The organism is Dorea sp. ICN-14282, from assembly GCF_037890115.1.
Taxonomy (GTDB): Bacteria; Bacillota; Clostridia; order Lachnospirales; family Lachnospiraceae; genus Dorea_B; species Dorea_B phocaeensis.
Window position 1 is genome coordinate 1 of record NZ_JBBKBH010000002.1, and the last position, 115,343, is coordinate 115,343.

Consider the following 115,343-nt stretch of genomic DNA (forward strand, 5'->3'; position numbering starts at 1 on the left):
GTTGTTTACTCTCTTGCGACAGCCATATTAGATTATCACATTTTATCGAGCTTGTCAACAACTTTTTTCAATTTTTTTGTCGCTCTTGCGTTTCTCAGAAGCGCTCTCTCGCGACAGCTATATTAGATTACCACGGGTGTTTTAAATTGTCAATGTTATTTTTATTTTTTCTTCATTTTAGACAATTGATACAATTCAACTCTTCTGAATACTTATTCATTGTATATTTTTTCCAACTAAAATTCCCTTATCTTTCATTTTAAAGCAATCCCTCAAGCTATTTCGACATATTCTTTTCCACTTTCCTTTTAAAGTTTTTTACGAATATCGCTTATATGCATCTTTAATGAACTATCTGTACAGTCTAGTATATCTTCACTAATACGGTCAAAAATTTATGATTTGGAACAACTTGCGACGGATTTTGTATTAAAAATTTCAGAATTGTATACACTGTTCACTTCACCTTGATACACAAGAAGCGATCAGCTACTCAACGTATAATATGAGTAAAAAAATAAGCGTATCACTATTTCTAATGATACGCTTATTGTATTTTTCAAACAAAGTCTCTATGAGAACTCTTACTTGCTTGCGATAGCTGCCTGTGCTGCTGCAAGACGAGCGATCGGTACACGGAATGGTGAGCAAGATACGTAGTCTAAGCCAATCTTATGGCAGAATTCTACGGAGCTTGGATCTCCACCGTGCTCTCCACAGATACCAATGTGAAGGTTTGGATTAACTGGTTTGCCTAATGCGATAGACATTTCCATTAACTTACCAACACCTGTCTGGTCAAGCTTAGCAAATGGATCATTCTCGAAGATCTTAGCATCATAGTAAGCATCTAAGAACTTACCAGCATCGTCACGAGAGAATCCGAATGCCATCTGTGTTAAGTCGTTTGTACCGAAGCAGAAGAAATCAGCTTCTTTAGCGATCTCGTCAGCTGTCAGAGCTGCTCTTGGGATCTCGATCATTGTACCAACTTCGTACTTCAGATCAGAACCTGCTGCAGCGATTTCAGCGTCAGCTGTCTCTACAACGATCTTCTTAACATATTTTAACTCTTTCACATCTCCAACAAGTGGAATCATGATCTCTGGGCATACATTCCAGTCAGCGTGTGCTTTCTGTACATTGATAGCTGCACGGATAACAGCTCTTGTCTGCATCTTAGCAATCTCTGGATAAGTAACTGCAAGACGGCATCCACGGTGTCCCATCATTGGGTTGAACTCATGTAAGCTGTCGATGATTGCTTTGATCTGCTCAACAGTCTTGCCCTGAGAATCAGCCAGTTTCTTAATGTCTTCTTCCTCTGTAGGAACGAACTCATGAAGCGGTGGATCAAGGAAACGGATTGTAACCGGGTTACCTTCCAGTGCCTCGTATAATGCTTCAAAGTCTCCCTGCTGCTCTGGAAGGATCTTCTCAAGTGCAGCTTCTCTTTCTTCTACAGTCTCAGAACAGATCATCTCACGGAATGCATCAATTCTGTTTCCTTCGAAGAACATGTGCTCTGTACGGCAAAGTCCGATACCTTCTGCACCAAGCTCACGAGCTTTTTTAGCGTCTGCAGGTGTATCTGCATTTGTACGAACTTTCATTGTTCTGTATTTGTCAGCCCATCCCATGATTCTTCCGAACTCACCAGCGATTGTAGCATCAACTGTTGGGATGATTCCGTCATAGATAGCTCCTGTAGATCCGTCAAGAGAAATAGAATCTCCTTCGTGGAACTCTTTACCAGCTAATGTAAATTTCTTGTTTTCTTCGTCCATAACGATGTCGCCACATCCAGATACACAGCATGTACCCATTCCACGTGCAACTACGGCAGCGTGAGATGTCATACCACCACGAACTGTCAGGATACCCTGAGCAGACTTCATACCTGTGATATCTTCTGGAGATGTCTCAAGACGAACAAGGATAACCTTCTCTCCTCTTGCAGCCCAAGCTACAGCGTCATCTGCTGTAAATACAACTTTACCACAAGCTGCTCCTGGAGATGCTCCAAGTGCTTTGCCCATTGGTGTTGCAGCCTTTAATGCAGCAGCATCGAACTGTGGGTGAAGCAGAGTATCAAGGTTTCTTGGATCGATCATAGCTACAGCTTCTTCTTCTGTTCTCATTCCCTCGTCAACAAGGTCACAAGCGATCTTCAGAGCAGCCTGTGCTGTTCTCTTACCATTACGTGTCTGAAGCATATACAGTTTACCATGCTCTACAGTAAACTCCATATCCTGCATATCTCTGTAGTGTTTTTCAAGTGTATTACATACTTCTTTGAACTGAGCAAATGCCTCTGGGAATTTCTGCTCCATCTCGGAAATGTGCATTGGTGTACGAACACCAGCAACTACGTCCTCACCCTGTGCATTTGTAAGGAACTCTCCGAACAGACCATTTTCTCCTGTAGCTGGGTCACGTGTAAACGCAACACCTGTACCACAGTCATCACCCATGTTACCAAATGCCATCATCTGTACGTTAACAGCTGTTCCCCAAGAATATGGGATATCATTATCACGACGATATACATTTGCACGAGGGTTGTCCCAAGAACGGAATACTGCTTTTACAGCTCCCATTAACTGCTCTTTAGCATCAGATGGGAAGTCTTCACCAATTTTAGCTTTGTACTCAGCTTTGAACTGTCCAGCAAGTGTCTTAAGGTCTTCTGCTGTAAGGTCAACGTCCTGAGTTACACCTTTTTCTTCTTTCATCTTGTCGATAAGCTCTTCAAAATATTTCTTACCAACTTCCATAACTACGTCAGAGTACATCTGGATAAATCTTCTGTAGCAATCCCATGCCCAACGTGGATTACCAGAAGCTTCTGCCAATGCCTCTACTACATCTTCATTCAAACCAAGGTTCAGGATTGTATCCATCATACCTGGCATAGAAGCTCTTGCTCCAGAACGAACGGATACAAGAAGCGGATTCTCTTTATCGCCAAATTTCTTTCCTGCAACTGCTTCAAGTTTTACGATAGCATCCATAATCTGATCCATGATCTCATCATTGATCTTTCTGCCATCTTCATAGTACTGTGTACAAGCCTCTGTTGTTACAGTGAATCCCTGTGGTACCGGGAGTCCAAGGCTTGTCATCTCAGCAAGGTTAGCGCCTTTTCCACCAAGAAGGTTTCTCATTGTAGCGTTACCTTCGGTAAACATATAAACCCATTTTGCCATGTTACATGACCTCCTACACTATTTTTTTCTAAGTCGCACATCTATTTTACTGGTTTTGCCAGTTTTCGTCAAGAGGTTTCAGCATAAGAATCACAGGGGATGCAGGCTTTTTCCAAAGTCCTGCATCCCCTGCCGTCATTTCTACATATTTTTCAGAAATGCCTTATATCCTCTGTAGGCTTCATATATATCCGCCTTACTTGTCACTTCCCACGGTGCATGCATATTCAAAACCGCCACACCACTGTCGATCACTTCCATTCCATAGTTCGCCATAATGTATGCAATGGTTCCGCCGCCGCCTTCATCTACTTTTCCAAGCTCTGCAAACTGGTAAGCAACATCCTCCTGATCCATTGCATTTCTAAGCTGCGCAAGATATTCTGCATTTGCATCGTTGGATCCGCTTTTTCCTCTGCTTCCTGTAAACTTATTAAATACCAATCCTTTCGCGAAAAACGCAGCGCTTCTCTTTTCAAATGCTTCTGCATACATCGGATCATATGCTGCACTGACATCGGAAGAAAGCATTTTAGAATTCTGAAGAGCTCTTCTAACCTTCAGTTCAGACTCCTCTCCCGATAAAGCAACCAATTCCGCCACTACGTTCTCAAAGAATCGAGAATGCATTCCGGTAGCACCTACGCTTCCGATTTCCTCTTTATCTACCAGAATACAGCACGCTGTCCGGTCTACCGCTTCTACATCCAACATTGCAAACAAGGATGTAAATGCACAAACACGGTCATCCTGTCCATAAGCGATCACCATGCTTCGATCAATTCCGCAGTCCCTTGCGCGCCCTGCCGGTACAATTTCCAATTCCGCAGACACAAAATCTTCTTCTTCCATATTATAATATTCTTTTAGAATATTCATAACATTCGCTTTTACTGCTTCTTTTTCTTCTTTTTCCAGGCTCTCACTTTGGTCAATCGGGCAGCTGCCAAACAAAAGATCCAGCTTCTCTCCTTCAATCACAGCATTAGCCTTCTTTTCCATCTGTTTTGCAGCCAGGTGTACCAACAAGTCTGTAATAACAAACACCGGATCATTTTCCTGTTCTCCAATGTTAATCTCCACTACCGTCCCATCTTTTTTGGCAACCACTCCATGGATTGCAAGAGGAAGTGTCACCCACTGATATTTTTTAATTCCTCCGTAATAATGAGTATCCAGATAAGCCAGTTCTTCATTTTCATACAATGGATTCTGCTTTACATCAATACGCGGAGAATCAATGTGTGCACCCAAAATATTCATACCATTTTCCAAGGGCTGTCTTCCAATATGAAACATGGCAATACTTTTCTTCATGCAAACTGCGTAAACCTTATCTCCTGGCTTTAATGCCTCTCCTGATTTCCAAAACGACTCCAGACTTCTGTATCCTTGCGCTTCAATTTCTTTTACCGTATATTGAATACATTCTCTCTCAGTCTTACCTATATCCAGACCTTTTTTATATTTTTCCGCGATCTTTTGCAGTTCCTGATGCTCTGCCTCACCATACACGCTCCATCTGTTTTTTCTTTCCATAAAATTGCAACTCCTTTCTGCCTTTCCATTTAGTATAACACAAAATCAGAGACATGGCAGTTCTTAGTTTTGCCACGTCCCTGACTTATTATTTCTTACATCCAGCATTTTGGATTTTTATTTCATCTCATCTCTGACCTCTTTGAAGCATTTTACAATGAAATCAATATCTTCCTTGGTATGACTTGCACACACCTGCGTACGGATTCTTGCTTTTCCTTTCGGCACAACCGGATAAGAAAATGCAACCACATACACACCCTTTTCCATCATCCTTCTTGCAAATTCTGCTGCCGTCTTCTCATCGTACAACATAACCGGAACACAAGGATGGGTTCCCGGAATAATATCAAATCCATTATCTACCAGTTCTTTTCGATAGTATGCTGTAACTTCTTCCAAATGATCCCGAAGTTCCGTACTCTCATCCAGCATATCAAACAATTCTATACTTGCTCCTGCAATTGCCGGTGCAAGAGAATTAGAGAACAGATACGGACGGCTTCTCTGACGCAGCAGATCAATAATCTCTTTTCGTCCGGATGTATAGCCGCCGGATGCTCCTCCAAGAGCTTTTCCAAGGGTTCCCGTAATAATATCTACACGCCCCTGAACTCCACAGTATTCCGGTGTTCCGCGTCCGGTTTTTCCAACGAATCCAACCGCATGACTATCATCTACCATCACCAGCGCGTGGTACTTATCCGCCAGATCACAGACCCCTTTCAGGTTACAGATAATTCCGTCCATAGAGAAGACTCCATCCGTCGCAATCAGTTTAATTCTTGCTCCCGCTTCATCTGCCTCTTTCAGTTTTGCTTCCAGATCTTCCATGTCGTTATTTTTGTAGCGGAACCGTTTTGCTTTGCAAAGACGCACTCCGTCAATAATAGACGCATGGTTTAACTCATCACTGATTACTGCATCCTCTGCGGTCAAAATCGTTTCAAATAATCCTCCATTTGCATCAAAACAGGAAGAGTAAAGAATCGTATCATCCATTCCCAGGAAATCAGAAATCTTCTTCTCCAGTTTTTTATGAATGTCCTGCGTTCCGCAGATAAAACGTACAGACGCTACTCCATATCCTTTTTCATCGTAGGTTCGTTTTGCCGCTTCAATCAAACGCGGATGATCCCCTAATCCCAGATAATTATTCGCACACATGCACAGAAGCTCTCTTCCGTCTTCCATTTTCACACGCGCTCCCTGCGGAGAAACAAATGGAGCTTCCCCTTTAAAAAGACCGGCTTCTTTGATGCTCTCTACCTCTTTGGTATAAATCTCTAAAATGTCGTTTTTTCTTTCCATCTTTCTTGATTCTTCCTTTCTTTTATATTCTGCTACACTGTTCTGCCGCCAATAATCTTCTAATCGTTCACATGTGCCCAATCCAGAATTACCTTTCCTGAATTGCCTGAAATCATTGCTTCAAATCCCTTTTCATAGTCTTTGATATCAAAATGATGGGTAATAATGCCAGAAATATCAAGTCCTGCCTGAATCATCGTAGACATCTTGTACCAGGTATCCCAAACCTTTCTTCCATAGATACCTCGCAGATTCAATCCATTAAAAATTACCGTTTCAAGATCTACCTTCGCATCGGTTCTCTGAAGCCCCAGAAGTGCAATCTTACCGCCATGCTTCATACTGTGGATCATATCATGAAGACCCGCCTGAGAACCAGACATTTCAAGTCCCACATCGAAACCTTCTGTCATACCGATTTCTTTCATTACATCGAAAATATTTTCCCTCGCCAGATTCACAGCTTTAGTCGCCCCAAGCTTCATCGCCAGATCCAGACGGTACTGATTAAAATCAGTTATAACGACATGGCGCGCGCCGGAAAACTTTGCAATTGCCGCCGCCATAATTCCAATCGGTCCTGCTCCCGCAATCAGCACATCCTCTCCCAGCATATCATAAGAGAGTGCTGTATGCGTTGCATTTCCAAACGGATCAAAAATTGCATACATCTCTTCCGGAATATTCGGATTACATGGCCACACATTGGAGGACGGAATGACTAAATACTCGGCAAATGCACCATTTCTGTTGACGCCCACTCCCTTTGCATCCTTGCAGTTCTCTTTGTGACCTTCCAAACAGTTCCGGCACTTTCCACAAGTAATGTGACCTTCTCCGGATACCAGATCACCGATCTTAAATCCCTTTACACCTGCGCCGACTTCACACACTTCCCCAACATACTCGTGTCCGGCAGTCAGACCGATTGGTATTGTATGCTGTGCCCAGTCATTCCACTGATAAATGTGCACATCCGTTCCACAGATTGCGGTCTTATGAATTTTGATCTTTACATCATTGGGTCCGACTTCCGGAATCGGCACACGCTTCATCCAAAGTCCTTCTTCTGGTTTTTCCTTTACAAGCGCCCACATCATTCCATCTCTTTTTTCACTCACCGTATTTTCCTCCTGTTTTTTCATGAATCATCCTATCGCCGATGTCCTTTTTTAGTATTATAACATCCCTTCTTCTGTCAGACAACGAATTTTTGCCCCACTTTTTTGTGCATTTTGATATTTATTTCACATATAACGCCTTATTTTTTTTGACACTATTTACAACTTTCTATTTACAAAATTTTATTTTTTCTTTATAATTTGGAGTGTTAACATTGATATATTCACATGAAGTTCTGATGGCTTACCCACCTCTTAATCTTGCAATATATCAATAATGTCTCGGGAATAAAGTAGAAAGTGAGGGAAGCAGCTGATGGAATATCTTTCCATAAGCTGCGAAAAGCAACATGAAAAAAGCATTTGAAAAATGGAATAGTATCAGCCTTGTACTGAGAATCCTATGCGGTCTTATCATAGGTATCATTCTCGGGCTGACCATCCCTAAGGCAACCGCAATCATTCTTTTTGGAGACCTTTTTGTCGGCGCATTAAAAGCAATTGCACCACTTCTTGTATTCTTCCTGGTTATGAGTGCTCTTGCCCACATGGGAGAAGGTCAGAAAACAAACATGGGATTTATCGTAATGCTCTACATGCTGGGCAACTTATTCTCAGCATTGGTATCCGTTATCGCATGTAGGTTGTTCCCAATCACGCTAACACTGGCAGAAGCAGCCGGCGGAGATATGGCACCTCCAAGCGGAGTCGGAGAGGTCTTAAAGAACCTGTTACTGAATGTAGTAGCAAACCCTGTCGGTTCTATCGTAAACGGAAACTATATCGGAATTCTGGCATGGGCCTGCATCTTTGGTATTGCATTAAAAGGATCATCCAGTGCAACCAAGAAGATACTGGACGACTTCTCAGAGGCAATTTCCACTGGTGTTAAGTGGGTTATCAGCTTCGCACCCTTTGGTATTATGGGACTGATCTTCAACGTAATCTCTACTTCCGGATTAAAGGCTCTTCTGTCCTACGGTCGTCTGATCCTGGTACTGGTTGGAAGCATGGCATTCGTTGCTCTTGTTATGAATCCAATTATCGTATTTTTGTGCACCAGAAAAAATCCATACCCACTGGTATTCAAGTGTCTGGCAAAAAGCTTTATTACCGCCTTCTTCACACGCAGTTCCGCTGCAAATATCCCTGTTAATATGGAACTCTGTGAAGAAATGGGACTGGACGAAGAACAATATTCTATCTCCATCCCACTTGGCGCAACGATTAACATGGCCGGTGCAGCCATTACCATCTCTGTAATGGCACTGTCTGCAGCACACACCATGGGCATCAGCGTAGACTTCGGAACTGCCCTTGTACTGTGCGTTCTTGCAGCTCTTAGTGCAGCCGGAGCTTCCGGTGTAGCCGGTGGTTCTCTGCTTCTGATCCCAATGGCCTGCGGACTGTTCGGAATTCCATCTGAAATTGCAATGCAGGTTGTCGGCGTCGGCTTCATTATCGGAGTAATTCAGGACTCCTGCGAGACAGGATTAAACTCCTCCACAGACGTTCTGTTTACTGCCGCTGCAGAACTCAGAGACAGAAGATTGCACCCGGAATATTACAAAGACAAACCAGAAGTAAAATGCTAAACAAATCATTTTATGAAAAGACCTGGGATCCGACAAACTGTCGGACCCCAGGTCTTTTCTCATATATGCTCTTCTGTCTTTTCAAACTTTCCGCATCAATTACCACTCAAATTTTTTCTCAAAATATGCTTCCAAATCTTCAATCTTGATTCTCTCCTGCTCCATGGTATCGCGGTCACGAACGGTTACCGCTCCATCTTCTTCAGAATCGAAATCATAGGTAATACAGAATGGAGTTCCGATCTCGTCCTGACGGCGGTAACGTTTTCCAATGTTACCCCTCTCGTCAAACTCGCAGTTATATTTCTTAGCAAGTCGTGCATAGATCTTCTCCGCTCCTTCACTCAGCTTCTTAGAAAGTGGAAGAATACCAATCTTCACTGGAGCCAATGCAGGATGGAAACGAAGCACCGTTCTTATATCTCCGCCTTCCAGTTCTTCCTCATCGTACGCACTGCACAGGAATGCCAGAACCATACGGTCTGCTCCCAAAGACGGTTCAATTACGTATGGAATATATTTGATCTTCTTCTCATCGTCAAAATAGGTCAAATCCTGCTTGGATACATTCTGATGCTGTGTCAGGTCGAAATCTGTTCTATCTGCAATTCCCCAAAGTTCACCCCATCCAAACGGGAACAGGAATTCAATGTCCGTGGTTGCTTTACTGTAATGGCTCAGCTCTTCCGGTGAATGATCACGGTAACGCATCTCATCTTCCTTGATTCCAAGTGTCTCCAGCCAATCCAAACAGAACTTCTTCCAATATGCATGCCATTCCAGATCTGTATCCGGCTCACAGAAGAATTCCATCTCCATCTGCTCAAATTCTCTGGTACGGAAGGTGAAGTTACCCGGTGTAATCTCGTTTCGGAAAGATTTTCCAATCTGGCAGATACCAAATGGAAGTTTCTTTCTGGATGTACGCTGTACGTTCTTAAAGTTTACAAAAATACCCTGCGCTGTCTCAGGACGAAGATATACTACGCTCTTAGCATCCTCTGTAACTCCCTGAAACGTCTTGAACATCAGATTGAATTCCCGGATCTCTGTAAAATTATGTTTTCCGCAGGTCGGACATGGAATATTATTCTCTTTGATATATGCTTCCATCTGCTCATGGCTCCAGCCATCAATACTGTCTCCAATATCCAGTCCATGTTCATGGGCATAATCTTCAATCATCTTATCCGCGCGGAAACGCTCGTGACATTCTTTACAATCCATCAGAGGATCACTGAATCCTCCCAAATGTCCGCTAGCAACCCATGTCTGTGGATTCATCAGAATTGCACAATCCACACCTACATTATATGGAGACTCCTGTACAAACTTCTGCCACCATGCTCTCTTTACATTGTTCTTCAACTCAACTCCAAGATTACCGTAATCCCATGTGTTCGCAAGTCCACCATAGATCTCAGACCCCGGATATACGAATCCTCTTGACTTTGCCAAAGCTACAATCTTATCCATCGTCTTTTCTACCATATTCCTCATCCTCACCTTCTAATTGTTTCATAGTGCTAATCATTATACCAGTTACCACAACCTGTTTTCAAGTCTTATTATACAATTACATTTCCGATGTAATCGTCTTTAAAATTTCCAATGATTTAAAGTGACGATCCACATAACCTGCCAGATACCTTTCCGCCACTACTTCCAACTCTTTCAACACTTCATCCTTTACAACGAAATTATATAATTTCTCAACTGAAGAACCGACAATATACTGCATCGTATACAATGTAGAAGGCAAAAGCGAAATTCCATCCGCAACCTGATTTCTGCACTTTTCACAGACCAAACCTCCGCGTTTTACACTAAACAGAAGATTACCTTCCGTCTTTCCACAAGCCACACATCCAAATACCTGAGGTCCTTCTCCGTTAATGCTTACCGCTTTCAGTTCGTATATACACCGAATCAAACGGTTCGGAATATGTGGATTCAAAAGCGCCCGAAGCGTCTGGTATAAGAGTTTCAAAAGTGTGGTCTCATCATTCGCCTCCCGCGCATAATACCCCGCAAGATCCATAAAATAGAAACCATAATAAGCCCCTTCCACATCTGTGCGCAGCTCGGAAAAGTAATTGGAAATAGAGGCCGACACCAGCGTGTATGATGTCCGCCCCTCATATACCGTAAATTTCCCGAAGGAAAATGGGCTTGTCACTCCCACAAGCCCGCTATGAGGGCGCCTTGCCCCACGGGCAAAGGCTGAAATCTTCCCTCTTTCCTTCGTCAGAATCACCACCCGTCTGTCATATTCCCCGACAGGCGCTGCCTGCAGCACCATTCCTGTCACTGTTATCTGATTCACCACTTGCTGCACCTTCAAAGCGATCTGTTATTAAACCGCTTTCCATACCTTTGTAATCTAAATAATCTGTAATTTTCCCTGTTTTCATAAATTGGTTCCAGTATTCCTCTTCCATGATCTCACCTCATCCTGCGTTATAGGATTAGGTTCCCCCATGGCTTACGGACTTATTCTTCTTCCCGATATCCAAAATTTTTCATCAGGAATTCACTGTCTCTCCAGTCCTTCTTCACTTTTACCCAAAGCTTTAAATTCACTTGAGTATCTAGCATTTTTTCAATCTCATACCGCGCTGTGCTTCCAATCTTTTTCAGCATAGATCCCTGTTTCCCGATAATGATTCCTTTGTGAGAATCTCGTTCACAGATGATGGTAGCGTCGATATGCATCACCTTATTTTTCTTCTTCATCTGATCAATCGCCACTGCAATCCCATGCGGAATCTCTTCCTGCAGGCAGTGAAGCGCCTTTTCCCGGATTAACTCTGCTACGATTTGACGCTCCGGCTGATCTGTAATCGTATCCTCACTGTAAAACTGCGGTCCATACGGAAGATATTTCATAATCACCTTTAACAGTTCTTCTGTATTCTCGCCGCTTCTTGCAGATACCGGTACGATTTCCGCAAAGTCATAAATATCCTTGTATGCAGAAATCGCTGTCAGAATCTCTTCTTTTTTCACGCTGTCGATTTTATTAATCACTAGAATTACCGGCGTATTGACCCGACCAAGCTGTTTTGCAATATGCTGTTCCCCCGCTCCGATAAATGTAGTCGGCTCCACCAGCCACAGCACCACATCTACATCATTTAATGTCTGCTGAGCCACATTTACCATGTATTCTCCCAACTTGTTCTTCGCCTTGTGAATTCCAGGCGTATCAACAAACACAATCTGCCCTTCCTCCATCGTAAGAACCGTCTGAATCCGGTTTCTTGTTGTCTGTGGTTTATTAGACGTAATCGCAATCTTCTGTCCAATCAGATGATTCATAAGCGTTGACTTTCCTACGTTTGGACGCCCAATCAGCGTCACAAATCCTGATTTAAAATCACTTCTCATATCTTCCCGCATAATCTCCTCTATCTTTTTCTCGTCTGTACTTTGCCTCTTACCGCATTTTTAAAACCGCTAAAAATTTGTAATATTCTGGAATAATTCCCGATCTTCTTCGATCTTCTCTTCCCCGCCGATCACGCAGATTTGGTCCGCTCTTAGCACAGCCTCCACTACGGGCGCAAGCTTTCTGATATCCTCCTGCTGCGCCTCCAGAATCTGGCAGCGTTCTGTTTGAATCATTTCCTCAGATACCCGGTTCATATACAAATTCATAGAACGCTCTCCTTTAATGGCCGGAGTCATCGGCTGATCAATATTACTCATCGTTCCGATAATATATTTTGTCATATCACGATCTGTCACTGTAAAGTTCTCAAGATAATCTACTACCCCTTCATAAACATCCATCGTACGCTTTAAATTCGGATCACGATAGGAAACAAAATATCCTTCTCCAATCCGGTTAAAATTAGTCATACAGCCATAAGCTCCACCGATCACTCGCACATTCTGCCATAGATAATCATAACTTAAAATCACTTTCAGAATCTGCAAAGCGCCATGATATGGTACCCCTTGATCAATAAAATTACCAGCCCTTGCCACATATTGTACCTTTGACGCTGTTTTAAAGCCTTCATTCTTCTTCTCGCAATGGAGGATACAAGGCGTCTCTTTTGTTTCTTCCTCAAAGAGCCTTTTCTTCAGCCCTTCGATCATCGTCTCCATTCCAGAAAGCCCCGCCTTCGATGCGGTAAAACTGATCATCATCCGGTCCGAACGGAAAAGCTTTTTAGTAAGATTTGTAAGAATTTCTGTCAAACGGGCTTTTTCTTCCTCGAAATGTTCTTCCAGATAAGCGACCTTTTCATAAAATTCAATTCCACTCGTCATATCTTTCAGTTTTGCTGAAGGAGATGCATAAGACATCGCTCGAAGAGCTGCTGTTGTATGCCCGGATGACTGGAACTTCATCAACAATCTTGACTTCAGCATTGCCAGAATTTCTTTCATCCGCTTCGTATCTTCAAGCTTCGACTCCGCTAATATTTCCCCGATCATTTCAAACGCCATCGGAAGTTTCTGATACAGCGCTTTTGCCTTGACTTCAAAAGTCGAACGGAATACTTTCTCTTTTACATTTGTCACATCGTTATAAAGTTCCAGAGAAGTTCCAATTCCACCTGTATGCACATTAATTTCATTGAATAATTCACCATACTCATAGTGAGTTGTATCAATAATCCCCAGTACAGACTGCAAAATTCCCAGATATGGAAGCTCTTCTTCTGCAACATCAGACGCATCGAACATAACATCCATATATCCGATTCCATTGGTCTCAATTTCATGGAATACCACCGGAACGCCTGCAATCGTCAGTTCTTCATTGATAATTGGTGCAATTTCCCCGGAAATATCTTCCCGTTTCAGAATCGGAATTCGTTCCAGATCCTCCTCTGCATCCGGTTCAGACTGATAAGCCTCCAAAGCTTTGGTTCGTTCCACCAGACACTCCTGTTCTTCCTTACTCAAACTCATCTTGTATGCCTGAAGCGCTTCTTCCAGCTCTTTCTCCATTCTGGCTGTGCGTCCACGCTCCGGCTTCACAACCACAATCGCCCCATGGGTGTTATCAAGCAAATACCTCTGAATCAGCTGCTCATAGTAATCTGTCTGTACTTGTTTTTTCAAAAATTCAAACGTATCCAGCGCTTCTATATGAATAAACGGTTTTTCATCATCATACAGCCAGCTGTCCATCATCTGAAGTCCGTACATCAAGCCCTTTGGATAATTTCCAAAATCCGCCTCCCGATAACGGAATTCATGGTAATTAATCCCAGCTTCCAATGCTTTCTTATCAATCCCGTCTGTTACTAGTGTCCGCAGAACATCTTCCACCGTCTCGACAAATATATCCTTCTGAGACTTCTCAGCATTCTTTGCAATCACAGAAAAAATCGGCTGGTAGATTCCATTATCATAAGATCCCATAATATCCTTACCGATTCCCGCATCTGTAAGCGCCTTCTTAAGCGGCGCTCCAGGAGCAGACAACAGCGCATAATCCAGAATTTGAAATGCAAGATACAATTCGCGGTCAAGGCTTGTACCGATCACTTTATTATAAGAAAGGTACGTATTTTCGCTTTCAGATTCATCGCTTGCTATGGAATATGCTATTTCTTTTTCTACGACTTCTGTAAAGGGATCCTGATATTTGATCTTTGAATCCACCTGTATTTCCTCATAGTCACTTAAGTATTCAAGATCCAGCCACTTCAGTTTTTCCTCCATATCCATATCGCCATACAGATAAATATAACTGTTGGATGGATGATAATATTTCTGATGGAAATCTAAGAACTGCTCATACGTAAGTTCCGGAATTACTTCCGGATCTCCGCCAGATTCGTTCGCATAGGAGGTATCCGGGAACAACGTATTCAATACCACACGATCCAGCACGCCTTCCGGAGATGAAAATGCTCCCTTCATCTCATTGTAGACAACACCATTGTATTCCAGCTTGTCATCCAGTGAATCCAGTTTATAACTCCACCCTTCCTGCCGGAAAATTTCTTCATGCTGATAAATATTCGGATGCAGCACCGCATCCATATACACGTGCATCAAATTCTGAAAGTCTTTGTCATTGCAGCTCGCCACCGGGTATACCGTCTTATCCGGATAGGTCATTGCATTTAAAAAGGTGTTCAACGAACCTTTAACCAGCTCCACAAACGGGTCTTTTGCAGGAAAATTTTTAGAACCGCACAGAACCGAATGTTCCATAATATGCGGTACACCGGTACTATCGGACGGCGGTGTCCGAAATCCGATACTGAACACCTTATTCTCGTCGTCATTTTCCACCAGCAGCACACGCGCCCCACTCTTTTTGTGCCGCAGCAAATAACTTTTCGCCTGAATCCCCGGCAAATTCTCTTCTTTCTGAAGTTCGTATGCCTGTAAATGATTTATATTCATATCGTTTATGCCTCTCCTTTCAAGAAAATAAATTCCATAACTACTATTCTATCCTTTTTTTCTGCTTTTCTCAAGTTCTTCCTTTTTTCCATTCTCGAAAAATCATTTTCTTAATTCTTTTTCCAGCAATATCAAATTCACATTTGGGATTCCGTTAAATACACAGGGAACTGCTCCAGCCTCTCGATACCCTAATTTTCGATACAACGACCGGGCGGCCGCGTTCTTTTCATTCGTGTCCATACGCAGCACGCGGCATCCCCTCGCTTCAGCATATGTTTCATAAAAATCCACGAACTTACTTCCAATCCCTTTTCTTCCCTCGTCCGGACTAACCACTAATGTATGCAGTACCATCACTTCTTCCGCCTTTGCAGGATACTGCCAAATTCCGTCTGCATAGACATCCACCTGACTTTGATTGATAATTGCCGATGCCGTAATCTTCCCTTCTTCCTCAAACACAAATAATTCTTGCCGTTCAAAAGCGGCCCTTGCCGTATTTTCCACCGGATACACGTCTGGAAGCCATCCTATTTTTAACTTTCCCTTCCGTTCTTCTTCGTGAATTTTTTGATAAATCGACACAACAGAAGCGATATCTTCCGAGGAAGCCTTTCGAAATCCTGTCATCTTCTTTTCCAACACACCCTTATCCTTTCTCCTGTACTTATTTCAACTCATAACCCTCTGCTACAATCTTCCTTTTATGATAAGTATAACCGATTCTTCTATTCATTCCTAGCCTTTCTAATATGAATCCTAGCTTCTTCCTACACAAAAACTGGTGCAGCCTTTCGACCACACCAGTTTCAATCCCACTTTATAAGATTTTCCAGTTTCTTCTATGCCTTCTGATCCGTCACTTTTTTGATTACCAAAATAGTACCTATCATCAGGACAATTCCTATCGGCAGACAGATAAATGCATTCTGAACAAAGCCCGTAATAATATAGTTAACAAATGTTACTGCTGCAACCGTAATTGCGTATGGAAGCTGTGTCGTAACATGGTTTACATGGTTACACTGCGCTCCTGCCGATGCCATAATCGTCGTATCTGAAATCGGCGAACAGTGATCTCCACAAACTGCACCTGCCATACATGCAGAAATAGAAATGATCATCATCGTCTCATTCGTTCCCTGGAATACTGCTACTACAATCGGAATCAGGATTCCGAAAGTTCCCCAGGACGTTCCTGTTGCAAATGCTAAGAAACATCCCACCAGGAAGATAATTGCCGGAAGCAGATTTAAAAGTCCTCCTGCTGCGGAGTTCATAATTCCTGCTACATATTCTGCTGCTCCAAGACTATCCGTCATCGCTTTCAGCGTCCAGGCAAAGGTCAAAATCAAAATCGCCGGCACCATCGCCTTGAACCCTTCCGGAACACAAGCCATAGATTCGCTAAATTTCAATACCTTTCGCACTGCATAGAAAATTACGGTAATCACAAACGCAAAGAAACTTCCAAACATCAGACCCACGGATGCATCACTATTAGAAAACGCTTCCACAAATCCAGTTCCGCTAAAGAATCCACCCGTATAAATCATTCCAATCACACAGGCAATAATCAGTACTGCAATCGGAAATACCAAATCGATAACCTTTCCCTTACTCTCATCAACTTCCTCTTCCGCATTTGCATATGGACGATCCGGTGTCGTATAAAGGTCTCCTTTAACAGCGTTGCTCTCATGCAGCTTCATCGGGCCATAGTCAACTTTCAGCCATACAATCGTCAGCATCATCACAATTGTCAGAAGCGCATAAAAGTTGTAAGGAATCGCTCTGATAAACATAGCAAATCCATCTTCCCCTTCTACAAAACCAGTAACGGCTGCAGCCCAGGAAGAAATCGGCGCGATAATACAAACAGGAGCCGCTGTTGCATCAATCAAATAAGCCAGTTTTGCACGGGATACATTATGTTTATCCGTTACCGGACGCATAACGCTTCCAACTGTTAAACAGTTAAAATAATCATCAATAAAAATCAGCACTCCCAAAGCGATTGTTGCCAGCTGTGCACCGACTCTACTCTTAATATGCTCGCTTGCCCAACGCCCAAACGCAGCTGATCCTCCAGCTTTATTCATCATACACACCATAATTCCAAGAATTACCAGGAACACCAGAATTCCCACATTATAGCTGTCAGACAGAACTCCTACAATTCCATCCTGAAAAACATGGGTAATCGTCTTCTCAAACTGAAATCCGGACCAAAATACTCCTCCGATCAGAATTCCAACAAACAAAGAACTATAAACTTCTTTTGTAATCAATGCCAACACAATTGCCACTACAGGTGGAACCAGCGCCCAAAATGACGCATACATGTCCGGCACATATTCCGCTGCTTCTTCCGCCGCAAACACAGTCATCGAGCTGCAAAGAAGAATACACAGAACTGTCAAGGTACCCCAAAGGGCTTTTTTCTTTCCTCTCATTTTCCCATTTCCTTTCTTTGGTATCTTAAACTTTACGAATAACTAACTCGGAGACCCCTATTTACAGGAAATCCTGCAAAATAAAAAAACGCCATGAAAACGCAGTTTTTCGCTTTCATGGCAGAACCATCTAACATCCGTACATCCGCAGATTGATTATTTTCGATAGATTGTTTATTCTGATAGCGCTCCACTGCTGTGACAGTCCGTGACATCTTCTGCCCACGTCCCAGAGATCAAACTTGGAATCATTTCATCTCTTCGGCAAATTCCCCTTTCTTCAGAAAACAGTCTTCCAAACTCTCGCTCCCTGAATACTGATGAAATTCGCACCTCTATCAAGTCCTAATTATTCATATAGTACTATATATACCACTTTCCAGTATAAAAGTCAATACTTTAAAGTGCTAAGCCCGCTATAGCAATACACTCGGCAATACAATATCGCTGTTTTCCTTTATATAAAAAGCAGAAAAATATGCCTCCTCCAACGGAATCCATCGCTTTATAAACATCGAAAGCTTCTCTTCCCCATTTCGCTTTCGGATCCTCCTAATCTGCTCTTTTGGATCAACGTCTAAAAATATTTTCAAATTCCAGTGCTTCTGGAATGCCGGATGACAACTGTATGCCCCCTCAACGATTACCACCGGAGCAGACTCCACCTTAACCCACTCTCCAAACTCCATTTTTTGACAATCAAATATACGATACGAAAAACTTTCTCCCGAAACTAAAGGGTTTATTACCTCATCCCGGAAGCGTTCTCGATCTACATTTCCGCCCGGTTCGGCAAGCCTCTCTTCTGTTCTTTGATGACGCTGCAAAAAAAAATGATCCATCTGAATCACCGGGCAATGCATATGAATACCCATTTCTCTTGCAAACGTCGTCTTTCCCGCTGCACATCTCCCATCAACTGCAATAATATAGGGGCTTTTCATCATACTTCTCCTTCCTGTTTTTCCTCTGGTTCCCATCCTGCCCGTCTCACCGCCGACATAATTGCCGGGATCAGAATTAACTGCAGAAGAATCCCCGGAATCGCATTCAGAAACGCACCTGATACGAACATCTTCCATCCAAATGCACTGCCGTTAACGCCAAGTAATACAACCTCTGCCATCCCCCACACAATTCTACCACAAATCATCGCCGCCACCAGCGCACGGTATACAGACACCGTTGTCTTCTTTTCTAAACGTGTATACAGGATCCCCACTATTGCACCATATGCAGCGAGCTCAAACACCATTGCTATCGCCATCGGATATAACATCGGCATTCCAAAAATGAACGAACGCAGAATCGGAAGGATCATTCCCGTCGCCAGTCCATAGAACCATCCACAAATAAGCCCACACAAAAGCACTGGAATGTGCATTGGAAGCAGCATATTTCCAATTTTAGGAATCTGTCCGGTAAAAAACGGGAGCACCATACCAATTGCGAGAAACATTGCTGACAACGTTAGTTTTTGTGTTCTTTTTTTCATACCAATTCCTCCAAATCCTTCTTCTAATATCGCTTCTTTTATCATACAGGACGCTTCCATTTTCATCAATAATAAAAAACAGAAAGAACACAAAAAATACGGTGAAGCTTTCGCTTCACCGTATTCAATCCCATCGGGAAAATTTCTGTAACCTTCTCAGATCTTATTCCTCTCCGTAAAGAGTAACAAGTTTCTTAAGATAAGCATATCTTTCCATAGCTTCTTTCTCATTCAATGCGAAGAGTCTTTCAGCCTTTTCTGGATCTGCTCTCTTAAGAGCGTTGTAACGAACTTCTCCATCAAGGAATGCCTGATATTCTTCCTGCTTAGGCTCTTTGCTGTCTAATGTAAACTTAGCGCCTTCTGCTGCAGGATTGAATCTGAAGTTGTTCCAGTATCCACACTCTACTGCTAACTGTTCCTCAGTCTGAGCTTTGCTCATACCCTTCTTAATACCATGGTTGATACATGGAGCGTAAGCAATGATAAGTGATGGTCCTGGATATGCCTCAGCCTCTGCAATTGCTTTTACAGTCTGGTTGAAGTCTGCACCCATAGCGATCTGTGCTACGTATACATAACCATAACTCATAGCGATTCCTGCAAGGTCTTTCTTCTTCGTCTCTTTTCCGCCTGCAGCGAACTGTGCTGTAGCACCAGTCTTTGTAGCCTTAGAAGACTGTCCACCTGTGTTAGAGTAAACTTCTGTATCGAATACCATGACATTGATGTCTTCTCCACTTGCTAATACGTGGTCAACACCACCAAATCCGATATCATAAGCCCATCCGTCACCACCGAAGATCCACTGAGATTTCTTAGCGAGGAAGTCTTTATTCTTAACGATATCCTTACATGTATCACAGTCACATCCATCTAAAGCTGCAACTAATTTATCTGTTGCATCTCCGTTAGATACACCGCAGTTAAATGTATCAAGATATTCCTGACAAGCTGCTTTTACATCAGCAGATGCTGCATCAGATGCTGCAACAGCCTCAACTTCTTCTTTTAATCTCTTTCTGATTGCCTTCTGAGCAAGTAACATACCATAACCAAACTCAGCATTGTCCTCAAACAGTGAGTTGCCCCATGCAGGACCCTGTCCCTTAGAGTTTACTGTGTATGGTGTAGACGGTGAAGAGTTACCCCAGATAGAAGAACATCCTGTTGCGTTTGCAATGTACATTCTGTCACCGAATAACTGTGTGATCAGTTTTGCATAAGGTGTCTCACCACAACCTGCACATGCTCCTGAGAACTCAAGGAGTGGCTGTTTGAACTGGCTTCCCTTAACTGTCTCTGGTTTGAATTTAGCAACAACTTCTGGTTTTACTTCAATCTCTCTTCCGAAATCAAATACTTCCTGAGAAGCTACATTTTCTTCCAGACTCTTCATAACAAGAGCTTTTTCACCCTTCTTACCTGGACATACGTTAGCACAAGAGCCACATCCTGTACAGTCAAGAGCTGATACTGTCATTGTAAATTTCATTCCCGGCATACCGATCATATCGATTGCTTTTGTTCCTTCTGGAGCTTTTGCAAGTTCTTCTTCTGTAAGAGCTACCGGACGGATAACAGCGTGTGGACATACATATGCACAACGGTTACACTGAATACAGTTTTCTTCCTGCCATACCGGAATATCTACTGCGATACCACGTTTCTCGTACGCAGAAGATCCAGATGGTGTAGATCCATCTACATAATCATTGAATGCAGATACTGGAAGTGAGTTACCTTCCTGAGCATTAACCTTAGCCTGAATATTTTTAACGAAATCAACAACGTCTTCTTTTCCACCCTTAACTTCTGGTGTGAATAAGCCTTCGTCTTCACAAGATTTCCAAGACTCTGGTACTTCTACTTCAACAACCTGTTTTGCACCTGCATCGATTGCATCGTAGTTCATCTGTACGATCTTGTCACCTTTTCTTCCGTAAGTAGCCTTAGCAGCTTTCTTCATAAGATCAATTGCTTCTTCCTCTGGAATGATAGAAGCCAGTTTGAAGAATGCAGACTGAAGAACTGTATTGATACGTCCGCCAAGTCCGATTTCTTTACCGATCTTGATACCATCAATTGTGTAGAATTTGATGTTGTGGTCAGCAATATAAGCCTTTACCTGTCCTGGTAAGTGTTTCTCAAGTCCTTCCATATCCCATGGGCAGTTCAGAAGGAATGTACCGCCATCAACAAGTTCCTGAACCATGTTGTACTTATTTACATAAGATGGATTATGACAAGCTACAAAGTTTGCCTGTTTGATCAGGTATGTTGATTTGATCGGGCTCTTACCAAAACGTAAGTGAGACATTGTTACACCACCAGACTTCTTAGAGTCATAGTCAAAGTAAGCCTGTGCATACATGTCAGTGTTATCACCAATGATCTTAATGGAGTTCTTGTTTGCTCCAACCGTTCCGTCTGCTCCAAGTCCCCAGAACTTACAGTTAATAGTTCCTTCTGGAGTCGTAACGATCTCTTTTCCTGTCTCAAGGGAAAGATTTGTAACATCATCCACAATACCAATTGTGAATCTTGCTTTTTCTGTATTGTTAAATGCTGCAACGATCTGTGCAGGTGTTGTATCTTTGGAACCTAATCCATAACGTCCGCAGTTTACTGGAACTGCTTCGAATTTCGTTCCCTTTAATGCAGATACTACATCAAGGTATAATGGCTCGCCCTGTGCTCCTGGCTCTTTTGTTCTGTCAAGAACATTGATCACCTTAACTGTCTCAGGGATAGCATCAACTAATGCCTGTGCGCAGAATGGTCTGTAAAGACGAACTTTCACAACACCAACCTTTTCGCCTGCTGCCAGCATGTAATCGATTGTCTCTTCAATGGTGTCACATACAGAACCCATAGCAACGATTACTTTCTCTGCGTCTGGTGCTCCATAGTAGTTGAATAATTTGTAGTTTGTTCCGATCTTCTCATTAACCTTGTCCATGTATTCCTGAACGATTGCCGGCATAGCATCGTAGTATGGGTTACATGCTTCTCTTGCCTGGAAGAAGATATCCGGGTTCTGAGCGGAACCTCTCTGACATGGGTGATTTGGATTAAGCGCATGATTTCTGAACTCATCGATTGCATCCATATCTACCATGTCCTTCAGATCTTCGTAATCCCATGTCTCAATCTTCTGAATCTCATGAGAAGTACGGAATCCATCAAAGAAGTTGATAAATGGAAGTTTTCCTTTCAGTGCTGCGCAGTGTGCAACCGGTGTCAGGTCCATAACTTCCTGAACGCTGGATTCACAAAGCATAGCTGCTCCTGTCTGACGACATGCATACACGTCAGAATGATCTCCGAAAATAGATAAAGCGTGGCTTGCAAGGGCACGTGCAGACACGTTAAATACACCCGGAAGCTGCTCACCGGCTACTTTATATAAGTTAGGAATCATCAACAGTAAGCCTTGAGAAGCTGTAAAGGTTGTTGTAAGAGCTCCTGCTGCCAGAGAACCATGTACAGCTCCTGCTGCTCCTGCCTCTGACTGCATCTCTGTTACCTGTACAGTCTGTCCAAAAATATTTTTTCTACCCTCGGTAGCCCACTCATCTACATGCTCTGGCATAACAGATGATGGTGTAATCGGGTAAATAGCCGCAACTTCGGTATACGCATAGGAAGCGTGAGCTGCTGCCTGATTACCATCCATGGTCTTCATTTTTCTTGCCATTTTTGTTGTTCCTCCTTAAAATTTAATACAAATTTTTACAATTTGACGTGTATAATTATTATAGCCCTTGCCCTTTTAAAAGTCTAGTCATTCTTAGTTTTATTTTGTTCATTTTCCTGTACAACTCCCCCCTTTTCTCAAAGAATCTTCTGTTATTTTCTCTAACTACTCAGCTCTTAAATTATTTGAATATTGTTATGTTTTTTTTCAAATTTTCTGTAAAATCATCTTTTCAAATCCTTTTCCGTCTGCTATAACAGGTAAAAATTATACCAATCCACCGTCCACCATAGATTGGAGTGATCTTTATGAAGAAATCAGAAACAACTTATGTCCCCGAAACAAACGGACACGACCTTTGGAACTCTCGCTTCGGCTATGTCATGGTGGCTGCCGGCGCCGCCATCGGTCTTGGCAATATCTAGCGTTTTCCTTATCTTGCCTATCAGGGTGGCGGCGGTATCTTCATCCTAATTTACATTATTGTCGTATTCCTTATGGGATATCCAATGATTCAGGCTGAAAGTGCGATCGAACGTTACGCACGCGCAAATGTTGCCGCTTCTTTTGGGAAAATCCGCAAACGCTATCGATTTATCGACTGGATTGCCATTCTCTGTACTGCCATCATTGACATGTATTACGTCATCATCGGCGGGTGGGTGGTAAAATACTTTACAACTTACATAACAGGCACTGATTTTGGTTCAGATACAACGATTTATTTCAACGAATTCACCTCCTCCACGGCAGAGCCACTGATCTATGCCGCCATTTTGATTACATTTACTGCTATTATGCTGTTCTTTGGCATCACCAATCTGGTAGAAAAAGTCACTAAAGTGATTATGCCTTTCCTATTTATTCTGCTTGTTGTCTGTGGTATTTGGGCGATTTTTTCATCTCCCGGCGCAGTAGATGGTCTCAAATGGTACCTTACGCCTGATTTCAGCAAGCTCAGCATCAAAGTATTTGCAGATGCTGCTACACAGGTGCTGTTTTCTATCGGAATCGGCTGGGGTATCTTTGTCACCTTGGGAGCCAGCCTCCCTCATAAAAGCAACATAAAAAAAGACGCACTATGGATTGGCGTCTGTGATACTACCGTTGCGCTTTTATCCGGATTTGTTATTATCCCATCCGCATTTGGCGCCAACGTAGATATGGCCAGTGGTCCTTCCCTGATCTTTATCGTAATGACTCAGATCTTCGGGAGACTTCCGGGAGGCCACATTATCGGCATACTATTTTTCATGGCTTTGATTTTTGCGGTTCTTTCAACATTGTTTACTGTATTTGAAATTCCGATCAAATGGATTGAGGAAACACTGCATATCTCCCGCCGTAAAGCAACAGTTCTGGTTTCTTCTGTTATTTTCGCCGGCGGAATCATTGTATCACTTGGCTTTGGTATTCTAAGCGAAGTACAGCTTCCGTGGTTCGATATCCATGGCATTTCCTACTACAATATTTACAGCTGGCTAGACACCTTCACAGTCTACGTACTACTGCCGCTTGGTTGTCTTCTAACCTGCTTCTATGTATCAAAAATATTCAAGCAGCTAATAAAAAGGAAAGTTCACCATGAACTTTCCCTTTTATCTTGACCCTCTTATTTCATAAACCAACCGCGGTCGACCTTATCCAATATAAACAACTTCTTCTTTGGGCTGTTCTGCCGGCTCCATGGAGACTAAATACAACACCGGCTGTTTATTTCCAAACGACGTCACCGACTCATACTCAAACCGTGCACGCAGACGAACCCATTCTTTCTTCTTACAGTCCACTTTTTCCTTGGTTTTACACGGGTATCCATAGAACCTGGTATCTGCCGCACAACAAGTCATAATCTTGCGCACCGGAACAAACATGTTATCTTCCATTCCCCTTGGCCGAAATGTCTGTGCAAGAAATTCTATTTCTTTATGAAGATATAATTCCGGGTGATCATAAGCATCCACATACCAGATTCCAAAATCCATATCCTCTACCACAATTCGATCTCCCTTTACATCATACGGAAGATCTTCTTCAGAAGGTTCTATAATCTTCCCGTCTGTCCCCTCAAAGATCAGCTGCGCCATAGGATTTTGTACTTTCAGCGCTCTTCTAAACCCTGATCGATCTACTCCTTCCGCGCATCGGTTAACTACAATCAATTCTGATTCTGTCAACTGCTCCATCAAAATGTTCCGCATATTCTTAAGATACATATCGAGCGTCTCGCCATTTACGGTAGAATACACTCCCTGCAGCTCCCAGTTTCTCGGATAACGAATCATCAGAAGCTCCTCCAGCTTCCACATTCCGTTAAACTCAATCACTACCTGAACTGGACGATAATTCTTTTCACAATTTTTAAAGAAAACTGCATTTAGCTGATCGAACTCGTCTATTTTCAAAAGGATCATATCTTTTTCCTTCAGATATTCCTCTGAGTATTCTACCTCTCCTTCTTCACACACAATCAAAAGCGTCCGCCCTGGCTCAATCCACTCCTGTTCCATCAACACATCTTTCACCATTGTTGTCTTTCCGCTGTCCAGAGTTCCTGTACACACAAATACCGGTGTCACCATGATATCTTCTCCTTTATTTTTTCTTTAAAATTTATGTGTCTATAAAACATGAAACAATGTCTGCAATTTTGTTTCTTTCAAATCTGTACCAATCACGCAAATTCGCCCGGTATAATCCGCTTGGCCTTCACGCACTTCTATCTCGCCCGGCACAAGATCAAATTGTTTCCATTCTCCAGTTTCCAGTTCAACAATTCCCTTCGCCCTAAGAATTGTACCGTAATTGCTCGTATCAGCCAATTCTTTCACAATCTGCTCCAACTCTCCTTCTGTATAACGATGCGCCGTCTCCTTTCCCCAGCTTGTAAAAACTTCATCTGCATGGTGGTGTCCATGATGATCATGTGAATGATTTTCCATGTTATGGCTGTGACTTTCCGGGTGGTGGGTATGGCTTTCCGAACCGTCGTGGTGATCACAACAACCGCTGTGGTGCGTATGCTCTCCATGATCATGATGAGCATGATGATCATGGTGGTCACAACACTCATGGATATGGTCATCCTGATGGTTGTGATGACTGCCGCATCCACAAGTAACATAAAGATCCAAAATTCTCCGATCCTTCTCAAACGCATGTAAAACCGCCTCTTGCCCAAGCTTGTCCCATGGCGTAGAGATAATTGCCGCATCCTGATTTTCACCACGCAGCATTCGTACACATTCCTCCACTTGCGCATCCGTCATCAACTGTGTGCGGCTGATAACAATCGTAGATGCGTGCGCAATCTGATCCCGATAAAATTCACCAAAATTTTTCAGATAGGATTTTGCTTTTTTCCCATCCACAACTGCAATTCGTCCTTCAATCGCAATTTCTGCATTTGCATTTACCGATTCAACTGCTCGGATAACATCCGACAATTTCCCTACACCTGACGGTTCGATAATTACGCGATCCGGATGATAATCTTCCAACACCTTCTGAAGTGCTTTACTGAAATCTCCTACCAACGTGCAGCAAATGCAGCCGGAGTTCATTTCCGTAATCTCTACACCCGCATCTTTCAAAAAGCCGCCGTCAATTCCAATCTCACCAAATTCATTTTCAATCAGCACAAGCCTTTCTCCGGCAAAAACCTGGTTGATCAACTTCTTAATAAAAGTTGTCTTTCCTGCACCGAGAAACCCTGAAATAATATCCACCTTTGTCATTATCAATGCCTCTTTTCTTATCCAAAATTCATTCCATATCTTATCACAATTTTCCCCCATCTTCAATTAGGGACAAGGGAAAACGCATTTGGGACGGAGTTTTTTGAAAAAAACTCCGTCCCAAATGTAATGTTAAATCAAACCACCAATTGACAAAAACAATGGGGCAAATACCAACGATACGATTGTCATCAACTTAATCAAAATATTGATAGACGGTCCGGAAGTATCTTTAAATGGATCTCCCACCGTATCTCCTACCACAGCAGCCTTATGCGCTTCACTTCCCTTTCCTCCATAATTTCCATCTTCTATGTATTTTTTTGCGTTATCCCACGCGCCTCCTGCATTTGACATAAATATCGCCATCATCACTCCTGTCACCAATGCTCCGGCCAATAATCCCCCAAGTGCTCCAGGTCCAAGAACAATTCCAACTACCAGGGGAGCCGCTACCGCCATCACTCCCGGAACCAGCATTTCTTTTAATGCCGCCGTCGTAGAAATGGCAACACAGGATTTGTAATCTGGCTTTACGGTTCCTTCCATAATCTCAGGATTCGCCCGAAACTGACGACGTACTTCCTCTATCATCTGATATGCCGCTTTTGATACAGACTGCATTGTCATAGCTGAAAACAGAAACGGAAGCATTCCTCCAATCATAAGGCCGATAATAACACGGCTATCCAAAATATCAATAGATTTTAACTGCACCGCCTCCGCATATGACACGAACAACGCCAACGCTGTAAGAGCCGCAGATCCAATTGCGAAGCCTTTCCCCATTGCTGCCGTTGTATTTCCTACCGCATCCAACCGATCTGTAATTTTACGAACATCTGACGGCAGACCTGACATTTCCGCAATTCCCCCTGCATTATCTGCAATTGGTCCATAAGCATCCACCGCAACTGTAATCGCCGTTGTAGATAACATACCTACCGCTGCCAGGGCAATTCCATACAAACCGCAGAACTGATACGCCACCAAAATACCTACACAAATCAAAAGAATCGGAATAGCCGTTGACTTCATTCCCACTGCAAGCCCACTAATAATCGTAGTTGCCGATCCCGTTTCTGACTGTTCCGCAATCTCTTTTACAGATTTATAATCGCCGGAAGTATACACTTCCGTAATAATTCCAATCAAAAGTCCTACTACCAAACCAGATACAATAGCAATCGCTGCGTGGAAATTTCCAAAGAAATATTGACTAAATACAAATGCCGCTACAAGTACCAATACACTAGATACGTAGGATCCCATTTTCAATGCCTTATGAGGATTGGATTTTTCGTCCCCTTTTACAAAAAATGTTCCTAAAATGGAAGCCAAAAGTCCCAAGCCTGCGATCATCAACGGGTAAACTGCTCCCGCTATCTCATAATATACAATGCCAAGCGTCAATGCAGAAATCAGTGCACCAACATAAGATTCAAATAAGTCCGCCCCCATTCCTGCCACATCTCCAACATTATCTCCCACATTATCCGCAATAACTGCAGGGTTTCTCGGATCATCTTCTGGAATTCCTGCTTCTACTTTTCCAACCAAATCGGCTCCCACGTCCGCCGCCTTCGTATAAATACCGCCGCCCACACGTGCAAATAACGCAATCGATGATGCCCCCAAGCTAAAGCCTGATAGAACCTCAACATTTCCAGTCACTAGATAAATAACACTGACACCAAGCACGCCCAAACCTGCAACACACATTCCCATCACTGCCCCACCGGAAAATGCAATAGACAATGCCTGGTTCATCCCTTTTTCCTTCGCAGCATTTGCCGTTCGTACATTGGCTCTGGTAGCCACCGTCATCCCAAAATATCCGGCCAGCGTAGAAAACAATGCCCCAACAACAAAGCAAATAGCTGTAATCCAGCTTCCCACGCCCACTCCAATCAACACAAACAAAATTGCCATAAAGAAAATAAGGATCTTGTACTCTGCAGCCAGAAACGCCTGCGCGCCCTCACTGATTGCAGATGCAATTTCTTTCATTTTCTTCGTTCCTGCACTTTGCCGATTCACTCGTGCTGCCAACACACATGCAAATAAAAGAGCTGCCACTGCAAAAACCGGAACAATGTTCAAAAACATTTCCATAATACAAAACCTCCCTTACATTTTCTGTGATTTCATATTATCACAAAATTTTGTTTTGTATATATATATTTCTGTTTTTTTATCGATTTTGTTCTTTATTTTAGAACCAATGGTTTATACACCGCAATTAAGCACACATCTTATTCTCCGTCCTTTCGTTTGGGACGTGTACATTTTCAAAAAACTCCGTCCCCAATGAAATTCACCCTGTCCCAAACATCAAAAAAAGAGAAGTCAGAATTATCTTGACTTCTCTTCTGCTAAAAACGCCGCTCCCAAAGCGCCCGCATATCTTCCATGTTTGGTTGGATCTACATTCTGTCCAATTTTTTCAGACAAAATTTTTGTGAAATATTCGCTGCTGCTAAGCCCGCCCGTCAAAATTACTTTCTCCGGAAGATTCTTCCTCTGGCTCAATTGTGCAACCTTAGCCGCCACAGAATCGACCACCCCTGCTGCAATATCCTCTCGTTTTCGTCCTTCTCCGATATAATTAATTACTTCTGACTCCGCAAACACCGTACACAGAGAACTGATCGGAAGCACAGTTCCTTCTGCCGCCATATCAAACAATTCCTGAAGCGTCACGCCAAGTCGGTTTGCCATAATCTCCAAAAACTTTCCTGTTCCCGCAGAACATTTATCATTCATAAGGAAATCCTGTACCATTCCATGTTCTACCAGTATCACCTTCGTATCCTGTCCACCAACGTCAATGATTGCACAATTCTCACCTGCCATCTCTCTTCCGCCCCGTGCATGACAAGTAATCTCTGTAATTACATAATCAGCAAAATCAACAGCTACACGTCCGTATCCAGTTGCCACAACCTTGGTATCATCCGACAGAACATCAATTCCATCTTCTTTCAGCCTTTCTTTAATTGTCTGGCAGGTCTCCTTACTGCTCCATCCTGTAGGCAATACAAACGCCGATTCTTTTTCTCCTCTGGTCACAACTTTGGAAGCTGTAGAACCAATATCAATTCCTACATAATTCAATATTCTCTACCTCTATCTAACAATATTTATCCCGATGGGGATTAACATCCCTCTCAATAGCCGCAATCTTCAGAATCTCTATCTCATGTTCTGCAATGCAGTCTTCAATTGCCGAAATATCCTCTTCTTTTACCAAAAGAGAAATTCCACAGCACTTACTCGCAGCCCTTGGGGTCGGAGCAATTGTCGCTCTGACCCCCAGCTTTTTTAATTCCTGATATAAGCGCATGCCATTATCATGATTGGGAAATAAAACATAATGCTGAATCGTCTGCATTTTTTACTTCCTCTCTATCTGCCCATCTTCAAAATGGACTTTTATCTTCTCTTTCTGACAATCAGTGATTCAGCATTTCAATAAATGCACTGACTCTGGTCCGAAGCTGCTGTGCATCACTGTCTGTATAATCTGTCTCAATACTCAGCACAGGAATACCAGCTTCCTTCAACGCCCGCTCTACAAAGTAGCCTTCTGTATCGTACAGATTACAGAATTTCAGATTTACATCCATAATTCCGTCCACCTTATATTCCTTCGCCAACCGAAGAATATCATCAATTCGGCCTTCATTTGGTGTAAAACATGCACAATTGATCTTCATATACCGCTCTGCCAATGCTTGAATCTGATCATCAACCGTTTCCTTTGTCTCATCTACCAGATTTTCAAAATAACGTGTTCCGGTACACATTTCTTCACAGACAACCACACCGCCACTGGTCTCTATAATATTATGCAACTTCCAGTTCGGAATTGCAAGTGGTGTTCCAGTCAGCATAATCCGTTTCGTTCCAGCCGGTACCACGCTGACTCCATTTTCCACTCTCTGTTCCAATTCATCACAAAGTGCATTTGTCATCTGCGTAAATCTTGCCGGATCGTCATAGAATGCGATCTGGGAAATAAGAAGCGCATCTCTTCCACTGATCGGAACCACATCCTGCTTCCTTGTATGATACAGTCTCTCCAGCGCTTTTCGCTTACTGTTAATAAGCTTTATACTCTTTGCTAGTTTCTCTGCTGTCACCTGATTTCCTGTAAATTCCTCTACCTTATTCTTAAAATCAGCAATTTCTTCTGCCCATGCCTGTACATCTTTGGCCCGTTTCATCTGAGGAAGGTTCATCACATAAACCGGAACGTCCTCTCCTAAAATTTCCCATGCCTTTTTCTTACCGTCACAGGTAGTTTCACCTACATACATATCGGCAATTCTGAAAAACGGACACGTCCGATCCAACCTTGCTCCAACAGAGGCTTTAATTAACGGACAGGTATTCGTTGGAAGTACCTTTTCTCCACCCGGTACCCAGAACTGGGATCCGCCACACAGCCCGGTAGCAATTGCATCCGCTGCAAACACAATTTCATCCGGAACATAAACACAAAATGTTCCAAATACTTTACCGCCCTTTTCCTGATGCTCAATTAGTTCTGCCGGACGGATTCCATGAATATCTGCAACTACCATATTATAGTAATCCATTCCCTCCGGACGGTTTTCCTGCGACAGGTAAACATCTCCAAATGCCTGTGGAAGCACAGCACATAATTGATCATGCATTTCCACATCCATACCAAGATCTTCCCACATCTTACGATAATCAGCCATTTTCTTTCCTCCTTGCATCTTTGCTTCGCTATTCTCCTGTGATTCTTCCGAATCCTATTACCAATACCGTATCATGTTTCCAGCATACGAGCAATGGGAGCAAGATGCCCGGGCGATCGTTTTTTTTGATATATTCACAAATATATTTGCATTTTCTATACTGAGAGCAATTCTCGAATTCCATCTGTGCAGTGCTCAACCTCTTCCTGCGTATTTGCCGCGCTAAACACAAACCGCACGGTTCCCTGGGGATAGGTTCTAAGTGTCTGATGCGCAAGCGGCGCACAGTGAAGTCCAACCCTTGTCATCACTCCGTACTGCTGTTCCAGTTCAAATGCCATAACCGCATTATCTTTTTCTAAAAAATCCAACGACACGACTGCTACACGATCTTTTATGTTCTGTTTTCCTACAATTCTTACTCCCGGAATACTTCTAACCCGATCAAGGAACTGCCTGGTAAGTTCCATTTTCTTTTCATGGAGAGTCGAAAGACCCGTTCGCTCCAGATAAGAAAGCGCTGCATTTAACCCTATAATCCCCGGAAGATTCATCGTACCACTTTCATATTTATCCGGAAGTGTTCCTGGCATTTCAAGAGAATCCGACTGACTTCCTGTACCACCCGAAATATAAGGAATCATTTCTTTATCTAGTTCTTCTGTCAACAAAAAACCGCCTATTCCCTGCGGGCCAAGCAGTCCTTTATGCCCGGTAAAAGCAAGAAAATCAATTCCACACTCCTCCATATTTACCGGAATCGTACCTGCACTCTGAGCCGAGTCCACTACGAACCAAAGATGATGACGCTTACAAACCTCTCCTATTTCCCGAACCGGAAGCACCGTTCCACACACATTGGATGCATGCAACACAATAACTGCCCGAGTATGAGGCTTTATCGCCCGCTCTACCGCCTCCGGCGCCACACTTCCATCCAATTCTGTGTGCACCACATCATACGTAATCCCCCGCGACTTCATCTGTGTAAGCGGACGCATCACCGCATTGTGTTCCAATCCCGAAACCAATACATGATCTCCCTCTTTTAAGAAACCTTTGATAAAATAATTCAAAGAATACGTAATTCCGGGGGTAAAGATCACACGCCTGGAATCCGATGCATGAAACAGCTTTGCCAACTGATCACGGGTCTGAAGCACCAATCCTTCTACCTCATATGCCCCTTCGTAATTTCCACGGTTAATGTTAAACGCTCCCGTCATCAGAAGTTCTGACATTGCCTCTGCTACCTCTGGTGCTTTCGGCCAGGAAGTACTTCCATTGTCAAAATAAATCTTATTCTCCATAATCAATCCTCACTAACACCAAACCTTGCGGAGGCGCTGTTACCCCCGCCTCCGTCCGTTCCTTTGCCTCCAGTATTTCCTTTACTTTCTCCGGTTTATAGAACCCCCTTCCGACACGAATCAACGTCCCCGCAATAATCCGAACCATATTATAAAGAAAGCCATTTCCCGTGACCCGAATCACGATTTCTCGTCCTTCCCTATCAATTTCAATTCGATCCACCGTCCGCACCGTGCTTTCCACATTGGTCCGCACATTACAGAAGCTTGCGAAATCATGCTCTCCCACCAAATATGCTGCCGCTTCCCGCATCTTCTCAATGTCCATAGGAAAAGAGACAAACGCCGTGTACTGGCGCCGTAGCGGGTTTTTCGTCTGATCATTGTAAATTCGATATTCATATGTCTTTGTCACCTTACTCTGATACCTCGGATGCCAATCGCAGGGGACTTCCTCTGATTTCACAACCACAATATCTTCCGGAAGGCGCTGATTCAAAGCATAAGCTATTCGTTCTGCCGGTATCGAAGATTCCGTATCAAATACCGCTACATTTCCAAGAGCATGTACCCCTGAATCGGTTCGGCTTGCGCCGATAATACGTATCTCCTCTCCCGTTAATTTGCATAATGCTTTATTCAAAACTTCTTCAATTGTAATTCCATTGGGCTGGATCTGCCAGCCACAGTAATTTGTGCCGTCATATGCAACAACAATTCTGACTCTTTTCATGCTAAACCTCCAGGGACAGGGTAATTCTTAATCGGGGACGGAGTTTTTTGCAAAAAACTCCGTCCCCGACGACAATTAAAACACCCACACATGCAGTGGTACGTACCTTCCTATTACGAACACCGCTATTACATATACAATTACAACAACATAAGCAATTCTATCCCGTTTCTCATAATGAAGTGGCTTCATCTTAGTGCGACCGTCACCGCCCCGATAACATCTTGCCTCCATCGCCATTGCCAGATCATTTGCCCGCCTAAATGCCGATACAAACAATGGCACGAGAATTGGAATCATGTTTTTGGCACGCTGAATGATATTTCCATTTTCCAGATCTGCTCCACGAGCGATTTGTGCCTTCATAATTTTATCCGTCTCTTCCAAAAGAATTGGAATGAAGCGAAGCGCGATAGACATAATCATCGCCACTTCATGTACCGGTACGTGAATTTTATTCAACGGATGAAGTAATTTTTCAATTCCGTCCGTCAGCTCATTCGGCGTTGTTGTAAACGTCATAAGCGATGAGCCAATGATCAAATAGATCAAACGTACCGCCATATAAACCGCCGTCTGAAGACCACCTTCTGTGATGGTAAAAATCCATGCATGAAATAATACTTCCCCATCTCTCGTCAGAAACAGATTGAAAATCACTGTAATCATCAACAGCATAATAACCGGTTTTAATCCCTTTACAATATAGGAAAACGGAACCTTCGACAAACGAATTACAACCGCCAAAAATAATGTTGCCACAATATATCCTGGAATACTCTTAAATAAAAACAAAGAAACCAGATATAAAAGTGTAGAAACAAGTTTCACTCTGGGATCCAACCGATGCAAAATGCTCTTCGCCGGATAATATTGTCCTATTGTTATATCTCTTATCATTTCCTCTTCTCCAAGGCATGCATAATTTCTTCTGCCGCTTCTTCTATCGTCGTAATATTCGTTTTTACATCCAACCCCTGCTCTTTCAAATCATGCATAATGTATGTGACTTGAGGCGCTGCAAGACCGATTTTTTCTAACTCTTTATAGTGCGCAAAAACCTCCACCGGTTTTCCATTATACTGAACCTGTCCTTTATTCATCACGATAATGCGATCTGCATATCGTGCGATATCTTCCATACTATGGGAAACCAAAATAACCGTCAGATCAGATTGCTTATGAAGATAAGCAATCTGATCCAAAATATCATCCCGCCCCTTAGGATCCAGACCAGCTGTCGGTTCATCCAACACCAATACTTTCGGACGCATTGCCAATACCCCGGCAATTGCCACCCGTCGCTTTTGCCCTCCAGACAATTCAAATGGAGAAGCTTTATAATATTTTTCTTTTAGTCCCACTAACTTCAGTGCCTCTAATGCCCGCGCCTTGCACTCTTCTGGTGACAACCCTTGATTTTTCGGTCCAAAACACACATCCGTCATCACGTCCACTTCAAACAACTGATGCTCCGGATATTGAAATACCAGGCCCACTTGATTGCGAAGCTCCCGCATCGGATATCCCTCTTCGTAAATATTTCTTCCTTCATAATACAATGCGCCACTGGTAGCTTTTACCAAGCCATTCAGGTGCTGAATCAAAGTGGATTTTCCGGAGCCCGTATGGCCAATAAGCCCGACAAATTCTCCATGTGGTATCTCCAGACAAATATCCTTAAGGGCATGCTTTTCATAAGCTGTCCCCTGGCTGTATACATAATTTAAATGTTCTAATTTAATCGACATATCGCATCCACCAATTCTTCTTTTTTCAAGATTCCCGCCGGTATTTCAAGACCTTTCTTTCGCAAGAGATCCGAAAGCACCGTCACCTGCGGAACATCCAAACGATATTCCTTTAACTTGTCCACCTGAGCAAATACTTCCCGCGGCGAGCCTTTCATCACAACGTGTCCATGATCCATTACATAAACCTGATCTGCATCCACTACTTCTTCCATATAATGGGTAATTAGAATCACCGTTACATGCTTTTTTTCACGCAGTTTCTGTACTGTCTTTAGAACTTCTTTTCTTCCCACAGGATCCAACATTGCTGTTGGTTCATCTAATACAATACATTTTGGTTCCATCGCAACGACTCCAGCAATTGCCACTCGCTGCTTTTGTCCTCCGGATAACTTATTTGGCGAATGATGGCGATATTCTATCATTCCAACCGCCTTCAAGCTTTCCTCCACTCGGCTCCAGATTTCATCTGTTGGTACTCCCAGGTTTTCCGGACCAAATCCCACATCTTCCTCTACAACAGTTCCGATAATCTGATTATCCGGATTTTGGAAAACCATCCCCGCCGACTGACGAACCTCCCACAGATTTTCGGGATCTTTGGTATCCTTTCCATCCACCCACATGGTCCCTTCTGTCGGAACCAAAATCGCATTCATATGCTTGGCCAGCGTAGATTTTCCCGATCCATTATGACCTAGAATCGCAATAAACTGCCCTTCCTTTACGTCAATGTCTACGCCGTCGATGGCACGCGACATTCCGATTACATTGCCTTCTTCATCTCGTTTTTCATATTCATATACCAGTCGCTCCGTCTGAACCATACCCATAAACAGCCGCCTCCACCCTGCTTTTACGTTAACTCTTTTCCTATTGTACGTTATCATTTCCTTTTTTGCAAGCGCAATCCCCATCTTGGCAGCAATGGTTTCTTCTAAAAATCCGCTCAAAGAGATGCTCTGCCGATCCTTTAGATAAAAGAAATGTGCGATACCATTCTGATAGATACCGCACATTTTTATTCCTTTGTCTTTTACATCTTTTCCGGTTCCGGATAATCCACACCCATGGTGTCAACCGTCACTTTTTTCATTCTCTGCACATTTAACGGTCTGTCACTGTAATCTGTATCCGTCTCAGCAATCTTATTAACAACATCCATTCCCTCAATAACCTTTCCAAATGCTGCATAAGCACCGTCAAGATGCGGTGAATTCTTGTGCATAATGAAGAACTGAGATCCTGCTGAATCTGGATGCATTGCTCTTGCCATTGACAGAACACCTTCTGTATGTGCTAATGCATTTGGGAATCCATTCTGTGCAAACTCTCCTTTAATCTGATATCCCGGTCCCCCCATTCCGGTTCCATCCGGGCATCCGCCCTGAATCATAAAACCACGGATAACACGGTGAAAAATCAGACCGTCATAGTACCCCTTCTTTACCAATGAAATAAAATTATTTACTGTATTAGCAGCAATCTCCGGATAAAGCTCCGCTTTCATAATATCTCCATTTTCCATTTCAATTGTAACAACTGGATTTGCCATTATTTGTTCCCTCTCTTTATCATAAATTTCAAATTTCTTTTTATTGTAACGGATTATTTATCATCCGTAAAGTAAAAACCTTCAAAGTCATATTTATACACCCGATAAATACATGTCTCTGAATCCATCTGATATCCGCCAATCAACTGATGATCCTTGTCATATTCTCCAAAGCTTCCGGAATCTCCCGATGCATATACCACATTTTCTCCTGTTTTCTGTACGCTTCCGCCATACTCTGAAACAGGCAGTTCAAAAGATTCTTTCAGACAGAAAGTTCCGCTATTCTCATCTACTAAATATTTATAATAATAAGATTTTGCTTCTTTCTTCTGCTCTTCTAAAATTCCTATCTGTCCCCAATCAAGATCCGGTCGGGATTTACTTATTCCTGTATCATTATTAAACAGATAGAGATAATACTGCCCTTCTTCTAACTCTTTGTCCTTAGCATAGAACACCGAACTTTGTCCGCCCTGAATCGTAAACTCTCCATCCTTTTTCAGGACCAAATTCTCATATGGCGTTCCATTCCAGATCTGTGGTTCCCCAATGATATAAGCCACCGTCGGATTATCATAAATGCTGACGAGTTTAATTATCGATGAGGTTTCTCTAGAACTTAAAATCAATGCCCCATCGCCTGCCCACTGAATCGAATTTATCTGCATCCAGTCAAGCTTTCCTTCTTCATTTCTCTGACACATAGCTTTATATTCTGGAAAAATCTTTCCCAAGTCCAAAACTTCTGTAACCGCTCCAGACTTTACATCCAATTTCAATACGATATCCTCCAAGCTATCTTTGGAAGAATCTGTCGCAAGAATCAAAAGATTTCCATTTTCATCAAATACATAATCGTGATGCAGACGATAAGTTCCCAGGTCATAGATATTGGTAATCTGACCCAGGCGGTTCATCTGTACCATCTTCGTGTCTGAAATACTGTAATACATGAAACCATCTTCAAAAATCAGCCGTTGGCTTCTTCCACCAAGAAGGGGAATTTCCCCTCTTAACACACCTTCATTATCATAATAATACATAAAATCCGGCGCGCTCTTCTCATTTCCAAACACCACGTACAGCCCATTCTCCGGCTTACTTTCAGTCTCTTCGGTCTCCTTTTCCAGCAGGACATCCTCATCTCCTAGAACCGATCCCATTTCCATGACAATCTCTTTTTTGTCTGTCGAGCCATCTTCTCTCGTCATAAAAAACGTAATTTTGTTCTCCATCTCCGGCACCAAACCGACCACCTGAAATTCATGTTCCGTTTGATATTCTTCTTCCTGCCAGACATTTGCTGAAAATTCACCAATCTTCTTATCTTCTGCATCAACCTTATAAGAAACACTGACCGGATCCTTGGTGCAGAAATATACATACAATGACTGAGCATTCGTCCCAAAGGGGTTCTTCTCAATCAGCATATTTTTGACGGTATAGCCGCCAGCCTCCTTTTTCTTCTCCAGCTCTTTTTCAATCTTCTGCTGGCTTTCCACCTGATACGTATCCTTAATTTCCTGAATCGTCTGCTTCTGCACATCCGTTAGATTTACCGATTGCTGCATAACCTCGTCCTGCTCTGCTGCATTTACCTGCATATTGCCTGATGCAAGAAAACACACAGCCAAAAGACCTATTATCCACATCTTCCTTCTCAATATAATTACCTGCCTTTTATTGGGGACGTGTACTTTTCAAAAAAACTCCGTCCCAAATGAAATTTTCCCTGTCCCTATTTTACATAAAAGGACTGTTCCACCTCTGTGGGGATAACTTCCGAATCTATCCACTCAATGTTAATAAAACTGTTCCTGTTGAGCCCCTCCAACAATTTATCGATCATTGGCTCTCTTCCCTGAACCTCCATCTTAACCGTTCCATCATATTCGTTTTTCACCCATCCTGTCAAGCCCAATGACTGTGCCAGGTATTTTGCCGTATACCGAAATCCAACGCCCTGTACACGACCGTAAAACTTATATTTCTTCCTTATCTCTGTCATAAATCCAATCCTTCTTTTCCACTTCTTTCTTATTCTAATCCCAAATATGTGGAAAATCAATTTGCAATTTGGGACACGCTGAAAGTTAATCGGGGACGTGTACTTTTTAAAAAAACTCCGTCCCCAATGGATCAAACAACGACAACTGATAATCCCGATTACTCTTTGCCGCTTTCTCCCGAATCACCTCATCCCCCCGTAGATTTCCAATCATAAGGGAAGACTTCGGATCATGCATAGCGTGTTTACGCTCCGTGCTCTCTTTCCTCCCATTAGCATAACAATACTTACAACCATGGATGCAGGTATCATAGATGCCAATGTCAACGCTTTCTGCGCATCCGCACTCCCTGCGCTGTCCGCTATCTTTTTTCAAATCCAGTTTATAACCGATCAATTTCCGAATTCTTTCCTTGTCGATACACGCGCCATGTAAAATTCCATATTCGCTCAGATCAATTTTTTCTGCGCAAGTATACAACGGAAGACCATACTTCTTCGCAATCTTTGCAAAGCCTTTTCCTAGTTCCCGCATGTCTTCCTCTTCCAGTTCCAAAAACGGACTTTCTTTATAATTGTCAACAAAACTGATCATACACCTTGTTGTTGCCTGGTGGAGCCATTCGCACATCTGTTCAAACTTTTCAAAATGATAATTTATTGTATATTTATCCGTCAGTAAAACAGGATCATATCTCCAGTCTATCCGTTCTTTTCCAATTTCTTCACTCAAAAGCAAAAAGGTGGCCATCGATTCTTCTGTTCTGGGAATGTTGCTTTCTAGATCCTCTTCATATCCTGTGATCGTCATCTGAAAATAGTAATTATATCCCATGCTATCTATTTCTTTCAGATATGGCAGGAGTGGTTGAGGATTCTTAGTCCAAAAAGCAATACAATCAACCGTATCCGGTGATAGAGAAATACGGCTGACTTTTTTTCTATTATAGGGATTTGGAACCAATACTTCTCCCGCTCTCAAACGATTTACAAACCATTCTGGATACAGAGCCGGAATATCTGTTCTTCTGCTGACACTGATAATCATTCCTGCCTCCAAAAATTGTTCAGATTATTCTTGATATTGTATTCATCATATACCGAAACTCCCCAATCGTCAATTATCCTCTTTTTCTTTTGGATACTATATCCTTTCTATTTGCCGATTCCTCTGCGCCTTTATCGTCCAAAATATTTCTCCACCAATCCGCAATACTCCTGATACAGCTTCTCGTCTTTGAAAGCATCTGCAAGTGCATCCCGCACACCTTTATAATACCAGCCAATCACAGTCTTATCCTTCATCCGGAAACGCTCCCACAGCCGCTCGCCTGCGACAGGATAATCCCGGTCAATGTCCCGCATATTGGAAAGCTTATCTGCAAGTCCGACCATCTGCACCTCCCATGGTGCCGTCCGCAAATGTTCGATCGTAAACGTCTTTCGTTCCATCCAGCTTTTCGATTTATCTTCACTTTCCTGCGCCACAATATATGCAACCTTCTCAGAAAACTCCTGCGCCAACAGACGCTGAGAAACCCCTTCACAATCTTCAATCGTGTCATGAAGAACAGCGGCACAAATCACGTCCTCATCATCTGTCATTTCCGCTACAATTTCACTAACCTCAACCGGATGTACAATATACGGCCTTTGCGTCCCTTTCCGAAACTGTCCCTCGTGTGCTCTCGTTGCAAATTTCATTGCCTTTTCAATCATAACTGCACCTCTTCTCCTTCTATTTCATCCCGAAGTCCTGCCTTTTCCCGTCTGTGGAACAGATCAAAAATACAAGGCACCACAAACAAGGTCAACAGTGTTCCATAAACCAATCCTCCGATTGTCACTACCGCCATTGGCTGAATCATATCGGCTCCCATTCCTACTCCAAGCGCCAATGTAAAGAGCCCCAAAATCGTAGTCAGCGCCGTCATAATAATCGGACGAAGTCTCGTCTTCCCCGCTGTTACCAGCGCGTCTTTTTGCTCCATCCCACTTCGCATCAACTGATTGGTATAGTCAATAAACACAATTCCATTATTTACAATGATTCCAGACAGCATAACAAAGCCAATCATCGCAATCACACTCAGCGACATCTGAGACATCCAAAGGGCCAGAAGTCCTCCGGTAAATGCCAGCGGAACAGTAAACATTACAATAAACGGAGAACGAAGGGACTGGAACTGCGCCACCATGATCAAATACATAAAGACCAGTGCAAGCCCAAGCATTTTAAACAGCTCTGTCATCGCTTCATTGATCGTCGCATCTTCTCCGTCCATCTCTACTTCATACCCAGCGGGCACATCGTAAGATTCCAACGCCTTTTTCACCCGGTTACTGACTAAGCCAATGTTATCTCCTTCTTTGATTTCCGCCGTCACCGACATATAACGACTCTGATCTTTCCGACTGATTGCCAAAAGTCCGGTTGCATCTTCAAAGGATGCGATATCAGAAAGTTTTACTTCCTCCGATGTTCCATCCTGCTTCTTTGCCGTCACCGCCATATTGCGGATCTCTTCCCTGGTCATGCTTTCTTTCGCATCCTCTCTGACATAGACGCCGTAATCCTGCACGTCTGTAGAAAGTGTCGTCGCCTCCTTTGATTCTGCAAGTTCCTGATATAACTCCTGATAGACCTGTGCTACCGTCAATCCATGCGCCACCGCCTTTGCCTTATCCACGACAATTCTCATCTCTGGCTTATGATCTTCGGTTCCATCCAGCACGTTCTGTGTTCCCTTTGTATTCGCCACTATTTTTTTGATGTCACCCGCTATTTTTTGAAGCTGATCCACTTCCTTCCCTTTGATCTGAATACTGATTCCGGCATTTCCAAGCGCGCTCATATCCATATTTGACATAACTACCGTTAATTCTCCGTCAAGATCTTTGGTCACCTCTTCAATTTTTTTCTTAAGACTTTGATTATCCATGGATGGGCGTTCCTTCGTAATTGCATAGAAAGAAACTTTATTTTCCTCCCCCCGAGTTCCCATCATGTCTGATGCTGCAACCATTGCTCCTACATCTTCAATATCAGGAATTTTTCCCACTCTTTCCATTACTTGATCTGCAACTTTTGCTGTATCTTCCAGACTGGTTCCTTTCTCCATTTCAAGATTCATACTAACTTGGCTACTCTCCATCTGAGGCATAAATTCCGTTCCACGCGTCGATTCCAAAAGAATACTTCCCAGAAACAGAATGAATGCTCCTGCAAGTACCAGTTTCTTATGTCGAAGCGCCGCTGCAAGAAGCATTCCATAGGCATCCTTTATCTTCCGGAAGAAGTTTGACTCCTTCTCTTCCGTTCGCTTCAAAAGCCCGGCTGAAATCATCGGAACCAATGTCAATGCTACCACAAGACTTGCCAGAAGCGAATACGCAATAGTCAAGCCCATGTCTACAAACAGCTGTCTGGTAATTCCTTTCGTAAATACAATCGGAAGAAATACGCATACCGTAGTTAAAGTAGACGCCATAATTGCTCCGCCCACCTGCCTTGCTCCCTCAATTGCCGCTTCTTTTGCCGATGCGCCTTCTTCATTTCTCATTCTGTAAATATTTTCAATCACCACAATGGAGTTATCTACCAGCATTCCCACACCGAGCGCAAGCCCTGACAGCGAAATAATATTAAGCGTCACTCCTGAGAAATACATGGCAACCAGCGCCGTCATAATACTGATCGGAATCGAACATGCAATAACAAATGTCGGCCGGATACTTTTTAAAAATACCAGCAAAATCAGAATCGCCAACGCCGCGCCATACAATAAATTCTGAAGTACCGAATTGACAACCATCTCAATATAGATTCCCTGATCCATCAAGATAACCATTCCTATATCCGAATGTTCCTTTTGGATCTGTCGGAACTTTTCCTGTACACGCCTGCTGACATCCCCGGTAGAATACCCGGTTTGTTTCTGAATGCTCAGCATCAGTCCCGATTCCCCATTAATCTTCGCATAAGTCTCATCTGCATTATTGACCAATTCCACACTTGCAATATCTGACAAGCAGATCGGATCAAAGCCTTCCGTATCAAGAAGTACCAAATTCTTAATATCTTCAATACTTCGGAATTTATCACCCACACGGATTAGATAATCAATCCCATCCTCTCTCACATACCCTGCCGGCATCCGAAAATTCTGGGCATTCAGCAAGGTTTCCACTGTTTCTGCCGAAAGAAGATCTCCCATCCCCGCAGCTGCTAGATCTGCTTCGCTACCTGCTGCCTGCGCCTGTGCTTCCTGCATCTGAATCGCCATCTCTCCAGCTGACAGACTTGCCTGTGCCTGTCCTAATCCTGTGACTGTTTCCAGCTGAGCTGAGGCAAGTTCTCCCCTTGCCTGGGCTAATGTCATTGCCCCGCTGTTGACCTGCGTCTTAAGATTTTCTAACTGACTTTTCCCCTGTGTAATCTGGGACATATTTTCTGTCAGTGTCTGCACCGTCGCATCTGCCTGAGAAAGAGCTGCCTGCGCCGTCGCATACAACGAGTCGTAATTGTCCATTACCGGCTGAAGCTTCGCTTTCTGAGCCTCTAAGTTCGCACGTTCTTCTTCCGTAAGATCTGGATTTTGAAGCGCTGCCACAATTTGTTCATAGCTTTCCTTTGCCGTGGCAAGCTCTGTAATCTGAGCCTCTGCCGCAGCCTTTGCTGCCTGTGCCATCGCAAGCGACTGGGAAAGCTGTGTCTCTGCCACATTAAGTTCTGCCATTTTCTCGCTAATCTCAAGCTGTGCCTGTCGGATCTCCTCACTTTTTACAGCCACCTGTGCTTCCGCCTCTGAAAGTCCGGCCGCCGCCTGCTGCTGCCCAATCTCCAGCGCAGCTTTTCCACTTTCCACCTGAGACTTAGCTTCCTCCAGCGCACTTTTGGCTTCATTGATTTTTGCTTCCATCTCCGCCTTCATATCAGCATTTAATTGTGTAATCTGCTCTTCGTGAAGGGTTACCTCCACCATTTCTTCTACACTTCCTGATACTCCAACCGAAGCAACACCCTCGACGCTTTCTATCTCCGGTATTACTTCGTCCTGAATCAGCTGGCTGGCACTTCCGGCATCCTGCCCCTTTGCACTGACAGCGGTAATCAGTACCGGCATCATATCTGGATTTAATTTCATAATAATGGGATTCGATACTGCATCCGGCCAGAACCCCTGTATCTGATCGAGACTTTCTCTCATCTCGATAGTAACGGCGTCCATATTGGCAGTTTGATCGAATTCAAGAACCACTGTGGATGCATTTTCGCTGGATATTGACTGAACAGTCTTGATATTGCTGACGGTTGCCATCGTCTGCTCTACTGGTTTCGTTACCACTTCCTCTACTTCTTCCGGGCTTGCTCCCGCATAGGTCGTTGCAACGATAGCATACGGAAGATTCATGCTCGGAAGCAGATCTACCGTCATATTCTGAAATGATACAATTCCTAAGATAATAATTAGCACGACCCCTACCACAACCGTATAGGGTCTTTTCACACTCAATTTTGACAGCATAATTTTCCTCTCACTTTAGTCTTTCCTTGCTTCCTGTTCCGAGATATAATAGTTTGGTAACCAAAAATTCTTACACTTTCATATATAAGAACACAGGAGTTATTATGGAACAGAAAAATGTACTTATTACCGGTGCTTCCCGCGGAATTGGGAAAAGTGCCGCTCTTTTATTCGCTTCTCGTGGATACCATGTATTCTTAAACTGCAGAACCTCTGTCGACGAACTACAGAAACTAAAATACACGATCGAAACCTTATATGGCAGTACCTGCGATATTCTACCGGCTGATATCAGCCATTCAGATGAGGTCGATGCAATGTTTCAAAAAATTTACCATTCCTGGGATGCTTTGGATGTACTGATCAACAATGCTGGAATCTCTCACATCGGCCTGCTAAGTGACATGAGTAACGAAGAATGGGATCACGTCCTAAGGACCAACCTTTCTTCCGTCTTCTACTGCTGCCGAGCCGCTATTCCTGCAATGGTTGCCAGACAATCCGGACGAATCATCAACGTCTCTTCCATGTGGGGGACTTCCGGCGCTTCCTGCGAAGCTGCTTACTCCGCTTCCAAGGCCGGAGTCAACGGACTTACCCGCGCCCTTGCCAAAGAACTTGCCCCCAGCAATATTCAGGTCAATGCTGCCGCATTCGGCGTCATTGATACCGATATGAACAGCCAGCTGACCGAGGAAGAGCGGTCCGCTCTTTCCGAAGAGATTCCAATTGGACGGTTTGCCACTCCGGACGAAGCTGCTTTAATGCTGTGGAATATTGCCACCGCCCCGGAATATATGACCGGACAAATCATCGGCATGGATGGCGGATTTCTCTAAATCCTATGATGATTTCTCTTGATTTTTCGGTTGAATTTTCAATAAGGATCCCTGCCTTTTTAGGGATCCTTATTTGTTATTCTCTCCTATATCAATCTTACTTCATTTCCAACACGACCGGACAATGATCTGATCCCATCACGTCCGTCATAATCTTCGCATCCTTAAGCCGCTCTTCCAGGCACTTAGATACACAGAAGTAATCAATTCTCCACCCTGCGTTCTTCGCTCTTGCGCTAAAGCGATAAGACCACCAAGAGTAGATCCCCTCCTGATCTGGATAAAAGTATCGGAAGGTATCTATAAAACCTGCTTCCAAAAGCTCTGTAAACTTTCCTCTTTCCTCGTCCGTAAATCCGGCATTTTTGCGATTCGTTTTTGGATTCTTTAAATCAATTTCCTTGTGGGCAACATTTAAATCTCCACAGAAAATCACCGACTTCTTTTCTTCTAACTTCTTCAGATATGCAAGGAAATCCGTCTCCCATTGCATCCGATACGGAAGTCTTGCCAATTCATTCTGGGAATTCGGCGTATATACTGTAATAAAATAATAATCATCAAATTCCAGCGTAATGACACGTCCCTCTTGGTCATGCTCTTCTATTCCCAGCCCATAAGCCACTGATAATGGCTCTTTCTTTGTGAAAATTGCAGTACCGGAATACCCCTTCTTTTTTGCATAATTCCAATACTGGTAATATCCCGGGGTATCAAGATCAAGCTGTCCTTCCTGCATCTTTGATTCCTGTATGCAGAAAATATCTGCATCTACTTCCTGAAAAAAATCCAAAAATCCTTTCTGCACACAGGCACGGATTCCATTTACATTCCATGAAACAAATTTCATCTGTTCTCCTCCATCTCGTCGTCTCTAATCTGTCGTTGTTCCAATCCATAATTGCTTCTTCTAATAATATACCTTTCTAAGGAACAATCCTCTTGCAGGTGCAAGAAATCCCGCAAGGCTCCTGTCTTCTGCTGCAATTACGACCGGCAGCATGGATGCGTCCCGCTTCCCGGTTCCAATCTCTAGAAGCGTCCCGGTCAGAATACGAACCATATGGTAGAGAAATCCTGTTCCATAATAGGTAATTCTCACCTTATCGCCCGTGCTTACAATCTTGATATTCGTAATCCTGCGTACCGGATCCTTACACTCTTTATCATCGGTAAAGCTGGTAAAATTCTTCGGACCAATCAAATACTTCACTGCATCACGCATCGCCTCAATGTCCAGTTTCTCCGGATAATGATAGCAATATCTTCTGGAAAAGACATCCGGCTTTTCCCGGCAGTCGATATAATACTCGTACTTTTTGCCCTTTGCACTTTTTCGTGCATGGAATCCATTTTTCACAAGCTCTACTTTTACAATCCGGATATCTTCCGGAAGATAACGATTTAAAGACTCCTTAAACTCCTTCGTATCATAAAGCTTGGACAATTTCACACTTGCCACCTGTCCTCTTGCATGGACTCCGGCATCTGTCCGCCCGGATCCGTCTACCTGCACCCGGTATCCGACCAATTTGCCAATGCTGTATTCCAGTACAAACTGGATCGTATTATCAGTGGTCGCCTGACGCTGCCACCCCTGGTATCTGCTCCCATCATAGGATATTGTCAACTTGTATGTTCTCATCTCTGTCACCCAATCTTACGAATCTGATCTATGTTATCTACTTCCTTATCTACTTTATTATCTGCTTTCCATCGTTGTTATAGAAAAAGGAAGAAGCAAACCCATCTTCTTTGCTTCTTCCTCTATTCTATCACTGAACACCACTCTTCGTAAACAACTTCTTACTGGAAACTTCCCGGAAATCTGCCAAAATCCAACTATCCCAAAATCTTTTTCAATTCATCCATAAAGGTATTAACATCCTTGAACTCCCGGTAAACGGATGCGAATCTGACATAGGCAACTTCATCAAGATCTTTCAATTCTTCCATCACCAATTCACCCACCGTACTGCTTGGGATCTCCTTCTCCTCCAAATTAAAAATCTTCGTCTCGATCCGATCGATCGCTTGCTGAATCTCCTCAGCAGAAACGGGTCTCTTATAACATGCCTGCAGAACCCCGTTCTCGATCTTACGACGGTTATACTGTTCCCGATTGTTATCTTTTTTAATAATAATAAGCGGAATTGTCTCCACCTTCTCATATGTGGTAAACCGTTTCCCACACACATCACAAGAACGGCGTCTACGAATCGAGCTTCCATCCTCTGCCGGTCTGGAATCGATCACTCTGGTATCCGGATGATTACAATATGGACACTTCATCTTGGTATCGTCCTTTCTCAATATAATACATATAGTATATCTGCTGCCCTAGAAGAAGTCAAACAACTTTTTTCTTTTCCTCATGCATTTCAACCAAAATAATATCCGGTCCAATCTTTTTAATGCAGCAAAAAGGAACGATATACTCCGATCCATCACAGAAGAAACCGCATACTTTTCCTCCCTTTGGAATAATCAAAGCTTCCACGCATCCACTGCACTCATTCAGAATCAGATCCGCAATATAACCTAGTTTTTTACAGTCACAGACATTGATTACTTCTTTATTCTCCAGCTCACACAGACGCATTCCCATTGCACTCACCAGTTTCTTATTTCTTCTTATATATAATATATGCAGCAAAGGCTTACCTGCCCCGCTGCATATATCTACTGCCCTTTAAGCAGACATTACTTTCTCGCTGTCAAAAGCTTTGACAATCACTCCCATCAGCACTGCTCCAATCGCCAGCGTCTCAATAAGCGTTACGCCAAACTGCATCATTGTAACTTCCTGACCCAAAATTCCCTGAAGCACAAGCGCCGTGTTGTAAATTGGAATGAAGAACATTTTCTGACTAGTCTCTCCAGACGTGAACATTGTCAAAAGTCCGGTTACCAATACCAGCATGTAAGCTGGCATCACATATGTATTCGCCTCCTTCACTGACCGCGCAAACACAGAAATCAGTGCAATCATCGTTGAATACAGGAATGCAATCACTACCAAAAGTGTCCCCAGCATCAAAATCTGCTGCACACTCAACTGAATATCAAGATCGCCAAGTCCGCCCATCTTACTCATCATCAGCGGCGCACCGATTACCATAGCCGCCACATAAATCAGCGAAGACACTCCGGAAATCAACATCAATGCCAGCACCTTTCCAAGTGCAATATCTTTTCTCTTAATCGGTGATACCAAGAGGCTTGCCATCGTACCTCTTTCTTTTTCTCCTGCCACCATATCCGTTCCAATTCCCATCGCACCTGCAAAGAGCAGAATGGTAATAAAGTATGGAAGCATTGTTCCGATTGCTTTTCCTCCGGCTTTCCTCTCATCCTGAATATACATCTCATCATTGTCGCTGTTCACCTGAAAAATCGTAAGAGAACTCATATCTTCTACCCGCTGAGACAACAGCATCTGCCGGTATGTCTCCAAAGCCGCAGTCATGTTCCTTGATGCCTGCTGGGAATATTCCTCCGAAGGATTCTCATAGGTCTTAACCTGCGGCACAGGATCCCCCTCCTGGTATTTTGCGATATCCTCCTCAAAACCTTCCGGGAACTCCACAATCAGATCCGCTTCTCCTTCCAGAATCTCCTTTTTCGCCCCCTTCATCTCTTTTTCTGATGCCACCGTCTTTAACTGACATTTCATTTTGCTTACTTCCAGGACATCTCTAAATGAAGCCGGCTCATTCATCACATAAATCTCTGACTTATGACTTTCAATATCTTTTTCCATATTAGATGCCAAACCGTTGATAATAGAAAGAAGGACAACCATCATTAATACCGGAAGAAAGAATACAGAAAAGACCATTTTCTTATCTTTAAAAATTCTGTCCATCTCTTTTTTGAATATCTGTCTCATTCCACTCATGCTTTATTCTCCCTTCCGCGCGCTGTAAAATTCAAAAAAGGCATCCTCCAGATCGGAAGTATTGGTCTGTTCCAACAATTCCCGCAGGGTTCCTTCCGCCACCTTCTGTCCATCAATAATAATCCCAATCCTGTCGCAAAGCTTTTCTGCCTCCGACATAATGTGCGTAGATACAATCACAAGCTTCCCGTCATCTCGAAGTTTTCTCAAATAATCCGTCACACTTCTTGCTGTAATGATATCCAGTCCGTTGGTCGGCTCATCAAAAATCACAATATCCGGATCATGCACCAGACTTACCGCAATGGCCGCCTTCTGTTTCATACCAGTTGACAATTCTTTGATCTTCTTATGCGCAAACTCTTTGATTCCAAAATATGTAAACAACTCTTCTTTGCGTTTTTTCAACCGTTCTCCGGAAATGTTGTGAAGTTTTCCAAAAAAATCAAACATATAATCCACATCAAACTGTTCATCCAGCTTAATCTCACTGGTTAGAAATCCAATGGATTCCCGCACCTTCTCCGGCTCCTTTTGCACCTCATGCTGATCAACAAAGACCTCGCCTTTTGTCGGTTTGATCAATGTTGCAATACAGCGAAGTGTCGTCGTCTTCCCCGCGCCGTTCGGTCCTAAAAGTCCGTAGATTTCTCCTTTTTTTGCTGTCAGGCACAGATCGTCCACAGCCGTCTTATAAGGATTCTTCGTTTTGGATTCAGCCATCTGCTTTTTATTGAGTTTATAAATTTTAGTTAAATGCTTAATCTCAATCATCTTTTGCTCTCCTTATCCCTTATTGTATTAGTGTGTTGATACAATACTATTCTTTTTCTTTCTATTTGTCAATAGAAAACATTCAAGAATTATCCAGCCCTTTAGAAAACAATAAAAAACGTCAATACAGTTCTAATTTTTAGATTCTGTATCAACGTTTCTTTGTTTTCCCCTTATTCTCCCAGGTCTATCACAGATACCGGACAGCTGTCTCTGGCTTCCTCTGCCGCGCTTTCATATTCTGGCTCTATAGCCTCATATGCCTCCGCCAATCCATCGTCATTAAACCGGAACACCTCCGGACACACCGCTACGCAGGTTCCACAGGAAATGCATCCCTCTTCCACTCTTGCTTTCATGAATCTTTCCTCCTTGTGCTTTTTCACATGTCTCCAGTATCTCCACAAAAGCAGGAATTATACATTCATTAGCAAATAGTTCCTTGTTTTTCCTCATCTCCAACGATTTTCACTGCCGTTCCATAAGCAAGTACCTCTGCGGCTCCCTGCATCACAGAACTAGAGGTATAATGGATATCAATCACTGCGTCCGCCCCCATCGCTTCCGCATCCTCCGCCATTCTGCGCGTTGCGATCGCTCTGGCTTCATTCATCATCTCTGTGTAAGAAGTTAATTCTCCTCCCACCAAAGTCCGAAAACTATTCACAATATCTTTTCCTACGTGCACAGACTGAATCATCGTTCCGCGAACCATACCAATCATCTCCAGCTTCTTTCCGGTAATATACTGTGTTGTCACTAAAATCATTTCATTCTTCTCCTCATCTTGCTTGTATTTTCTTCTATTCTAAATGCAGTACATCCTGAATGGTATAAAATCCCGGCTCCTGATCTGCCAGGTACACCGCGCAGTCGCAGGCTCCTCTTGCAAAGCATTCCCAATTATAGGAGTGGTGAGTAATCTCCAAACGTTCTCCCATTCCGCCAAAGAATACCGTATGGCTGCTTGGAATATTTCCCGCTCTAAGAGAATGGTATCCAATCGTTCCCGGCTCTCTTGGGGAAACTCCTTCCCGTCCATAGACGGCCACTTCACTTAATTCTTTTCCCATTGCATGTGCCATAATCTCTCCCATTTCTTTGGAAGTTCCACTTGGCGCATCTTTTTTCCACTGATCATGCATTTCCAGAATCTCAATATCAATCTCATCTTTCAAAGTGGAAGCAACCATTTCCAACAGGCGATTCATCACATTCACAAGCTTCGACGTATTTGCCGCATAAAGCATCGGAATCTTCTGCGCCGCATCCTTAAATCGCTGCATCTCTTCTGCTGAAAAACCTGTAGTTCCGCACACCAGCGCTTTCTCATGCGCAACAGCAAGTTCCAATACCTTCATTCCCATTTCCTTTGTAGAGAAGTCAATGATCACATCGCAATCATCAATTACGCTTTCCAGATCATCTACAACCGAAACTCCCAGCATCCTTCCCACCATTGCAGCCTGTCCCAAGTCCTGACCAATATAATCTCTGCCCGCCGGAGCAACGCCTGCAACCAGTTCCATATCATCTCGTTCAGACGCAATCTGCGTAATCAATTTCCCCATCTTACCTCTTGGACCTACTACAATTACTTTCATATTCCAAACTCCTTCCTCATAGAATATACCATCTCCCGAGCTACAATATATGCAATAATTATATCATACCTTCACCAAAACTTTAACAATTAATACTTGCAATCTTCCATACAATTCGCTAGAATAGTCCTATCGGGGTATGGCTCAGTTTGGTTAGAGCGCACGGCTGGGGGCCGTGAGGTCGCAGGTTCGAATCCTGTTACCCCGATTTATTTTTTAATCTTTTATCCGGTTAATGTCCTTTTCATCTATCCGCATCTGTTCCAGACGCTTAATCCGCTCATCCAAATCATGCTCTGTAATATAACGATAGACACTTTTCGGAACCATCTTCGCCCATTCCTGATCGGTAGCAATAGCGCTTCGCACCAGGGACGCGGTAATTCCTTTCTCCTCCGGGGTCTTTCTAAAGAGTATTTCCACCGTAAGCCCCAGCCCTTTTAAAATCCGGTATTTCTCTTCATCCCATTCATCGCACATCCCCATATAATAGACGGCATCCTTTGGAACATACTGAAGGAGATAATCTGGACAATTAATCGGAAATGGAAGAATATCATATTCTTCTTCCGGCACACGAAATTCCTTCATCGCTCCCCGAATCAATTCATACCGCTCAAAATAAGTCAATGGATTCGCCGATTTCGCAGAACGATTGATATCGCCAACAGAGTCCTTGGTATGCATCGAATCCGGATTGGTAATCCCAATATATAATTTCTTGCAGCGCATCTTTGCCGCAAGAATGTATTCCATATGCTTCAAATGCAAAATCTGAAATCTTCCGTGTATTACCCCTGTCTCTGTCATAAGTATCCTCCCATTTTATTTCTGGTTTGCCGGTTCTACTGCTACAGCCTTCCCCTTTATCTTAACATGATTCATGGCATTTAGCACCTCTTTTGCGTATTCTCTTGGAACTTCTACAAATGTATACTTGTCATACATATCAATCGTTCCAACCACCTTGCCAGGTACTCCGCTTTCTCCGGTCAGCGCCCCCAGGATATCCCCTGGTTTTGCCCGGTGTTTCTTTCCGATATTAATAAACAAACGAACCATTCCCGGTTCCTCTGCACCGGTATCTTCAAAAAGATCTTCTTCCTTTTCTTCTCTTGCACCTGCACACATTTTCAACAGAGCAGCTGCAATATCCATACTCGTGTAATCAGAGTCATTAACCTCTGACTGCACCAGCTCTAGATAGGTCGTCAGATCCTCTTCTTCAATCATTCTTGCCACGCTGTCCATCAGAACTTCCATCTTCGTATTGGCGACGTCATTTAAGGAAGGAACCTTCTGCGCATAGATCTTGGTCTTACAATAACGCTGAATCTCTCTTAATTTGTAAACTTCCTTCCCTGACACAAAGGAAAAGGAACGCCCCACTCTTCCAGCACGGCCCGTTCTTCCAATCCGGTGTACATAATACTCGTCATCTTGCGGAAGATCATAGTTGAACACCGCTTCTACTTCATCCACATCGATTCCTCTGGCTGCCACATCGGTTGCCACCAGAATCTCTGTTTTCCCTTTCCGGAACCCTTCCATTACCCGGTCCCTCTGCGCCTGCTTCATGTCTCCGTGAAGTCCGGCTGCAAAATATCCACGTCCCAAAAGACCATTGACCAGCAGATCTACCTGCTTCTTTGTATTACAAAATACAACGGAAAGCTTCGGATTATAAATATCCAGAAGCCTCGACAACACTTCTTCTTTATTCTTCGGCTTCACTTCGTAATAGAACTGCTCAATATTCGGTACTGTCAGTTCCTTCTTCGTCACTTTAATCAGTTCTGCATCCTGCTGGAATCTTCTGGTGATATCTAGAATCGGCTTTGGCATGGTGGCAGAAAACAGCACGGTCTGACGCTCTTTTGGAACACCTTCCAAAATCGTCTCTATATCCTCTCTAAATCCCATATTCAGCATCTCGTCTGCTTCATCCAGCACTACGGTATGCACCTGTTCCATTCTCAGTGTTTTCCTTCTCATATGATCCATCACACGCCCCGGCGTTCCAATCACCAGCTGTACCCCGCCTTTTAATGAACGAATCTGCTTGACAATCTCCTGACCTCCATAAACCGGAAGCACTTTAATACCGTGCAGATATCTTGCCAGATTGCGGATTTCATCCGCCACCTGAATTGCAAGTTCTCTGGTCGGACAAAGTACAATCGCCTGTAATTTCTTCTTTTTCGGATCTATTTTTTCCAGCAGCGGAATTCCAAATGCCGCTGTTTTTCCGGTTCCTGTCTGCGCTTGTCCTATCACATCACGCCCGGTCATCATTGCCGGAATCGCCTTCGCCTGGATCGGTGACGCCTCTTCAAATCCCATGTATTTTACCGCTTTTAATATTTCCGGGCATAGTCCCAGATCTTCAAATTTCATCTCTTCCATTAATTTTCCTATTCCTTTCAAGTCTAAGGTTTTATGATAGCATACGCGCTTTTAGAATGTCCACTTCTTTTTAAAACTCACTGTCCCCACCCGTTATTTTTATTTCAGAAAATACATTGAAATGCACTTCCCATCTGCGTTATACTGATTTCACACGAATCTACAATGATACAAGGAGGCTATTATGCTATCATCTAAGAATTTATCCATCCTTCAAAACATGCTGCCATTTTGGGACGATCTTACTCCAAACCAGAAAGAAATTCTAACTGCCGGTTCCTCAGAGCTTCATTATGATAAGGATACCAATGTCCACAGCGCAGAATCCGAATGCATCGGGATGCTTCTGGTAACCTCCGGATCTCTCCGGGTATACATGCTTTCCGAAGAAGGTCGGGAAATCACATTGTACCGGATTCATGCCGGAGATTCCTGTGTGCTGTCTGCCGCCTGCGTTCTCAAATCCATTACTTTCGATGTTTTCATCGACACCGTAGAAGCTTCCGATGTAATTCAGATCAGTTCTGCTTCTATCGCCACTGTAATGAAACAGAACGTCCATGCCGAATGTCACGCTTATAAAATGGCAACCGAACGCTTCTCCGATGTCATGTGGGCGATGCAGCAGATTCTCTTTATGAGCTTCGACAAACGCCTTGCCATCTTCCTTTTGGATGAGGCTGCTTCCTCAGGTTCCACGGAAATCCGTATGACGCATGAACAGATCGCCAGACTGATGGGAAGCGCACGAGAAGTTGTAACTCGAATGCTCAAATATTTTTCCAGCGAAGGATATGTGGAATTATCCCGCGGAATTGTGCGAATTAAAGATAAAGACAGCCTGAAGAAATTAATTTAATTTCTTCAGGCTGTCTGCCTTTTCCATCCTTATTTCAGCATCTCTAAGATTTCTGCCTTTGACTTTGCTCCTACGTCTCTCTTCACATTCTTTCCTTCTTTGAATACCATCAAAGTCGGAATGGACATTACACGGAACTCTCTTGCAAGCTCTGGATTGGCATCCACATCTACCTTACAGATCTTAGCATCCGTCACCTCTTCGGCCACCTCTTCCAAGATCGGTCCAACCATCTGGCATGGTCCGCACCAGGTTGCCCAAAAGTCTACCAATACCGGTACCTCTGAATGCATGACTTCCTGTTCAAAATTTTCCTTGGTTAAATGAATTACTGACATATCTATCTTCCTCTCTTTCTCTGTTTTCATAGGTCCGGAACACTTCTCCGGTTTCCTGTTTCTTGTTCTTAGCTTATATACACAGTATAACCTTTTTTTACAAAAATTCCGTGATCCGGTCACACTTTTTTCTCTCTTCTTCCCGTTTTGCAACTTCTTTCTTCTTATGTTAAGATAAATATTACCAACCTAATTCTTAGATTTCATTTGTGAGGTAAGAAAAATATGCATACATTAAAAAAATTTATTCCCTATTATCGCCCCTATAAAATGGTTTTCTTTTTAGATCTGATCTGCGCTGCGCTCATCAGTGTCATTGATCTGATCTATCCACAAATCTTAAGAACTTTAACCAACACACTGTTCACCAAAGATGCATCTTCGATTCTGGCGGCACTATTTCCCATCGGTATCGGTCTTTTTCTGATGTATCTCATTCAAAGCCTATGCAAATATTACGTCAGCTATCAGGGACATATGATGGGGGCTAATATGGAACGGGACATGCGTCAGCAGTTATTCCATCACTACGAACAGCTTTCTTTTTCCTACTACGACCAAAATAATTCCGGTCAGATGATGAGCAAACTGGTATCTGACCTCTTTGATATTGCAGAATTTGCACACCACGGTCCGGAAAATCTTTTCATTTCTGTCATAAAGATTATCGGCTCCTTTCTCTTCCTGTTCTTGATCAACTGGAGACTTGCAATTCCGCTTGCCCTTCTTGTGGTATGTATGTTTCTGTTCTCCATGCACCAGAATCGGCGTATGCAGGAAACCTTTATGGAGAACCGACGAAAAATCGGAGACGTTAACGCAAGTCTTCAAGATACTCTAGCAGGGATCCGTGTCGTTCAGTCTTTTGCAAACGAAGAGATTGAAGAAGAAAAATTTCACAAGAGCAATCACGCTTTCCTGTTGTCCAAAAGAGACAATTATAAATGCATGGGAAGTTTTATGGCGTGGAATCTGTTCTTCCAGGGCATGATGTATCTAACCACGTTAGTCTTCGGTGGCTACCTCATTGCCAAAGGACAGATGCAGGTTGGCGATCTTGCCATGTATGCCCTCTATATCGGCATTTTTGTCAGCCCTATCCAAATTCTGGTAGAACTGGTAGAAATGATACAAAAAGGACTCTCCGGCTTCCGCCGTTTTCTGGATGTAATGGAAACTGAACCGGAAATCCTGGATTCCCCGGATGCCACCGCTTTATCCTCTGTTCAAGGCTCCGTGTCTTACGAAGACGTATCCTTCCATTACAGCGATGACAACACCCCCGTCCTTTCCCATGTCTCTTTCCAGATTCCTGCCGGAAAATCAATTGCATTAGTTGGACCGTCCGGCAGCGGCAAGACAACCATCTGCTCCTTGCTTCCGCGCTTCTATGATGTGACAGGCGGGCGCATTACTATCGACGGAAAAGATGTCCGCACCCTGACACTTCAAAGCCTGCGAAGTCAGATCGGCCTGGTACAGCAGGATGTCTATCTGTTCTGTGGAACCATCCGGGAAAACATTGCCTACGGAAAACCGGACGCTTCTATGGAAGAAATTATAGATGCCGCCAAAAAGGCGAACATCCACACATTTATCAGTGAACTTCCTGATGGCTATGACACGTTTGTCGGCGAGCGCGGTACCCGACTGTCCGGAGGACAGAAACAACGGATTTCCATTGCCAGGATATTTTTAAAGAATCCTCCGATCCTGATTCTTGATGAGGCCACCAGCGCCCTCGACAACGAAAGCGAACGCTGGATTCAGCAGAGCCTGGAGGAACTCTCCAAAAACCGTACTACGATTACAATTGCACACCGACTGTCTACCATCCGAAACGCTGATGAAATCCTTGTAGTATCCGACAACCAGATTTCTGAACGCGGTACACACAAAGATCTTCTGAACCTCGGCGGAATCTATGCCCATTATTATGAAATGCAGTTTACAGACTGACACAGCAGACGATTCCTTGAAAGTATAAATAGCATTAAGAGAATTTTAATATCTCTTAAGTTGTCCCTTTTTCCTGATTGTTGTATAATATTTCTCAGTACAACCCTCTTCTTCGGCTGTACTTGATTTGAATATGAAAGGATTTTATATAGATGAAACAGAAGAAAAAAGTGCGGCATTCCAACCGGCGACGCCAACAGGTTCGCCGTCAGCTTTTGCTGATCGGATGTGTGATCTTTATTGCCATCTGTGCAATTGGAAGCTATCAGGTACATAAAAAACATTCTGAAGCAAAAGAAGCGGCAAAAATCGAACAACAAAAGAAGGAAGAAAAAAAGAAAAAAAAGAAGACCGAAAAGAAAGAGACTCCCGAAGAGCACTTGGAGCGAGTAAGGGCAAAAGCCATCAGCGCAGGGTATCCGGATGGCGTCATTGAACTTCTCGATAAAAACCCCGAAACTGTTGACTTCGTAGAAAATTATCCAAAGAAAAAAGATTCCAAACCTGCTGAAACTATCGGTGACTCCTTGCAGCCAGGCTCCATCCCCCTTCTGCTACAATGGGATGAACGCTGGGGATATTCCACCTATGGTACCAGCATTATCGCCATCAGCGGCTGCGGACCTACCTGCATGGCAATGGTTGCATCCGGTCTTAATCAGGATCCTTCCATCACCCCTGCAAAGGTTGCATCCTTTGGGACTCAGCACAGCTACGTCGATGAAGAGAACAATACCTACTGGTCCTTTATGCGTGAAGCCGGAGCTTCCTGGAACCTTTCCTGCTATGAAGGTCTCCTCAACGAAATGCAGGTCAGTGCGGAATTATCTGCCGGACACCCGATTATCTGCAGCGTCGGTCCCGGCAACTTTACACAGATTGGCCACTTTATTGTACTAACCGGATACGAAAATGGAAATGTCACTGTGAATGATCCATTCAGCAAAGCAAACAGTGAAACGCTTTGGAACTTTTCGCAGATCAAAGATCAGATTCGGGCAATGTGGGTCTACTCTTTGAAGTAACTCCAAAAAAGAATTTCAAAAAAAATTAATTTTTTTCAAAAAAGGTATTGCTTTTTTTCTTATATGGTGATATTATATAACTCGTTCGTGAGACGAACACTTAACAAAATATCACCTCGGGGTGTGGCTCAGCTTGGCTAGAGCGCCTGGTTTGGGACCAGGAGGTCGCAGGTTCGAATCCTGTCACCCCGATACTCATGCGGGTGTAGTTCAATGGTAGAACACCAGCCTTCCAAGCTGGATACGTGGGTTCGATTCCCATCACCCGCTTTTTTTGTATCTAAAAATAAGTTTGAGGTATTCTTATGAAAATTGTTTTTTTAGATGCCGCTACTCTCGGCAAAGACTTGGATCTGACTATGTTTGACCAGATTGGCACCGTCACTCGGCACGACTTCTCTTCTCTGGAAGAAGTGCCGTCAAGAGCATTCGATGCAGATGTCATTCTCACCAACAAGATTCCCATTAATGCTTCCACAATCGGCAAAGCCTCTCATCTGAAGCTAGTCTGCACCACCGGAACCGGAACAAACCACTTGGATAAATCTTATCTTGAAGAGCATAACATTGCCTGGCGCAACGTCAGCGGCTACTCTACCGACTCCGTTGCCCAGCATACTTTCGCTATGCTTTTTTACCTATTGGAAAAATTGAGATTCTATGATGATTATGTGAAAGAAGAGCATTATATCAACGATACTGGCTTCTCACATTTTACAGAACAATTTCACGAAATAAATGGAAAGACCTGGGGAATTATCGGTCTTGGAAATATTGGACGCAAGGTGGCAGAAATCGCCAAAGCATTCGGCGCAAATGTCATCTACTATTCTCCTTCCGGAAGCCCCCAGCAGCCAGGCTATCGGCAGGTAGATTTTCAGGCGCTGCTTTCCGAATCTGACATCCTGTCCGTTCATGCGCCGCTCACTCCCTCTACCCGCCATCTGATTACCAAGTCTGCGTTTGACCAGATGAAAAACTCCTGCATCTTCTTAAACCTCGGCCGCGGCGCCATCGTGTCAGAACAGGATCTGGCAGATGCACTTATCGAACACAAAATCGCTGCTGCCGGGCTTGATGTACTCTGTGAGGAACCCATGCAGGAAGACTCGCCGCTCCTGTCCATCAAAGACAGCAGGCGCCTTTTCATCACTCCCCACATTGCCTGGGCAAGCATAGAATCCAGAACCCGCCTTATGACGACGATCTGCGAACAGATCCGCGCTTTCTTTTCTGAGACACCATGACTATAACCGCTCCGATAAAAAGATAAAGATCCCCTAAATTCGCTGTCAGGCGTGACAAAAAGGACGAACGGCTTTTCACTCCAATATAGTCCACCACTCGTCCTCGAAACAGCCGGTCTGCAAGGTTACTGGCTCCCCCTGCGCCTGCCAGAATCAACCCCAGCTTCTCCAGTCGATTTCCTTTCCGGGTAAAAAGATATCCGTCATATAGAAGGAACCCCGCTCCCGCCGCAAGGGAAACTGCCTTCACGATGTCCGGATGCTCTTCCAGGGTATTCAAAAGAAATCCCCGATTATATACTTTCCGAAGGATTAGTTTCTTTCCCGGTATCTCTCGTTCCTCTCCCTCCAGCATCGTTTCTTCCACATACTGCTTTGCCAGAAGATCTATCCCCAAAAGAACGAGAAACCACTCCCCCGCACTCCAAAACTCTCTTTTCTTTTTCCTACTCTTTCCGATGACCTTCTTCTCTTTTCTTACCGTTCCTCTCATAACGCTCCACGCTGCCTCTCTTCACATAAAACCACTGATTCCTAGCGCATCTCCTGGATCTTCGCGATCTCTTCCTCCAGGCGTTCCATCTCCTGCTCCCTCTTTTCCGTCTCTTCACATAAGGAAATGTAATCCGTATCGTCAACTTCTCCTTTTTGGAATTTATCGTAAACCATCCTTCCAAGATGCAGCATATCCCGGTCGTTGGCTCGCTTCATAGAACGAATATCACTCTTTAATTTCTGGATTTCCAGCGCATCCTCTGCCGTTTTTCCAATCTCGCTCGCCGCATCTGAAATCTTCTTTCCGAGTTCTTCAAAAAAATCTGCCATTTTCCTTCTCCTTTCATAGCCCACGCAGGATATCTAACGACTGATACAGATTCAGAGTTCCATATCCCCATTCTCGGTTCGGATATTCCATTCCCTCCCGCTGATTCGCTCCCAGGACAATCATATTCCGAATTTCGATGGAATTCATCCCGTGTATACCGGGCTGCCTTGCAACCCACTCCATTAACAGCGCCGATGCTCCTGCCGCAATCCCCGTAGCCACACTGGAACCACTTCGTGTCACGAACCTTCCATCTAAGCCCGCTCCCAGCACCTGTACCCCCGGAGCCGCGTAATCCGGCTTGGTTCTTCCATTCCTAGTATATCCCCTTCCCGAATGAATATCAACTCCATTGTCCGTCCCATTGTAATAAGCCGCCGTCATGGCAAGCTGACCTGTTCCCGGTTCCGTCAGTGTCACATTAGGATCTGCTTCCAGAAAATAGACTTCACCAGACAAAAACTCCTGAATCGGAAGCCAGATATGAATCTCACCATCCGACAACTGGATGGGCTCCACGTCAATCCTCCAAATTCCTGCCGCCGGTTCATGGAAACGAAGAAAAATCAACTGGGAATCATTATTTTCCAACAGCAGACGATACTCCAGCGTCACCTCCGTACGGTCAAAAGAAAACATCAGATGATAGCGATCCCCCTGGCGCAGAGAAATCTTTCTGCTTTGTTCTCCGGATGGTGACGTAATAGAAACAGTAACCACATTAGGAATCTCCGTCCAAACCTCCGCTGCGAATCCTCCGACTCCTTCTCCCACTCGAATTTCAGCCCGCGCCACATCCGATTTATCCGTCAGCACATATCGATAATGATGGCGTTCTGCCGCCTCATTCCCCGTCCCCATCACCACCGTACGATTCGGCATTGCCGCATAACGATCCAACATAATCGACAAAAGTGTCGTCCCATTATGCCCACCAAAATTTGTCCCCAGCGCCAAACAGATCACCAGCGGCATCCTCTTATCCTTCGCCACTTGATTTAGATAACGAAGCCCCAGCATAATATCATTTTCCTGATAACAGACAGCGTCTTCCCGAATCCCATAAAACTGCTTCAGATAACGCTTTGCAGGTTTTAACTTTACCACTGCCAAAGACGCCTCCGGCGCAGCTCCTGAAAATCCATTTTCTACATCCGCACCTCCCGCTGCCACACTGGCAAGATAGGTTCCATGACCATTCTCATCCCTCTGCGGCACAACTGTAAATGGATCTGATTCCCGAAGCGCTTCATCAATCTGTTCCTTTGTATAACTGCTCCCATAATCAAGCCCCTCCGGTGGATTGCCCGTCTGATCTGTCTGATCCCAAATTCCAACAATTCTGGTAGAGCCATCGATATTTCTAAAAACCGGATGTCGATAATCAATTCCGGTATCCAAAAATCCAATCATAATATTTTCTCCTGAAAGCTGCAGAGACGGATAAGTCTGCACCGTGCGGATTCCTGCTGCATTTAACGCCTCCATATCAAGAAGTGCATAACAGTTAGGAATGGAATTATACCAATATTCTCCCATAGAAAGCTCTCCTAGCGGCTTACTGTCCACATAAAGCGTTCGATATCCAAAATCCATCCCCTGAAAACATCCCCGTTCCCCCGGAAGCAGGATCTCTTCTTCCGATCGGTATCCGGGAATCAAGAAATCCCAATAGTCCTCCGACAAAATCTTTTCTCTGCACATTTCACCATTCATAATAAAAAAACACCTCATATACTTCTTTGATTAAGTATATGAGGTATCTTCCTTCCTATGTATCAGACCAAATCTGATCTTACAGATTCTTCCCGTAACGGATTACTCTCCACGCACAGCCGCTGCTTCCTCGTAGAAGCTTGAAACTTCTTCTTCCTTCGGAACCGGCGGTTCTGGTCCCTGCTTGAATACAATCTTCAAAAGAATCGGCGTAATAATCGTCGTTACCACAACCATGATGATCACTGGCGCTAAAAATGACGTTCCCAAAAGGCCAATACTTTCACCTTTGCTCGCTACAATCAACGCAACTTCGCCTCGAGAAATCATTCCCACACCAATTCGCTTACACTGGTACGGCTTGTATTTACAAAGTTTTGCACCAAGCCCGCATCCGACAATCTTCGTCAGCACTGCCACAACAATCAGCAGTACGGAAAACAATACAATCGTACCGGACATTTTCGGCAGTTCTACTTTCAGTCCAATACTTGCAAAGAATACCGGAGAAAGCAGAAGATACGACAGTGTATCGAATTTGGTCTCCACGAACATGGAACGCTGTGTATTGGAGATAATGAGTCCGGCAATGAATGCTCCCGTAATATCAGCCACTCCAAACACTTCTTCTGCAATGTATGCCATCAGAAGACAGAATACAAACGCAATAATCACGTGGCGATGCAGATTTTTCGGCGCTGCTTCCGTCCACTTCTTATATGCCATATAGAACAGGAATCCAACCACTCCGGCAAATACGAAGAATCCCACAATCTTCAAAAGAACAGCCACAATACTTACCGAAGAATCCGCAAGGCTTGTCACGATCGTCAGTGCGATAATACCAAGAATATCATCGATGATCGCCGCACCCAAAATCGCATTTCCGGATCGCGTCTTTAACTTTCCAAGTTCCTTCAATGTCTCAACGGTAATACTTACAGACGTCGCAGTCAGCACAATTCCGATAAAAATATTCTGTAAGAATATCGTCCCATTTGCATCTGATGCAATCATACCCGGCTTATTAAAGAAATGAGCCAGCGCAAATCCTCCCGCTAATGGAACCAGCACACCGCACAGCGCAATCACAAAAGATGCTTTCCCGCTTGCTTTCAGTTCCTTAATGTCCGTCTCCAGTCCGGCACAGAACATCAAGACAATGACGCCAAGTTCTGCCACTGCCGTAATAAACGGAGTTTCTGTCAGAACACCTCCTACAGCAGGTCCTAATAAGAGTCCCGCCAGAAGCGCTCCAACTACCTGCGGCATCTGTACTTTTCTAGTCGCCAGGCCAAGCACCTTGGTACACAGCAGAATAATTGCCAAGTCCAGTAAATATTTGTAGTCCATCTCTTATTCCTTCTTCCTTTTTTGAATTCTAAAAAAACCTTTACTAGAATACATCAATTATCTGCTTTTTTCAATATAACTTTTAACATTTATCGTTGCTTTTTTAACCGTTTTTCTGTTCAATCTGCTGTACTTCCTGCCCTCGCAGACTGATAATCGGCCCGCCCGTTCCTTCTATGTATGCTCTCGTAATGGTCACCTGACCGATATTGTCATCCTTTGGAATTTCGTACATGATATCCAGCATAAATTCCTCAATAATGGCGCGAAGCGCTCTGGCTCCAGTGTCTTTTTTAATTGCTTTCTCAGCAATTGCAGACAATGCTCCGTCATCAAACTCCAACTTCACTTCATCCAACGCCAACAACTTCTGATACTGCTTTAAGATCGCATTCTTTGGCTCTTTTAAGATCTGGATCAGCATTTCTTCGTTCATTCCCTGTAAGGTAAAGATAATCGGCAGACGCCCTAAGAACTCCGGAATCATTCCAAAGTTACGAAGATCTTCCACAGTCACTTTACTAAGGATTGTCTTATCATGATCGTATTTATCTTTTAAGTCTGCTCCAAATCCAATGGATGCCTGTTTCGTCAGACGCTCCTTAATAATTCCCTCCAAATCCGGAAATGCTCCGCCACAGATGAAAAGAATGTTCTTGGTATTTACCGTTGTCAGAGGTACCATGGCATTCTTACTATTCGCTCCCACCGGCACTTCCACGTCGCTTCCCTCCAGAAGCTTTAACATTCCTTGCTGTACCGATTCACCGCTGACATCCCGCTGGCTGGAATTCTTCTTCTTTGCAATCTTATCAATCTCGTCAATGAAAATAATTCCCTGCTCTGCTTTCTCCACATCATTATCTGCTGCCGCCAAAAGTTTAGACACGACACTTTCAATATCGTCCCCAATATATCCGGCCTCTGTCAATGATGTTGCATCTGTAATTGCCAAAGGCACATCCAGAATTCTGGCTAATGTCTTTACCAGGTACGTTTTTCCAGAACCTGTCGGTCCGATCATCAGCATATTGGACTTCTCAATCTCAATATCATCCATGGAATCTGTCGCCACACGTTTATAATGGTTATAAACAGCAACTGACATTGCCTTCTTGGCATACTCTTGACCCACTACATATTCATCCAGGCTTGCTTTAATCTTATGCGGCGCCGGAATCTTACGAATATCAATCAGAGGCGTCTTCTCTTCGCCTTCTTTTTTCTTCTTCACTTTCTGCTGCTTCGGAATTGCCTGTTCCATATCTGACATATTGAAAATCTGTACTCCCGGCATATTCATTAACCGGCTGTAATCAATCTGTCCGCTGGACATGGCATCAAAGCTCTTTTGCATACAATCACTGCACACACTGATATTGTTAGGAAGCTCGATCATCTTTCCCGCCACACTCTCCGGACGTCTGCAGATAAAACAGAACTTCTCATATCCATCATCCGTTCCTTCATTCTTTCCGGTATCTTTCTTCGTCGGTTCTACTTCTCCCTGCGCTTTTTCTACTTCCTCTTTTACTTTTGACGCTTCCTTTTGCTCTTCTTTTTCCAGTTTATGGGAAGCAACCTCCTGCTTCATTGCATCCAGCTCTTCCCCGTCAATTTCGTTAAAATTAATTTCCTCTGACATGTCTATTCCTTCTTTCTACTCCGTTTCTTCCGTCTTTGTCATTTGCAAAAATGCCTCTTCTGACAAAATCGGAATCCCCAGTTCATTTGCCTTTTTATTTTTAGAAGATGTAGAAGTTACATCATTATTGATCAGATAATTCGTCTTGGACGTAACCGATCCGGTCACCTTTCCTCCAAGACTTTCAATCAACGCCTTGATCTCCCCCCGATTTGCAAAGTGTTCTACACTACCTGTAATTACAAAATTCATTCCTGCAAAGATTTGTTCTTTTTCCTCGCCTTCCTCCTTCGGAATCATAAGTTCCTCAAGCAGATCCTTGAATCTCTTCACATGGATTTCCGAAGAAAAGTAATCTACATAAGCTTTCGCAATCACTTCTCCTACACCCGGAATCGCATTCAACGCCTCCATATCTGCCTGAAGCATCTTCTCTACATCATTTTGAAATTCTTTGCAGATCATCTTCGCATTGGCCAGTCCGATATTCGCAATTCCCAGCGCATAGATGACTCTTGGAAGCGTCGTCACCCTGGCCTTTTCAATGCTGTCTATCAGATTTTGATAAGACTTCTCCCCAAATCCTTCCATTGACTGAATCTCTTCCCGGTAACGATCCAAATGGAAAATATCCGCATATTCTTTAATATACCCCATCGCAATGAATTTTTCCAGTGTTGCCTCAGATAATCCTTCGATATTTAACGCATCCCGACTGACAAACAGCGCAAATGATTTCACGTGCTTTGCCTGGCATTCTTCATTGGTACAATAGAGGGCTTTCGCATTACTTACCTGCCTTATTTCTGTTGGTCCTGCACAGACAGGACAGGCTTTCGGAATCTCTTTTACACCGCTCCTGGTCAGATTTTCTGCAATCTGGGGAATAATCATATTTGCCTTATAAACTTCAATCTCGTCTCCTATTCCCAACTCCAATTCTTCCATAATGCTAATATTATGGACACTGGCACGGCTGACCGTTGTTCCTTCCAGTTCCACCGGTTCAAAGATCGCAACCGGGTTAATCAGCCCTGTGCGTGATGGACTCCATTCGATCTCCAGAAGCCTGGTTCGTTTAATTTCATCGCTCCACTTAAACGCATAAGAATCCCTCGGAAATTTAGACGTGCGTCCAAGAGACTGTCCATAAGCGATATCGTCATACACCAGTACCAGTCCGTCGGACGGGAAGTCATTTCCTTCAATCTTTTGTTCAAAGGCTTTTACCACAGATTCTACCGTATCCCGCTCCACCATCTCATATTCCACCACATCGAAGCCCTGCCCTTTCAGCCACTCCATCTGACAGGCTCTGGAATTATGAAAATCCACCTCCGGCGCCTGCACCAACGTAAATGCATAGAAACAGACATTTCGCTTCGCTGTAATTTCATTATTCAGCTGCCGCACAGATCCACTGCAGAGATTCCGCGGATTCTTATATTTTGCCGCTACATCTTCAATCTCAGCATTAATTTTTTCAAAATCCCGATACCCAATTACCGCTTCGCCTCTTAAAATCAGTTCACCCTGATAGGCAATCTGAAGCGGAATATTCTTGAACATTTTGGCATTGTTGGTGATTACCTCACCCACTTCGCCATTTCCTCTGGTAACCGCCTTCTGAAGCATGCCTCCCTGATAGGTAAGCACAATCGTCAGCCCGTCCAATTTCCAGGACAAAAGGGCCTTCTGATCTCCCACAAAATCCTTTAACGCCCCAATATCCTTTGTCTTGTCCAGAGATAACATCGGCTTTTCGTGGCGTTCTTTTGGAAGTTCACTTAATACTTCGTATCCCACATGAACCGTCGGGCTTGCCGACAGCGTAATCCCCAGTTCCTTCTCCAGTGCCAGAAGCTCATCGTAAAGCTTATCATACTCATAATTACTCATAATCTCCTGCGCATCCTGATAATATGCCTTTCCGGCTCTATTTAGCAGCTCTACCAGTTCCTGCATCCTGATTTTCTTTGATTTGTTCATACAATCCCTCTAATTCTGTTTTTGTCAATTGCCGTACCTGCCCCGGCTTTAAGCTTCCCAGTTCAACGTTCATAATTCGCGTCCTTACCAGACGTTCCACCTGATAACCAAGTGCGCTGCACATCCTTCTGATTTGTCGATTCAATCCCTGCGTCAAGATAATGGTAAACGTATATTTCCCTACTTGTTCCACCTTGCATGGCCGGGTAACGACGTCCATCCCTTTCTCCGAATCCACCAGGCGGACGCCCTCTTCCATCTCTTTGACAAAGGCATCCGTAATCGGACGGTCTACCCGCACGCGGTATTCCTTCTCATGGCCGTATCTGGCACGCATCATCCCATTGATCAGATCTCCGTCATTGGTCATAATCAAAAGTCCTTCCGACTCTTTATCCAAACGCCCTGCATAGGTCACCCTTACTGGATAATTCAAATATCGGATAATATTTTTCTTCTCTCGTTTATCCTCAGTACAAACAATCCCGGCGGGCTTATGGACCGCCAGGACTATCTTCTCCTGCCCATGTGCAATTCGTTTCTTTCCAAGCCGGACTTCCTGCCCCGGCTCTACTTTCATTCCGGGAACTGCCCGTTTTCCATCCACGGTCACCCGCCCGCTCTCAATCAGGCGATCCGCTTCCCGTCTGGAACAGACCCCGGCTTCACTTAAATATTTATTCAGTCTCACCATTTTGCAATACTCCACTGATACTGTTATCTTCTACAAATGTGTTGCCGTTATACAGGAATAAAATGTCTGTAATTTTATGATTCTGCATCACTTCTGTAATATCTCCATAATAATATCGGGGATCAATCACAATGATTTCCCGATAATACGGTGTCAAAAACGGAATCACTGCATTGGCATAAGAATCTTTAAAGAGCAAGAGTCTTGCCGTCGTATCCGCTGTCGTTCGGATATCAAGCATCGAATAATTTCCTCCCAGAAACATGCCATACTTGTCCTTCCCCTTCAATTTGGAACGGTCATAAAGCGTCGCAGTCTTTTTCTGCTCGTCCACATAGTTGACCACTACTTCCACTGCGTCCTTGTCTTTTTTAGGCGCATAAATATAAATTGATTCCTCGTATCCAGCCTCATATCCGCTGGTCGAAGACAAGGTTCCGTTAAAATCGTTCGCCACTGCGTAAGGTTTAAACGCCGGCACCTTACTCGGATCCAATTTCATGTTCTTTACCAGTGTCTCGTAAGCATAGGAGGCACCAAGCGTCGTCCAGTGATGATCCGTGTGATAGTAAATCTCTTCATTCTTATGCTTCTTCATCGCCTTGCTGACATCAATCCAATGAACCGAATCGCCCAGGTCTTTTTGAATCTTCGCAAACTGTGCATCCTGATCTTCTGTCACTGCAAAAGGCGGAAGCTTATCTTGCAGTACATTCGCCGCGTTTGGCACCAGCATCATATACACGGGAAGCTCCGGATACTCCTCTGCAAATGCACGGATCGCATCCGTATTCTTCTTCACCTGTTCTTCATTCATCACAGAAATATCTTCCAGCAGATAATTATCGCTTCCTTTGAATACACCGTTCGCCTTACGCTTTCCGGCAATCAGATCAACTCTGGTCTTTAAAGATACCCAGAAATCTCTCCCGGCAAACTGGTCGGATTTATAAGATTCATACTGCTTCATAAATCTTCCACTTTCCACTGCCCCTAAGGTAAGCTTTGGCTTTTGCTCCAGCACTCTGTTCTCCTTCTCTGAGAACTCCTTATCCTGGGAAACCAGGTTGACCAGACAAATCAGCCCTGTCGTTGCCAGAAATACGATTGCCGCCGCTTTCATTCTCTGCAATTTTCTTCTATTTCCACCATCCGATTGTCCCATACTTACTCCTAAAATCTAAAATACAAAAATGGATTATATGTCTCTGTTACCAAATATGCAATACACAACAGAAACATTGCCGCATATACCACACAATTTGCCAGAATCTTGCCTCTTCCTGCCATAACTCGTTCATAGGCTCTGTGTACTATCGGCGTAGAACCGATCACCAACAAAATCAATAAGAGCAGATTCGTCGTCAAAAGATAAAGTCCCTCGCTGTCAACCAGCCCATTTGCACCAACGCCAAACATCAGCTGAATATAATCTACCGCACCGCCAAGGGTCGGGCTAAAGAAGAATACCCAGCCAATCAGCACAAGTACAAGGCTATAGATATGTCGAATCACTGCCGGGAGCCGCTCCAGTACTCTGCTAAGGAAATATTTTTCAAGAATCAAAATAAGTCCATAATAGAGTCCCCAGGCTACGAAATTCCATGCAGCGCCATGCCAAAGTCCCGTCAAAAACCATACAATCAGAAGGTTACGAAGATGCTTGATAACCGGAACACGGTTCCCGCCAAGAGGGATGTATACATACTCTCGAAACCAACTTCCCAAAGAAATATGCCATCTCCTCCAGAACTCCGTAATACTCTGAGAAATATACGGATAATCAAAGTTCTTTAAGAATTCAAATCCAAACATCTTGCCCAGACCGATTGCCATATCAGAATAACCGCTGAAGTCAAAATAAATCTGGAAAGCATAGGAAATACATCCAATCCAGGCGCTTAAGACAGACACCTTTCCAGGAGCAAGCGCCGCCACCTCTGTATATACCATACCGATAGTGTTAGCTAGCAGCACTTTCTTTGCCAGTCCTCGAATAAAGAACATACTTCCCTCGCCAAATTTTCCCCAGGACTCTTTCCTTACATGAAGCTGACGATCCACATCTGCATACTGCACGATCGGTCCTGCAATCAACTGCGGGAACATGGTTACATAAAGCGCAAAATCCAAAAGATTGGTCTGCACCTTTACATGCCCCCGATAAACATCAATAATATACGATAAGATCTGGAATGTATAGAAGGAAATTCCGATTGGAAGCGCCATTGCCCGGTAAGAAATGTCTACCGGTAGCACGGCACTTAGGCTGTCTAGCACAAATCCTTCATATTTAAAAAAGCCAAGAATACATAGGTTTACTGCCACCGTAAAGATCAGACTTCTCCTTGCTGCCGCCTGATCTCCCAAATTTCTCGCAATATCCAATCCGCAAATATAATTAAACAGAATGGAAAAGATCATTAAGAAAATGTAAACCGGTTCTCCCCACGCATAGAACAAAAGACTTCCAAAGAGAAGAATCACGTTCTTCATAGGTCTTGGTACCAAGTAATATAAAATCAATATAATAGGTAAAAACGTAAATAAAAATACGATACTGCTAAATAACATCTGTTATGGTTCCTCTCTATATGCTCTTCTGAAATGCTTCATAGATTTGATCTGCATCTTTGGAAATAGTCAGAATTACATAGTATCCTTTGTTCTCCAGCACCGCAGAGTTAATAAGCTTCGTCTGCTTTGCTCCATACCCTTCAAAACTTTCCTTCTGGGTACTAAGTCTCTTTGCCGCTGCCGCCTCTACCGACTCTGCCTGCGACTTATCTTTCAGCTTCACAACCAGTATTTCATTGACGCTCATCACATCATCCGGAATGTAGAGCATCACTCCATCATAATCATCGGCATTAAGCCCATAGTATTTTTTCAAATCCTGCGTTGTGCCTTTGGTCATTCCGTCTTCTTTTGTCACCGCCATAATTGCCTTGCGTATCGTCTTCACCGGTGTGCTGTTTCCACCTTCACGAATATTCAAAAAAACAATGTAAGCAATAAATACCAGCACCATCGCATATTTCAACAAATTCAATATATCAAACTTTTGCTTCTTCATTATAATTTTGCGACCTCCGCCATGTGTTCCACCCACTCCGTATAATAGTCCGGCGACATATGAATGCCATCCTCTTCGTAAAATGCTTCTTCTACCAGTCCGGTATTATCAATATAGGTCAATCCCTCTTTCTCACACATCTGTTGAAGCTGGGCATTAAACTCCGGAACCATCCCATAAACCGGCTCTGCCTCCACAACAGACGCCTTCACAGGAAGGATACTGTTCACATAAATCTTCGTCTCCGGAAGTCCTGCTTTCAACTCCTTGATCACCGCATCGTATTTCTCACGAAAAACCGCCGGATCCCCATTGCAGCCCTTGATATCATTCATTCCATATGCGAGAAATAATTTCTGAGGCTTTATCTCCAATGCTTTCGCGATATGTGTTTCTATAATTCCATCCTTACCGCCTGCAACTCCCGCTCCGCGCTCGGCCTGCACCAGCGACTGATCCAGGATCGAATATGCATATAATCCCTGTGTTACAGAATCTCCCATAAGAAGGCAATTCACAAACTTCTCTGCCGCTGGGCGATTCATCCATTCTTCATCAGCAAGACGCTCTTCTTCCTCCAATGCCTGAATCTTCTGATCAACTTCTGACACGTCTTTTTCTTCCATAATCACAAGCTTTTTTACACCTTTTTCCGTGTCCTCTTTCGGATTCATCAGCCGGATCACCACAATAATGACCCCTATCACCAGGAGCGCCGCAGCCACCATCAATGCAATCCGAAGCACATGATCCTTATCTTCTATTCTATTTCTCTGTCGTCTATTATTTGTTCCCACTTTTCTCTCCCCTGTCACATATGCTGATTCACGTACATACTGATTTTATTGTACTGTTTTCTATCCCAAAAGTCAAACTTATGCTATACTGTTTTCATATCATTACAAAAGGAGCTTTTACATGAATATTCTAACTTTATCCGCTAAAAATTGTATGTCCCATCTGCTTCTCAAGGACACTTTCGATCACTTTTCATTTATTGAAGGTGAAATCACAACCTTTAACACGTTCACTATCGATGGCTTCCTCAAAAAAGATTTTTTTGACGAGGCACCAGAAGACGTACACTCTCACTGGAAAGATGTGCGGGAATTCTGTTTTCAGATCATTCGAGGAAAACGGACACCGCTTAGCTTCAAGATTATCCTCTCTCTTGCTCCGGAAAACTTTGCAGACTTCCTCCTTAAATACGAAGTCAGCGGATTCCGTCCGGAGGATATTCAGGGAATGTATTTAAACCTCAACTATGACGGTACCCGCTTAACTTGTACTACCGGTATCTCTCTGAAATTGTTCACTATGGATAAGACACTGGAAAAAGCATGGGATGATGCAGCACAGAAGAAACTGTTGGAACTGGAATTGGTTATATGATACCCTCATACTCCCATGTAATTCCATGATCTGCTGAGCGAAATACAATTCCAGTGCTTTCACTCGCCTCTGTTGTAACCATTACCTTCAATATATCTCCATCTTTCTGCGGCATATGGAAATAATCGTAATCTTCCACCGTATATCCGTATTCTTCTGCAACTGCCGGCATTTCTATTACTGCACTCATAGGAAATTCTATTTTTTCAAAAGACAGTCCCCCATCTCTAGTCGCATATAACGCCGAACCCGACTGTGATGCTCCTGTAAGTCCAATCACTCCAAACTGCTCGTCAAAAAATACCAGACCTTCCGTCACTCCGATTTGCCCGCCGAATGGATCTTCATTGATTCTCTCCCACGTTTTTCCCGCATCCACACTCTTTTCCATCACGTAGTATCTGCTTCCTGCAGCAGCATCAGCAACCACCAAGCGCCATCCTTTCTGCTCATTCAAGAAAAAATACATCGTTCCATCACTTTGATCGATGGTCCAAAGCTTGGTATCTTTTGCCGATTCTACTTGCTGCTGTGTATTTTTTTGTTTTATTTCCTTTTGACTAATATATTCCGGCTCCATCATATAGCGTACCGGCGTCACGCTCTCCACTTCCGGTATATGAAGTGATACTTCAAACCCGATGATCTCACCGCCATTTCTAAGCTGTTTAAAATATTCGTTTCCCCTCAATACTCCATATCCTTCTTGTCCTTTGGAACTTCCTTCGATATATTGCAGACCTTCTTCTGTCTGAAATGCCCTGCGCCCCATATAAAGGATCTCATATGTCTGTGATTGTCCGCTATACTCTGCCCATTCCTTTACCTGATTTTTCCAGTCTGCCTTTTCCAAAATCTCGCTCATTGGAGACAAGCGCATATCTTCCTCATATTCTCCGCCTGCATTGCCGTCTGTCCAGACTGTCATAGTATCACTTTTTTGGGAATTGTACTCAATGAGATACGTATTTTTCTTCCCTTTCTCATCCTGCCCGTACAACAAGGTGTCAATGCTCTGAATTCCCCCGGTTTCATCAAAGGACACCTGAAATCTTCCCGATACATAGAGCGTTTCCGGCAGTTTTAATCCCTGCTCTAAGTCCGATAAGATTCCTTCGACTCCGCTTTCATATAAATTATTATGTTCTAACGCAATCTCTTTTTTGTGCGTCCATTCATACACCTTCCAGGACAACGCACCATTGTACGGAATTGCAGAATAAATGATGCGCCCTCCAAAGAACAATGTCACAGCAAGCATCACTACAAGTTCTATAGAAAAAATTTTCTTTTTCATTCCATTTTCAGAGTCTTCTTTTTTCTGATGTTTTCTTCCAATCAGCCACATAACCAAAGTGCACACGAGCCCCAATAGCACAACCAGCAATTTGAGCATATGACTTCGCAGTCCTCCATATTGACATAAATGCCATAATTGATACAGCATTACAATGTAAAATACCAGGCTTAATTTTCCACCAATCCTATATACGTGCAACATAATTCTCCCTCCAAAATCATAGAAACCACACCGTTTTCATGTCATTGTCAGTTATTCGTAAAAATATCTTTCTAATGTTTATGATATTTACATAAATATTACATATGTAGGAATTAAAAGTCAAGTAAATTTGCAAATACCTTTTAGGTGTTTTCATTGCATTCAACATATGCCTGTGCTAAGATAAGAAAAAGGAAGACTGAGGCTCCATCTGCCCAGTCTTCCTTTTTATATTCTTCTCCTTATTTGTTACTCCACCGTGCGAATTCTTTCTACCACTGACTTTTTCCTGCCGATCAACCGCTCAACAATAAGTGGCACTGCCACACATACGACTACTACAATAACCGCCATAATAAAGACAGGAAAGACCGGAATCATAAAAGGTACTCCGCGATAATTCATAGACTGATACAGATAATAAGTTACCGCGGTTCCTAGCGTTGCTGTCAAGAACAAAGAGATTCCCGCAAATAGCAAGCCTTCTATCATTAGCATCCGGCGCATCTGTTTCTCCGTCATTCCCACACTTTCCAAAATTGCCAATTCCGTCTGGCGGCTCTGTATATTTCCGGTCATTGTATTGACATAATTCAAAATTCCAATCAAAGCCAAAATCAACACAACTCCTATGCCTACACCCATCATATTTCCCTGTGCCTTCTCTACATCTTCTGCTTCTTCTATCTTAGAATCAAAGGAGAAATCTTTGTAATGCGAACTGTCATTCATTAATTGCATAAGAGCATTTTCCGTTTCTTTTTGGTATTCCTCTTCGTACTTAATTCCCACTTTGGATACATAGGTATTGTCTGCAAACTCTTCTATCGCCCGATCACTGACAATCAAAGTTGGCGGCATACCAAGGAGAGCCCCCGTATAATAGTTCTCATCTGTCAAACCTGCAATTTTAAATGTTCTTGTATGCTCTCCATTTCCATATTCTGCACAAGTAATCTTTTTTCCTGTAAGATCACTATTTTTAAATTCCAGACTGTTCCGATAAATTAAGCAAGTCTCTCCGGAAAGGAAACTATCTTTGTCTATCGGATGTTGCAGTAATTGATTCAGATAATCAAAGTCCATTTCGTCAATGCCAATCATAAATGAGCCAAAATTCTCCGGATGTTCCTGATGTTCTTTCCGGTCTTCTTCATATGGATAATACATCCACATATCATAACTTTCTTCCATCCATTTATCGATCACTTCCGATTCCCACGGAAACATAATCTCTGTACTCTTAATAGGATGAACGTCTTTGACACCTTCTGTTTTTTTCATTTGCTCCAGCATGGTTTCATCGATAATCTGCGTCCAGTCGTTATGGTTTTCCTCCTTGAGCGTGTCATTTTCCACGACCAGATCAAGATTCATATAATTTCCTACGATTGTCCGTGGTCCTTCGCTTTTAAGAAGTGTAACCAGACACAGAAATACACACAGGCTAACCGTCAAGGACAACACCACCACAACCGTTTTTTTCTTATCTTTTGCAAGTTGTTCCTTCGCCATTCGTAAGATCAGATTTCCATTCCCGGTTTTCCGCATACTCTTCTTTCCTGTCTGTACGCGGTAGCCAAGGGCTTCCACCGGAGATATAGAAACCGCCAGCTTCGCCGGCTTCCTGCTTCCCATATAAATGGTAACGCCTGTAAGTAAAATAGTAAGCAAAAACACAAGTGGATGAAAGCGTACTTCAATGACTGCCTCCCGTATTCCCAATGCCTTCACCACTTTTGGAATCAGGAAAAATGCCACAAGACTTCCGACTGCAAGTCCAACTGTCATCCCAATCGATGCAATAAAAATCATTTGTCTGTGCATAAAGCGGTGAATTTGTCTTCCGGTCATCCCCACAGTCTGCAAAAGTCCATAATAGCGGACGTTCCCGGATACCGAGAGATATAAAATATTGTAAATCAACAAATACGCACTGAAACAGGTAATCAGTACCAAACCGATCATTCCCATAAGAATCTCTAAAGCATTGCTGTAATCAGACAAGAAAAATAAATTCTGCTGTTTTTCCAGCTCCATACTTGCAAGAAACACATCCTGTTCTTTCTTGGGCATATATTTCTTCTCAAAGTCAAGATAATACCTCGTACTCCTCACATCATAAAGTTCATAACCGGACTGTTCAAAATACGCTTTTGACATATAAAAAGTATCTGTATCACCATAGCCTTCCCACATACCGGAGATGCGAAATTCTTTTGTATAGCTTCCGTTTTTATCCCCGTATTTCATCCGAAAGGAATCTCCGATTTCAAGATTTTCCAGACCGCATTCCTTCAGCGCGTCCACCGACGCCATCACTTCATTTTCCTTGGTTGGATATTTTCCCTTCACCCATTTGACCGCAGGTCTCTTAATCTGATTCCAATAAGCATCATCTGCCCACACCAAGCCGACATTCGGTGTTTTATCTTTTTCTGTCTCCTCCACATAACCACAGACTACCACCGCTCCAGTTTCTTTTATGTCCGGATTCTTTTCACACACCGCCTCCTGCTCTTTGGTAAGCCCATATAAAATGGCATCATATTCCCCTCCATTGAGGCGGATATTCTGGGTTTTCTGCATTTTAAAATATGTAATGCCCACCGTAAATACACTGAACAACATAAAGGTCGCAAGCGCCACCGCCATAATCATAATCATGCTTCGTCTCCGGTTGTTGTTAAGAGAACGCCCCGCCATACGACTGATCACCTTCTGATTATTATTCTTAATCATCAAGCTCACCCGCCTTTACTACATGACCGTCCTCAATTCTCACAATACGGTCCGCCATCTGGGCAATATCCTGATCGTGGGTGATTAAAATCACCGTCTGCTTAAACTGGCGCGCCACCATTTTCAGAAGCCCCATAACGTCATGGCTGGTTGCTGTATCAAGATTTCCAGTGGGTTCGTCGGCTAAAATGATGCTCGGCTTTGATGCAATTGCCCTTGCGATTGCTACCCTCTGCTGCTGTCCTCCCGACAACGTATTCGGAAGCGCTTCCCGCTTTTCATCCAATTGAAGAAGTTCTAATATCTCGTCTACAAATTCTCTGTCAATGTGTTTTCCATCTAACTCAATGGGAAGAACTACATTTTCATATACATTGAGATCTGGCACCAGATTATAACTCTGGAATACGAAGCCCACCTTCCTTCTGCGGAAGATGGCAAGCTGTTCTTTGCTAAGCTTCCCAAGCGCCTTATCCCCTACATATACTTCTCCTGAAGTCGGTGTATCCAATCCGCCGATCATATGCAAAAGCGTACTTTTCCCACTTCCCGATTTCCCAATGATCGCCACAAACTCCTGCTCTCTCACTGCAAAATTCACATCATCCAATGCTTTCACCGTATGAGTTCCCAAACGATAATATTTTTTTAGATTTTTCGTCTTCACAATCCATGATTCCATATTTTAGTCTCCTTTTCTCGTAATCCAGAAAGATTTCTCTTTCTAAGGAAATCATACGAATGAAAAATCACAAACCAGTTACGATTTGTGATTTTTTCTATCTTTTTTCTGTCCTTTTTATCCTTCATTCGGAAAATACAGCCTGAACTCTGCCCCTCGCCCTACCTCTGAGCGCACTTCAATATATCCGTTCTGCAATTCCATAATCTGTCTTGCAAGGTAAAGTCCGATTCCGATACCCTCCTGTTCATGTACCTCCGGTTCCCGATAGAAGCGAGTGAAAATCTGTGCCTGCCGCTCTGTGGCAATCCCTTTTCCTGTATCTCGAATGCTAAGCCTTGTAAAAATCTCCTGAGGCTTGATCTCAATATGAATCTTTCCTCCTGCCTCTGTATATTTTACTGCATTATCCAAAAGATTGAAAATCGCTTCTTCCGTCCACTTTCTGTCATGGCAGATTGGGAATTTTCCTTCTGCATCCACCGATATTTCAATCTGTTTCTTTGCTGCCAGAGGTACAATCTGAGCTACCGCATGTGAAAGTGTCTGTACCAGATCCTCCTTTTCTTTCTTAATGAGAATAATTCCAGTCTCAAGTCTCGACATCTTCACCATATTCTGAAATAAGAAATTAAGCTTATCAATCTGTTTCTCCATTTTCACAAGATATTCCTGCCCTCGCTTGGAAGTCAGTTCCTTAGACAAAATTTCAAGATAAAGTTTCTGATTGGCAATCGGTGTCTTCGTCTGATGGGAAATATCAGAAATCAACTCTTTAATGGTCTCCTTTTGCTTTCGGTTGGCATCCTGCCTTACTTTCCATACCTTCGAAAGTCTGCCTAACTTCTCATTGATTTTTCCATATAAGGTGTCTTCCATATCTTCTGCGTCTTCCATCTCTTTGTCAGAAAGCAGATCATCCAGATGTCTTTCAAGACGGTCGGCGAAATCATAAACATCCTTCTTTTGCTTATAAAGTTTATATAACAATAAAATAATTAACAATAATAAACATATAATCACTATGATAAATCCAACCATTGATATCCCATCCCATATACATTTGAAATATATTTGTGCTGCGTATCTTCAATCTTTCCCCGCAGACGGTTCACATTTACAACCAGCGTATGTTTATCTACAAACTGGCCGTCACAATCCCACAAACGCTCCAACAAAACATTGTAAGTGAGAAGCTGGCGCCTATGCTCCAGAAAGACTTGCAAAAGCTTAAATTCTGTAGGCGTCAGCGAACAAGGCTTCCCATTTACTTCCACCTTAGCTTTCGACAAATCTGCCCTGAGATATCCGTCATCAAATACGTTGTCTTCCTCCTCGGACACAAGCTTTAGCATGACGCGAATCTTTTTCAACAGAATTTTCATGGAAAATGGTTTGGTCACATAATCTTCTGCGCCAAGCTCATACCCCAAGAGCGCGTCTTCCTCCAAATCTCTGGCTGTCAAAAACAAAACAGGAACGTCCTTCTTTTCCTTCACCCATTTACAAAACGTGAAGCCTTCCCCATCAGGAAGATTTACGTCCAACAAGATAAGATCCGGCTCCTGCTCGTGATATCTGTCCCTCGCCTCTTTTATGGAGTATGCAGAAGACACCTCGTATCGTTCCTGCCGAAGCATATACATAATACTTTCATTTAATTCATAATCATCTTCTACTAGTAATATGGTCTGCATGAAAATCTACCTCTTGACGTTCTGATATGTTTCTTACTTTTCTTTCTCCACTTTACAACTTTCTCATGGCATTTTCAATTCAAAAAAACGAGAGCAACAAGAAATCCTTTTCTTGCTACTCTCGTTTGCTATATTTTTATATGTTATAAAATTTACGGAACTTATTTTGTAAGCAGCATCATAATCTCATTGCTTCTCTTTACAAAAGCGGTCATCTCGTCCGGATTCAGCGGTTTGTGCGCAAGCATTGCCAAATCATAAAGCTGTTTACAGATCACACCTGCATGCTCATCCTCCTGATGCTCTGCCACATACTGTACCAGTGGATGATTTGCATTCAGAATCAGCGCTGTCTCCATTCCCATATCCATTCCTGCCATGCCATACATCTTCATCATTTCCTGCATACGGCGGCTCTGCTCAGACAGGGTAATCATGGATGCCACGCTGTCATCTTTCAGCTTCTCAATCTTTACATCCAGCTTGTCATTGCCAAGCTCTTTGCGGAAGATCTCAATCAGGCTGTCAGATGTCTTCTTGAATGCTTCCTTTTCTTCCTCACTGATCTCTTCCTTAACATCTCCCGTTACATCGGCATCAATTCTCTGGAAACGAACCGTTGGATTTCTCTGCTCTAACTGGGTAATAAATGCAGAATCAATGTTATGATTCAAGATCACTGCGTCCTTGCTCTGGTTACGGAACAGGTTAATATACTGGCTCTGCTGAACCTCATCCGTAACATAATAGATCGTAGTCTTGATCTCTTCCACCTTATTATCATCTGGATTCTCGGCATTTTCACCCTGATGATCATTTGGCTCTACGGTTTCTCCGCCATTTTCCTCGATACAGTCTTTCAGCGTCAGATACTTAGAATCCAAATTCTTGAACAGGATTGCATCTTTCATCTTATCGCAAAACTTTTCATCTTTTAAGCAGCCGAATTTGATGAATGGACTGATATTATCCCAATATTTCTCATATTCTTCCCGTTTGGTCTTACACATACCAGACAATTTATCGGAAACTTTCTTTGCAATATAATCTGCAATCTTTGTCACAAATCCATCGTTCTGAAGCGCACTTCTTGATACGTTCAATGGAAGATCCGGACAGTCAATGACACCCTTTAATACCATCAGGAACTCAGGAATCACTTCCTTAATATTGTCTGCGATAAATACTTGATTGTTATATAATTTGATCGTTCCCTCAATGGAATCATATTCTGTGTTGATTCTTGGGAAGTACAGGATTCCCTTCAGGTTAAATGGATAATCCATATTCAGATGAATCCAGAATAATGGCTCCTTGTAGTCTAAGAATACCTTGCGGTAGAATTCCTGATAATCTTCATCACTGCACTCATTCGGGTGTTTTGCCCACAGTGGATGAACGTCGCTGATAGATACCGGGCGCTTCTTAATCTTCACCTTTTCCTTGGCAGGAGAAACTTCTACCATCTCTTTTTCGCCATTTTCATTTTCTTTTTCTTCCATCTTGGCATCTTCGTGGATGTGCTCGATCACCTCGTCATCCTCTTTTAAATCTGCCTCGTCGATGGTCTCGTACTCCGGCTCTGCATTCGCATTACTTAAGAAAATCTCTACAGGCATGAAGGAACAATATTTCTCCAATACCTCTCGAACACGGTATTCATTCGCAAATTCAATGCTGTCCTCATTCAGATACAGGGTAATCTCCGTACCTACCCCTTCTTTGGTTCCATCCTCCATCTCATACTCGGTACCCCCGTTGCTGACCCAGTGTACCGCTGTCGCTCCATCTTTATAAGACAGGGTGTCAATATGAACCTCATCTGCTACCATAAATGCAGAGTAGAATCCCAGTCCAAAGTGACCGATCATATCGTCTTCTGTTGTTTTATCTTTATATTTCTCCAAAAACTGTGTTGCGCCGGAAAATGCAATCTGTGTAATATATTCTTCAACCTCATCCGCAGTCATTCCCAATCCGGTATCAATAAATTTCAATGTCTTTTCTTCCGGATTTACTACAACCTGAATGGATGCTTTATAATCGTCCGGAATCTGATACTCTCCCATCATATCCAGTTTCTTCAACTTGGTAATCGCATCACATCCATTGGAAATCATCTCACGAATAAAGATGTCATGATCGGAATACACCCATTTCTTAATAATTGGAAATATATTCTCGCTACTGATTGATAAACTACCCTTTTTTGCTGCCATATTTATCACTCCTATTTTTATATTAAGGCGAACCTTCCGCCTTTTTATCTAATGGATATGATAATACGCGTCCGCCTAAAAGTCAACACAAAATTAGCACTCTTTATCAAAGAGTGCTAATAATTGAATGAAAACTATAAAATTTTTATAAACTCTATTCGATGCTCTTTAAGGACTCTACCATATCAATCTTCTTCAGCTTAAAGTACATGACTCCATTTACAATCAACGAAAATGCAATGGTAAACAACAAACTGTACAAATAACTCGGCGGATTGATATTTCTTCCAAACATTGCTGCATCTACCTCTACCGTCTGAATAATGAAAAGATGCAGAATCCTTCCAAGTCCAGCTCCTACCAGCGCACCGATGAAAGTCAGCAGAATATTCTCCCGGTATACATATGCACCAACTTCCTTATCATAAAAGCCCAAAACCTTCAGTGTCGCCAGTTCTCTCTGCCGCTCTGCTATATTAATATTGTTCAGATTATAGAGCACCACAAAGGCCAGCATTCCCGCTGAAATAATGAGCACCACAATCACCAGATTCAAGCTCTTTAACATCTCATTTAACTGCTTCTCAATCTCATGCATATAGCTGACACTAAGTACCTCATCCCTTGCTAAGATATCCTCGCCCGCCTTCTCAAGCTCCTCTTTTGTACAGGAATCCTTTGCCGCGAACAACAGGCAGTTATACTCAGGGATTCTTCCATAGACCTTCTCATAGCATGCAGGCGTAAAGTAAATATAATGTCCCATATAGTTTTCACAGATGGCCGTTACCTTCACTTTGGGATTTCCTGCCGCCTCATCCTTAATCTCGATCTTTTGACCCGCTTCCACGTTAAGAAGCTTCGCCGTTTTTTCACTTAAAATTACGCCTTCGTCCGTCAATTCATAAGCTTTCTTCGTTCTCCGATCTCGGAAATTCACGTATTTCTCTACCTCTCCCGGATCCGCAAATACACACTGGTACGCATCTCGTTCTTTCTCACCATGCTTCAGTGTTACATTCATCATTGTTGCGTTCATAAAACGACTGACATCCGGGTCTTTGGAAAGGGACTTCTCCAGTTCGGCTTCTTCTGCTTCTGTCAAATCTTCTTCCGGGAAAATACTTCCGTCATAGGTCTGAATCTGTGCATACTGAAGGTCTGCAATCTCAAAAATGGAATCTCGAAGTCCAAATCCAACCAGCATCAGCGCCATACAGCCGCCAATTCCAAAAATCGTCATAAAGAACCGCTTTTTATATCGCATCAAGTTGCGTACTGTTGATTTCCAGATGAAGCTTAAATGTTTCCAGATAAATCCAACTCTCTCTAACAGCACCCTTTTCCCGTTCTTAGGCGCCGGCGGACGCATCAGCACTGCTGGCTGCGCTCCCATTTCCCGATAACAAGACAACATTGTCGCTCCTAACGTACACGCAATTGCCACAAAGGAGGCCGCCAACGCATATCCCACATGATACGGTACTAATATTTCCGGAATATGGTGATACATAATTCCATAGGCATAGATAATGATATAAGGAAGAACCTTCTCTCCTACGAGAACACCGATCACACTTCCTCCTGCTGATGCCAGCAGAGCATAACCCAAATACTTAGACGCAATCGTAAATTTCCCATATCCCAGTGCCTTCATGGTTCCGATCTGCGTTCTCTGTTCTTCCACCATACGAGTCATACTAGTCAAGCTTATCAGCGCTGCCACCAAAAAGAAGATCACCGGAAACACCTTTCCGATCGCCCGCATTCTGTCTGCATTCTCCCCATATCCTGCGAATTCCGGAAGGGAACTGCGATCGGTAAGATACCATTTAGGAAGTTCAATCTTCTGAACTTCCGCCTCTGAATCAGCAATCTTTTGTTCCCCTTCTGCAAGCTCTTCCTCTGCCTTTATGCGCCCTTCCTCCGCTTTTCTCTTCGCTTCCGAAAGCTCTTCCTGAGACGCCAAAAGCTCTGTCTCCCCAGATGCCAGTTCCTTTTCCTTACTTCCAAGCTCTGCATATCCCGCCTGAATCTGACTCTGGCCGGATTGAATCTGACTGTACGCCGTCGCAAGCTGAGCCTGCGATGCATCCAATGCCGCTTTCACTCCTGCAAGCTGCGCCGACGCCGCGTCTAATTCCTGCTGCCCAGCTGTCACTTTTGCATTTAACGTGTTATATCCGTTCTGGGCTTCAGTAATCGCTCCCTCTAACGTACTTTCCTGCATCCGCAAGCCTTCCAGAAGCTTTTCTTCATCTGAAGTAAGAGTCCCGGAAGCTTCTTTTTCCTCCAGAGGCCTTATTGCTTCCTGTACACCGGACAACTGTCCCTGCAGCGTCTGAATCCGTCCCTCCAGCTCCGTCACCTGTGCTCTTGCCGCCTCCAAAAGCGGCTCCGTCTCCGCTTTCTTTTGCAAAAAAGCGGCCTCTGCCTGATCATACGCGGTCTTTCCATTACTCCATTCCAGTATACCCGCGTCATACTGCGCCTTTGCTTCTTTTATCTCCTGCTGCTTTGCCTCCAGCGTCGATCGGGCAGCGGTAATCTGACTCTTTCCGCTTTGAATCTCCGCTCCCGCCGCTGCAATCTGGCTTTCCCCGCTTGCAATCTGCGCCTCGGCATCTGCAAGAGTTGTCTCTGCTTCTGTTCTTCCGGCCTCCAGTTCCTCCTTCGCCTCCGTGATGGCCTCATTGACTTCATCCACCAATTCCTGCCTGCGAATCTGTCCCCGCTCTTTCGTAATGGCTTCTACTTTCTCCATTACCTCCTCTACCCGCTCATCATAAGCATCGGTGTAAGCAGTCAGTTCTCTGGCTTCCTCTACTTGAAGATAGGCTTCTGTATAAACCTCTAGTACAAACGTACTATCCGGCACCACCAAAAAGCCATCTATGCTTCCAGTTCCAATCGTGGTACTGCCTCTGCCAAAAGAAATATAGCAGGGACTGTTCCCAAGTCCCACTACCGTTAACTCTTCCTCTTTCAGTGTATCAGACACCGGTGCATCCGTTCCTGATTCCAGCTTAATGATATCCCCAATCTCATATCCCATTTCATCATCAGCCAGACACTCCCCCGCTTTCTTCGGAAGTCTTCCCTCACTGACGGTCACCTGATTCATCTTCTCCTGCAAGGACATGACATGAAGAACCTGCTGATTCTCTCCTGTTGTGCTCAAAAAATCCGCACTATAAGCTCCCTCTGCCGCTGCAACGCCATTCACTTTCTGAAACGCCTTTAAGTCATCCTCTGTGATTCCATAAGTTGAAACTGTTTTCAGATCCATCAATTTTTCCTGATCATAATAAGAATCACCCGTCAGACGCATGGAAGGCTCCGAGGCACGGATCCCTGAAAAGAACGCTACTCCCAGCGCCACAATAAATAAAATGGACAAAAATCGCCCCGGGCTTTTCCGTATTTCCATATAAAAATCTTTTCGTGTCGCTTTTGTTCCCATACGCATTACCACTCTATCGTCTCCACCGGTACCGGATGTTCATTTTCCACAATTTTGGAAACTTTTCCATTCTTAATCTTAATGACTCTGTCTGCCATTGGCGCAATTGCTGAGTTGTGAGTAATCAAAATTACCGTCATCCCCTTCTTCCTGCAGGTGTCCTGCAGAAGCTTCAAGATGGATTTCCCTGTATTGTAATCCAGCGCTCCCGTCGGCTCGTCACACAAAAGAAGCTTCGGATTCTTAGCCAGCGCTCTGGCAATAGAGACTCTCTGCTGTTCCCCTCCGGACAGCTGTGCCGGAAAGTTATAGAGGCGATCTCCAAGACCTACTTCTTCCAGCACTTCTCTTGCATCCATCGGATCTTTGCAGATTTGAAGAGCCAATTCCACATTCTCAAGCGCCGTCAAATTCGGAATCAGATTATAGAACTGAAACACAAATCCGATATCATCCCGCCGATATCCGGTCAGCTTTTTCTGGGAATATCCGGCAATATCAGCTCCATCCACCAGAACTTTCCCTTCCGTAGCAGTATCCATTCCTCCAAGAATATTCAGCACGGTAGTTTTCCCTGCGCCACTGGGACCTACCACCACTGCAAATTCTCCTTTTTTTATAGAAAAATCGATGCCGTCCGCCGCCATAATCTCGACTTCTCCCATCTGATAACGCTTCTTCACATTTTCCAATTTTACAAAATCTTTCATGACTCCCCTCCGAACCAAAAAACCTTTCTTGTATCTTTTTATTATACCACGTATAATAAAGAAAAAAGGATAGACAAATTATAAAACTATTATAAAAATCATTTTTGGAACAAGGAGGAACTCTTATGTTTGTAACAAGAATCATTGCAGTGGAAACAGACGAACAAATTAGAGAAACTGCCGCTCTGGCCTCTCAGATCTGGCGCCAGCACTTCACCCCCATCATCGGTAAAGACCAGGTGGAATACATGCTTACAAAATTCCAGTCCTATTCTGCTATCAAAGCACAGATCGAGCAAGACGGCTATGAATATTTCCAGTGTCTGGCAAACGGTGTACTTGCTGGGTATGCCGGCATTCACGAAAAGGACCACGCCCTGTTCTTAAGTAAACTATACATCCATGAACAATTCCGCGGATACCATCTTGCAACAGAAGCATTGAAATTCCTCGTTGCTCTTTGCAAGACCCGTGGTCTTAACTGCATCTGGCTGACCTGCAATAAACACAATGATACTACACTTGCAATCTATGATCATCTGGGCTTTCGAATCGTAGATGAACAGGTTGCAGATATCGGAAATGGATTCGTTATGGATGATTATATCCTGATGTATGAAATTTAGATCTATAACAGGAAAGTGAACAGCAAAAAACCAGTGAATGAGCATTTGTGCTCATTCACTGGTTTTTTAGTCATTACAAGACTCAATGCCTTCGTGGCTATTCTTTTCCATTAAAGCAATACGTACATATTTTACAAGGCTCCAATCCAATGGAAGCGATCAGATCATCCAATCTATGATAACGAAGTGTCGTAAAGTTCTGACGTTTTCTGATCTCTTCTACCATCTGCTCATATTTGCAGCTGCACGGATCCGCATACTCTTCCAGCACTTCCCTGGAGCATTCTCCGCCTTCCAGTTCCCGGATCACCTGTCTGGTGATCAGATCCATCTCCGATTTAGACCGTGAGAAGTTCAAATATTTACAACCGAACAGCAGCGGCGGACATGCCGGTCTTACGTGCACTTCCTTGGCCCCGCTCTGATACAGGAACTCTGTCGTCTCTCGAAGCTGTGTTCCGCGAACGATAGAATCGTCGATCAAAAGCAGCTTCTTATTCTCAATCAACGCTTTTACCGGGATCAACTTCATTTTAGCAATCAGATTTCTCTGACTCTGATTGGTTGGCATAAAGGATCTTGGCCAGGTTGGCGTATACTTGATAAACGGTCTTGCATACGGGATTCCCGCCTCATTAGAGTAGCCGATCGCATGGGCAATTCCTGAATCCGGCACTCCTGCTACGATATCCGGCTGCACGCTGTCACCATCCCGTTTCGCCAGCATACTTCCGCATTTATACCGCATCTCTTCTACATTAAGTCCTTCATATGCAGAGGTCGGATACCCATAGTATACCCATAAAAAGGAACAGATCTTCATCTCTTCTCTTGGTTCACTGACTGTTTCCACTTTTTCCGGAGTGATAAAGGCGATCTCTGCCGGTCCCAACTCTTTATAATCCTGGTATCCAAGATTAATATAGGCAAAGCTTTCAAAGGATACACAATAAGCATCTTCCTTACAGCCGATGACTACCGGTGTCCTTCCATATCGGTCTCTTGCTGCATAAAGACCTTCTTCCGTCATCAACAGAATGGACATGGATCCATCTACGCTCTCCTGTACATATCGGATTCCTTCTACAATAGAACTCTTTTTACAAATCAAAGATGCCACCAGCTCCGTCGCATTGATCTGCCCAGTGCTCATCTCTTGGAAATGAGAGTGTCCATCCCGGTAAATCTGTTCCAAAAGCTCTTCGGTATTGTTGATCTTTCCAACTGTCGTAATGGCAAAGCTTCCCAAATGCGACTGAATCAAAAGCGGCTGTGGTTCAAAGTCTGAGATACAGCCGATTCCGAGATTTCCATGCATCTCCCCTACATCCCTGTCAAACTTGGTTCTAAACGGTGAATTCTCGATATTATGAATTGCACGGTTAAATCCTTCCTCGCCATAAGTTGCCATTCCTCCACGTCTGGTTCCCAGATGAGAGTGATAATCGACTCCGTAAAACAGCTCCAGTACACAATCATTTTTTGATGCTACTCCAAAAAAACCACCCATTATGATTCTCCTTTTCTTTGCTCCTGTTTTTTGCTTTTGTTTTATTAATTTTAATTATCTTTCTCTGCGATATATATATACCACTAATAAATTGTACCACACGACCGGTCTCATGTCTAATTCTTTTCACACCGTATCTCATAAAATACAATGCATATTTCTCCCGGTGCTAAAATCCGCTAAAACATCTCCCGACACAATTTCTCCATCTGCTCCTGCACCATAACGCCGTCCCGGTCATCTGTCATGGTAACGATTACATCCCCAGTCTGAAGTTTTGTTCTGCCCCTTGGAATCAATTCCTCCGATCCTCTTTGAATTACTACTAACAGGCAATTATCCGGCCATTCAATTTCGCTGATCCGCTGTTCTTCCACCCGTGATCCTTGATGCACGACATAATTCGTCAGAATCTTTTCTCCCTTTCCTTCCGGTTCCACTTCTCCTTGACGCCCCAAAATCCGTTCCAGAAGACTTTCGTAGATTGGCTTGGATTTCAAAAGGGTTGCCACTACATACGCGACAATCGATACAATAGCCAGCGATAACATCTGACTCAATGATCCTGTCATTTCAAAAATCAGAATAATCCCAGTCAGTGGAGCGCGTACAATGGCCGAGAAATATCCTGCCATGGCAAGCAGCACAAAGTTATTGACATATCCTGGATCCAGCCCAAAGAACTGAACTCCCGCCGTCGCAAATGCTCCGCCAATGAATCCGCCAATAACCAAAAGTGGGAAGAAAATCCCGCCCGGCGCACCGGAGCCAAAGCTCACCGCTGAGAAAAGAAAACGTCCGATTAAGATAAAGATGACGGTAGACAATAACATTTCCGTATGGGTAAGCTCCTCAATCAGCGCATGACCACTTCCCAAAAGCTTTGGAACTGTAAGTCCTAAAACCCCGGCACACCCAAAAGGAATCATCATCTTTACCACCATAGGTACTTTCTCCATCTTCCGATAAACACTCTGCGCCTTCAATGTAAACCAGTTGTAAAAAGCTCCTGTAATTCCAAGCACCACACCAAGCAGAAGAATCATCCAGTAGTATTCCTGAGGAAGAGCCTTAAGAATATCAAATTGGAATACCGAATCCACGCCAAGCACTGTCGAACTTAAGAAATCCGCCGTCAAAGACGACGCCATCACCGATACCAGCACCGACACGGAAAAATTCTTATGCACTTCTTCCAGGGAAAACATAACTCCCGCAAGCGGCGCATGAAAGGCCGCCGACAGCCCGGCGCTGGCCCCGCAAGTCAACAGGAACCTCTCTTCTGTCTTTCCTCTGTCAAGTCCCTGAGATACCGCTTTTCCGGCCATTGCCCCAAGCTGAATAGAGGGGCCTTCCCTTCCCAGTGCAAGACCTCCCAACAGGCACAGAAAACCACCAAAGAATTTGGCCGGAATCACCCGCTGCCACCTCTGATTCAGTTTCCCTACCATCTCTCCTTCCAGCTGAGGAATCCCACTTCCCGATATCATCGGCTCATACCTCACCAGACGGCTTACTATCCACGCCATTACAAAAAGGACCGCAAACCATCCTGCGATCCTTAGTGGGTCCCGTCCGATAAAATCAAGAATCTGATTCAGCCCTTTGGATGCCCCCTCCAGACACAACCGATAGAGAAGCACCAGCAGACCGCCGATGCCTCCTACCAGGATTCCTTCTCCTATTAATATTACCTGAAACCTCTGTGCACGCTTAATGGTGCTGGATGTATCCTTCTTCACATCCATTCCTCCACATCTCCTATAATATGCCGATAAAACGCAAGAACGCTTCTCTGCCTTCCGGTGTACATTTATATACGCCGGCGTCTTCCAGCACATGAGTAAATGTAATGCCGACTTCTTCTTTCAAGATATCCATTACATTCTCTTCTGTTATCTTATCATATTTTGGAAGGAATTTCTCTACCCATTCTGCATGCTTTTCAATTTTCTCATTGCTTCTGATTTCTTTGCCATTTACCAGATAATCCGAAAGAATCTCCAGCTCTTCTTTCAGACGCGCCGGAAGTACTGCCAGTCCCATTACCTCAATCAAACCAATATTTTCTTTCTTGATATTGTGATACTCTGCATGCGGATGATATACGCCAAGCGGATGCTCATCCGTTGTAATGTTATTCCGAAGTGTCAGATCCAGTTCGAATACGTCTCCCACTTTTCTGGCAATTGGTGTAATCGTATTGTGCGGTTCTCCATCTGTCTCTGCATAGATAAATGCAGCCTCATCCGTATAACCTCTCCATGCCCCCAGCACATGATCTGCCAGGTCGATTAGTCTCTTCTCGTCTTTACTTCTGATACGAAGCACAGATAACGGCCATTTCACGATACCGGCTTCCACATCCTCATATCCCGGAATTACCACTTCCTTTTCGATCGGAGCCTTTGCCATCGCAAATGTATAATGTCCTCCCTGGAAATGGTCATGGCTTAAAATGGAGCCTCCAACGATCGGAAGATCGGCATTAGAGCCAAGGAAATAATGTGGGAACAGCTTGATAAAGTCAAATAATTTTGCAAATGTAGCACGTTCTATCTTCATCGGCTCATGTTTTCCGTTAAATACGATACAGTGCTCATTATAGTACACATATGGAGAATACTGGAATCCCCAGCAGCTTTCATTCACTGTAATCGGAATAATCCGGTGATTCTCTCTTGCCGGATGGTTCAGCCTTCCTGCATATCCTTCATTCTCCACACACAGAAGACACTTTGGATAACTGCTTGCCTTAGCATTCTTTGCCGCCGCAATGGCCTTCGGATCCTTCTCCGGCTTAGACAGATTAATCGTAATATCAATCTCGCCGTATGGAGAGTCTACCTTCCACTTCATATCCTTCTTCACACGATAACGGCGAATATAGTCACTGTCCTGGCTCAATTTATAATAATAGCTGGTTGCCTCTTCCGGGGAAACCTCATACTTCTTTGCAAATGTTTCCTGTACCTGTGCCGGTCTTGGAACCAGACAATTCATAAGCTTTGTATCAAACAGATCGCGGTATCCGATACTGTCCTCAATAATACCACGGCTTGCAGCTTCATCTAACAGGTTCTTCAGCACATCTTCCAGTTCGATCTCTTCCTCAGAAATTTCTACATCCGCATAATCGTCTTCATGGAAGAGTTCCAGCAGAAGATTGGTGGTATAAATTCTCTCGCACTCTGGTGTCAGACCCGTGCGAATTCCGTACTCTACCAGCTTTTTAATATTTTCACTTAACATCATCTCTTCTCCTTTCTTCTCTTCGTCTATAATGTCTTTGCTCCATCTCCGATATCTACCACATAGAACTCAGCTTTGTGTCCGACCTTTTCTTCATAGATCTTTCCAATCTCATCAACGAAATGATCCACTGCATCATTTTTCACGATGCTGACTGTACATCCGCCGAATCCGCCTCCTGTAATACGGGATCCTAATACGCTCGGCATTGCCTGCGCCAGATCTACCAGAATATCAATCTCTTCACAGGAAACTTCATAATCATAGCGCAAAGATTCATGGGATGCATTCATCAGTTTTCCAAACAATTCCACATCGTTATCTTTTAACGCTGCTACTGCACGGATTGCTCTCTGATTCTCGTAAACCGCATGTTTTGCACGTTTCTGTCTGATTGGATCCTTAATAGCGTCCTTATGCGCCTCGTATTCCTCTTCTGTCAGATCTCCTAACGTCTTGATATCCATTACTTCCTGCAGTTCTTTCAGCGCCGTCTCGCATTCCTGTCTTCTGTCATTGTAAGCAGAATCCACCAGGCTGTGCTTTACTTTACTGTTGGTAATCACAATCTTCGCATCCTCAAGAACCACCGGTGCATACTCGTAGTTCAGCGTGTTGGTATCCAGGAAGATCGCGTGATCCTTCTTACCCATTGCACTTGCAAACTGATCCATAATACCGCAGTTACATCCATTGAAGTTATTCTCAGAATCCTGTCCGATCAGCGCGATATCAATCATGGATACACCGTCGAATCCAAAGGTATCTTTTAAGATCAGCCCTGTCAGCACTTCCAAAGATGCAGAAGAAGATAGTCCGGAACCATTCGGGATATTTCCGTAAATCAGGATATCCAGTCCATGTGGAAGCTTGTACCCTCTCTTCTCAAACGCCCACATTACTCCCTTCGGATAATTGGTCCAATTTGCCTTCTCATCCGGAACCAACTCGTCAAGACTCGTCTCGATCACACCTAATTTTCCAAAATTAGCGGAGTAAAAACGAAGCTTGCGATCCTCTCTGTTTCTTACGATTCCATACGTACCAAGTGTCAGCGCACACGGAAATACATGTCCCCCGTTGTAATCCGTATGTTCTCCGATCAGGTTCACGCGTCCCGGTGCAAAATATGCGCGTACTTCCCCATCTGCGCCATAGAGTTCTTTAAATTTTGCGATCAGCTGTTCTTTGGTCATTTCAAAATCCTCCATTGATATTATTTTCCATCTAATTTATAATTATAATGCGACATGTGTATTATCACAATAAGGATATTGTATCAGATTATAAGAATATTGAGGAAAAACAAGAAAAAAGGAGAAGGCATGCAGATCCACACCGAAAAAAACCAAAAAGAAATCAAAAGCCACGGAAGCTTTGCCTTCCCTGTTCATATCAGTCCAGAATCCATTCAGTCTTATGAACAGGGCAATTTCCTGTGGCACTGGCATCCGGAAATCGAACTGACGCTGATTACTTCCGGTCAAATGGAATACTATGTCAACGACAAAAAATATACCCTCTCCGAAGGAGAAGGACTTTTCGGCAACAGCAACGCACTGCACTCAGGCCATATGAAAGACGGACAGAACTGTGATTATCTGACCGTCACCTTTCACCCCCGTTTTATCTACGGCTACGAAAACAGTCTGCTGCAGACGCGATATGTTGACTTTATCACCTCCAGCGAGGTCTGGCATTCCTTAAAGCTTACACCAGATACCAAGTGGCAGCAGGAAATCCTCGTTCTCATTCAGGAGATCACAATGCTTGCCCAGGATCCGCCTTACGACTACGAACTGGAAGTTCATCTTCTCCTGACCCAGATTTGGCAGAAGCTCTACCGGTATTTTAAGAGTCTTCCGGAAGAAGAAGCAAGACCCCAGAAACACCTGGAACGTCTGAAGCAGATTCTTACCTATCTGCAGGCTCACTATCAGGAAGACCTTTCTCTTGACGATGTGGCCGACCACATCAGCATCTGCAAAAGCGAGTGCTGCCGCTTCTTTAAGAAGTATATGAAGATGACGATCTTCGACTACCTTTTGTTCCTTCGGATTCAGAACAGCCTGCCTCTTCTTCGCGCCGGAGAAAGTATTACAAAAACGGCCGGCATGGTTGGATTCTCCACGCCGGCCTATTACGGTCAGATTTTCAAACGTTATATGGGTTGTTCTCCTACAGCTTGGCGGTCAATGTCTTCGCACTGACACCTTCCTGCATCCCAAGCTTCCCGGACAGAGCACTGGTAACATCTCCCGGTGCATCCAATACCACACTGATAATGGATACCCCCCGGTCTCTGTACGGGATTCCCATACGTCCCACAATATATTGGCGAAACTCGTGCAGCAGTTCATTAACCGCTGTCGCCGCCTCTTCATTTTTCAAAATAATACTGATGACAGACACCCGACTCTCCATCACAGTTCATCCTTTCCGATATCTCTTAACACCAAAACAAGTTCTTACAGAGCGTCTGCGATCTGCTTAGCGAATGCATCCAGTTCTTCCGCTCGCTCCTGCTTTAATGCAGATTTGATGGACAGTTTCAGATCCAGTACATTCATCTCCTTCATCTCTTCCAAGCACTTCACAATCTGCTTTCCAGCCGTCGGCGCCCAAGTTCCGTTATCCATCACAGCCACAGTACGTTTCTGTACGGCCAGTGCCTTCATGTCCGTCAGAAGATTTTCCATCGGCGGATAGATTCCTCCGTTATAGGTTGGACTTGCCAACACAATATGGCTGCACCGGAAACACTCTGCAATCAGTTCCGATACATGCGTTGTAGACACATCGTAAGCTTTTATTCTCTTCACACCTTTTTCTGCCAACGCGCAAGCCAGAGCATTCACCGCCTGTTCCGTATGTCCGTAAATGGAACCATAGAAAATTGCCACTGCGCGATCTTCCGGCTCATAGCGACTCCAAAGATCATACTTTTCTACCACCCAGGCAATCTTCTCTCTCCAAACCGGACCATGAAGGGAACAGATCATCTGAATATCAAAGGCTGCTGCTTTCTTAAGAAGAGTCTGTACCTGCATTCCATATTTTCCGACAATATTGGAATAATATCTTCTGGCATCCTTCACCCATTCTGCATCCAAATCTACTTCATCGTCAAAGAGACCTCCATTTAATGCTCCGAAGGTTCCAAATGCATCTGCCGCAAACAAGATCTTTGTCGTCTCCTCATAACTCACCATAACCTCCGGCCAGTGTACCATCGGTGCCATCACAAAGTGAAGCGTATGTTTTCCGGTAGAAAGGGTATCACCTTCTTTTACCAGCACTACTCGGTTATCCGTATCAATCGCAAAAAACTGCTGGATCATCTGAATCGTCTTTGCGTTTCCTACCACCTTCATCTGCGGATAACGCTTCATCAGCTCTTCGATATTCGCACAATGATCCGGTTCCATATGCTGAATCACAAGATAATCCACACTTCTTCCAGCAAGTGCATAAGTAAGGTTATCCAGATACTGTGCAGTCACAGATGCATCCACTGTATCCATTACCGTCACCTTCTCATCCAAAATCAGATAAGAATTATAAGACACTCCCCTTGGAATTGGGAATAAATTTTCAAACAACGCAGTTCTTCTGTCATCGCAGCCTACCCAAATGATATCTTCTGTTACTTTTCTCGTACTCTGCATATTTTAAGACTCCTCCTATCAGGTATCGTTTCTATATTAACAAGCACACCTATTATAGCACAGTTCCTCCAGATTAGACAAAATATTTTCAGCCTATGCCTGTTCTTTATTATGTGAATTTGTAATTTAAAATAAACATGGTTGACAATACCAGCGCAAATCCAGCCAGGTCAATGGACTGAAACTTTGTTCCTAAAAACAGGAACGCAAACGCTGTCGCTGCCACAGGCTCCACACTGGACAAAAGTCCAGCATACACCGATCCCACCTTTGCCACTGCTGCCAGATAAAAGCAAAACGGCAAAATAGTACCCGGAATCACAATTACCAAAAATGCAATCACAACGCCCAGATCGATAGACGCTGCAATCCGCCACGGCCTGGTTGCCAGTGTCAAAACCACACCGCCTAGTATCATGGCCCATGCACACACCATTTCTGCCGGATACTTTTTCAAAAGAGGTGCTGGAAGCACCCCGTAAAAGCAGGTTGTCAGTACCACCAACGCTCCGATAAAAAGCCCTTTGCCCGACACACTCATGGCGTGGATATTGCCATGGGTTGCCACCAGAAAGATTCCTGATACCGAGCAAAAAACTGCCAGAATTTCCTTTGCCTTCGGCGGCACCCTGTACAGAAGCGCATAATACAGAATCAGCACTGCCGGATTCAGATATTGAAAAATGGTTGCCGTCCCCGCGTTCGTCTCCTGTACCATGACAAAAAAAGTATACTGCATCCCCATCATTCCCAAAATGGAAAAAAGCACCTGCCGGATGCCGTCTCTTTTCTCCTTCCAAATCCCCCATGGTTCCTGCCGTTTCCAGACTACTGCATAAACAAACAGCAGGATTCCTGCACACAAAAGCCGGTAGGGAACCAGCCACTCCGACACAATGTCTTTTTGCTCAAAGAGATACTGAGCCACAGGGCTTGAAGCCCCCCACAAAAGCCCTGCCAGAAAGGCCAGCATGAACCCGCGCTTTCTCTGTGTCCCTCCTTGTTCTTTCATAACTATTTTCCTCTAGCTTCTCTAACTTTCCTCTCCATAACGTCTCTCCAACGTAAATCCTCTTCCCCGAACTTCGTTGATCTGCGTAATGGTAATAAACGCCTTTGGATCGACCATCTGTACCAGTTCCTTCACAGAATAAAGCTTCCGCTTTGGAATCACACAAAGTACGCCTTGCTGCTGTTTCTTTCCATAACCGGTTTCAATATGAACCATGGTTACTCCGGCATCGATTTCCTTTAGCATCTTCTCCTTCACTTCATCATAAAGCTCCGTGATAATGAATAGCTGAATCTGAGACTGTCCCATCAGCATCACGCGGTTCAGCACAATTGTCGTTAGAATCAGCGCAAGAATACCATACAGAATCTGTTCGGAGTTTGAAAAGAATACCTGCATTCCAAGCACTGTAAAATCCACAACATACAAAAGTGCTGCCACTGGAATATGAAACCATTTGTTGAATACCAGCGCCAGAATATCCGTTCCTCCTGTGGACGCTCCTACCCGGACAATCAAACCGATTCCAAGCCCCAAAAGTGCTCCTCCGTAAATCGTTGCCAGCATAATATTATCCGTCATATCCGCCACGCCCGGAATCTGTCTTACGACCGATAAAAATGTCGGGTAGACAAAGGTACTGATAATGGTCGTCAGCGCAAACTTCTTACCAAGCACCACAGCTCCCAGCACAAATAAAATCGCATTGACGATAAAGATAATCAGGGACAGATCAATCGGGAAATAGTGGCTGATCGTCAGACCCATACCCGTCGCGCCTCCCATAATAATTCCGTGAGGCACCATAAATGCCGACACCGTAAACGCAAGGATCAGGTTCCCTGCCAAAACCCCAATAATTGTCCACAGGTTCTTTTTCCATTTCTTTTCCATTTTAATTCAACCTCTTTTCACCAATTTCATCTGCCCGTTAAGAAATCCCCTTCATGGTCAGCTGAATCCGTTTGCGCTTCGGATCCACACTCAACACCTTGACATCCACAATATCCCCAACACTGACCGCTTCCAGCGGATGTTTGATAAATTTCTTATCGGTAATTTCCGAAATATGAACCAACCCGTCCTGATGTACGCCAATATCCACAAACACACCAAAGTCAATCACGTTTCTGACGGTTCCTTTTAAGACCATTCCTTCTGTGAGATCCTTCATCTCCAGCACATCCGTGCGAAGAATCGGCTTTGGCATCTCATCACGCGGATCTCTGGCCGGCTTTTCCAACTCCCGCACAATATCCCGAAGCGTAATTTCTCCAATCCCAAGTTCCTGTGCCAAACGTCCATAATCCTTGATGGTAAGAGACAATCCCGTCAGTTTCCCTCCATTGAGATCCGATGTCTGGAAGCCTTGTTTTTCCAAAAGCTTCTCTGCTGCCTCATAGGATTCCGGATGAACACTGGTTCCATCCAGCGGATTTTTAGCATCCTGAATCCGCATAAATCCGGCGCACTGCTCATAAGCCTTAGGTCCCAACTTCGCAACCTTCAGAAGGTCCTTCCTGCTTTGAAATCTTCCGTTTTCTTCCCGGTACGCCACAATATTCTTGGCGATAGCACTTGAAATGCCTGAAATATAAGAAAGAAGCGGTGCGGATGCCGTATTTAAGTCTACCCCTACCTTATTGACACAGTCTTCTACCACGCCAGACAGGGCTTCACTTAACTTCTTCTGATTCATATCATGCTGATACTGGCCAACCCCAATGGATTTCGGATCAATCTTCACAAGCTCTGCCAGCGGATCCTGAAGTCTCCTTGCAATAGAAGCCGCACTTCTCTGCCCCACATCAAACTTCGGAAATTCCTCTGTTGCCAGCTTGCTTGCCGAATACACCGAAGCTCCTGCCTCACTAACGATGACATACTGCACCTTTTCTGGAATTTCCTTTAATAATTCTACGATAAACATCTCCGATTCCCGGGATGCCGTTCCATTTCCAAGTGAAATCAACGTGATCTGGTATTTTTTAATAATTTTCTTCAATAAATCTTTTGAAGCTTTTATCTTCTGCGGTGTCGTCGGCGCCGTTGGATAAATCACCGTTGTCCCGATGACCTTTCCCGTCGGATCCACCACTGCCAGCTTGCATCCGGTACGAAATGCGGGATCCCAGCCAAGCACCGTCTGCCCCACAATCGGAGGCTGCATCAAGAGCTGCCCCAGATTCTTCTTAAACACCTCGATCGCCCCGTCTTCGGCCTTCTCCGTCAGATCGCTTCGGATCTCCCGTTCAATAGCCGGTCCAATTAAACGCTTGTAACTATCCGCAGCTGCCTCCTTCAAGACCGGCATCGTATATGGATTTTCCCGATGGATCGTTTTCTTCTCCAGATATCTAAGAATGTCTTCTTCTGGAGCTTCCACTTTTACCGTCAGAAATTTCTCTTTCTCTCCACGATTCAACGCCAGAATCCGATGTCCTGCCAATTTCTGAATCGGCTCCTCAAATTCATAATACATCTCATAGACAGACTCTGCCTTTTCATCCTTTGCCGCAGAGACCACGCGTCCCTTCTGCATGGTTATTTTACGGATATAGCTTCGGTAATCCGCCTCATCGGAAATACCTTCCGCAATAATATCTCTTGCCCCGGCAATGGCTTCCTCTGCACTATGTACCTCTTTTTGAGGATCTACATAAGCCCGTGCAGTCTGTTCCAACGGAACGTCCGTCTTCTGCAGCAGGATCAAGGCTGCCAAAGGCTCTAATCCCTTCTCCTTCGCAATCGTCGCGCGTGTCCTTCTCTTTGGACGATACGGACGATACAGATCTTCTACAACGACCAGTGTCTCCGCCTTCTCAATCTGCGCCCGAAGCTCATCCGTAATCTTTCCCTGCTCTTCAATACTGGATAAGACCTGCGCCTTCTTCTCTTCCAGATTTCTAAGGTACACCAGACGCTCGTGAAGCTTCCGAAGCTGTTCATCGTTCAGTGTTCCCGTCGCCTCTTTTCTATATCTCGCAATAAATGGAATGGTATTGCCTTCGTCAATCAGTTTGACCGCTGCATCCACCTGCCATCTCTTTACGCCAAGCTCTTCTGTTATTTTCTGATTAATGTCCATATTTGCATACCTCTCTTCCGGCTCTTAGGCGCCGCTTTCTCGCAGATTTCCATTCGCCCTTTTCAAGCCACTGCTGTCCATTATAACGGAATTTTTCTTGCATCGCAATGGCATAACCCACACCGAGTTCACTCTGTTTTCTTGAAAAAACCAACCAGACATGCTATACTGTGTCTACCATAAAAATAACTTCAAATTAAAGGGGAGTCATAACACATGCATGAAGAAACACAAGAGCTGTCCAAGCAGCAATTAAAGTCAAAAGAAACGAAAGCCAAAATCTTCCGCGCCGCAAAACAGATTTTAAGAAAACAGGGCTACGAACGCCTGTCAATCAAAAATATCTGCGAAGAAGCCGGAGTCTCCAACGGAAGTTTTTATCACCATTTCAAGACCAAGGACGACCTTTTATCCTATTATATAGAAGAACAGCCAAGCATCAATCCGGATCTTCTGGATCTTCCGAAGAATGTGGAAGATGCCAAAAACACGATTGTAGAAGTCTACCGGAACTATGTTCACTACTGTCAGGAGCTGGGGGTAGAATTCATGGCAAACTATTACACCCCAAAAAATCAATCTTTAAACCCACTGATCCGTACCGCTCGTCCATATCCAATTCTGACGGTGCAAAACTATCTGCAAAAAGCAATTGACGCCGGAATTCTCACAATTGAGCAGGATCTGGAATCCATCACCACAGACATCCGGATGATCGTAATCGGAAATGTATTTGAATGGTGTCTAAAAAATGGAGAAGCTGATTTTGAAGGAAATATGAAACGTTCTCTGACCACTTATCTGAACGGGTTATTCTAACAGAATCCCGATAACATGAAAAAATCCCTCAGGCAAGCGACCTGAGAGGATTTTCCAGAAGGGAATATGGCAGTTGTTACTACCAAAACAATAATATCTTTATGGTTGTATCATACCATCATTTTTCACAGAAATCCAATCAGTTATCATAATATAACTCCCTCAGTTATAGATAACTTCTATAAGGAGAACATGAATGTATACGTTTATTACAAACCCAAATGCCCGTTCCGGCCTGGGGCTTACCAGATGGCATCAGGTAGAAGCGGTGCTGAAAGAACAAAAGATTCCTTATCAGGTATATTTTACCAAATACCAGAATCACGCCACAAAGCTGGTGCAGGAACTGACTTCCGACCTGGAGCGGCACACCATTATCGTGCTTGGCGGCGATGGAACCATCAACGAAGTAATCAATGGCATCACTTCCCTTGACAAGGTAACGCTAGGATACATCCCCATCGGTTCCAGCAATGATTTTGCACGGGGAACCGGACTTCCCACCGATCCTGTCAAGGCGCTTCAGAACATTCTAACGCCGTCAAACTACGAACACCTCAACATCGGCGTACTGGAATATGAGCAAAAGCGCAGGCGATTTGCCGTCAGTTCCGGCATCGGATTTGACGCCGGTGTCTGCCACGAAGTAATGGTATCCCGCCTGAAGATTCTTCTGAACCGGTTTCGGCTTGGAAAGCTTTCTTACGCCGCAGTCGCGCTCCACCGCTTGTTCACGCTAAAGCCTTCGTCTATGACCGTTGTACTGGATGGACAAACCCACCATTTTGAACAAGTATTCTTTGCAACCGGAATGAATCTTCGCTATGAAGGAGGGGGATTTAAGTTCTGCCCTCATGCAGACTACCAGGATGACCGACTCAACATTATTGTAATCAGCAAAATTTCCAAATGGAAAGTGCTCGCCCTTCTCCCAACCGCTTTCTTCGGCCTTCATACACGTTTCAAGGGCGTCAATCTCTTTACCTGCCGGGAAGCTCAGTTCATCAGCCCTGTTCCCCTTCCGGTGCACGCAGACGGCGAACCCGTGTTCTTGAAAAGAACGCTCCGTCTCTTTTGCGAACCGGACAAACTGCGTCTTATCGGAGCGCCGACTCCTAAAAGACTGTGAAATTTATTAACAAAAAATGAATATGGTTGTTGATTCCCCTGTTTCATGGTATAATCCGTGATGTAATCGAAATACGTTTAAACAGAACAACATACAAAGGGGAATCTGTATGAATACTGTGAACACAATCAAAAAAACGCTAAAAAAATATAGCCATGCATGGGTGTTTCTATATGCGTTCATTTATCTGCCATGGTTTTTTTATTTGGAGAGACGGACAAATGTCCGACACTATATTATCCACTCTCCACTTGATGACTATATTCCATTTGTAGAATATTTCATCGTTCCGTACCTGTTGTGGTTTTTATTTATTGCCGTGACCGTAGGCTACTTTTTCTTTACAGATAAGAAAGGATTCTATAAATTGACCACATTTTTATTTTCAGGCATGACCATCTTCCTGATTATATGTACGGTTTTCCCAAATGGACTGAATCTTCGCCCGGACACCTTTGTCCGCGACAATATCTTTGTAGATATGGTGCGGCAGCTATACCAAACGGATACTTCAACCAACGTGCTTCCGAGCATCCATGTATTCAATTCCATCGGCGCTGTGATTGCAATTTCACACAGCGATGCACTGAAAAAACACAAAGCTGTGCAGTATAGTTCCTACCTTTTGGCCGGACTTATCATTCTGTCCACCATGTTCTTAAAACAGCACTCGGTGACAGATGTGATTGCAGCCATCGTAATATCCTGTATTATCTATCCCTTCGTATACGTAATGCAGGAACGTAAGGAACCTAAACTTTCACATCAGCTAATATAAAAAATAAGATCTGACAAGGAGGATACAAATTATGTATGCAGAATTTAGTGACAACCTGGTTACCGGAAATGAGATGATTGATTCCCAGCACAAGGAGCTGATCGGAAGAATGAACAAGCTGCTGGAAAGCTGTGAGCTTGGCAACGAGAAGACAATTGCCGTAAACACACTGGATTATTTGTCCGAATACACAGACTTCCATTTTTCTGCTGAAGAAAAGTTACAGCAGGAAATTAACTATCCTGGATTTGAAAAGCACAAAGCTCAGCACGAGATCTTCAAACAGACCATCAAAGAGCTGGAAGAGATGCTGACCGAAGAAGAAGGCCCATCCAATGCATTCGTTCAGAAGGTACAGGAAAACATCGTAAAATGGTTCTACACTCACATCGAGACATTTGATCGTTCTGTTGCTGAATACAAATTCATGCGCGAAAACAACGAACGACTTTAATCACCAACGACGTTGGAAATTTTAAAACCCTGCACCAGAGATTCACTAGAATTCCTGGTACAGGGTTTTTCATTTTCTTGTATGCAATCCTTTTATACAATTCTTTTTACGCAATCACCAGCGGCACACTTTCCCGTTCCGCTCGAACAACATTCTCGCGTGATACTTTCTTATCCGTAATAATCTTATAGACAGACTTGATCGGGCAGATCACTGACAGATATCCGCCTCCGAACTTCGTACTGTCCGCCAATACGAATACTTTCTCTGTCGTCTTCATAATCGCCTGTTTCACCTGCATCTGCGGTGTCGCAATAGAGGTAAGCCCCACATCAAAGTTGATGCTGTGAACCCCGATAAACGCCTTATCTACATGGAACTTCTCCATACTCTCCTGCGCTGCCTCTCCCATGGTCGCAGCCAGATGGCCCCCCACATGACCGCCTACCATGAAAAGCTCCACATGGGAACATCCCGCAAGCTCATTCGCCGCCAACAGCGAATTGGTTACAATCGCCAGATGCTTTTCCGGATGCTGCCGAATATAAACAGCCAGATAAAAGCTGGTAGACGCATCATCAATAATGATGGTGTCCCGATCTTCGATAAACGCATAGGCACAGGCCGCAATCTGCTTTTTCAGTTCCGTATTCCGATAAAGGCTCTCTGCCCGGTAGTGATGCACTTCCTCGTCTGCAGTCTTGCCCACCGCTCCCCCGTGGGTGCGTGTCAGCTTTCCCTCCTGCTCCATCGCGCGGATATCTGCACGGATCGTCACTTCCGAGCATCCCAGTTCCCGGCTCAGATCGTTCACCTTCACACTTCCACATTCTTCTAATTTTCGTAAAATAGCCCGCCTGCGCTCCTGCATTTCTCCTCCTACCTTTGCTTACCGCATCCGGATTCTAGATGTCCCAAGATGCATTGCAATCATCTGAAAAATACTTACAAATTCTTCTCCAAAACCTTCTTTGGGAATAATCATCGCCTTCTCATCTTCGTAGTAGACACCGATGGTCTTAGGTGTCACGACTGCTTTCTTAATCTCTTCCCATGAATGAGATACACTTCTTTCTTCCTGAACCACCTTGATTCCATCCTCCGAAAACTCATAGTCTACCGGCTTTGCATACTCCGGATTTATTTTGATCTGCTTTGCAGCTCTTCGTTTCAACTGAATCGGCGTATAGCCAAGGAACAGAAATGCTGCCGCCAGATAAAAGACCAGATTCGCGGTTCCCGTCCGGTCTGTCACATATAGAATAATTCCCATAAATGCCACCGCAAGCCCCAGAATATTTACCAAAAATCCGGTAAATTTGGAATATGCGTGGAACAGTAAGAAATCAAACAATGCCTCTTTCGTCATATGTACTGTTATCTTTTTCATCGTACCGATCTACCCCTTTCCCCATATTGGGGTTATTTTTTAAAAAGTCCTTTTATATTTTAACATATAAAAGGACTTTATACCAACTAATTCATTATTTTTGCTGCCGCTTTATTTCTGTGCTGCAAGCGCTTTATCGTGAGCCCATCCTTCTGGACTGTAAATACCTTTCTGTTTCTTCTGCATATATTTATCAAATGCTGCTGTAATAAATGGGCAGAGGAACAGTGTAATAATGGATGCTGTTGCACATTGTGCAGTTGCCATACTTGTATACTGTGCCATGCTTGGGTCTGCTTCTGCAACTGCTGCCGGTGTCATAGCAGAGTTAAGAGCTGTTGTTCCGATTGCTGCTCCCATCGCATTTCTCTCTTTCTTCGGAAGAAGAAGATTAATTACGAAGAAGAAGATTACTGCTGTTGCTGCTGAAATCAGTCCAAGTACAATACCGGAAGCTCCTGCTGTCAGGATCGTCTTCACGTCTGTCTTTGCACCAATAGAAATCGTCATAAAGAAGGTTACGATTGGCTGTGCTGTCTTACATGCATCTCTGAATCCCTTGTCAAGATTTCCCCAGATGAAACCAATTAACAGAGGAACTAATACTGCGATCAGAGACTTAACTGGAATATTTGCAAGTCCTGTTGCTCCAAGTGCAATCAGTGTAAAGAATGGTCCATCGTTCAAAGACAGAATGGAGATCGCTCCTGTATCTGTCGCATTACCGAACTGAGAGGACAGGGAAATGTACAGGGATCCGTTGGAGTTCGTAATAGTTGCAATCAGTACAAATGGTGCGATTCCTAAGAATCCTTCCGGTCCACAAAGCTTTCCTACCAAAAGTCCTATCACAACTCCGAGGAGGAATTTGGTTCCTGTCATAATCACACCTTTGTAAAGAGGCATACCTACCTGCTTGATGTTGATCATAGATCCACATACAATCAGGAAAAATCCCATCATACATGCATTTCCTTCATAGAATAACGCCGTTACATAACCACCAATCTGGAATACCTGTGGTACAAATGTTGCTAAAACTACTGCAATAACCAGTGGGATAATAACCAATCCACCAGGCAGGTTCTTCATCTTATTCAGAATATCAAAATCTTTTTGTTCTTTCACTTTATTCTCTTCCATTTTCTCCGCTCCTTTTTACTTTCTTCCTGCTTCTTTAAACAGACGATCTACGATATCACAAGCAGTATGATCATTTCCTGTCAGTCCGCCTTTTCCTACAACCGGAAGCCCATCATAGCTTCCTACCAGACGTCCCACATCTGCCTGTGGAATCACGTAATCCATCACCTGGATACACTCCACGCCAAGCTGATAGCAGACATTTACCATGGTGTCTCCGCCTGTCGTGTACAATCCTGCAATTCTGTCTCGTCCAACTCTTTCCATCAGCTTTGTAATGATGGTTCCAAGTCCTGCATTGATCCGATTTGCACTCATTCCGGATGCATATCCACGCTTCTTATCTTCCTCATCCAGATTCAAAAGCTCTCCGTGCAGCGCCGTCTCAAACAGAATTGCCCTTGGCTGGGATCCCTCTTGGAACATCTCTTTTGCCAATTCTACTGCTCGTTCAGCCTCGGCTACGGCCTCATCTCCGCCGTTAATCAGCAGAATCGGCTCCACACTGATACGCACGTGCCGCTCATCCTCACAGAGCACTTCCATCTGCTTTTTGGTAACCGGAGTTGCGCTTCCTGCTGCAATCAGAACCGTTTTTTCTTCTTCATTCGCTGTTTCCGGAATATTCGGTTCTTCTACTCCAATCAACCCGCGCTCATAAGCAAGCTTCGCAGTAAACGGACCCGGATCCACTGCCACAACATTCCACTTCAAAGCAATACATGCCTTCGCAATGGTCTCTACATCTTCCAGTGTAATTCCGTCCACCACAATCACTTCACAGCCTTCGCCCCGCTTTTCCTCCAGCGCTTTTTCTACTGCCTCTTTGCCTGCCAGGACTTTGTCAAGTGTCACCAGTCCCACCTGGCGTCTGGTCTGTCCTGCCAGCAGTCGTGGAATATAATTTTCTTTTACGGGTGTGCGCACATCCTTTGCAACCGGCGTGTTAATTAGCGCCACACCGTCAATCACGGAATATCCGCCAACCAAAATTCTTCTGGACTGCGGCATTGCCGGAACAACAACCGCAACTGCATCTTCCCCGATCTGATCGAGCATTGCATCGATCTCCACGCCGACGCCACCTCGAAGTGTCGTATCAATCCGCTTGGAGAAATACTTTACTCCCATCCGCTTCAACGCAAGCGTAGCCGATTTTACTTTCTCGTACGCCTCGTCTGCCGGAAGCGGGCGTGAATTGCTGCTTACCAGAATTGCATCCAACTCATCTGCACCTTTGGCTTTTTCTGCCGCTTCTTCATTAAAAAATACTGCTGTCTGTGCCTTGGATCTGGCAAGGAGTACCCCTGTCGTTGTTGCTCCAGTCAGATCATCTGCAACTGCACCTATGATCGGCATAGTCCTCTTCCCTTCCTTTCTCTTTTGTATTCTTCTTATTTCATTGCATTTCCTTCGTGTTTACGAACGGCGTATTCTACGCACACTTTTGTGGATTCAATCAAACTTACGCAGTCTGCGATTCCCTTTCCTGCAATGTCAAATGCCGTTCCGTGATCAACAGAACCTCTGATAAACGGAAGTCCCCATGTAATCGTAACAGACTTCTGGAAATCAAGCGTCTTACATGCGATATGACCCTGATCATGGTACATAGAGAGGATCGCATCGAATTTTCCGCTCTTTCCGATATGGAATACGGAATCTGCCGGACATGGTCCCACTGCATTGATGCCCTTTTCCTGCGCCATCTTAACAGCCGGCTCTAACTCATCGATCTCTTCTCTTCCGAACAGCCCGTTATCGCCGTTGTGTGGATTAATACCTGCAACTGCGATGCAAGGATTCTCGATTCCGACGCCTCTTAATTCTTTGTCAATGTTCTCAATAAACTCCAGAACAACGTCCTTGGTTGCATAGTGTACTGCGTCTACCAGTGACATGTGACGGCTTACGAAGAAGACTCTCAGCTTATGGCAGGAGAACATGGTCAGTGCATATGGAGATCCTGTCTCATTCTGATAAATCTCGGTATGTCCTGGTTCCTTGACACCGATCAGCTTAATTGCCTGCTTGTGAATCGGAGCCGTGGATACTGCATCCACACGGCCTTCCATTCCAAATGCGATGGATTTCATAATCCAGTCAATTGCCATCTGGCCAGCCAGCGCCTGAACCTCCCCCCACTGAATAGAATCTGTATCATAGTCGCCCGTCTCCAGTACGTCCACAACACCAAATTCATATTTTGCTTCTTCTGGCTCGGAAATCTTATTGTATTTCAATTCCTTTCCAAGTACCTTTGCTGCTCTATCCAAAATCGCAATGCTTCCGATCACGAATGGCTTACAAGAATCATGAAGTTCCTTATCCAGCATAGTTCCTACTACAATCTCCGGTCCGATTCCTGCTGGATCTCCCATTGTAATTGCTGTTACAGGCTTGAATGTATTTTTCATTTACCTTCCCTTTCCTTTCGTTTTGTTTTCGTTTTGTATTTTTTTCTGTTTCGTTTGTGATTTCATTTTATATTCATTTCTTTTCAAAATCAATAGTTTTTTAGAATTTCAGCATATTATAAAGCTTGCTTTTTCTCTTTTTATGCAATATATACATATTTTTTATATTTTAACTTTCGTTTGCTTTCGTTTTTCGTTTGTCATTATTTTAACGTTTTAATTATCACTTTTTGCACGATTGATTTTCATTTTTACAAGGTATATAATAGGGACATCAAAGACTTATTTATTTCATTATACAGGAGGCAATACCATGAAAAAAAAGTTATATTTCGGCAGCAACTTAAAAATGTATAAAAATGTCCAGGACACCGTTGCTTATTTAAAAAAGCTGTCCGATAACACTGCTGATTTAAGCCGTGACGAGATCCAATTATTCATCATTCCATCTTTCACTTCACTGGATCGCGCGACCGCTTCTATCGATCAGAATTCTATTCTTCTGGGCGCACAAAACATGTGCTGGGAAGATCAGGGACAGTTTACCGGAGAAATCTCTCCACCGATGTTAAAAGAACTGGGAATTAAACTGGTAATGATCGGCCATTCTGAGAGAAGACACGTCTTTGGCGAGACGGACTACGAAGAAAACAAGAAAGTAAAAGCTTCTCTAAACCACGGATTCCAGACACTTCTTTGCATTGGCGAAACGGGAGAACAAAAAGAATACGGTGTCAGCGCCGAAATTCTGCGCACACAGCTAAAGATCGGATTCCACGGAGTATCCAAAGATCAGATCGGAAAGATCTGGGTAGCCTATGAACCAGTCTGGTCCATCGGTGTCAACGGAACCCCGGCTTCCCCGGACTATGCCGAAAAAATGCATAAGGTAATCAAAGAAACACTCCACGAATTGTTCGGCGACGCCAGCGAAGAGATTCCGGTTCTCTACGGCGGAAGCGTAAATCCTGACAATGCCTGCGACCTGATTGTGCAGCCTTCCATCGACGGGCTCTTCACCGGACGCTCCGCATGGGATGCCGATAAATTCAACGCGCTGATCCGTGATGCTATAAAAGCATACGAGGAAGCATAATATCCATACAAAAAACATCAACATCAAAAAATAATGGAAGGATACCATCTCTGATATCCTTCCATTATTTTATCTCTACAACATCTCAATAAATGCTGCAATTCTTGTTCCCAGCTGTCCAATATCAGCCTGAGAGTAATCTGTCTCTACATTAATGTATGGAATCTTCTTCTGCTCATTCACAAATTTGCGAATTCCAAATGCTTCCACATTATAAGTATGGCATGCCTGCAGCGTCATCTCAACCACGCCGTCTACCTTGTATTCATCAATCAGACGTCCCAAAAGTTCCAAACGATTCGGGTTTGGCGTCATAACGGAACAGCCAATATTCAGATACCGTCTTGCAAGCGCATCGTATACGTCCGGATTCGTCTCGTCTACTTCTTTGTCAATCGCCTTAGCGCCGCTGCAGTTTTCATAAGTAACAACGATTCCTCCGTTTTCCTCTACGGCCTTGATCACCTTCTCGGTCGCTCCTCCAAGGGGACATCCCGTAATCAGAATTCTAGGCTTCTTTGGCTGCATCTTTCCTTCTGCATATTCCTTTTCAATCTTATCAACCAACGCATTGACTTCCCCTGGAATCTGACTTCTGTCAAACTTGAACGTACTTCCGTACAATACCTTGAACAGATCATAACCGGTAATCGGTGTTGGCTCGTTCTTCATCACTTCGTAGAGTCTCTTCAGCGCGCGCCGTCCCTCATTATTAATCTTAATGGCTCTGCGGATATCATCCTCTGTGATCGTCACGTCAAACTTCTTCTCCAGATACTCTTTGAAACGAATGATCTCGTTTTTCCAAAGCGCTAACGCTTCTTCTCTCTGGGTATTTGGCAGTTCCATAATAAAAACGTCTTTAAATTCTGCCATATACTCGTACATCTTCTTCTTTCCATCGCAAGTCGTCTCTCCGACAACCACGTCAGAAAAATAGAAGAATGGACATTTATCCGTTTTGGCAAATCCATAGCTGGACTTGATCAACGGACATAAGTTCTTCGGAAGCTCTTTCTCCGCATCCGCAATGGTCTCATCCGATGTAGAACACAGGCTGACGCTTGCTGCTCCCATTGCCATTGCGATCTCCTGTGGAAAATAAGTACAATAGGATCCGATAACCGGAACCCCTTTATCTTTTAATTCTTTTACCGCCAAAAATGAATTTTTGCGCTGTTCCGCAAACTCTTCAAACACTTCCGGTAATTCTTTGATGACTTCCATGTAAATTCCTCCTTTGATTTCCCTGTATGTTATATCATAACACTCTCAAAGTATTTTATATAATCGAAAATGTTAATAATATTCTTCTTATATAGATTTTATCTATGTCTAAATATCCCTTTGAATTCCTGCATAGCGGATATATGTTTCAAAAGCCGACGGAAGAGGGTACTTCTGCCCGATCTCTTCCGGATGAATGAACAGAAACTCCTTTTTATTCGTCTTTTCCAGTTCATCCACGATCACCTCATACCCGGTCATATGCCATTCCACATGACTGAAAATATGCTTTGCACTCTCCAGCTTTTTGACACGAACCGGCATCAGACCAATCTCTTTGCTGTACGCTGTCACTTCTTTTTGCGTCAGTCTTCCCTCTTCATTTGGGAATTCATACAGTCCTGCCAGCAATCCTTTCCCAGGCCGCTTCCTAATGGCAAGTTTCTCGCCATCTTTGAAAATAAATACCGTTCGCTTCTCGATCCGTCTTGCCTTCGCTTTCTTTTTTACCGGGATCTCCGCCGTAAGTCCCTGCTTTCTCGCCACGCACGCGAACGCCGCCGGGCATTCTGCGCATTTGGGTTCTCCATTAGGGACACAGACGATAGCGCCAAGTTCAATCAATCCCTGACCGAAATCACTGGCTGCATCTTCTGGAATCACCTGCTCCAGTGCCCGCTCCATCGCTTTTCGCACACTCTGCTTCATAATGTCTTCCCGGCTTCCCGTAATCCTCGACACCACACGAAGCACATTGCCATCCACCGCCGGCTTCGGAAGCCCAAATGCAAATGCACTAATTGCTCCGGCCGTGTAGTTTCCAATGCCTTTCAAGGAGAGAATTCCCTCATAAGTATTTGGAAATTCCCCATAAAAATCTACCATAATCTGCTGTGCGGCCTTCTGCATATTCCTTACACGGTTATAATATCCAAGCCCTTCCCACAGCTTCAAAAGTGTATCCTCTTTCGCCTCCGCCAGATCTTTCACCCGCGGCAGTTCCTTCAAAAATCGCTCATAATAAGGCTTCACCGCCTCTACCCGCGTCTGCTGAAGCATAATCTCCGACACCCACACGTGATACGGATCTTGATCCTTCCGCCAAGGAAGATCCCGCTTGTTCTGACGAAACCATCCCACTACAGGTTCCGCAATCTCATAAAGTTCGGGCTCTTCCAACACCACTTTCACTTCATCCGCCAGTGTAATGTGATCACAGTCTACCCGGCAGTCATAGGCAATTACATGTACTCCAGCCAAAGCCGCCTCACGAAGCGCCTCTCCAAATGCCGGGTGGGTGTCCATGTTCGGCGTAAAATAACGTACATCTTTCATCTGAATCACAAAAAAGATATACGCCTCATATCCTTCTCCTACTGCACGCTTCAACTCTTCTACGTGTTTCACTGCCCTTTCACTTGGCGCATCCGGGAATCGTACCCGGCCTTCCTCTTCCAGCGTAACGCCCTTGACTTCGATCAGAACCTTCTTCCCATCCGCCTCTACATAGAGATCCACTCTGGAGTCTCCATACGTATATTCCGGCTGAATCTTCGTCACCTTCCGGAAAAGCCCTCCAGATTCCAGCCATTCCTTTACTACCTTGTTGGGAATCTGAGAATCCATGTTAATGATGCGGCCCTTCTTTTCCACCGCAATCAAATCCCACTTCGTTTTCCGAGCTGAAGGATCGAATTCCTGCAAGTATACAACAGCACCCGGGCGCAGTAACTCTTTACAGCGCCCGGTATTTTTCACATGAACGGTCTCTTTTTGACCGTTGATATCCACATATGCAATGAAACGGTTTGGCCGTTCCAGAAATTTTCCTTTGACAATCCTCTCGTATTTCATCTATTTCCCCGCGTCTTCTTAAATTTGCTTTCTGATATTTATCGCATGTTACTCTTTCTCATCCGACTTCTATTCTAGCATTTTTCTTTCCAATGCGCGAGTGAAACCTTTTATTTCCATCTAGCCTTCCGTGATTCCTCTGGGCATTCTTCCAAGTCTTGCACCTCTTCCATATTTTCTCACCGCATAGATAAACGCTTCCACATTCGCCTTCGGTGTTCCAATCGGAAGCTGACACCCAGTATTTAAAATAAAACCGGCCGGATTATCCGCACATTTTTCTAGACACTCTTTGCAAGATGCAATAACTTCATCAATGGTTCCGTTTTTCATCACATCAACCGGAGGGACGTTTCCTGCAATCCGCATCCGGTCTCCCACTGCCGCTTTTGCAACTGCAAGATCTTCGCAGTTGTCGATACTGAAAGAAAACAGTCCTGCGTCCGCAAGGTCGTTCCAGATTGGACTTGTCTTTCCACAGATATGCGCTCCCGGCGCAGTTCCCATAATCTTCTTCGTGCCATCAATCAGCTTTTTCAAATAAGGCAGAGAATATTCATCAAACTGCTTCTTACTGATAACATCCATACAGGTTACGGGATCTGAAAAGTTCGTTCCAACCGGACCAAATTCCTTTTCAAATGCCTCAAACCATTTCAGAGAGCACTCTACAGTAAGATCGAGAAGTTTATGTAACATTTCCGGATTCTTTCTTGTATCCTTAAGCACCTTCTCCACCGGACGCACCGCAATGGCCGTTGACAAAGGTCCCGCCACGCTGGTTGTCATACTGACATCCGGAAAACGATCTTTCAGCTTTTTGGCACTTTCTAAAATCGGGGCAAGCTTTGGATTTTTGTAGGGATCCGTTACTTCCAGCTGATCAAAATCAGCATAATCCTGAAGGATATGTCTCTCTACATAATCAATCCCGTGCTCCGGCGCATTTAACACAGAGCCAAGCGCCCCGCCAATCGTCTTAAGCCCCAGTCCCACATTGAAGCTGTCAAGCCCAAACTCATCTCTTCGCCTTCGGATCACTTCACTTTTCACTTCAAAATCCTTCGCAAACTGTGTCGTCGTAAATCCAAAAATATCCGCCATAGCCGGATCCGGCGCCTGCAGCGTATAGGGATTATAATCCACCTCTTCTCCTGCATTATAAGCTTTCAAACGTTCTGCTGCCGTCATCTCATCTTTCTGCTCACTCATCAACTTCTTCAACTGTTCATAATCCATAATCCTTACCCCCTCTTGCTTAAAATGCAGGGAAAATCATACTTTCCGTAAAAACCCGCTCATAATTGTCTGTTTCCGCCAGTTCCATGTAATCCATCTTCGCAGCCAACTCTTCCACTTCACGTTTCACCTTTTTCGACATCAGTGTCATATAAGCTCCTGTTTTAGAAGAATTTCCTACATAAACAAGCTTATCCTTTACCGCCTCCGGTAAAATCCCGGTTCCCACCAAGGAATCCGCCGGAAGATGAGCGCCGAACTGCCCTGCGATCATTACCTTATCCAGATCATCCATCGAAATTCCCGCCTTATTTAAAAGCGCCACAAATCCAGAAAGGATCGCACCTTTGGCAAGCTGTACCTGACGAACATCGCCTTGCGTCACGAAAAGATTCGCCTCTTTATGCAGGATAAACTCACGTTTCGTTCCATTTAACTGAATCATCGGATAACGGTAATCCTCTTCCTTTAGCTTTTCTTTCTTAATAAATGCTCCGTTCTTTTTCACAAGACCTGTGCGGAGAAGTTCTTTCACCACTGCCAGAATACCGCTTCCGCAGATTCCCACCGGATTTTGATCTCCAATTGTCACAACCTCCACACCATGTTCTGTAATTTTTACATCTTCAATGGCGCCTTCTGCCGCACGCATCCCCGCGCTGATATTCATCCCCTCAAGCGCTGGTCCTGCTGCGCACGAGCAGCACATAAGTCTGCCGTCGCTTGCCAATACGATCTCTCCATTGGTTCCAATGTCGATGAAGAGAACATTTCCCTTCTCTTTTTGCATTTCACAGACATATGCTCCCGCTACAATATCCGCTCCTATATAGGCCGATACTTGCGGAAGACAATACAACACCGTATCATCGCCTGCCTCAATACCAATTTCCTTTGCCTTAAGCGTCTTTGCTTCCAAGAATTCAGGCTTGTACGGAGATCGTCCAATGGACCTTGCGTCCACTCCCAGCAGCATATGCATCATCGTACAGTTTGCCGCCACATCAATCTCACAGATCTCTTCTTTGGCAACTCCCGCTTCATCACACACTTCCCGCAGCATTCCATTAATGGAATTTACGATTGCTTCCCGAAGTTCCTGGATGCCGGTCTCCGGATGCTCATACTCATAAGTAATTCTGGTAAGTACATCTAAGCCAAAATGCTTCTGCGCATTTATCATAGACGCATTGGCAAGCTCTTTTCCGGTCTGAAGATCAATCAAGCCTGTCACTACAGTGGTAGTCCCGATATCAATTACAATCCCGTAACCGCCATCATATGCATCTTTTTCAAACTCCGGCAAATACCCCTTCGTCAGCACTTTGTGTTTTCGTTCTTTATGAAGGGTTTCTACTTCCATCCGTCCATGCACTTCCGTGAGACAGGAAAGAAGTGTTTCCCCCTCCACTTTTACTTTACATTTTCCACATTTCCCCTTGCCATTACACGGATTATCTACAAATATACCAGCGCCAAGAAGTGTCTCCAGTAAATTTGCTCCGTCTTCACAGACAATCCTTTGTCCTGTCTGGTGAATGATCACTTCTGCCATCTTCTATACTCCTTCCGTCAGACATTCAAGAATCGCCTGCACATTGGTAAGCGGCGACTTCATTCCCAGTCCGCATGCCGGGGAAATAATATCAGAACCGCCTCTTCTACAGCTTGTCGTCAGCATTTTCACACGATCCGGATCCCCAAATTCGATAGCATAGGTACTTACATTTCCCATAAGTACACGGTCTTTCAAATTCGCTCTGGCTTCTTTCATAGGCACAACAGAATCAAAACTTAACACATCACTGTGAACCTCATTGATTTCTTTATATACAGAATGCATCTGACCACAGATGTGTACAATCGTTCCTACATTCTCCCTCTTAAGTCCATCTAATAATTTATTAAGATAAGTCACTGCAAATTCTTTAAAGAATTTTGGTCCTAAAATTTCTCCCGTCCCACTTGGGTCTGAGATCGCAATGATATCTGCCCCTGCTTCAATCTGTGCTCTTCCGAATGCAATCAACTGATCTGTGATGAAGTCCATATAATCATGGGCCTGCTTATTTTTCTTTCTGAGCTCTTTGTAGAAATTAACCGGCTCCATCACAGAACTGGCTGTACTCATAGGGCCCGTTAAGTTTCCCACAATCGGCACACCGCTTGTCTCTTCTTTCAGGATACGAATGGCATCCGTCACTACCCTGGCTCTTCCCTTGGTTACATCTACCGGAGTCAGTTTCTCATAATCACTGACAGAATCCATCACGTATTCTACGACATGAGGTTCATAAACCTTTGTCCCCATATCCACTTTCGCGCCCATTTCCTCCGCTTCCACAGTCATACAAAATGGAACGCCATAGTTTTCAAAGCATCTCTGTTCATACACCGCCTTGGCAAGCTCGGCCATCTGTCTCGCATCATGATGCGCTTCCGGCAGAAACACCTGAATCTGATCCATCAGATCTGTGGTAATCATATTCATCATACCACCGGGGCAAATGCATACGGGACGGTCTACTTCCTGTCCCTCAAATATCGCTTTTAATCTTTCTTTTGGTGTCAGCATGTTTCTCTCCTATGCAATATTTAACATTTTCTTTGCACATTTCACAGCTTCTACTGCATTGGTTGTATAAGCATCTGCTCCAATTTTATCTGCAAATTTCTGAGAAATCGGGCCTCCGCCAATCATAACCTTCACTTGATCGCGGATGCCTGCTTCTTCCAGAAGATGAATCACCGTCTCCATACCGCCCATGGTTGTAGTCATCAATGTAGACATGCATACAAGGTCAACCTTTTCTTCCTTTGCCACATCTACGAATTTCTGAAGTTCTACATCTCTTCCAAGATCTATCATCTCAAATCCGGCAGTTTCCATCATAATCTTTACCAGATTCTTTCCGATGTCGTGTGTATCTCCTTCCACAACACCAATCACACCTTTCACTTTTGCATCACTTGATACTTCCGGAAGATGTGGACGTAAAACATCAAGTCCCACATACATTGCATCAGAGCAAAGAAGCACATCTGTCACAAAATATTCTTCCGCCTCATACAGTTCACTGGCACGGTTCATTCCGTCTACCAGACCTTCCATGATGCCATCAAACGCCGGATAGCCTGCTTCCAAATATTCCTTCGCAGCTTCTACTACATCGTCTTCCTCCATTTCTAATACTCCATCAGATAACCGTTTTAACAATTCCTCTTTTGATACTGCCATTTTTAAATTCCTCCTAATATTTTTCTATTCTAGTTTTGTGTTCTCTATCTGAAATTTTCAGGATTCAATGGGTATTTCCCATATTTCCTTCCCGCTTCCATAATCATATCAATATTTTCAAGCGGTGTGCTAATTGGTATGTCACAACTTACACTGATAATAAAGCCTTTTTCAGAATCATATCCTTTTCTTAATTGATTTTTCACTTCCGCCTCTACCTGCGCTACCGTTCCATGTAGTAAAGTATCTATAACATCTATATTTCCAAGAATCGGGACTCTGCTTCCAACTAATTTTTTAGCTGTTTCCACATCTACCTGTGTATCAAAACTAATTGTTCCACAGCCTGTATCTACCATATCACACAAAATTCTATTTGCCTCTCCACATACATGGTAACCCATTCCAAGCCCAATACTTTTCGCATAATCCATAAGCTCTTTTGTGTATGGTGCAACAAATTTCCGATAGGTATCTGCACTGATTAAAGTCTCAGATGCAATAGGGTCTGACAAGAACGGACCACATCCAGATGCAGTAATCTCTTTGATTACAATTTTCGCAGCGTCAGTACAAAA

The 115,343-nt window shown here is 43.8% G+C and carries 97 protein-coding genes, 3 tRNA genes, 1 pseudogene and 1 riboswitch (1 of these 102 running past the window's edge); of the genes and pseudogenes, 18 read left to right on the forward strand and 83 right to left on the reverse strand.

Translation table 11 applies throughout. From position 1 onward, the window contains the following. Window positions 1–584: 584 nt before the first annotated feature. From ppdK to tdh, 4 genes are all read right to left on the reverse strand, one after another. A complete protein-coding gene (gene ppdK / locus WKT00_RS05305) occupies window positions 585–3,209 on the reverse strand; it encodes a pyruvate, phosphate dikinase (RefSeq protein WP_101694795.1) in 2,625 nt (874 codons plus the stop codon). 141 nt (window positions 3,210–3,350) lie between these two features. After that, window positions 3,351–4,748 carry an aminopeptidase gene (locus WKT00_RS05310; protein ID WP_340261610.1) on the reverse strand — a complete coding sequence of 466 codons (1,398 nt, stop codon included), beginning with the start codon at window positions 4,746–4,748 and terminating at the stop codon, window positions 3,351–3,353. Between the two features lie 117 nt (window positions 4,749–4,865). Continuing rightward, window positions 4,866–6,059, reverse strand: a complete 1,194-nt coding sequence (locus WKT00_RS05315) for a glycine C-acetyltransferase (protein ID WP_340261613.1) — start codon at window positions 6,057–6,059, stop codon at window positions 4,866–4,868. Window positions 6,060–6,118: 59 nt separating this feature from the next. After that, the gene (tdh, locus tag WKT00_RS05320; protein ID WP_340263017.1) at window positions 6,119–7,159 is read right to left on the reverse strand and encodes an L-threonine 3-dehydrogenase; all 1,041 of its coding nucleotides are present in this window, start codon (window positions 7,157–7,159) and stop codon (window positions 6,119–6,121) included. A 371-nt stretch (window positions 7,160–7,530) separates the two neighbouring features. Between tdh and sstT the strand changes: the two genes are divergently transcribed. After that, a complete protein-coding gene (sstT, locus tag WKT00_RS05325) occupies window positions 7,531–8,775 on the forward strand; it encodes a serine/threonine transporter SstT (RefSeq protein ID WP_101694799.1) in 1,245 nt (414 codons plus the stop codon). A 99-nt stretch (window positions 8,776–8,874) separates the two neighbouring features. On the opposite strand, the gene WKT00_RS05330 is transcribed toward sstT, so the two are convergent. From WKT00_RS05330 to nifJ, 10 genes are all read right to left on the reverse strand, one after another. Next, window positions 8,875–10,266, reverse strand: a complete 1,392-nt coding sequence (locus tag WKT00_RS05330) for a glycine--tRNA ligase (RefSeq protein ID WP_101694800.1) — start codon at window positions 10,264–10,266, stop codon at window positions 8,875–8,877. 85 nt (window positions 10,267–10,351) lie between these two features. Next, window positions 10,352–11,101 (reverse strand): DNA repair protein RecO, encoded by a 750-nt coding sequence (recO, locus tag WKT00_RS05335; RefSeq protein WP_101695302.1) that lies wholly within the window; start codon window positions 11,099–11,101, stop codon window positions 10,352–10,354. Continuing rightward, window positions 11,043–11,216, reverse strand: coding sequence for a hypothetical protein (locus tag WKT00_RS05340; RefSeq protein ID WP_159459850.1), 174 nt, complete (start codon window positions 11,214–11,216; stop codon window positions 11,043–11,045). The genes recO and WKT00_RS05340 overlap by 59 nt, the downstream gene beginning before the upstream one ends. A gap of 52 nt (window positions 11,217–11,268) precedes the next feature. After that, the gene (gene era / locus WKT00_RS05345) at window positions 11,269–12,165 is read right to left on the reverse strand and encodes a GTPase Era (protein WP_101695303.1); all 897 of its coding nucleotides are present in this window, start codon (window positions 12,163–12,165) and stop codon (window positions 11,269–11,271) included. A gap of 69 nt (window positions 12,166–12,234) precedes the next feature. Beyond that, entirely contained in the window at window positions 12,235–15,156 is a 2,922-nt protein-coding gene (locus tag WKT00_RS05350) for an insulinase family protein (RefSeq protein ID WP_340261621.1), read from the reverse strand. A 102-nt stretch (window positions 15,157–15,258) separates the two neighbouring features. After that, complete coding sequence (locus WKT00_RS05355; RefSeq protein WP_242962642.1) at window positions 15,259–15,804, reverse strand: GNAT family N-acetyltransferase; 546 nt, start codon at window positions 15,802–15,804, stop codon at window positions 15,259–15,261. A gap of 197 nt (window positions 15,805–16,001) precedes the next feature. Beyond that, a complete protein-coding gene (locus WKT00_RS05360; protein WP_101694802.1) occupies window positions 16,002–17,615 on the reverse strand; it encodes a Na+/H+ antiporter NhaC family protein in 1,614 nt (537 codons plus the stop codon). Between the two features lie 175 nt (window positions 17,616–17,790). Beyond that, a riboswitch (Lysine riboswitch) is annotated at window positions 17,791–17,961 on the reverse strand. Window positions 17,962–18,031: 70 nt separating this feature from the next. Next, window positions 18,032–18,562, reverse strand: coding sequence for a uridine kinase family protein (locus WKT00_RS05365; RefSeq protein WP_340261625.1), 531 nt, complete (start codon window positions 18,560–18,562; stop codon window positions 18,032–18,034). Next, window positions 18,559–19,110: an ECF transporter S component gene (locus WKT00_RS05370; protein WP_173814526.1), complete on the reverse strand. Its 552-nt coding sequence runs from the start codon at window positions 19,108–19,110 to the stop codon at window positions 18,559–18,561. Before WKT00_RS05370 ends, WKT00_RS05365 begins: the two co-directional genes overlap by 4 nt. Before the next feature lie 163 nt (window positions 19,111–19,273). Then, a complete protein-coding gene (gene nifJ, locus WKT00_RS05375; protein ID WP_101694804.1) occupies window positions 19,274–22,810 on the reverse strand; it encodes a pyruvate:ferredoxin (flavodoxin) oxidoreductase in 3,537 nt (1,178 codons plus the stop codon). A 437-nt stretch (window positions 22,811–23,247) separates the two neighbouring features. On the opposite strand from nifJ, the pseudogene WKT00_RS05380 reads away from it, so the two are divergent. Next, a pseudogene (locus tag WKT00_RS05380) lies at window positions 23,248–24,417 on the forward strand (sodium-dependent transporter); the annotation flags it as partial. Between the two features lie 33 nt (window positions 24,418–24,450). Here the strand turns inward: WKT00_RS05380 and WKT00_RS05385 are convergent. The 17 genes from WKT00_RS05385 to WKT00_RS05465 all read right to left on the reverse strand — a co-directional run bounded on the left by WKT00_RS05385 (window position 24,451) and on the right by WKT00_RS05465 (window position 44,168). Further along, window positions 24,451–25,392, reverse strand: a complete 942-nt coding sequence (locus WKT00_RS05385) for a TIGR03943 family putative permease subunit (protein WP_173814527.1) — start codon at window positions 25,390–25,392, stop codon at window positions 24,451–24,453. A gap of 39 nt (window positions 25,393–25,431) precedes the next feature. Next, window positions 25,432–26,547: a CobW family GTP-binding protein gene (locus WKT00_RS05390; RefSeq protein ID WP_340261632.1), complete on the reverse strand. Its 1,116-nt coding sequence runs from the start codon at window positions 26,545–26,547 to the stop codon at window positions 25,432–25,434. Between the two features lie 132 nt (window positions 26,548–26,679). Continuing rightward, window positions 26,680–28,662 (reverse strand): sodium-translocating pyrophosphatase, encoded by a 1,983-nt coding sequence (locus WKT00_RS05395; RefSeq protein ID WP_101694808.1) that lies wholly within the window; start codon window positions 28,660–28,662, stop codon window positions 26,680–26,682. A gap of 240 nt (window positions 28,663–28,902) precedes the next feature. Continuing rightward, the gene (locus WKT00_RS05400; RefSeq protein ID WP_101694809.1) at window positions 28,903–29,664 is read right to left on the reverse strand and encodes an acyl-CoA dehydratase activase; all 762 of its coding nucleotides are present in this window, start codon (window positions 29,662–29,664) and stop codon (window positions 28,903–28,905) included. A gap of 16 nt (window positions 29,665–29,680) precedes the next feature. Next, window positions 29,681–29,941, reverse strand: coding sequence for a DUF3343 domain-containing protein (locus WKT00_RS05405; protein ID WP_173814529.1), 261 nt, complete (start codon window positions 29,939–29,941; stop codon window positions 29,681–29,683). A gap of 61 nt (window positions 29,942–30,002) precedes the next feature. Further along, window positions 30,003–31,277, reverse strand: coding sequence for a double-cubane-cluster-containing anaerobic reductase (locus WKT00_RS05410; protein WP_173814530.1), 1,275 nt, complete (start codon window positions 31,275–31,277; stop codon window positions 30,003–30,005). 155 nt (window positions 31,278–31,432) lie between these two features. Continuing rightward, entirely contained in the window at window positions 31,433–32,587 is a 1,155-nt protein-coding gene (locus WKT00_RS05415) for an aminotransferase class V-fold PLP-dependent enzyme (protein WP_173814531.1), read from the reverse strand. Beyond that, window positions 32,577–33,320 carry a tRNA pseudouridine(38-40) synthase TruA gene (truA, locus tag WKT00_RS05420; RefSeq protein ID WP_101694813.1) on the reverse strand — a complete coding sequence of 248 codons (744 nt, stop codon included), beginning with the start codon at window positions 33,318–33,320 and terminating at the stop codon, window positions 32,577–32,579. Before truA (WKT00_RS05420) ends, WKT00_RS05415 begins: the two co-directional genes overlap by 11 nt. A gap of 75 nt (window positions 33,321–33,395) precedes the next feature. Next, a complete protein-coding gene (locus WKT00_RS05425) occupies window positions 33,396–34,220 on the reverse strand; it encodes an energy-coupling factor transporter transmembrane component T family protein (RefSeq protein WP_101694814.1) in 825 nt (274 codons plus the stop codon). Beyond that, entirely contained in the window at window positions 34,217–35,071 is an 855-nt protein-coding gene (locus tag WKT00_RS05430) for an energy-coupling factor transporter ATPase (RefSeq protein WP_101694815.1), read from the reverse strand. The genes WKT00_RS05425 and WKT00_RS05430 overlap by 4 nt, the downstream gene beginning before the upstream one ends. Then, window positions 35,056–35,907 (reverse strand): energy-coupling factor transporter ATPase, encoded by an 852-nt coding sequence (locus WKT00_RS05435; RefSeq protein WP_101695306.1) that lies wholly within the window; start codon window positions 35,905–35,907, stop codon window positions 35,056–35,058. Before WKT00_RS05435 ends, WKT00_RS05430 begins: the two co-directional genes overlap by 16 nt. A gap of 203 nt (window positions 35,908–36,110) precedes the next feature. Further along, complete coding sequence (locus WKT00_RS05440; protein WP_173814532.1) at window positions 36,111–36,629, reverse strand: peptidylprolyl isomerase; 519 nt, start codon at window positions 36,627–36,629, stop codon at window positions 36,111–36,113. 53 nt (window positions 36,630–36,682) lie between these two features. Next, the gene (locus WKT00_RS05445; protein ID WP_101694817.1) at window positions 36,683–38,284 is read right to left on the reverse strand and encodes an aryl-sulfate sulfotransferase; all 1,602 of its coding nucleotides are present in this window, start codon (window positions 38,282–38,284) and stop codon (window positions 36,683–36,685) included. 86 nt (window positions 38,285–38,370) lie between these two features. Then, window positions 38,371–38,640 (reverse strand): acylphosphatase, encoded by a 270-nt coding sequence (locus WKT00_RS05450; protein ID WP_101694818.1) that lies wholly within the window; start codon window positions 38,638–38,640, stop codon window positions 38,371–38,373. Between the two features lie 106 nt (window positions 38,641–38,746). Further along, complete coding sequence (locus WKT00_RS05455) at window positions 38,747–39,688, reverse strand: DUF1848 domain-containing protein (RefSeq protein WP_101694819.1); 942 nt, start codon at window positions 39,686–39,688, stop codon at window positions 38,747–38,749. 131 nt (window positions 39,689–39,819) lie between these two features. After that, window positions 39,820–40,359, reverse strand: coding sequence for an HD domain-containing protein (locus tag WKT00_RS05460; protein WP_101694820.1), 540 nt, complete (start codon window positions 40,357–40,359; stop codon window positions 39,820–39,822). Next, a complete protein-coding gene (locus WKT00_RS05465; RefSeq protein ID WP_340261659.1) occupies window positions 40,356–44,168 on the reverse strand; it encodes an efflux RND transporter permease subunit in 3,813 nt (1,270 codons plus the stop codon). The genes WKT00_RS05460 and WKT00_RS05465 overlap by 4 nt, the downstream gene beginning before the upstream one ends. Before the next feature lie 104 nt (window positions 44,169–44,272). Here WKT00_RS05465 and fabG point away from each other — a divergent pair, with 104 nt between their 5' ends. Next, complete coding sequence (gene fabG, locus WKT00_RS05470; RefSeq protein ID WP_101694822.1) at window positions 44,273–45,007, forward strand: 3-oxoacyl-ACP reductase FabG; 735 nt, start codon at window positions 44,273–44,275, stop codon at window positions 45,005–45,007. A gap of 97 nt (window positions 45,008–45,104) precedes the next feature. Here fabG and xth read toward each other — a convergent pair whose 3' ends face one another. The 9 genes from xth to dapB form a co-directional block, all read right to left on the reverse strand. After that, window positions 45,105–45,857 carry an exodeoxyribonuclease III gene (gene xth, locus WKT00_RS05475; protein ID WP_340261661.1) on the reverse strand — a complete coding sequence of 251 codons (753 nt, stop codon included), beginning with the start codon at window positions 45,855–45,857 and terminating at the stop codon, window positions 45,105–45,107. A gap of 60 nt (window positions 45,858–45,917) precedes the next feature. Continuing rightward, entirely contained in the window at window positions 45,918–46,652 is a 735-nt protein-coding gene (gene truA / locus WKT00_RS05480) for a tRNA pseudouridine(38-40) synthase TruA (RefSeq protein WP_101695307.1), read from the reverse strand. Window positions 46,653–46,849: 197 nt separating this feature from the next. After that, entirely contained in the window at window positions 46,850–47,299 is a 450-nt protein-coding gene (gene nrdR / locus WKT00_RS05485) for a transcriptional regulator NrdR (RefSeq protein ID WP_101694824.1), read from the reverse strand. Window positions 47,300–47,357: 58 nt separating this feature from the next. After that, a complete protein-coding gene (locus WKT00_RS05490) occupies window positions 47,358–47,609 on the reverse strand; it encodes a YlmC/YmxH family sporulation protein (protein ID WP_101695308.1) in 252 nt (83 codons plus the stop codon). Window positions 47,610–47,699: 90 nt separating this feature from the next. Beyond that, window positions 47,700–48,908 (reverse strand): ABC transporter permease, encoded by a 1,209-nt coding sequence (locus WKT00_RS05495; RefSeq protein ID WP_340261666.1) that lies wholly within the window; start codon window positions 48,906–48,908, stop codon window positions 47,700–47,702. 3 nt (window positions 48,909–48,911) lie between these two features. After that, the gene (locus WKT00_RS05500; protein WP_101694826.1) at window positions 48,912–49,682 is read right to left on the reverse strand and encodes an ABC transporter ATP-binding protein; all 771 of its coding nucleotides are present in this window, start codon (window positions 49,680–49,682) and stop codon (window positions 48,912–48,914) included. A 173-nt stretch (window positions 49,683–49,855) separates the two neighbouring features. Then, on the reverse strand, window positions 49,856–50,041 hold the full coding sequence (locus WKT00_RS05505) for a ferredoxin (RefSeq protein ID WP_101694827.1): 186 nt from the start codon (window positions 50,039–50,041) through the stop codon (window positions 49,856–49,858). A 68-nt stretch (window positions 50,042–50,109) separates the two neighbouring features. Further along, on the reverse strand, window positions 50,110–50,451 hold the full coding sequence (locus WKT00_RS05510; RefSeq protein WP_101694828.1) for a YbjQ family protein: 342 nt from the start codon (window positions 50,449–50,451) through the stop codon (window positions 50,110–50,112). Between the two features lie 34 nt (window positions 50,452–50,485). Beyond that, complete coding sequence (gene dapB, locus WKT00_RS05515; RefSeq protein WP_101694829.1) at window positions 50,486–51,286, reverse strand: 4-hydroxy-tetrahydrodipicolinate reductase; 801 nt, start codon at window positions 51,284–51,286, stop codon at window positions 50,486–50,488. Between the two features lie 133 nt (window positions 51,287–51,419). On the opposite strand from dapB, the gene WKT00_RS05520 reads away from it, so the two are divergent. Beyond that, a tRNA-Pro gene (locus WKT00_RS05520) sits at window positions 51,420–51,494 on the forward strand. A gap of 8 nt (window positions 51,495–51,502) precedes the next feature. On the opposite strand, the gene WKT00_RS05525 is transcribed toward WKT00_RS05520, so the two are convergent. Continuing rightward, window positions 51,503–52,096 (reverse strand): nicotinate-nucleotide adenylyltransferase, encoded by a 594-nt coding sequence (locus tag WKT00_RS05525; RefSeq protein ID WP_101694830.1) that lies wholly within the window; start codon window positions 52,094–52,096, stop codon window positions 51,503–51,505. Between the two features lie 15 nt (window positions 52,097–52,111). Continuing rightward, complete coding sequence (locus tag WKT00_RS05530) at window positions 52,112–53,692, reverse strand: DEAD/DEAH box helicase (RefSeq protein WP_101694831.1); 1,581 nt, start codon at window positions 53,690–53,692, stop codon at window positions 52,112–52,114. Window positions 53,693–53,876: 184 nt separating this feature from the next. On the opposite strand from WKT00_RS05530, the gene WKT00_RS05535 reads away from it, so the two are divergent. After that, window positions 53,877–54,551: a Crp/Fnr family transcriptional regulator gene (locus WKT00_RS05535; protein WP_101694832.1), complete on the forward strand. Its 675-nt coding sequence runs from the start codon at window positions 53,877–53,879 to the stop codon at window positions 54,549–54,551. Window positions 54,552–54,580: 29 nt separating this feature from the next. Here WKT00_RS05535 and trxA read toward each other — a convergent pair whose 3' ends face one another. Further along, window positions 54,581–54,889: a thioredoxin gene (trxA, locus tag WKT00_RS05540; RefSeq protein ID WP_101695309.1), complete on the reverse strand. Its 309-nt coding sequence runs from the start codon at window positions 54,887–54,889 to the stop codon at window positions 54,581–54,583. A gap of 225 nt (window positions 54,890–55,114) precedes the next feature. On the opposite strand from trxA, the gene WKT00_RS05545 reads away from it, so the two are divergent. The 5 genes from WKT00_RS05545 to WKT00_RS05565 all read left to right on the forward strand — a co-directional run bounded on the left by WKT00_RS05545 (window position 55,115) and on the right by WKT00_RS05565 (window position 59,120). Then, the gene (locus WKT00_RS05545) at window positions 55,115–56,848 is read left to right on the forward strand and encodes an ABC transporter ATP-binding protein (RefSeq protein ID WP_340261677.1); all 1,734 of its coding nucleotides are present in this window, start codon (window positions 55,115–55,117) and stop codon (window positions 56,846–56,848) included. 152 nt (window positions 56,849–57,000) lie between these two features. Further along, window positions 57,001–57,873: a C39 family peptidase gene (locus tag WKT00_RS05550; RefSeq protein ID WP_101694834.1), complete on the forward strand. Its 873-nt coding sequence runs from the start codon at window positions 57,001–57,003 to the stop codon at window positions 57,871–57,873. A gap of 117 nt (window positions 57,874–57,990) precedes the next feature. Continuing rightward, a tRNA-Pro gene (locus WKT00_RS05555) sits at window positions 57,991–58,065 on the forward strand. A 7-nt stretch (window positions 58,066–58,072) separates the two neighbouring features. Next, window positions 58,073–58,143 (forward strand) — tRNA-Gly (locus tag WKT00_RS05560). 35 nt (window positions 58,144–58,178) lie between these two features. Beyond that, window positions 58,179–59,120 carry a D-2-hydroxyacid dehydrogenase gene (locus tag WKT00_RS05565; protein WP_101694835.1) on the forward strand — a complete coding sequence of 314 codons (942 nt, stop codon included), beginning with the start codon at window positions 58,179–58,181 and terminating at the stop codon, window positions 59,118–59,120. On the opposite strand, the gene WKT00_RS05570 is transcribed toward WKT00_RS05565, so the two are convergent. The 11 genes from WKT00_RS05570 to WKT00_RS05620 all read right to left on the reverse strand — a co-directional run bounded on the left by WKT00_RS05570 (window position 59,068) and on the right by WKT00_RS05620 (window position 71,216). Further along, the gene (locus WKT00_RS05570) at window positions 59,068–59,613 is read right to left on the reverse strand and encodes a signal peptidase II (protein ID WP_101694836.1); all 546 of its coding nucleotides are present in this window, start codon (window positions 59,611–59,613) and stop codon (window positions 59,068–59,070) included. The two genes, WKT00_RS05565 and WKT00_RS05570, sit on opposite strands and share 53 nt — an antisense overlap. A gap of 41 nt (window positions 59,614–59,654) precedes the next feature. After that, window positions 59,655–59,945 carry a hypothetical protein gene (locus WKT00_RS05575; RefSeq protein WP_101694837.1) on the reverse strand — a complete coding sequence of 97 codons (291 nt, stop codon included), beginning with the start codon at window positions 59,943–59,945 and terminating at the stop codon, window positions 59,655–59,657. A gap of 13 nt (window positions 59,946–59,958) precedes the next feature. Further along, the gene (locus WKT00_RS05580; protein WP_340261685.1) at window positions 59,959–61,662 is read right to left on the reverse strand and encodes a S8 family peptidase; all 1,704 of its coding nucleotides are present in this window, start codon (window positions 61,660–61,662) and stop codon (window positions 59,959–59,961) included. 102 nt (window positions 61,663–61,764) lie between these two features. Beyond that, on the reverse strand, window positions 61,765–63,015 hold the full coding sequence (locus WKT00_RS05585) for a cation:proton antiporter (RefSeq protein ID WP_173814541.1): 1,251 nt from the start codon (window positions 63,013–63,015) through the stop codon (window positions 61,765–61,767). A gap of 103 nt (window positions 63,016–63,118) precedes the next feature. Further along, a complete protein-coding gene (clpX, locus tag WKT00_RS05590) occupies window positions 63,119–64,660 on the reverse strand; it encodes an ATP-dependent Clp protease ATP-binding subunit ClpX (RefSeq protein WP_242962643.1) in 1,542 nt (513 codons plus the stop codon). A 15-nt stretch (window positions 64,661–64,675) separates the two neighbouring features. Continuing rightward, the gene (gene ligA, locus WKT00_RS05595; protein ID WP_244094120.1) at window positions 64,676–66,649 is read right to left on the reverse strand and encodes an NAD-dependent DNA ligase LigA; all 1,974 of its coding nucleotides are present in this window, start codon (window positions 66,647–66,649) and stop codon (window positions 64,676–64,678) included. Next, the gene (locus tag WKT00_RS05600) at window positions 66,597–67,343 is read right to left on the reverse strand and encodes a pseudouridine synthase (protein WP_101694840.1); all 747 of its coding nucleotides are present in this window, start codon (window positions 67,341–67,343) and stop codon (window positions 66,597–66,599) included. Before WKT00_RS05600 ends, ligA begins: the two co-directional genes overlap by 53 nt. After that, window positions 67,327–68,508, reverse strand: coding sequence for a DHHW family protein (locus WKT00_RS05605; protein ID WP_173814542.1), 1,182 nt, complete (start codon window positions 68,506–68,508; stop codon window positions 67,327–67,329). The genes WKT00_RS05600 and WKT00_RS05605 overlap by 17 nt, the downstream gene beginning before the upstream one ends. Window positions 68,509–68,516: 8 nt before the next feature. Continuing rightward, entirely contained in the window at window positions 68,517–69,917 is a 1,401-nt protein-coding gene (locus tag WKT00_RS05610) for an MBOAT family O-acyltransferase (RefSeq protein ID WP_101694841.1), read from the reverse strand. 16 nt (window positions 69,918–69,933) lie between these two features. Next, window positions 69,934–70,419 carry a DUF4358 domain-containing protein gene (locus WKT00_RS05615; protein WP_101694842.1) on the reverse strand — a complete coding sequence of 162 codons (486 nt, stop codon included), beginning with the start codon at window positions 70,417–70,419 and terminating at the stop codon, window positions 69,934–69,936. Beyond that, window positions 70,419–71,216 carry a GDSL-type esterase/lipase family protein gene (locus tag WKT00_RS05620; RefSeq protein ID WP_101694843.1) on the reverse strand — a complete coding sequence of 266 codons (798 nt, stop codon included), beginning with the start codon at window positions 71,214–71,216 and terminating at the stop codon, window positions 70,419–70,421. Before WKT00_RS05620 ends, WKT00_RS05615 begins: the two co-directional genes overlap by 1 nt. Window positions 71,217–71,337: 121 nt before the next feature. Here WKT00_RS05620 and WKT00_RS05625 point away from each other — a divergent pair, with 121 nt between their 5' ends. Then, window positions 71,338–71,811 (forward strand): DUF5721 family protein, encoded by a 474-nt coding sequence (locus WKT00_RS05625; protein ID WP_101694844.1) that lies wholly within the window; start codon window positions 71,338–71,340, stop codon window positions 71,809–71,811. On the opposite strand, the gene WKT00_RS05630 is transcribed toward WKT00_RS05625, so the two are convergent. The 8 genes from WKT00_RS05630 to WKT00_RS05665 all read right to left on the reverse strand — a co-directional run bounded on the left by WKT00_RS05630 (window position 71,804) and on the right by WKT00_RS05665 (window position 84,825). Next, on the reverse strand, window positions 71,804–73,312 hold the full coding sequence (locus WKT00_RS05630; RefSeq protein ID WP_101694845.1) for a WD40/YVTN/BNR-like repeat-containing protein: 1,509 nt from the start codon (window positions 73,310–73,312) through the stop codon (window positions 71,804–71,806). The genes WKT00_RS05625 and WKT00_RS05630 overlap by 8 nt on opposite strands. 249 nt (window positions 73,313–73,561) lie before the next feature. Continuing rightward, window positions 73,562–76,054: an ABC transporter permease gene (locus WKT00_RS05635; RefSeq protein WP_340261709.1), complete on the reverse strand. Its 2,493-nt coding sequence runs from the start codon at window positions 76,052–76,054 to the stop codon at window positions 73,562–73,564. Beyond that, on the reverse strand, window positions 76,047–76,736 hold the full coding sequence (locus WKT00_RS05640) for an ABC transporter ATP-binding protein (RefSeq protein ID WP_101694847.1): 690 nt from the start codon (window positions 76,734–76,736) through the stop codon (window positions 76,047–76,049). The genes WKT00_RS05635 and WKT00_RS05640 overlap by 8 nt, the downstream gene beginning before the upstream one ends. Window positions 76,737–76,853: 117 nt before the next feature. Then, entirely contained in the window at window positions 76,854–77,777 is a 924-nt protein-coding gene (locus WKT00_RS05645) for a sensor histidine kinase (protein WP_340261712.1), read from the reverse strand. Next, window positions 77,759–78,433, reverse strand: a complete 675-nt coding sequence (locus WKT00_RS05650) for a response regulator transcription factor (protein WP_340261715.1) — start codon at window positions 78,431–78,433, stop codon at window positions 77,759–77,761. Before WKT00_RS05650 ends, WKT00_RS05645 begins: the two co-directional genes overlap by 19 nt. A 161-nt stretch (window positions 78,434–78,594) precedes the next feature. Continuing rightward, a complete protein-coding gene (gene htpG, locus WKT00_RS05655; RefSeq protein WP_101694850.1) occupies window positions 78,595–80,652 on the reverse strand; it encodes a molecular chaperone HtpG in 2,058 nt (685 codons plus the stop codon). A gap of 154 nt (window positions 80,653–80,806) precedes the next feature. Continuing rightward, entirely contained in the window at window positions 80,807–84,115 is a 3,309-nt protein-coding gene (locus WKT00_RS05660; protein ID WP_340263027.1) for an FtsX-like permease family protein, read from the reverse strand. 5 nt (window positions 84,116–84,120) lie between these two features. After that, window positions 84,121–84,825, reverse strand: coding sequence for an ABC transporter ATP-binding protein (locus tag WKT00_RS05665; protein ID WP_101694851.1), 705 nt, complete (start codon window positions 84,823–84,825; stop codon window positions 84,121–84,123). Between the two features lie 125 nt (window positions 84,826–84,950). Here WKT00_RS05665 and WKT00_RS05670 point away from each other — a divergent pair, with 125 nt between their 5' ends. Then, the gene (locus WKT00_RS05670; protein WP_340261719.1) at window positions 84,951–85,451 is read left to right on the forward strand and encodes a GNAT family N-acetyltransferase; all 501 of its coding nucleotides are present in this window, start codon (window positions 84,951–84,953) and stop codon (window positions 85,449–85,451) included. A 97-nt stretch (window positions 85,452–85,548) separates the two neighbouring features. Here WKT00_RS05670 and WKT00_RS05675 read toward each other — a convergent pair whose 3' ends face one another. The 4 genes from WKT00_RS05675 to WKT00_RS05690 form a co-directional block, all read right to left on the reverse strand. Next, entirely contained in the window at window positions 85,549–86,961 is a 1,413-nt protein-coding gene (locus WKT00_RS05675) for an amidophosphoribosyltransferase (protein ID WP_101694853.1), read from the reverse strand. A 179-nt stretch (window positions 86,962–87,140) separates the two neighbouring features. After that, window positions 87,141–88,703 carry a chloride channel protein gene (locus WKT00_RS05680; protein WP_101695314.1) on the reverse strand — a complete coding sequence of 521 codons (1,563 nt, stop codon included), beginning with the start codon at window positions 88,701–88,703 and terminating at the stop codon, window positions 87,141–87,143. Between the two features lie 19 nt (window positions 88,704–88,722). Continuing rightward, entirely contained in the window at window positions 88,723–90,213 is a 1,491-nt protein-coding gene (galT, locus tag WKT00_RS05685) for a UDP-glucose--hexose-1-phosphate uridylyltransferase (protein WP_340263032.1), read from the reverse strand. 26 nt (window positions 90,214–90,239) lie between these two features. Beyond that, the gene (locus tag WKT00_RS05690) at window positions 90,240–91,409 is read right to left on the reverse strand and encodes a galactokinase (protein WP_340261723.1); all 1,170 of its coding nucleotides are present in this window, start codon (window positions 91,407–91,409) and stop codon (window positions 90,240–90,242) included. A 129-nt stretch (window positions 91,410–91,538) separates the two neighbouring features. Here WKT00_RS05690 and WKT00_RS05695 point away from each other — a divergent pair, with 129 nt between their 5' ends. Next, window positions 91,539–92,423, forward strand: a complete 885-nt coding sequence (locus WKT00_RS05695) for an AraC family transcriptional regulator (protein WP_101694856.1) — start codon at window positions 91,539–91,541, stop codon at window positions 92,421–92,423. On the opposite strand, the gene WKT00_RS05700 is transcribed toward WKT00_RS05695, so the two are convergent. From WKT00_RS05700 to WKT00_RS05720, 5 genes are all read right to left on the reverse strand, one after another. Beyond that, a complete protein-coding gene (locus tag WKT00_RS05700) occupies window positions 92,392–92,637 on the reverse strand; it encodes a TM1266 family iron-only hydrogenase system putative regulator (RefSeq protein WP_101694857.1) in 246 nt (81 codons plus the stop codon). The two genes, WKT00_RS05695 and WKT00_RS05700, sit on opposite strands and share 32 nt — an antisense overlap. A gap of 44 nt (window positions 92,638–92,681) precedes the next feature. Then, complete coding sequence (locus tag WKT00_RS05705; protein WP_340261733.1) at window positions 92,682–93,881, reverse strand: FprA family A-type flavoprotein; 1,200 nt, start codon at window positions 93,879–93,881, stop codon at window positions 92,682–92,684. A 109-nt stretch (window positions 93,882–93,990) separates the two neighbouring features. Further along, window positions 93,991–94,893, reverse strand: a complete 903-nt coding sequence (locus WKT00_RS05710; RefSeq protein WP_340261736.1) for a DMT family transporter — start codon at window positions 94,891–94,893, stop codon at window positions 93,991–93,993. A gap of 21 nt (window positions 94,894–94,914) precedes the next feature. Beyond that, window positions 94,915–95,787 (reverse strand): YitT family protein, encoded by an 873-nt coding sequence (locus tag WKT00_RS05715; protein WP_340261743.1) that lies wholly within the window; start codon window positions 95,785–95,787, stop codon window positions 94,915–94,917. A 37-nt stretch (window positions 95,788–95,824) separates the two neighbouring features. Beyond that, a complete protein-coding gene (locus tag WKT00_RS05720; protein WP_340261747.1) occupies window positions 95,825–97,981 on the reverse strand; it encodes a Tex family protein in 2,157 nt (718 codons plus the stop codon). 216 nt (window positions 97,982–98,197) lie between these two features. Between WKT00_RS05720 and WKT00_RS05725 the strand changes: the two genes are divergently transcribed. The 4 genes from WKT00_RS05725 to WKT00_RS05740 all read left to right on the forward strand — a co-directional run bounded on the left by WKT00_RS05725 (window position 98,198) and on the right by WKT00_RS05740 (window position 101,161). After that, entirely contained in the window at window positions 98,198–98,800 is a 603-nt protein-coding gene (locus WKT00_RS05725) for a TetR/AcrR family transcriptional regulator (protein WP_340261750.1), read from the forward strand. A gap of 196 nt (window positions 98,801–98,996) precedes the next feature. Beyond that, the gene (locus WKT00_RS05730; protein ID WP_101694863.1) at window positions 98,997–99,929 is read left to right on the forward strand and encodes a diacylglycerol/lipid kinase family protein; all 933 of its coding nucleotides are present in this window, start codon (window positions 98,997–98,999) and stop codon (window positions 99,927–99,929) included. A 109-nt stretch (window positions 99,930–100,038) separates the two neighbouring features. Then, window positions 100,039–100,707, forward strand: coding sequence for a phosphatase PAP2 family protein (locus WKT00_RS05735; RefSeq protein ID WP_340261754.1), 669 nt, complete (start codon window positions 100,039–100,041; stop codon window positions 100,705–100,707). Between the two features lie 31 nt (window positions 100,708–100,738). Then, window positions 100,739–101,161 carry a bacteriohemerythrin gene (locus WKT00_RS05740; protein WP_101694865.1) on the forward strand — a complete coding sequence of 141 codons (423 nt, stop codon included), beginning with the start codon at window positions 100,739–100,741 and terminating at the stop codon, window positions 101,159–101,161. Window positions 101,162–101,267: 106 nt separating this feature from the next. Here WKT00_RS05740 and WKT00_RS05745 read toward each other — a convergent pair whose 3' ends face one another. The 5 genes from WKT00_RS05745 to pdxA all read right to left on the reverse strand — a co-directional run bounded on the left by WKT00_RS05745 (window position 101,268) and on the right by pdxA (window position 106,111). Continuing rightward, entirely contained in the window at window positions 101,268–102,032 is a 765-nt protein-coding gene (locus tag WKT00_RS05745; protein WP_101694866.1) for a DeoR/GlpR family DNA-binding transcription regulator, read from the reverse strand. Between the two features lie 18 nt (window positions 102,033–102,050). After that, window positions 102,051–102,551 (reverse strand): YcxB family protein, encoded by a 501-nt coding sequence (locus WKT00_RS05750; protein ID WP_340261758.1) that lies wholly within the window; start codon window positions 102,549–102,551, stop codon window positions 102,051–102,053. Between the two features lie 111 nt (window positions 102,552–102,662). After that, window positions 102,663–103,694, reverse strand: coding sequence for a 2-keto-3-deoxygluconate permease (locus WKT00_RS05755; protein WP_101694868.1), 1,032 nt, complete (start codon window positions 103,692–103,694; stop codon window positions 102,663–102,665). Between the two features lie 15 nt (window positions 103,695–103,709). After that, window positions 103,710–105,053 (reverse strand): four-carbon acid sugar kinase family protein, encoded by a 1,344-nt coding sequence (locus WKT00_RS05760; protein WP_101694869.1) that lies wholly within the window; start codon window positions 105,051–105,053, stop codon window positions 103,710–103,712. A gap of 35 nt (window positions 105,054–105,088) precedes the next feature. Next, on the reverse strand, window positions 105,089–106,111 hold the full coding sequence (gene pdxA, locus WKT00_RS05765) for a 4-hydroxythreonine-4-phosphate dehydrogenase PdxA (protein ID WP_340261764.1): 1,023 nt from the start codon (window positions 106,109–106,111) through the stop codon (window positions 105,089–105,091). Between the two features lie 313 nt (window positions 106,112–106,424). Between pdxA and WKT00_RS05770 the strand changes: the two genes are divergently transcribed. Beyond that, the gene (locus WKT00_RS05770) at window positions 106,425–107,207 is read left to right on the forward strand and encodes a triose-phosphate isomerase (RefSeq protein WP_340261767.1); all 783 of its coding nucleotides are present in this window, start codon (window positions 106,425–106,427) and stop codon (window positions 107,205–107,207) included. 75 nt (window positions 107,208–107,282) lie between these two features. Here the strand turns inward: WKT00_RS05770 and WKT00_RS05775 are convergent, their stop codons facing one another. The 7 genes from WKT00_RS05775 to WKT00_RS05805 form a co-directional block, all read right to left on the reverse strand. After that, window positions 107,283–108,434, reverse strand: coding sequence for a double-cubane-cluster-containing anaerobic reductase (locus WKT00_RS05775; protein WP_101694872.1), 1,152 nt, complete (start codon window positions 108,432–108,434; stop codon window positions 107,283–107,285). A gap of 108 nt (window positions 108,435–108,542) precedes the next feature. Beyond that, the gene (gene mutY, locus WKT00_RS05780) at window positions 108,543–110,288 is read right to left on the reverse strand and encodes an A/G-specific adenine glycosylase (protein WP_340261773.1); all 1,746 of its coding nucleotides are present in this window, start codon (window positions 110,286–110,288) and stop codon (window positions 108,543–108,545) included. 120 nt (window positions 110,289–110,408) lie between these two features. Continuing rightward, window positions 110,409–111,527, reverse strand: a complete 1,119-nt coding sequence (locus WKT00_RS05785) for a uroporphyrinogen decarboxylase family protein (protein WP_173814561.1) — start codon at window positions 111,525–111,527, stop codon at window positions 110,409–110,411. A 19-nt stretch (window positions 111,528–111,546) separates the two neighbouring features. Next, window positions 111,547–113,082 (reverse strand): ASKHA domain-containing protein, encoded by a 1,536-nt coding sequence (locus WKT00_RS05790; protein ID WP_340261779.1) that lies wholly within the window; start codon window positions 113,080–113,082, stop codon window positions 111,547–111,549. 3 nt (window positions 113,083–113,085) lie between these two features. Next, on the reverse strand, window positions 113,086–114,102 hold the full coding sequence (locus WKT00_RS05795) for a methylcobamide:CoM methyltransferase MtbA (RefSeq protein ID WP_340261782.1): 1,017 nt from the start codon (window positions 114,100–114,102) through the stop codon (window positions 113,086–113,088). Between the two features lie 9 nt (window positions 114,103–114,111). After that, window positions 114,112–114,765: a corrinoid protein gene (locus WKT00_RS05800; protein WP_101694876.1), complete on the reverse strand. Its 654-nt coding sequence runs from the start codon at window positions 114,763–114,765 to the stop codon at window positions 114,112–114,114. 44 nt (window positions 114,766–114,809) lie between these two features. Then, a protein-coding gene (locus WKT00_RS05805) for a uroporphyrinogen decarboxylase family protein (protein WP_101694877.1) crosses the window boundary here: on the reverse strand, window positions 114,810–115,343 show its 3' end. It continues 537 nt past the right edge of the window; only the last 534 of its 1,071 coding nucleotides appear in the window; its start codon lies beyond the right edge, outside the window; it ends in the stop codon at window positions 114,810–114,812.

Bases quoted from the DNA above. Each gene is read 5' to 3' on its own strand.
- ppdK (WP_101694795.1), bottom strand. From the start codon at position 3,209: ATGGCAAAATGGGTTTATATGTTTACCGAAGGTAACGCTACAATGAGA.
- WKT00_RS05310 (WP_340261610.1), bottom strand. From the start codon at position 4,748: ATGGAAAGAAAAAACAGATGGAGCGTGTATGGTGAGGCAGAGCATCAG.
- WKT00_RS05315 (WP_340261613.1), bottom strand. From the start codon at position 6,059: ATGGAAAGAAAAAACGACATTTTAGAGATTTATACCAAAGAGGTAGAG.
- tdh (WP_340263017.1), bottom strand. From the start codon at position 7,159: ATGATGTGGGCGCTTGTAAAGGAAAAACCAGAAGAAGGACTTTGGATG.
- sstT (WP_101694799.1), top strand. From the start codon at position 7,531: ATGAAAAAAGCATTTGAAAAATGGAATAGTATCAGCCTTGTACTGAGA.
- WKT00_RS05330 (WP_101694800.1), bottom strand. From the start codon at position 10,266: ATGGTAGAAAAGACGATGGATAAGATTGTAGCTTTGGCAAAGTCAAGA.
- WKT00_RS05340 (WP_159459850.1), bottom strand. From the start codon at position 11,216: ATGGAAGAGGAATACTGGAACCAATTTATGAAAACAGGGAAAATTACA.
- era (WP_101695303.1), bottom strand. From the start codon at position 12,165: ATGAGAAGTGATTTTAAATCAGGATTTGTGACGCTGATTGGGCGTCCA.
- WKT00_RS05350 (WP_340261621.1), bottom strand. From the start codon at position 15,156: ATGAATATAAATCATTTACAGGCATACGAACTTCAGAAAGAAGAGAAT.
- WKT00_RS05360 (WP_101694802.1), bottom strand. From the start codon at position 17,615: ATGAGAGGAAAGAAAAAAGCCCTTTGGGGTACCTTGACAGTTCTGTGT.
- WKT00_RS05365 (WP_340261625.1), bottom strand. From the start codon at position 18,562: ATGATGAAAAGCCCCTATATTATTGCAGTTGATGGGAGATGTGCAGCG.
- WKT00_RS05370 (WP_173814526.1), bottom strand. From the start codon at position 19,110: ATGAAAAAAAGAACACAAAAACTAACGTTGTCAGCAATGTTTCTCGCA.
- nifJ (WP_101694804.1), bottom strand. From the start codon at position 22,810: ATGGCAAGAAAAATGAAGACCATGGATGGTAATCAGGCAGCAGCTCAC.
- WKT00_RS05385 (WP_173814527.1), bottom strand. From the start codon at position 25,392: ATGGTGACACCGGTATTTGTGTGTACAGGAACTCTGGACAGCGGAAAG.
- WKT00_RS05390 (WP_340261632.1), bottom strand. From the start codon at position 26,547: ATGACAAAGGTGGATATTATTTCAGGGTTTCTCGGTGCAGGAAAGACA.
- WKT00_RS05395 (WP_101694808.1), bottom strand. From the start codon at position 28,662: ATGGAAATGTTTTTGAACATTGTTCCGGTTTTTGCAGTGGCAGCTCTT.
- WKT00_RS05405 (WP_173814529.1), bottom strand. From the start codon at position 29,941: ATGCAGACGATTCAGCATTATGTTTTATTTCCCAATCATGATAATGGC.
- WKT00_RS05410 (WP_173814530.1), bottom strand. From the start codon at position 31,277: ATGGCTGATTATCGTAAGATGTGGGAAGATCTTGGTATGGATGTGGAA.
- WKT00_RS05415 (WP_173814531.1), bottom strand. From the start codon at position 32,587: ATGGAGAATAAGATTTATTTTGACAATGGAAGTACTTCCTGGCCGAAA.
- truA (WP_101694813.1), bottom strand. From the start codon at position 33,320: ATGAAAAGAGTCAGAATTGTTGTTGCATATGACGGCACAAATTACTGT.
- WKT00_RS05425 (WP_101694814.1), bottom strand. From the start codon at position 34,220: ATGATAAGAGATATAACAATAGGACAATATTATCCGGCGAAGAGCATT.
- WKT00_RS05430 (WP_101694815.1), bottom strand. From the start codon at position 35,071: ATGTCGATTAAATTAGAACATTTAAATTATGTATACAGCCAGGGGACA.
- WKT00_RS05435 (WP_101695306.1), bottom strand. From the start codon at position 35,907: ATGGGTATGGTTCAGACGGAGCGACTGGTATATGAATATGAAAAACGA.
- WKT00_RS05440 (WP_173814532.1), bottom strand. From the start codon at position 36,629: ATGGCAAATCCAGTTGTTACAATTGAAATGGAAAATGGAGATATTATG.
- WKT00_RS05445 (WP_101694817.1), bottom strand. From the start codon at position 38,284: ATGTGGATAATAGGTCTTTTGGCTGTGTGTTTTCTTGCATCAGGCAAT.
- WKT00_RS05450 (WP_101694818.1), bottom strand. From the start codon at position 38,640: ATGACAGAGATAAGGAAGAAATATAAGTTTTACGGTCGTGTACAGGGC.
- WKT00_RS05455 (WP_101694819.1), bottom strand. From the start codon at position 39,688: ATGATTATCAGTGTCAGCAGAAGAACAGATATTCCGGCTCTGTATCCA.
- WKT00_RS05460 (WP_101694820.1), bottom strand. From the start codon at position 40,359: ATGATTGAAAAGGCAATGAAATTTGCAACGAGAGCACACGAGGGACAG.
- WKT00_RS05465 (WP_340261659.1), bottom strand. From the start codon at position 44,168: ATGCTGTCAAAATTGAGTGTGAAAAGACCCTATACGGTTGTGGTAGGG.
- fabG (WP_101694822.1), top strand. From the start codon at position 44,273: ATGGAACAGAAAAATGTACTTATTACCGGTGCTTCCCGCGGAATTGGG.
- xth (WP_340261661.1), bottom strand. From the start codon at position 45,857: ATGAAATTTGTTTCATGGAATGTAAATGGAATCCGTGCCTGTGTGCAG.
- truA (WP_101695307.1), bottom strand. From the start codon at position 46,652: ATGAGAACATACAAGTTGACAATATCCTATGATGGGAGCAGATACCAG.
- nrdR (WP_101694824.1), bottom strand. From the start codon at position 47,299: ATGAAGTGTCCATATTGTAATCATCCGGATACCAGAGTGATCGATTCC.
- WKT00_RS05490 (WP_101695308.1), bottom strand. From the start codon at position 47,609: ATGCGTCTGTGTGAGCTGGAGAATAAAGAAGTAATCAATGTCTGTGAC.
- WKT00_RS05495 (WP_340261666.1), bottom strand. From the start codon at position 48,908: ATGAGTGGAATGAGACAGATATTCAAAAAAGAGATGGACAGAATTTTT.
- WKT00_RS05500 (WP_101694826.1), bottom strand. From the start codon at position 49,682: ATGATTGAGATTAAGCATTTAACTAAAATTTATAAACTCAATAAAAAG.
- WKT00_RS05505 (WP_101694827.1), bottom strand. From the start codon at position 50,041: ATGAAAGCAAGAGTGGAAGAGGGATGCATTTCCTGTGGAACCTGCGTA.
- WKT00_RS05510 (WP_101694828.1), bottom strand. From the start codon at position 50,451: ATGATTTTAGTGACAACACAGTATATTACCGGAAAGAAGCTGGAGATG.
- dapB (WP_101694829.1), bottom strand. From the start codon at position 51,286: ATGAAAGTAATTGTAGTAGGTCCAAGAGGTAAGATGGGGAAATTGATT.
- WKT00_RS05525 (WP_101694830.1), bottom strand. From the start codon at position 52,096: ATGACAGAGACAGGGGTAATACACGGAAGATTTCAGATTTTGCATTTG.
- WKT00_RS05530 (WP_101694831.1), bottom strand. From the start codon at position 53,692: ATGGAAGAGATGAAATTTGAAGATCTGGGACTATGCCCGGAAATATTA.
- WKT00_RS05535 (WP_101694832.1), top strand. From the start codon at position 53,877: ATGCTATCATCTAAGAATTTATCCATCCTTCAAAACATGCTGCCATTT.
- trxA (WP_101695309.1), bottom strand. From the start codon at position 54,889: ATGTCAGTAATTCATTTAACCAAGGAAAATTTTGAACAGGAAGTCATG.
- WKT00_RS05545 (WP_340261677.1), top strand. From the start codon at position 55,115: ATGCATACATTAAAAAAATTTATTCCCTATTATCGCCCCTATAAAATG.
- WKT00_RS05550 (WP_101694834.1), top strand. From the start codon at position 57,001: ATGAAACAGAAGAAAAAAGTGCGGCATTCCAACCGGCGACGCCAACAG.
- WKT00_RS05565 (WP_101694835.1), top strand. From the start codon at position 58,179: ATGAAAATTGTTTTTTTAGATGCCGCTACTCTCGGCAAAGACTTGGAT.
- WKT00_RS05570 (WP_101694836.1), bottom strand. From the start codon at position 59,613: ATGAGAGGAACGGTAAGAAAAGAGAAGAAGGTCATCGGAAAGAGTAGG.
- WKT00_RS05575 (WP_101694837.1), bottom strand. From the start codon at position 59,945: ATGGCAGATTTTTTTGAAGAACTCGGAAAGAAGATTTCAGATGCGGCG.
- WKT00_RS05580 (WP_340261685.1), bottom strand. From the start codon at position 61,662: ATGAATGGTGAAATGTGCAGAGAAAAGATTTTGTCGGAGGACTATTGG.
- WKT00_RS05585 (WP_173814541.1), bottom strand. From the start codon at position 63,015: ATGGACTACAAATATTTACTGGACTTGGCAATTATTCTGCTGTGTACC.
- clpX (WP_242962643.1), bottom strand. From the start codon at position 64,660: ATGTCAGAGGAAATTAATTTTAACGAAATTGACGGGGAAGAGCTGGAT.
- ligA (WP_244094120.1), bottom strand. From the start codon at position 66,649: ATGAACAAATCAAAGAAAATCAGGATGCAGGAACTGGTAGAGCTGCTA.
- WKT00_RS05600 (WP_101694840.1), bottom strand. From the start codon at position 67,343: ATGGTGAGACTGAATAAATATTTAAGTGAAGCCGGGGTCTGTTCCAGA.
- WKT00_RS05605 (WP_173814542.1), bottom strand. From the start codon at position 68,508: ATGGGACAATCGGATGGTGGAAATAGAAGAAAATTGCAGAGAATGAAA.
- WKT00_RS05610 (WP_101694841.1), bottom strand. From the start codon at position 69,917: ATGTTATTTAGCAGTATCGTATTTTTATTTACGTTTTTACCTATTATA.
- WKT00_RS05615 (WP_101694842.1), bottom strand. From the start codon at position 70,419: ATGAAGAAGCAAAAGTTTGATATATTGAATTTGTTGAAATATGCGATG.
- WKT00_RS05625 (WP_101694844.1), top strand. From the start codon at position 71,338: ATGAATATTCTAACTTTATCCGCTAAAAATTGTATGTCCCATCTGCTT.
- WKT00_RS05630 (WP_101694845.1), bottom strand. From the start codon at position 73,312: ATGTTGCACGTATATAGGATTGGTGGAAAATTAAGCCTGGTATTTTAC.
- WKT00_RS05635 (WP_340261709.1), bottom strand. From the start codon at position 76,054: ATGATTAAGAATAATAATCAGAAGGTGATCAGTCGTATGGCGGGGCGT.
- WKT00_RS05640 (WP_101694847.1), bottom strand. From the start codon at position 76,736: ATGGAATCATGGATTGTGAAGACGAAAAATCTAAAAAAATATTATCGT.
- WKT00_RS05645 (WP_340261712.1), bottom strand. From the start codon at position 77,777: ATGGTTGGATTTATCATAGTGATTATATGTTTATTATTGTTAATTATT.
- WKT00_RS05650 (WP_340261715.1), bottom strand. From the start codon at position 78,433: ATGCAGACCATATTACTAGTAGAAGATGATTATGAATTAAATGAAAGT.
- htpG (WP_101694850.1), bottom strand. From the start codon at position 80,652: ATGGCAGCAAAAAAGGGTAGTTTATCAATCAGTAGCGAGAATATATTT.
- WKT00_RS05660 (WP_340263027.1), bottom strand. From the start codon at position 84,115: ATGGGAACAAAAGCGACACGAAAAGATTTTTATATGGAAATACGGAAA.
- WKT00_RS05665 (WP_101694851.1), bottom strand. From the start codon at position 84,825: ATGAAAGATTTTGTAAAATTGGAAAATGTGAAGAAGCGTTATCAGATG.
- WKT00_RS05670 (WP_340261719.1), top strand. From the start codon at position 84,951: ATGTTTGTAACAAGAATCATTGCAGTGGAAACAGACGAACAAATTAGA.
- WKT00_RS05675 (WP_101694853.1), bottom strand. From the start codon at position 86,961: ATGGGTGGTTTTTTTGGAGTAGCATCAAAAAATGATTGTGTACTGGAG.
- galT (WP_340263032.1), bottom strand. From the start codon at position 90,213: ATGTTAAGTGAAAATATTAAAAAGCTGGTAGAGTACGGAATTCGCACG.
- WKT00_RS05690 (WP_340261723.1), bottom strand. From the start codon at position 91,409: ATGACCAAAGAACAGCTGATCGCAAAATTTAAAGAACTCTATGGCGCA.
- WKT00_RS05695 (WP_101694856.1), top strand. From the start codon at position 91,539: ATGCAGATCCACACCGAAAAAAACCAAAAAGAAATCAAAAGCCACGGA.
- WKT00_RS05700 (WP_101694857.1), bottom strand. From the start codon at position 92,637: ATGGAGAGTCGGGTGTCTGTCATCAGTATTATTTTGAAAAATGAAGAG.
- WKT00_RS05705 (WP_340261733.1), bottom strand. From the start codon at position 93,881: ATGCAGAGTACGAGAAAAGTAACAGAAGATATCATTTGGGTAGGCTGC.
- WKT00_RS05710 (WP_340261736.1), bottom strand. From the start codon at position 94,893: ATGAAAGAACAAGGAGGGACACAGAGAAAGCGCGGGTTCATGCTGGCC.
- WKT00_RS05715 (WP_340261743.1), bottom strand. From the start codon at position 95,787: ATGGAAAAGAAATGGAAAAAGAACCTGTGGACAATTATTGGGGTTTTG.
- WKT00_RS05720 (WP_340261747.1), bottom strand. From the start codon at position 97,981: ATGGACATTAATCAGAAAATAACAGAAGAGCTTGGCGTAAAGAGATGG.
- WKT00_RS05725 (WP_340261750.1), top strand. From the start codon at position 98,198: ATGCATGAAGAAACACAAGAGCTGTCCAAGCAGCAATTAAAGTCAAAA.
- WKT00_RS05730 (WP_101694863.1), top strand. From the start codon at position 98,997: ATGTATACGTTTATTACAAACCCAAATGCCCGTTCCGGCCTGGGGCTT.
- WKT00_RS05735 (WP_340261754.1), top strand. From the start codon at position 100,039: ATGAATACTGTGAACACAATCAAAAAAACGCTAAAAAAATATAGCCAT.
- WKT00_RS05740 (WP_101694865.1), top strand. From the start codon at position 100,739: ATGTATGCAGAATTTAGTGACAACCTGGTTACCGGAAATGAGATGATT.
- WKT00_RS05745 (WP_101694866.1), bottom strand. From the start codon at position 102,032: ATGCAGGAGCGCAGGCGGGCTATTTTACGAAAATTAGAAGAATGTGGA.
- WKT00_RS05750 (WP_340261758.1), bottom strand. From the start codon at position 102,551: ATGAAAAAGATAACAGTACATATGACGAAAGAGGCATTGTTTGATTTC.
- WKT00_RS05755 (WP_101694868.1), bottom strand. From the start codon at position 103,694: ATGGAAGAGAATAAAGTGAAAGAACAAAAAGATTTTGATATTCTGAAT.
- WKT00_RS05760 (WP_101694869.1), bottom strand. From the start codon at position 105,053: ATGCCGATCATAGGTGCAGTTGCAGATGATCTGACTGGAGCAACAACG.
- pdxA (WP_340261764.1), bottom strand. From the start codon at position 106,111: ATGAAAAATACATTCAAGCCTGTAACAGCAATTACAATGGGAGATCCA.
- WKT00_RS05770 (WP_340261767.1), top strand. From the start codon at position 106,425: ATGAAAAAAAAGTTATATTTCGGCAGCAACTTAAAAATGTATAAAAAT.
- WKT00_RS05775 (WP_101694872.1), bottom strand. From the start codon at position 108,434: ATGGAAGTCATCAAAGAATTACCGGAAGTGTTTGAAGAGTTTGCGGAA.
- mutY (WP_340261773.1), bottom strand. From the start codon at position 110,288: ATGAAATACGAGAGGATTGTCAAAGGAAAATTTCTGGAACGGCCAAAC.
- WKT00_RS05785 (WP_173814561.1), bottom strand. From the start codon at position 111,527: ATGGATTATGAACAGTTGAAGAAGTTGATGAGTGAGCAGAAAGATGAG.
- WKT00_RS05790 (WP_340261779.1), bottom strand. From the start codon at position 113,082: ATGGCAGAAGTGATCATTCACCAGACAGGACAAAGGATTGTCTGTGAA.
- WKT00_RS05795 (WP_340261782.1), bottom strand. From the start codon at position 114,102: ATGCTGACACCAAAAGAAAGATTAAAAGCGATATTTGAGGGACAGGAA.
- WKT00_RS05800 (WP_101694876.1), bottom strand. From the start codon at position 114,765: ATGGCAGTATCAAAAGAGGAATTGTTAAAACGGTTATCTGATGGAGTA.